This is a genomic window from Klebsiella sp. V115_8 (genome assembly GCF_029967715.1).
GTDB lineage: Bacteria > Pseudomonadota > Gammaproteobacteria > Enterobacterales > Enterobacteriaceae > Klebsiella > Klebsiella quasipneumoniae.
This window is the reverse complement of record NZ_JASCAR010000031.1, coordinates 1-115,343: the sequence shown is the minus strand read 5'-3', so window position 1 is coordinate 115,343 and position 115,343 is coordinate 1. Positions and strand designations below refer to the sequence as shown.

General features: G+C 58.0%; 94 protein-coding genes and 1 riboswitch (1 of these 95 running past the window's edge). Of the genes, 42 read left to right on the top strand and 52 right to left on the bottom strand.

The window, feature by feature from the left end:
- Positions 1–2,003, bottom strand: the 5' portion of a protein-coding gene (acnB, locus tag QLG03_RS13775) for a bifunctional aconitate hydratase 2/2-methylisocitrate dehydratase (protein ID WP_274578645.1). The gene continues 595 nt to the left of window position 1, outside the view; only the first 2,003 of its 2,598 coding nucleotides appear in the window; it begins with the start codon at positions 2,001–2,003; its stop codon lies beyond the left edge, outside the window.
- A gap of 431 nt (positions 2,004–2,434) precedes the next feature.
- Here acnB and QLG03_RS13770 point away from each other — a divergent pair, with 431 nt between their 5' ends.
- Together QLG03_RS13770 and QLG03_RS13765 are read left to right on the top strand one after the other, a co-directional pair.
- The gene (locus tag QLG03_RS13770) at positions 2,435–4,063 is read left to right on the top strand and encodes a DUF3300 domain-containing protein (protein ID WP_147733727.1); all 1,629 of its coding nucleotides are present in this window, start codon (positions 2,435–2,437) and stop codon (positions 4,061–4,063) included.
- An 11-nt stretch (positions 4,064–4,074) separates the two neighbouring features.
- A complete protein-coding gene (locus tag QLG03_RS13765) occupies positions 4,075–4,881 on the top strand; it encodes a DUF2950 family protein (protein ID WP_044521033.1) in 807 nt (268 codons plus the stop codon).
- Between the two features lie 44 nt (positions 4,882–4,925).
- Here the strand turns inward: QLG03_RS13765 and QLG03_RS13760 are convergent, their stop codons facing one another.
- From QLG03_RS13760 to pdhR, 5 genes are all read right to left on the bottom strand, one after another.
- Positions 4,926–5,210, bottom strand: coding sequence for a hypothetical protein (locus QLG03_RS13760; protein WP_023291998.1), 285 nt, complete (start codon positions 5,208–5,210; stop codon positions 4,926–4,928).
- A 164-nt stretch (positions 5,211–5,374) separates the two neighbouring features.
- Positions 5,375–6,799 (bottom strand): dihydrolipoyl dehydrogenase, encoded by a 1,425-nt coding sequence (lpdA, locus tag QLG03_RS13755; RefSeq protein ID WP_002888731.1) that lies wholly within the window; start codon positions 6,797–6,799, stop codon positions 5,375–5,377.
- Between the two features lie 206 nt (positions 6,800–7,005).
- Positions 7,006–8,904, bottom strand: a complete 1,899-nt coding sequence (gene aceF / locus QLG03_RS13750; protein ID WP_023291997.1) for a pyruvate dehydrogenase complex dihydrolipoyllysine-residue acetyltransferase — start codon at positions 8,902–8,904, stop codon at positions 7,006–7,008.
- Between the two features lie 14 nt (positions 8,905–8,918).
- The gene (aceE, locus tag QLG03_RS13745) at positions 8,919–11,582 is read right to left on the bottom strand and encodes a pyruvate dehydrogenase (acetyl-transferring), homodimeric type (RefSeq protein WP_023291996.1); all 2,664 of its coding nucleotides are present in this window, start codon (positions 11,580–11,582) and stop codon (positions 8,919–8,921) included.
- A 137-nt stretch (positions 11,583–11,719) separates the two neighbouring features.
- On the bottom strand, positions 11,720–12,499 hold the full coding sequence (pdhR, locus tag QLG03_RS13740) for a pyruvate dehydrogenase complex transcriptional repressor PdhR (RefSeq protein WP_002888699.1): 780 nt from the start codon (positions 12,497–12,499) through the stop codon (positions 11,720–11,722).
- A gap of 644 nt (positions 12,500–13,143) precedes the next feature.
- Between pdhR and aroP the strand changes: the two genes are divergently transcribed.
- The 3 genes from aroP (at position 13,144) to QLG03_RS13725 (ending at position 17,054) form a co-directional block, all read left to right on the top strand.
- Positions 13,144–14,514, top strand: coding sequence for an aromatic amino acid transporter AroP (gene aroP, locus QLG03_RS13735; protein WP_023291995.1), 1,371 nt, complete (start codon positions 13,144–13,146; stop codon positions 14,512–14,514).
- A 183-nt stretch (positions 14,515–14,697) separates the two neighbouring features.
- Positions 14,698–16,104 (top strand): MFS transporter, encoded by a 1,407-nt coding sequence (locus tag QLG03_RS13730; RefSeq protein ID WP_017901173.1) that lies wholly within the window; start codon positions 14,698–14,700, stop codon positions 16,102–16,104.
- Positions 16,104–17,054, top strand: a complete 951-nt coding sequence (locus QLG03_RS13725) for a family 43 glycosylhydrolase (RefSeq protein WP_110238078.1) — start codon at positions 16,104–16,106, stop codon at positions 17,052–17,054. Before QLG03_RS13730 ends, QLG03_RS13725 begins: the two co-directional genes overlap by 1 nt.
- 220 nt (positions 17,055–17,274) lie before the next feature.
- Here the strand turns inward: QLG03_RS13725 and ampE are convergent, their stop codons facing one another.
- Positions 17,275–18,129, bottom strand: a complete 855-nt coding sequence (ampE, locus tag QLG03_RS13720) for a beta-lactamase regulator AmpE (RefSeq protein ID WP_023291993.1) — start codon at positions 18,127–18,129, stop codon at positions 17,275–17,277.
- On the bottom strand, positions 18,126–18,689 hold the full coding sequence (gene ampD, locus QLG03_RS13715; protein WP_023291992.1) for a 1,6-anhydro-N-acetylmuramyl-L-alanine amidase AmpD: 564 nt from the start codon (positions 18,687–18,689) through the stop codon (positions 18,126–18,128). The genes ampE and ampD overlap by 4 nt, the downstream gene beginning before the upstream one ends.
- 133 nt (positions 18,690–18,822) lie before the next feature.
- Here ampD and nadC point away from each other — a divergent pair, with 133 nt between their 5' ends.
- The 4 genes from nadC (at position 18,823) to hofC (ending at position 22,920) form a co-directional block, all read left to right on the top strand.
- Complete coding sequence (nadC, locus tag QLG03_RS13710; protein ID WP_255989396.1) at positions 18,823–19,716, top strand: carboxylating nicotinate-nucleotide diphosphorylase; 894 nt, start codon at positions 18,823–18,825, stop codon at positions 19,714–19,716.
- 181 nt (positions 19,717–19,897) lie between these two features.
- Positions 19,898–20,329 (top strand): prepilin peptidase-dependent pilin, encoded by a 432-nt coding sequence (gene ppdD / locus QLG03_RS13705; RefSeq protein ID WP_004204358.1) that lies wholly within the window; start codon positions 19,898–19,900, stop codon positions 20,327–20,329.
- A gap of 10 nt (positions 20,330–20,339) precedes the next feature.
- The gene (gene gspE, locus QLG03_RS13700) at positions 20,340–21,725 is read left to right on the top strand and encodes a type II secretion system protein GspE (RefSeq protein ID WP_023291990.1); all 1,386 of its coding nucleotides are present in this window, start codon (positions 20,340–20,342) and stop codon (positions 21,723–21,725) included.
- Entirely contained in the window at positions 21,715–22,920 is a 1,206-nt protein-coding gene (hofC, locus tag QLG03_RS13695; protein ID WP_032453844.1) for a protein transport protein HofC, read from the top strand. Before gspE ends, hofC begins: the two co-directional genes overlap by 11 nt.
- Positions 22,921–22,956: 36 nt before the next feature.
- Here the strand turns inward: hofC and QLG03_RS13690 are convergent, their stop codons facing one another.
- Positions 22,957–24,000, bottom strand: coding sequence for a GMP reductase (locus tag QLG03_RS13690; RefSeq protein ID WP_023291988.1), 1,044 nt, complete (start codon positions 23,998–24,000; stop codon positions 22,957–22,959).
- Between the two features lie 344 nt (positions 24,001–24,344).
- Here QLG03_RS13690 and coaE point away from each other — a divergent pair, with 344 nt between their 5' ends.
- Genes coaE through yacG form a run of 3 tightly spaced genes read left to right on the top strand, consistent with a single transcriptional unit; the run spans position 24,345 to position 25,912 of the window.
- Positions 24,345–24,965: a dephospho-CoA kinase gene (coaE, locus tag QLG03_RS13685; RefSeq protein WP_032453842.1), complete on the top strand. Its 621-nt coding sequence runs from the start codon at positions 24,345–24,347 to the stop codon at positions 24,963–24,965.
- Entirely contained in the window at positions 24,965–25,708 is a 744-nt protein-coding gene (gene zapD / locus QLG03_RS13680; RefSeq protein WP_048296690.1) for a cell division protein ZapD, read from the top strand. Before coaE ends, zapD begins: the two co-directional genes overlap by 1 nt.
- A gap of 9 nt (positions 25,709–25,717) precedes the next feature.
- On the top strand, positions 25,718–25,912 hold the full coding sequence (gene yacG / locus QLG03_RS13675; RefSeq protein ID WP_004204348.1) for a DNA gyrase inhibitor YacG: 195 nt from the start codon (positions 25,718–25,720) through the stop codon (positions 25,910–25,912).
- Between the two features lie 51 nt (positions 25,913–25,963).
- On the opposite strand, the gene mutT is transcribed toward yacG, so the two are convergent.
- The 23 genes from mutT to leuO all read right to left on the bottom strand — a co-directional run bounded on the left by mutT (position 25,964) and on the right by leuO (position 53,281).
- Complete coding sequence (mutT, locus tag QLG03_RS13670; protein ID WP_004204347.1) at positions 25,964–26,356, bottom strand: 8-oxo-dGTP diphosphatase MutT; 393 nt, start codon at positions 26,354–26,356, stop codon at positions 25,964–25,966.
- A 57-nt stretch (positions 26,357–26,413) separates the two neighbouring features.
- On the bottom strand, positions 26,414–29,119 hold the full coding sequence (secA, locus tag QLG03_RS13665; protein ID WP_255989391.1) for a preprotein translocase subunit SecA: 2,706 nt from the start codon (positions 29,117–29,119) through the stop codon (positions 26,414–26,416).
- Between the two features lie 62 nt (positions 29,120–29,181).
- Positions 29,182–29,679: a secA translation cis-regulator SecM gene (gene secM, locus QLG03_RS13660; protein ID WP_196531386.1), complete on the bottom strand. Its 498-nt coding sequence runs from the start codon at positions 29,677–29,679 to the stop codon at positions 29,182–29,184.
- Positions 29,680–30,002: 323 nt separating this feature from the next.
- A complete protein-coding gene (lpxC, locus tag QLG03_RS13655) occupies positions 30,003–30,920 on the bottom strand; it encodes a UDP-3-O-acyl-N-acetylglucosamine deacetylase (protein ID WP_002888632.1) in 918 nt (305 codons plus the stop codon).
- A gap of 100 nt (positions 30,921–31,020) precedes the next feature.
- Positions 31,021–32,172, bottom strand: coding sequence for a cell division protein FtsZ (gene ftsZ, locus QLG03_RS13650; RefSeq protein ID WP_002888628.1), 1,152 nt, complete (start codon positions 32,170–32,172; stop codon positions 31,021–31,023).
- Positions 32,173–32,234: 62 nt separating this feature from the next.
- A complete protein-coding gene (ftsA, locus tag QLG03_RS13645; RefSeq protein ID WP_004204343.1) occupies positions 32,235–33,497 on the bottom strand; it encodes a cell division protein FtsA in 1,263 nt (420 codons plus the stop codon).
- Complete coding sequence (gene ftsQ / locus QLG03_RS13640) at positions 33,494–34,324, bottom strand: cell division protein FtsQ (protein WP_004204342.1); 831 nt, start codon at positions 34,322–34,324, stop codon at positions 33,494–33,496. The genes ftsA and ftsQ overlap by 4 nt, the downstream gene beginning before the upstream one ends.
- A gap of 1 nt (position 34,325) precedes the next feature.
- On the bottom strand, positions 34,326–35,246 hold the full coding sequence (locus QLG03_RS13635) for a D-alanine--D-alanine ligase (RefSeq protein ID WP_023291983.1): 921 nt from the start codon (positions 35,244–35,246) through the stop codon (positions 34,326–34,328).
- Positions 35,239–36,714 (bottom strand): UDP-N-acetylmuramate--L-alanine ligase, encoded by a 1,476-nt coding sequence (gene murC, locus QLG03_RS13630; protein ID WP_023291982.1) that lies wholly within the window; start codon positions 36,712–36,714, stop codon positions 35,239–35,241. Before murC ends, QLG03_RS13635 begins: the two co-directional genes overlap by 8 nt.
- A 47-nt stretch (positions 36,715–36,761) precedes the next feature.
- Positions 36,762–37,832, bottom strand: a complete 1,071-nt coding sequence (gene murG, locus QLG03_RS13625) for an undecaprenyldiphospho-muramoylpentapeptide beta-N-acetylglucosaminyltransferase (protein ID WP_032429099.1) — start codon at positions 37,830–37,832, stop codon at positions 36,762–36,764.
- Complete coding sequence (gene ftsW / locus QLG03_RS13620; RefSeq protein WP_004204337.1) at positions 37,829–39,103, bottom strand: cell division protein FtsW; 1,275 nt, start codon at positions 39,101–39,103, stop codon at positions 37,829–37,831. The genes murG and ftsW overlap by 4 nt, the downstream gene beginning before the upstream one ends.
- Positions 39,103–40,419 carry a UDP-N-acetylmuramoyl-L-alanine--D-glutamate ligase gene (murD, locus tag QLG03_RS13615; protein WP_023291980.1) on the bottom strand — a complete coding sequence of 439 codons (1,317 nt, stop codon included), beginning with the start codon at positions 40,417–40,419 and terminating at the stop codon, positions 39,103–39,105. Before murD ends, ftsW begins: the two co-directional genes overlap by 1 nt.
- 2 nt (positions 40,420–40,421) lie before the next feature.
- Positions 40,422–41,504: a phospho-N-acetylmuramoyl-pentapeptide-transferase gene (gene mraY / locus QLG03_RS13610; protein ID WP_004204335.1), complete on the bottom strand. Its 1,083-nt coding sequence runs from the start codon at positions 41,502–41,504 to the stop codon at positions 40,422–40,424.
- On the bottom strand, positions 41,498–42,856 hold the full coding sequence (murF, locus tag QLG03_RS13605; protein ID WP_044521021.1) for a UDP-N-acetylmuramoyl-tripeptide--D-alanyl-D-alanine ligase: 1,359 nt from the start codon (positions 42,854–42,856) through the stop codon (positions 41,498–41,500). Before murF ends, mraY begins: the two co-directional genes overlap by 7 nt.
- Complete coding sequence (murE, locus tag QLG03_RS13600) at positions 42,853–44,340, bottom strand: UDP-N-acetylmuramoyl-L-alanyl-D-glutamate--2,6-diaminopimelate ligase (protein ID WP_023291978.1); 1,488 nt, start codon at positions 44,338–44,340, stop codon at positions 42,853–42,855. The genes murF and murE overlap by 4 nt, the downstream gene beginning before the upstream one ends.
- Entirely contained in the window at positions 44,327–46,093 is a 1,767-nt protein-coding gene (locus tag QLG03_RS13595) for a peptidoglycan glycosyltransferase FtsI (protein ID WP_023291977.1), read from the bottom strand. The genes murE and QLG03_RS13595 overlap by 14 nt, the downstream gene beginning before the upstream one ends.
- Before the next feature lie 15 nt (positions 46,094–46,108).
- Complete coding sequence (gene ftsL / locus QLG03_RS13590; RefSeq protein WP_002888550.1) at positions 46,109–46,474, bottom strand: cell division protein FtsL; 366 nt, start codon at positions 46,472–46,474, stop codon at positions 46,109–46,111.
- Positions 46,471–47,412, bottom strand: coding sequence for a 16S rRNA (cytosine(1402)-N(4))-methyltransferase RsmH (gene rsmH / locus QLG03_RS13585; RefSeq protein ID WP_255989386.1), 942 nt, complete (start codon positions 47,410–47,412; stop codon positions 46,471–46,473). Before rsmH ends, ftsL begins: the two co-directional genes overlap by 4 nt.
- A 2-nt stretch (positions 47,413–47,414) precedes the next feature.
- Positions 47,415–47,873, bottom strand: coding sequence for a division/cell wall cluster transcriptional repressor MraZ (gene mraZ, locus QLG03_RS13580; protein ID WP_004204327.1), 459 nt, complete (start codon positions 47,871–47,873; stop codon positions 47,415–47,417).
- 640 nt (positions 47,874–48,513) lie between these two features.
- Positions 48,514–49,518, bottom strand: a complete 1,005-nt coding sequence (gene cra / locus QLG03_RS13575) for a catabolite repressor/activator (RefSeq protein ID WP_004145952.1) — start codon at positions 49,516–49,518, stop codon at positions 48,514–48,516.
- Positions 49,519–49,699: 181 nt separating this feature from the next.
- Positions 49,700–50,191, bottom strand: a complete 492-nt coding sequence (ilvN, locus tag QLG03_RS13570; RefSeq protein WP_002888536.1) for an acetolactate synthase small subunit — start codon at positions 50,189–50,191, stop codon at positions 49,700–49,702.
- Between the two features lie 2 nt (positions 50,192–50,193).
- Positions 50,194–51,918: an acetolactate synthase 3 large subunit gene (gene ilvI / locus QLG03_RS13565; RefSeq protein WP_147733721.1), complete on the bottom strand. Its 1,725-nt coding sequence runs from the start codon at positions 51,916–51,918 to the stop codon at positions 50,194–50,196.
- Between the two features lie 394 nt (positions 51,919–52,312).
- Complete coding sequence (leuO, locus tag QLG03_RS13560; protein WP_147733720.1) at positions 52,313–53,281, bottom strand: transcriptional regulator LeuO; 969 nt, start codon at positions 53,279–53,281, stop codon at positions 52,313–52,315.
- A gap of 614 nt (positions 53,282–53,895) precedes the next feature.
- On the opposite strand from leuO, the gene leuL reads away from it, so the two are divergent.
- The 9 genes from leuL to aroD all read left to right on the top strand — a co-directional run bounded on the left by leuL (position 53,896) and on the right by aroD (position 64,076).
- A complete protein-coding gene (gene leuL / locus QLG03_RS13555) occupies positions 53,896–53,982 on the top strand; it encodes a leu operon leader peptide (RefSeq protein ID WP_017901192.1) in 87 nt (28 codons plus the stop codon).
- 95 nt (positions 53,983–54,077) lie between these two features.
- Positions 54,078–55,649, top strand: a complete 1,572-nt coding sequence (leuA, locus tag QLG03_RS13550) for a 2-isopropylmalate synthase (RefSeq protein ID WP_023291975.1) — start codon at positions 54,078–54,080, stop codon at positions 55,647–55,649.
- Positions 55,649–56,740 (top strand): 3-isopropylmalate dehydrogenase, encoded by a 1,092-nt coding sequence (gene leuB / locus QLG03_RS13545; protein WP_023291974.1) that lies wholly within the window; start codon positions 55,649–55,651, stop codon positions 56,738–56,740. Before leuA ends, leuB begins: the two co-directional genes overlap by 1 nt.
- A 2-nt stretch (positions 56,741–56,742) precedes the next feature.
- A complete protein-coding gene (leuC, locus tag QLG03_RS13540) occupies positions 56,743–58,143 on the top strand; it encodes a 3-isopropylmalate dehydratase large subunit (protein ID WP_023291973.1) in 1,401 nt (466 codons plus the stop codon).
- A 10-nt stretch (positions 58,144–58,153) separates the two neighbouring features.
- Positions 58,154–58,759: a 3-isopropylmalate dehydratase small subunit gene (leuD, locus tag QLG03_RS13535; protein WP_023291972.1), complete on the top strand. Its 606-nt coding sequence runs from the start codon at positions 58,154–58,156 to the stop codon at positions 58,757–58,759.
- A 397-nt stretch (positions 58,760–59,156) separates the two neighbouring features.
- Complete coding sequence (locus QLG03_RS13530; protein ID WP_044521016.1) at positions 59,157–61,190, top strand: FAD-dependent oxidoreductase; 2,034 nt, start codon at positions 59,157–59,159, stop codon at positions 61,188–61,190.
- Between the two features lie 11 nt (positions 61,191–61,201).
- A complete protein-coding gene (locus QLG03_RS13525; protein WP_017901194.1) occupies positions 61,202–62,065 on the top strand; it encodes a shikimate dehydrogenase in 864 nt (287 codons plus the stop codon).
- A gap of 10 nt (positions 62,066–62,075) precedes the next feature.
- Positions 62,076–63,290 carry an MFS transporter gene (locus QLG03_RS13520; protein WP_032453837.1) on the top strand — a complete coding sequence of 405 codons (1,215 nt, stop codon included), beginning with the start codon at positions 62,076–62,078 and terminating at the stop codon, positions 63,288–63,290.
- 30 nt (positions 63,291–63,320) lie between these two features.
- Positions 63,321–64,076 (top strand): type I 3-dehydroquinate dehydratase, encoded by a 756-nt coding sequence (gene aroD, locus QLG03_RS13515; protein WP_023291968.1) that lies wholly within the window; start codon positions 63,321–63,323, stop codon positions 64,074–64,076.
- A 37-nt stretch (positions 64,077–64,113) separates the two neighbouring features.
- Here the strand turns inward: aroD and QLG03_RS13510 are convergent, their stop codons facing one another.
- Positions 64,114–65,010 carry a LysR family transcriptional regulator gene (locus QLG03_RS13510; protein WP_004204315.1) on the bottom strand — a complete coding sequence of 299 codons (897 nt, stop codon included), beginning with the start codon at positions 65,008–65,010 and terminating at the stop codon, positions 64,114–64,116.
- A 231-nt stretch (positions 65,011–65,241) separates the two neighbouring features.
- Here QLG03_RS13510 and QLG03_RS13505 point away from each other — a divergent pair, with 231 nt between their 5' ends.
- Complete coding sequence (locus QLG03_RS13505; RefSeq protein ID WP_023291967.1) at positions 65,242–66,552, top strand: MFS transporter; 1,311 nt, start codon at positions 65,242–65,244, stop codon at positions 66,550–66,552.
- 44 nt (positions 66,553–66,596) lie between these two features.
- Here QLG03_RS13505 and QLG03_RS13500 read toward each other — a convergent pair whose 3' ends face one another.
- Positions 66,597–67,781 carry a sugar efflux transporter gene (locus QLG03_RS13500; RefSeq protein WP_023291966.1) on the bottom strand — a complete coding sequence of 395 codons (1,185 nt, stop codon included), beginning with the start codon at positions 67,779–67,781 and terminating at the stop codon, positions 66,597–66,599.
- Between the two features lie 277 nt (positions 67,782–68,058).
- A complete protein-coding gene (sgrT, locus tag QLG03_RS13495) occupies positions 68,059–68,211 on the bottom strand; it encodes a glucose uptake inhibitor SgrT (protein ID WP_004204309.1) in 153 nt (50 codons plus the stop codon).
- Positions 68,212–68,298: 87 nt separating this feature from the next.
- On the opposite strand from sgrT, the gene sgrR reads away from it, so the two are divergent.
- The 4 genes from sgrR (at position 68,299) to thiQ (ending at position 73,498) form a co-directional block, all read left to right on the top strand.
- Positions 68,299–69,954: an HTH-type transcriptional regulator SgrR gene (gene sgrR / locus QLG03_RS13490; protein WP_282473646.1), complete on the top strand. Its 1,656-nt coding sequence runs from the start codon at positions 68,299–68,301 to the stop codon at positions 69,952–69,954.
- Between the two features lie 37 nt (positions 69,955–69,991).
- Positions 69,992–70,211, top strand: a riboswitch (TPP riboswitch).
- 32 nt (positions 70,212–70,243) lie between these two features.
- Positions 70,244–71,227 (top strand): thiamine ABC transporter substrate binding subunit, encoded by a 984-nt coding sequence (gene thiB, locus QLG03_RS13485; RefSeq protein WP_060591132.1) that lies wholly within the window; start codon positions 70,244–70,246, stop codon positions 71,225–71,227.
- Complete coding sequence (gene thiP / locus QLG03_RS13480; protein ID WP_044521011.1) at positions 71,203–72,813, top strand: thiamine/thiamine pyrophosphate ABC transporter permease ThiP; 1,611 nt, start codon at positions 71,203–71,205, stop codon at positions 72,811–72,813. Before thiB ends, thiP begins: the two co-directional genes overlap by 25 nt.
- Positions 72,797–73,498 carry a thiamine ABC transporter ATP-binding protein ThiQ gene (gene thiQ / locus QLG03_RS13475; protein WP_023291962.1) on the top strand — a complete coding sequence of 234 codons (702 nt, stop codon included), beginning with the start codon at positions 72,797–72,799 and terminating at the stop codon, positions 73,496–73,498. The genes thiP and thiQ overlap by 17 nt, the downstream gene beginning before the upstream one ends.
- Here thiQ and QLG03_RS13470 read toward each other — a convergent pair.
- Both QLG03_RS13470 and araC read right to left on the bottom strand, forming a co-directional pair.
- On the bottom strand, positions 73,485–74,252 hold the full coding sequence (locus QLG03_RS13470) for a DedA family protein (protein WP_048336390.1): 768 nt from the start codon (positions 74,250–74,252) through the stop codon (positions 73,485–73,487). The two genes, thiQ and QLG03_RS13470, sit on opposite strands and share 14 nt — an antisense overlap.
- 128 nt (positions 74,253–74,380) lie before the next feature.
- Positions 74,381–75,226: an arabinose operon transcriptional regulator AraC gene (gene araC, locus QLG03_RS13465; protein WP_004204301.1), complete on the bottom strand. Its 846-nt coding sequence runs from the start codon at positions 75,224–75,226 to the stop codon at positions 74,381–74,383.
- A 336-nt stretch (positions 75,227–75,562) separates the two neighbouring features.
- Between araC and araB the strand changes: the two genes are divergently transcribed.
- The 6 genes from araB (at position 75,563) to rluA (ending at position 85,917) form a co-directional block, all read left to right on the top strand.
- Positions 75,563–77,272, top strand: coding sequence for a ribulokinase (gene araB, locus QLG03_RS13460; protein ID WP_255989375.1), 1,710 nt, complete (start codon positions 75,563–75,565; stop codon positions 77,270–77,272).
- Between the two features lie 10 nt (positions 77,273–77,282).
- Positions 77,283–78,785 carry an L-arabinose isomerase gene (gene araA / locus QLG03_RS13455; protein WP_023291959.1) on the top strand — a complete coding sequence of 501 codons (1,503 nt, stop codon included), beginning with the start codon at positions 77,283–77,285 and terminating at the stop codon, positions 78,783–78,785.
- Between the two features lie 137 nt (positions 78,786–78,922).
- Positions 78,923–79,618 (top strand): L-ribulose-5-phosphate 4-epimerase, encoded by a 696-nt coding sequence (gene araD / locus QLG03_RS13450; protein ID WP_017901201.1) that lies wholly within the window; start codon positions 78,923–78,925, stop codon positions 79,616–79,618.
- A 176-nt stretch (positions 79,619–79,794) separates the two neighbouring features.
- Positions 79,795–82,152, top strand: coding sequence for a DNA polymerase II (polB, locus tag QLG03_RS13445; RefSeq protein WP_104467228.1), 2,358 nt, complete (start codon positions 79,795–79,797; stop codon positions 82,150–82,152).
- 187 nt (positions 82,153–82,339) lie between these two features.
- A complete protein-coding gene (gene rapA, locus QLG03_RS13440; protein ID WP_032453828.1) occupies positions 82,340–85,246 on the top strand; it encodes an RNA polymerase-associated protein RapA in 2,907 nt (968 codons plus the stop codon).
- Positions 85,247–85,257: 11 nt separating this feature from the next.
- A complete protein-coding gene (rluA, locus tag QLG03_RS13435) occupies positions 85,258–85,917 on the top strand; it encodes a bifunctional tRNA pseudouridine(32) synthase/23S rRNA pseudouridine(746) synthase RluA (RefSeq protein WP_023291957.1) in 660 nt (219 codons plus the stop codon).
- Positions 85,918–85,959: 42 nt separating this feature from the next.
- Here rluA and citX read toward each other — a convergent pair whose 3' ends face one another.
- A complete protein-coding gene (citX, locus tag QLG03_RS13430) occupies positions 85,960–86,499 on the bottom strand; it encodes a citrate lyase holo-[acyl-carrier protein] synthase (protein WP_004204286.1) in 540 nt (179 codons plus the stop codon).
- Between the two features lie 179 nt (positions 86,500–86,678).
- Complete coding sequence (locus tag QLG03_RS13425) at positions 86,679–88,043, bottom strand: 2-hydroxycarboxylate transporter family protein (RefSeq protein WP_048296670.1); 1,365 nt, start codon at positions 88,041–88,043, stop codon at positions 86,679–86,681.
- A gap of 323 nt (positions 88,044–88,366) precedes the next feature.
- Between QLG03_RS13425 and QLG03_RS13420 the strand changes: the two genes are divergently transcribed.
- Both QLG03_RS13420 and QLG03_RS13415 read left to right on the top strand, forming a co-directional pair.
- Entirely contained in the window at positions 88,367–89,992 is a 1,626-nt protein-coding gene (locus QLG03_RS13420; protein WP_117136447.1) for a sensor histidine kinase, read from the top strand.
- The gene (locus QLG03_RS13415; protein ID WP_023291954.1) at positions 89,982–90,680 is read left to right on the top strand and encodes a response regulator; all 699 of its coding nucleotides are present in this window, start codon (positions 89,982–89,984) and stop codon (positions 90,678–90,680) included. Before QLG03_RS13420 ends, QLG03_RS13415 begins: the two co-directional genes overlap by 11 nt.
- A gap of 31 nt (positions 90,681–90,711) precedes the next feature.
- Here the strand turns inward: QLG03_RS13415 and djlA are convergent, their stop codons facing one another.
- A complete protein-coding gene (djlA, locus tag QLG03_RS13410) occupies positions 90,712–91,539 on the bottom strand; it encodes a co-chaperone DjlA (RefSeq protein ID WP_008807470.1) in 828 nt (275 codons plus the stop codon).
- A 243-nt stretch (positions 91,540–91,782) separates the two neighbouring features.
- Here djlA and lptD point away from each other — a divergent pair, with 243 nt between their 5' ends.
- From lptD to apaH, 6 genes are read left to right on the top strand one after another with little or no spacing between them, the layout of a single operon-like run.
- Entirely contained in the window at positions 91,783–94,131 is a 2,349-nt protein-coding gene (gene lptD, locus QLG03_RS13405; protein WP_032429098.1) for an LPS assembly protein LptD, read from the top strand.
- Between the two features lie 54 nt (positions 94,132–94,185).
- Positions 94,186–95,472: a peptidylprolyl isomerase SurA gene (gene surA / locus QLG03_RS13400; protein ID WP_023291952.1), complete on the top strand. Its 1,287-nt coding sequence runs from the start codon at positions 94,186–94,188 to the stop codon at positions 95,470–95,472.
- A gap of 5 nt (positions 95,473–95,477) precedes the next feature.
- Complete coding sequence (gene pdxA / locus QLG03_RS13395) at positions 95,478–96,467, top strand: 4-hydroxythreonine-4-phosphate dehydrogenase PdxA (protein ID WP_023291951.1); 990 nt, start codon at positions 95,478–95,480, stop codon at positions 96,465–96,467.
- A complete protein-coding gene (rsmA, locus tag QLG03_RS13390; protein ID WP_023291950.1) occupies positions 96,464–97,285 on the top strand; it encodes a 16S rRNA (adenine(1518)-N(6)/adenine(1519)-N(6))-dimethyltransferase RsmA in 822 nt (273 codons plus the stop codon). The genes pdxA and rsmA overlap by 4 nt, the downstream gene beginning before the upstream one ends.
- A gap of 2 nt (positions 97,286–97,287) precedes the next feature.
- Positions 97,288–97,665, top strand: a complete 378-nt coding sequence (gene apaG, locus QLG03_RS13385) for a Co2+/Mg2+ efflux protein ApaG (RefSeq protein ID WP_004204274.1) — start codon at positions 97,288–97,290, stop codon at positions 97,663–97,665.
- Positions 97,666–97,669: 4 nt separating this feature from the next.
- Complete coding sequence (apaH, locus tag QLG03_RS13380) at positions 97,670–98,518, top strand: bis(5'-nucleosyl)-tetraphosphatase (symmetrical) ApaH (RefSeq protein WP_023291949.1); 849 nt, start codon at positions 97,670–97,672, stop codon at positions 98,516–98,518.
- A gap of 599 nt (positions 98,519–99,117) precedes the next feature.
- Here the strand turns inward: apaH and folA are convergent.
- The 12 genes from folA to citC form a co-directional block, all read right to left on the bottom strand.
- Entirely contained in the window at positions 99,118–99,597 is a 480-nt protein-coding gene (folA, locus tag QLG03_RS13375) for a type 3 dihydrofolate reductase (RefSeq protein ID WP_004204271.1), read from the bottom strand.
- A 173-nt stretch (positions 99,598–99,770) separates the two neighbouring features.
- Entirely contained in the window at positions 99,771–101,636 is a 1,866-nt protein-coding gene (gene kefC, locus QLG03_RS13370; protein WP_023291948.1) for a glutathione-regulated potassium-efflux system protein KefC, read from the bottom strand.
- Positions 101,629–102,162, bottom strand: a complete 534-nt coding sequence (gene kefF, locus QLG03_RS13365; protein ID WP_004204269.1) for a glutathione-regulated potassium-efflux system oxidoreductase KefF — start codon at positions 102,160–102,162, stop codon at positions 101,629–101,631. Before kefF ends, kefC begins: the two co-directional genes overlap by 8 nt.
- 131 nt (positions 102,163–102,293) lie before the next feature.
- Positions 102,294–102,527, bottom strand: a complete 234-nt coding sequence (locus QLG03_RS13360; protein ID WP_002888059.1) for a YgdI/YgdR family lipoprotein — start codon at positions 102,525–102,527, stop codon at positions 102,294–102,296.
- Positions 102,528–102,696: 169 nt separating this feature from the next.
- Positions 102,697–105,921: a carbamoyl-phosphate synthase large subunit gene (gene carB, locus QLG03_RS13355; RefSeq protein ID WP_004204267.1), complete on the bottom strand. Its 3,225-nt coding sequence runs from the start codon at positions 105,919–105,921 to the stop codon at positions 102,697–102,699.
- A gap of 17 nt (positions 105,922–105,938) precedes the next feature.
- Positions 105,939–107,087 (bottom strand): glutamine-hydrolyzing carbamoyl-phosphate synthase small subunit, encoded by a 1,149-nt coding sequence (gene carA, locus QLG03_RS13350; RefSeq protein WP_132134806.1) that lies wholly within the window; start codon positions 107,085–107,087, stop codon positions 105,939–105,941.
- 457 nt (positions 107,088–107,544) lie between these two features.
- Positions 107,545–108,366, bottom strand: a complete 822-nt coding sequence (dapB, locus tag QLG03_RS13345; RefSeq protein WP_023291944.1) for a 4-hydroxy-tetrahydrodipicolinate reductase — start codon at positions 108,364–108,366, stop codon at positions 107,545–107,547.
- 226 nt (positions 108,367–108,592) lie between these two features.
- Positions 108,593–109,501 (bottom strand): triphosphoribosyl-dephospho-CoA synthase CitG, encoded by a 909-nt coding sequence (gene citG, locus QLG03_RS13340; RefSeq protein WP_282473645.1) that lies wholly within the window; start codon positions 109,499–109,501, stop codon positions 108,593–108,595.
- Between the two features lie 18 nt (positions 109,502–109,519).
- Positions 109,520–111,046 (bottom strand): citrate lyase subunit alpha, encoded by a 1,527-nt coding sequence (gene citF / locus QLG03_RS13335; RefSeq protein ID WP_032429096.1) that lies wholly within the window; start codon positions 111,044–111,046, stop codon positions 109,520–109,522.
- A gap of 10 nt (positions 111,047–111,056) precedes the next feature.
- Positions 111,057–111,926 carry a citrate (pro-3S)-lyase subunit beta gene (gene citE / locus QLG03_RS13330; protein ID WP_023291941.1) on the bottom strand — a complete coding sequence of 290 codons (870 nt, stop codon included), beginning with the start codon at positions 111,924–111,926 and terminating at the stop codon, positions 111,057–111,059.
- Positions 111,923–112,216 carry a citrate lyase acyl carrier protein gene (gene citD, locus QLG03_RS13325; protein ID WP_023291940.1) on the bottom strand — a complete coding sequence of 98 codons (294 nt, stop codon included), beginning with the start codon at positions 112,214–112,216 and terminating at the stop codon, positions 111,923–111,925. Before citD ends, citE begins: the two co-directional genes overlap by 4 nt.
- 30 nt (positions 112,217–112,246) lie before the next feature.
- Positions 112,247–113,275, bottom strand: coding sequence for a [citrate (pro-3S)-lyase] ligase (gene citC / locus QLG03_RS13320; protein WP_255989368.1), 1,029 nt, complete (start codon positions 113,273–113,275; stop codon positions 112,247–112,249).
- A 256-nt stretch (positions 113,276–113,531) separates the two neighbouring features.
- Between citC and citS the strand changes: the two genes are divergently transcribed.
- Positions 113,532–114,872, top strand: a complete 1,341-nt coding sequence (gene citS, locus QLG03_RS13315) for a citrate/sodium symporter CitS (protein WP_023291938.1) — start codon at positions 113,532–113,534, stop codon at positions 114,870–114,872.
- 160 nt (positions 114,873–115,032) lie between these two features.
- Positions 115,033–115,284, top strand: coding sequence for an oxaloacetate decarboxylase subunit gamma (locus QLG03_RS13310; protein ID WP_101989208.1), 252 nt, complete (start codon positions 115,033–115,035; stop codon positions 115,282–115,284).
- The last annotated feature ends 59 nt before the right edge of the window (positions 115,285–115,343 follow it).

The following is a 115,343-nucleotide window of genomic DNA, read 5'->3' as shown; positions in this document are numbered from 1 at the left end:
GCCGCGTATTCCGCGTCAGCATCGGCTTCCAGCAGCTGCGGATCCGCCAGCCATTTCTCCATGCCCTGGATACGACGCTCCAGGGTACGGCGGTCGCCGTAGCCTTCGGCGATCATCCACTTCAGCAGGACGATGTTGGAGTTCAGATACTCAACGATCGGCTCTTTGTTCAGCTTGATGGTGCAACCAGCAGCAGAACGTTCAGCGGAGGCATCGGTCAGCTCGAACGCCTGCTCCACTTTCAGATCCGGCAGACCTTCAATCTCAAGGATGCGGCCAGAGAAGATGTTTTGCTTACCTTTCTTCTCAACGGTCAGCAGGCCCTGCTTGATGGCGTACAGCGGGATCGCGTGGACCAGGTCGCGCAGCGTAATGCCCGGCTGCATTTTACCTTTGAAACGCACCAGCACCGATTCCGGCATATCCAGCGGCATCACGCCGGTCGCGGCGGCGAAGGCCACCAGACCAGAGCCCGCCGGGAAGGAGATACCGATGGGGAAACGGGTGTGGGAGTCGCCGCCGGTGCCCACGGTATCCGGCAGCAGCATGCGGTTCAGCCAGGAGTGGATCACGCCATCGCCCGGACGCAGCGAGACGCCGCCGCGGTTCATAATGAAGTCCGGCAGAGTATGATGCGTGGTGACGTCAACCGGCTTCGGATAGGCCGCAGTGTGGCAGAAGGACTGCATCACCAGGTCAGCGGAGAAGCCCAGGCACGCCAGGTCTTTCAGTTCATCACGGGTCATTGGACCGGTGGTGTCCTGAGAACCGACGGAGGTCATTTTCGGCTCGCAGTAGGCGCCCGGGCGGATACCGGCAACGCCGCAGGCGCGGCCAACCATTTTCTGCGCCAGAGAGAAGCCGCGGGTGCTTTCCGCCACGTCTTTCGCCTGACGGAAGACATCGCTGTGCGGCAGACCCAGCGCTTCACGGGCTTTGGTGGTCAGGCCGCGACCGATGATCAGCGGGATACGGCCGCCGGCACGGACTTCGTCGATCAGCACATCGGTTTTCAGCTCGAAGCTGGCCAGCAGTTCGTTGGTCTCGTGATTACGCACTTCGCCTTTGAACGGGTAAACGTCGATGACGTCGCCCATGTTCAGGTTTGACACATCCACTTCGATAGGCAGCGCGCCCGCATCTTCCATGGTGTTGAAGAAGATTGGCGCGATTTTGCCGCCCAGGCACAGGCCGCCGCCGCGCTTGTTCGGCACGTTCGGGATATCGTCGCCCATAAACCACAGCACCGAGTTGGTGGCCGATTTACGTGAAGAGCCGGTCCCGACCACATCGCCGACGTAGGCCAGCGGGTAGCCTTTCTGCTGCAGGGCTTCGATCTGTTTGATCGGGCCAACCACGCCCGGCTGATCCGGTTCAATGCCTTCGCGGGCGTTTTTCAGCATCGCCAGGGCGTGCAGCGGGATATCCGGACGCGACCAGGCATCCGGCGCCGGAGACAGGTCATCGGTGTTCGTTTCGCCAGTGACCTTGAAAACGGTAACGGTGATTTTCTCTGCCAGCTGCGGGCGGTTCAGGAACCACTCAGCGTCGGCCCAGGATTGCATAACCTGTTTAGCGTGCTCGTTACCCGCTTTCGCTTTCTCTTCCACGTCGTAGAAGTTATCGAACATCAGCAGAGTATGGGACAGCGCTTTCGCGGCAATCGGCGCCAGTTTCGCGTCGTCCAGGGCATCGATCAGCGGGTGGATATTATAACCGCCCTGCATGGTGCCCAGCAGTTCAACGGCTTTTTCAGGGGTAACCAGGGGGGAGGTCGTTTCGCCTTTGGCGATCGCGGCAAGGAATCCAGCTTTAACATAGGCGGCTTCGTCGACGCCCGGCGGTACACGGTTAATCAGCAGGTCTAACAGGAATTCTTCTTCGCCCGCAGGCGGGTTTTTCAGCAGTTCTACCAGCGCGGCCATTTGGGTTGCATCTAAGGGTTTGGCAACAATCCCCATGGCGGCACGCTCAGCTACGTGCTTACGGTATTCTTCTAGCACGACGGTTCTCCTCGCTTCTCATTGTCATAATGCGGCCTACACCTCTTCAATCAATCTGCTTCGGTATGGGCAGTTTGCCGCCTTGACGCATCTTGAAGGATTTAGTGGCTGGGCGATTTTCTTCACGCTCCTGTGAGACAGCAGTTTGTAGGGTAAATGCCCGATACCGCGTCGGCAGCATAGCAGGATTTTTGAAAGGTGTTAATCTGTTTACAAAAAAGCAACATTAAAATTTAGCTGAATCGTTAAGGGCAGGATATTGCAGGCTTTCTGTTCAAATCCCGCGACAAAAATTCCTTTCCGCGTACAACGCCATGGGCCGATCCCAACAATCATCAATAAAAAGCCATACCGCTTACTTATACTCAGCAAACGCGCCGTTTTCGCCGATACTTTAGCGAGATGGGTTACTTTTTGGGTCAGGAGCTTCTATGTCACTGCCGTTCAAACCCCATATTATCACCCTGCTCTGTAGCGCTGGCTTACTCGCGGCGGCGGGAACACTCTATGTGCAAAGCCGTACTCCAGAGACGGTCACTCAGCCGACGGCGCAGCCTGCGCCAGCGCCAGCCGCACCCGCCGCCGCGCAGCCGGTGGCCGCCACCTACACCCAGGCGCAGATTGACCAGTGGGTTGCCCCCATCGCGCTCTACCCGGACAGTCTGCTGTCGCAGGTGCTGATGGCTTCCACCTACCCGGACAACGTCATGCAGGCGGTGCAGTGGTCCCAGGATAACCCCACCATGAAAGGGGATCCCGCCGTTCAGGCTGTTGCCAGCCAGCCGTGGGATCCCAGCGTCAAATCGCTTGTCGCTTTCCCTGCCCTGCTGGCGATGATGGGCGAGAATCCGCCCTGGGTGGAAAATCTGGGTAATGCGTTTTTGGCCCAGCCGCATGATGTGATGGACTCGGTGCAGCGCCTGCGTGCCATCGCCCAGGAGACAGGGACGCTGAAATCCACGCCGCAGCAAAAAGTGATTGTCGCCGCAGCGGCGCCTGTGCCGGCCACCACTTCGAAAAGCAGCACCGTATCAACGTCAAGCACTACCGCGGCGGCGCCTGCGCCAACCCAGGTCATAAAAATAGAACCGACCGACCCGCAGGTGGTCTATGTTCCCAACTACAACCCCTCCACCGTCTATGGTACCTGGCCGAACAGCGCCTATCCTCCGGTCTATCTGCCGCCCCCTCCCGGGGAGCAGTTTACCGATAGCTTCGTCAAAGGCTTCGGTTACAGCCTGGGCGTGGCGACCACCTGGGCGCTGTTCAGCAGCATCGACTGGGATGATGATGATGACTACCACCATCACGATGACGACTACCACCGCGGGGATTACTCGCATAATGGCGATAACATCAATATCAATGTGAATAATTTTAACCGCATTACCGGACAAAACCTGCCGGGCGATCACGTAAACTGGCAGCACAATCCCGCCTATCGCGGTCACGTGCCATACCCCGATAATACCGTCGCCCAGCGCTTTCATCAGACCAACGTATCCGGCGGACTGAGCGCGACCCAGCATGCGCCGGTCGATCGTGAGGCGCAGCGCCAGGCGGCAATGACCCAGCTTCAGCAGCGCAGCGCGTCGACCGCCACGGCAGGCAACCTGGCGGCAAACACCCCCTCGCGCGATGCCCAGCGTCAGGCGGCCTCGGCGCAGTTGAAACAAGCCACCCAGCGCAGCAACTACCGCGGTTACGACAGCGCGCCGACATCAACCCAGCAGCGTCGAGATGCGGCGAAAGCGCAGTTGAAAAACCCGACGCCGCAGCAACAGCAGCGTAGGGAAACCATTAAGAACCACGAGCAGAATGCTACACCGCAGCAGCAACAGCGCCGGCAGCAGCTCCATTCCGCCACGCCCGCCCAGCGCCAGCAGACGGTCAATCATCTGCGCGCCAGCGCCCTTAGCGGCAACGAAAGCCGCGCCCCCTCCTGGCAAGCGCAGCAGGAACGGGGACGACAGAGTCGTCAGTTTTCCAGCGTAAACCGCGAGCAGCGCGACGGCGCCAGAGAGCGTCTTTCTGAACACCATGAACTACGCCGCCGCTGAGGATGAGCAGAATGAGAAACCCATTACCTATTGCCCTGTTCACGTTAATGCTGTCACCGCTTGCCGCCTTCGCCCAGCAGCAATATGCCACCCCCGAGCAGGCCGCAAGCGCGCTGGCCGAGGCGATCGGCCAGCAAAATGACGCGGCGCTGAGCGAGGTGCTTGGCGATAACTGGCAGCATTTTTTACCCCCCGACGGGATCGACCCCACGGCCGTCGACCGCTTCCAGCGCGACTGGCAGGTGAAACATGTGATTGTGCAGCAAGGTGATAACGCCTGGCTCGACGTTGGTAGCGAAGCATGGCGCCTGCCCGTCCCCATCGTCAAATCATCCCAGGGCTGGCGCTTTGATATGGCCGCTGGCGAAGAGGAGATCCTTACCCGCGCTATTGGCCGTAATGAACTGTCGGCAATAGCCGCCATGCACGCCTACGTTGACGCCCAGCAGGATTACTATCAACTGAACCACCGCTGGGCGCAGAAAATCATCAGTAGCGAAGGCAAAAAAGATGGTCTGTACTGGCCCACCTCGCCGGGCGAAGCGCCAAGTCCGCTTGGGCCCGCCTTTAGCCCGACGGTACCCGGCAGCGGCTACCATGGCTACCGCTTCCGCATTATCACCGGTAGAGATGAGCAGAGCGTCGCCTTGCTGGCATGGCCGGTGGCGTGGGGGGAAACCGGCGTGATGAGCTTTATGATCGATCAGCACGATACGGTTTATCAGGCCAATCTCGGTGAAGAGAGTGCGGCAAAGGCCCAGGCGATAACGCGCTTTGCCCCCGACGCTGACGCCGGCTGGCAGGTGGTCAAGCCATAAAAAAACGCCCGGTTACGTATACGCAACCGGGCGTTTTCATTCACTTAGCCCTGGTGGGGCATCAGAGACGGATCGCCGGCAAAGGCTGGTTTCGTACTGGACAATGCCGCTTCGTCAGCGCTGATGCTGCCGGAATTCGCCGCCCATACCCCTTCACTGGTCTTCGTCACCTGCTGATGCTGGGCATTCAGATCCTGGCCCATCGCCGCGATATGGGTCGTTTCCGTGCCGCCGCTGTTATCCGCCCACGGAATCGTGGCGTCAGCCGCGCAGGCTACACCGGATAAGCACGTTGCTGCGACCAGCGCAGTGGTTAAAAAGCGTTTCATCACACACCTCATCGATATCGTTAACTACCTATAAGTTTACTGAGTGACTATTTACAAAGTATGTATGAGGTGTAGCGGTTTATGAATAGCGACATAGTTCTAAACATCAGGCATAAAAAAAGCGGCTCCGGGAGCCGCTTATGCTTTTTGCCTGAAAGAAAAAGTTACTTTTTCTTCGCTTTGGCGTTCGGCAGGTCGGTGATGCTGCCTTCGAAGACTTCTGCCGCCAGGCCAACAGACTCGTGCAGAGTCGGGTGAGCGTGGATAGTCAGCGCGATGTCTTCAGCGTCGCAGCCCATTTCGATAGCCAGGCCGATCTCACCCAGCAGCTCGCCGCCGTTGGTGCCGACAATCGCGCCGCCGATAACACGGTGGGTCTCTTTGTCGAAGATCAGTTTGGTCATACCGTCTGCGCAGTCGGAAGCGATAGCACGGCCGGAAGCCGCCCACGGGAAGGTGGCGGTTTCGTAGCTGATGCCTTTCTCTTTCGCTTCTTTCTCAGTCAGGCCGACCCATGCCACTTCTGGCTCGGTGTAGGCGATGGACGGGATCACTTTCGGATCGAAGTAGTGTTTCAGGCCGGAGATAACTTCAGCGGCAACGTGACCTTCGTGGACGCCTTTGTGCGCCAGCATCGGCTGACCGACGATATCGCCGATAGCAAAGATGTGCGGCACGTTGGTGCGCATTTGTTTGTCAACGCGGATGAAGCCACGATCGTCCACTTCCACGCCCGCTTTGCCTGCGTCGAGGTTTTTGCCGTTCGGTACGCGACCGATAGCCACCAGTACGGCGTCGTAACGCTGTGCTTCCGCTGGCGCTTTTTTGCCTTCCATGGAAACGTAAATACCGTCTTCTTTCGCTTCAACGGCAGTCACTTTGGTTTCCAGCATCAGGTTGAATTTCTTGCTGATGCGTTTAGTGAAGACTTTAACCACGTCTTTATCGGCCGCCGGGATAACCTGGTCGAACATTTCAACCACGTCAATCTCTGAACCCAGCGCATGGTATACGGTACCCATTTCCAGACCGATGATACCGCCGCCCATGACCAGCATGCGTTTCGGTACGGATTTCAGCTCCAGGGCGTCGGTGGAGTCCCATACGCGAGGATCTTCATGCGGGATAAATGGCAGTTGAATCGGACGGGAACCCGCCGCGATGATGGCGTTGTCGAAGTTGATCACGGTTTTGCCGTTTTCGCCTTCCACTTCCAGGGTGTTAGCGCCGGTGAATTTACCCAGACCGTTAACCACCTTCACTTTACGCCCTTTGGCCATGCCAGCCAGACCACCGGTCAGCTGAGTGATGACTTTTTCTTTCCAGGTGCGGATCTTGTCAATATCAGTTTTCGGTTCGCCGAAAACGATGCCGTGTTCGGCCAGCGCTTTCGCTTCTTCGATAACTTTTGCCACGTGCAGCAGCGCTTTAGAAGGGATACAACCCACGTTCAGGCACACCCCACCGAGGGTGCTGTAACGTTCTACGATGACGGTTTCCAGACCTAAATCAGCGCAACGGAAAGCTGCAGAGTAGCCTGCAGGACCTGCCCCAAGTACCACGACCTGAGTTTTGATTTCAGTACTCATCATGACCTCTGTAATTTATATCCGGCGGGTCTGACGCTATTATTCTTACGCCCAAGTCCACCGGGACGTTCTATCCGCGTGTATTTTACAAAATTGTTAACAATTTTTAAACAACAAACGGCAAACGATTTTGTCCTTTGTTGCTGATAATCCCAAACAGCCTGAGGTTATCAGAAAAAAGCCGGCCGTCAGGCCGGCTTTTTCGATTACATCACCAGGCGGCGAATGTCGCTCAGGGTGTTGTTGATGATGGTAATGAAGCGGGCACCATCAGCACCGTCGATCACGCGGTGGTCGAAGGACAGAGAGATCGGCAGCATCAGACGCGGCACGAACTCTTTACCATTCCATACCGGCTCCATCGCGGACTTAGACACGCCGAGGATGGCCACTTCCGGCGCGTTAACAATCGGCGCGAAGTGGGTCGTACCCAGGCCGCCGATGCTGGAGATGGTGAAGCAACCGCCCTGCATTTCGCCCGCCGTCAGTTTGCCATCGCGCGCTTTCTTCGAGATGGTGGTCAGTTCGCGAGACAGCTCGGTGATGCTCTTCTTGTTCACGTCTTTAAAGACCGGAACCACCAGACCGTTCGGGGTATCAACCGCCACACCGATGTTGATGTATTTCTTCAGCGTCAGGCGCTGACCATCTTCGGAGAGCGAGCTGTTGAAGCGCGGCATCTGCTCAAGCGCAGCGGCCACGGCTTTCATGATGAAGACAACCGGGGTGAATTTCACGTCCAGTTTACGCTTCTCAGCTTCGGCGTTCTGCTGCTTACGGAACGCTTCCAGATCGGTGATATCGGTTTTATCGAAGTGGGTAACGTGCGGGATCATGACCCAGTTACGGCTCAGGTTAGCACCAGAGATTTTCTGGATACGGCCCAGCTCCACTTCTTCGATTTCGCCGAACTTGCTGAAGTCAACCTTCGGCCATGGCAGCATGCCCGGGATACCGCCGCCAGCGGCAGCCGCCGGTGCGGATTCAGCGCGTTTAACGGCTTCTTTCACGTAGGCCTGAACGTCTTCGCGCAGGATACGACCTTTACGGCCGGTGCCTTTCACTTTCGCCAGGTTAACGCCGAACTCGCGCGCCAGGCGGCGAATCAGCGGAGTCGCGTGAACGTAAGCATCGTTTTCAGCGAATTCGGTTTTGCCTTCTGCTTTCGCAGCCGGTGCCGCGGCAGGCTTAGCGGCCTGAGCCGGTGCAGCAGCCGGTGCCGGTGCAGCAGCCTGAGCCGGAGCGGCGGCAGGCGCAGCGCCTTCCACTTCGAAGACCATGATCAGGGAGCCGGTTTTGACTTTATCGCCGGTGCTGATTTTGATCTCTTTGACGGTGCCCGCGAACGGCGCCGGCACTTCCATAGACGCTTTGTCGCCTTCGACGGTGATCAGGGACTGCTCAGCAGCCACTTTATCGCCGACTTTCACCATCACTTCGGTGACTTCAACTTCGTCGCCGCCGATGTCCGGGACGTTAACGTCTTTCGCGCCGGCAGCAGCAGCCGGTGCCGCGGCAGCCGGAGCGGCAGCCTGTGCCGGAGCGGCCGCAGGCGCAGCGCCCGCGACTTCGAAGATCATGATCAGGGAGCCGGTGGATACTTTATCGCCGGTGTTGATTTTGATCTCTTTCACGGTACCCGCGAACGGCGCTGGCACTTCCATAGAGGCCTTATCGCCTTCTACGGTGATCAGGGATTGCTCAGCGGCGATGGTGTCGCCCACTTTAACCATGATCTCGGTAACTTCAACTTCATCGCCGCCGATATCCGGGACGTGCACTTCTTTCGCTGCCGCGGCGGCGGCTGGCGCAGCAGCGGCCGGAGCGGCTTCTTTCTTCTCTTCCTGCGCAGGTGCAGCGGCTGCTGCACCCTCGGCGGAATCGAAAATCATAATCAGTTTGCCAGTCTCGGTTTTGTCGCCGACGGAGACTTTAATCTCTTTCACGACGCCAGCCTGCGGAGACGGGACTTCCATAGAGGCTTTATCGCCTTCTACGGTGATCAGCGACTGTTCAGCTTCTACTTTGTCGCCAACTTTGACCAGGATCTCGGTGATTTCAACTTCATCAGCCCCGATGTCCGGTACTTTGATTTCGATAGCCATTATTCTTTTACCTCTTACGCCAGACGCGGGTTAACTTTTTCTGCATCGATGTCGAATTTCGCGATCGCGTCAGCGACCACTTTCTTATCGATTTCACCACGTTTAGCCAGTTCGCCCAGCGCTGCAACGACCACATAGGAAGCATCAACTTCGAAGTGGTGACGCAGGTTTTCACGGCTGTCGGAACGACCGAAGCCATCGGTACCCAGTACGCGGTAATCGTCAGCCGGTACGTAAGTACGAACCTGCTCGGCGAACAGTTTCATATAGTCAGTGGATGCCACAGCCGGAGCGTCGTTCATCACCTGAGCGATGTACGGCACGCGCGGGGTTTCCAGCGGGTGCAGCATGTTCCAGCGTTCGCAATCCTGGCCATCACGCGCCAGTTCGGTGAAGGAGGTGACGCTGTACACGTCAGAGCCCACGCCGTAGTCTTTCGCCAGGATCTGCGCTGCTTCACGGACGTGACGCAGGATAGAACCGGAGCCCAGCAGCTGAACTTTACCTTTGCTACCTTCGATGGTTTCGAGTTTGTAGATACCTTTACGGATACCTTCCTCGGCGCCTTCCGGCATCGCCGGCATGTGGTAGTTTTCGTTCAGGGTCGTGATGTAGTAGTAAACGTTCTCTTGTTTCTCACCGTACATACGCTCCAGGCCGTCATGCATGATGACCGCCACTTCGTAGGCGTAGGACGGATCGTAAGAGATACAGTTCGGGATAGTCAGAGACTGAATATGGCTGTGGCCATCTTCGTGCTGCAGACCTTCGCCGTTCAGCGTCGTACGACCGGAAGTACCACCGATCAGGAAGCCGCGAGCCTGCTGGTCGCCTGCCTGCCAGCACAGGTCGCCGATACGCTGGAACCCGAACATCGAGTAGTAGATGTAGAACGGGATCATCGGCAGGTTGTTGGTGCTGTAAGAGGTCGCCGCAGCCAGCCAGGATGCGCCTGCGCCCAGCTCGTTGATCCCTTCCTGCAGGATCTGGCCTTTTTCGTCTTCTTTGTAGTAAGCAACCTGCTCACGGTCCTGCGGGGTGTACTGCTGACCGTTCGGGCTGTAGATACCGATCTGACGGAACAGACCTTCCATACCGAAAGTACGCGCTTCGTCGGCGATGATCGGCACGAGGCGGTCTTTGATGGATTTGTTCTTCAGCATCACGTTCAGGGCACGAACGAACGCGATAGTGGTAGAGATCTCTTTATTCTGCTCTTCCAGCAGCGGGCGGAAATCTTCCAGCGTCGGCAGCTCCAGCTTCTCAGTGAAGTTCGGCTGACGGCTCGGCAGATAGCCGTGCAGTTTCTGACGCTGAGCGTGCAGATAGGTGTGCTCTTCGGAACCTTCCGGGAAGGTTACGTACGGCAGTTTTTCCAGATCGGCATCGGCAACCGGCACGTTGAAACGATCGCGGACGTAGCGAACGCCGTCCATGTTCATTTTCTTAACCTGGTGAGCGATGTTCTTACCTTCAGCAGTATCACCCATGCCGTAACCTTTGATGGTATGGGCGAGGATGACGGTCGCTTTGCCTTTGGTTTCCTGCGCTTTCTTCAGTGCAGCATAAACTTTCTTCGGATCGTGGCCGCCGCGGTTCAGAGCCCAAATCTGCTCGTCAGTCCAGTCGGCAACCAGCGCGGCGGTCTCCGGATATTTACCGAAGAAGTGCTCGCGCACATAAGCGCCGTCTTTGGATTTGAAGGTCTGGTAGTCACCGTCAACGGTTTCTTCCATCAGCTGAATCAGCTTACCGCTGGTGTCTTTACGCAGCAGCTCATCCCAACGACCGCCCCAGATAACCTTGATAACGTTCCAGCCAGCGCCCGCGAAGATGCCTTCCAGTTCGTTAATGATTTTGCCGTTACCGGTGACCGGACCATCAAGACGCTGCAGGTTACAGTTGATAACGAAGACCAGGTTGTCCAGCTTCTCACGGGTCGCGATGGTGATCGCGCCTTTAGATTCCGGCTCGTCCATCTCACCGTCGCCCAGGAACGCGTAAACGGTTTGTTTGGAGGTGTCTTTCAGACCACGGTGTTCCAGATATTTCAGGAATTTAGCCTGATAAATCGCCCCGATTGGGCCCAGGCCCATAGAAACGGTCGGGAACTGCCAGAATTCCGGCATCAGTTTCGGGTGCGGATAAGAGGATAGACCTTTACCGTGAACTTCCTGACGGAAGTTGTTCATCTGCTCTTCAGTCAGACGACCTTCCAGGAAAGCACGCGCATAAACGCCCGGAGAGATGTGACCCTGGAAGTACACCAGGTCGCCGCCATCCTGCTCATTGCGTGCGCGGAAGAAGTGGTTGAAGCACACTTCGTAGAAGGTTGCGGAAGACTGGAAAGAAGCCATGTGGCCGCCCAGTTCGAGATCTTTTTTCGATGCGCGCAGAACGGTCATGATGGCGTTCCAGCGGATCGCAGAACGGATACGACGTTCCAGATCCAGATTACCCGGATATTCCGGTTCATCTTCAACGGCAATAGTGTTTACGTAACCGCCGGTCGATGCGCCAGCAGCCACTTTCACCCCGCCTTTGCGGGCTTCAGAAAGGAGTTGGTCAATAAGATACTGAGCGCGCTCAACACCTTCTTCACGGATGACCGATTCGATCGCCTGTAGCCAGTCGCGAGTTTCGATCGGATCCACGTCATTTGGTAAACGTTCTGACATGGGGGGTATTCCTTATCTATCTAATCGTTGATTAATCTGGAACCTGTCCCATTGAACTCTTCGTTCTTCACCTTTGAACAACCAAAAATTCAATAAGACAGGTTCTGCGTTTAGTTGCCGCGCTCTAAAAATGGCGCTTAAGAACCGGAGTTCTCGTCCTTTCGTTGCTGTAAACGACGCAGCGAGCGTTCTCTACGACTCTGCTCACGGCTACGGTCCAGCAAAATTTCCTCAATGAACGCCAGGTGACGGTGCGACGCCTCACGCGCCTGCTCCGGCTCCCCGGCCATTATCGCCTCGAAAATGCGAGTGCGATGGTTGCTGACCAACGGGAGCATTTCCCGGCGGGCATACAGCAATTCAAAGTTCTGACGCACGTTTTGCGCCAGCATCGGCTCCATACACCTTAGCAGATGGAGCAAAACCACATTGTGTGCCGCCTCGGTGACGGCGATTTGGTACTGGACGACGGCGCCGGACTCGGCGTCCAGATCGCCCGACTGCTGAGCCCGCTCAATAGCCTGATGCAGCTCGCGGATACGGTCGCGATCTTCATCATTGCTGCGCAGCGCCGCGTAATAAGCCGCAATGCCTTCCAGCGCGTGACGGGTCTCAAGCAGATCGAATTGGGATTCAGGGTGATCGGACAGCAGCTCGACCAGCGGATCGCTGAAGCTCTGCCACAGGCGGCTCTGTACAAACGTTCCACCTCCCTGACGACGAAGCAACAGGCCCTTGGCTTCGAGGCGTTGAATCGCCTCACGCAGCGAGGGGCGGGAAACGTCGAACTGTTTAGCCAGTTCGCGTTCAGGCGGGAGTTTTTCACCGGGGCGCAAGGTCCCCTCAAGGATCAGAAACTCCAGCTGCTGCTCTATCACATCGGATAATTTTGGTTGGCGGATTTTGCTGTAGGCCATATTCCCTGTCTCTGCCATTAGCCCGGAGTCAATTGGTCTTACCAATTTAAAGTTCGTAGCGCTAAAGTAACAAAGTATTCACCTTCTGTCCATACAGGTTTTGATTGAAATCAGTAAACCACGGACATTTTAACAACCTTACAGAAATAACATTTCAGAAATGTAACCTTGCACAAATGTTACGTTTACTCATAAAGAGGTAGCATTAACTTAATGGAAACGAAAAATTACGCTATCTGAACCGATTCAACGACCAGATAAGTGAATATAAAGGCAGTAAATGCGAATAAATAACCAAATGAGAACAATGCGTCGGAATAATACTGAATGTGTCTATTGATGTCTTTTTAAACACATGGTCATCATCCCTTCATAAAGCAGGTGCATTCAAACGCGCTTACCACTATTCTCCCTGAGACGAAAGGCCTTTTTCTGAATTACTGCATCGCCTTCCGTAAACAAAACAATACAGAAACGGAAGTCGAAAAATACACAAACACAACAATATGTGCGCGCCATCACTCAGGTAAAAAGTGGGCCACTTCGCCCAAATTTTCGCTGGCTATGCTTTCTGGCAGGGACAGCAGTGAAGCAGCAACCTGACGGATGACGTACACAAAAAATAACCACACACGAGGTTTCATATGGAAGGTCAACAGCACGGCGATCGGCTGAAGCGCGGCCTCAAAAACCGCCATATCCAGCTCATCGCGCTGGGCGGGGCTATCGGCACCGGCCTGTTTCTGGGGAGCGCGTCCGTCATTCAGTCCGCCGGCCCGGGTATCATTCTTGGTTATGCGATTGCCGGTTTTATCGCCTTTCTGATCATGCGTCAGCTGGGCGAAATGGTGGTGGAAGAGCCGGTAGCCGGTTCGTTTAGCCACTTTGCTTATAAATACTGGGGCGGCTTTGCCGGCTTCGCCTCCGGCTGGAACTACTGGGTGCTGTATGTCCTGGTAGCCATGGCGGAACTGACCGCCGTCGGCAAATATATCCAGTTCTGGTGGCCGGAAATCCCGACCTGGGCCTCAGCGGCGGTTTTCTTCATCGCCATCAACGCCATTAACCTGACCAACGTGAAAGTGTTCGGTGAAATGGAGTTCTGGTTTGCCATTATCAAAGTGGTCGCCGTCGTGGCGATGATTTTGTTCGGCGGCTGGCTGCTGTTCAGCGGAAACGGCGGCCCGCAGGCGACGGTACGTAACCTGTGGGATCAAGGCGGGTTCCTGCCGCACGGCTTTACCGGGCTGGTGATGATGATGGCGATCATCATGTTCTCCTTCGGCGGTCTCGAGCTGGTGGGTATCACCGCGGCGGAAGCGGATAACCCGGAGCAAAGCATTCCGAAAGCCACCAACCAGGTTATCTACCGTATCCTGATCTTCTATGTTGGCTCGCTGGCGGTCCTGCTCTCGCTGCTGCCGTGGACGCGCGTGACCGCGGACACCAGTCCGTTCGTCCTGATTTTCCATGAGCTTGGCGATACGCTGGTGGCAAACGCCCTCAACGTGGTGGTGCTGACGGCGGCCCTGTCGGTATATAACAGCTGCGTCTACTGCAACAGCCGTATGCTGTTCGGCCTTGCCCAGCAGGGGAACGCGCCGAAAGCGCTGCTCAGCGTCGACAAACGCGGCGTGCCGGTCAATACCATTCTCGTCTCCGCCGTGGTCACCGCCCTGTGTGTGCTGATCAACTACCTGGCGCCGGAATCCGCATTTGGCCTGCTGATGGCGCTGGTGGTCTCCGCCCTGGTGATCAACTGGGCGATGATCAGCCTCGCGCATATCAAATTCCGTCGCGCCAAACAGCAGCAGGGCGTCACCACCCGCTTCCCCGCCCTCTTCTACCCGCTGGGTAACTGGGTGTGCCTGCTGTTTATGGCCGCGGTGCTGATCATTATGCTGATGACCCCGGGGATGGCGATTTCCGTTTGGCTGATCCCGGTATGGATCGCAGTGCTGGGCGTGGGTTATCTGTTTAAACAGAAAGCCGCCGCCACCGTAAAAGCACAATAATACATCTCATCAATAATTCTCTTTGCTCTGCGCCCTCCCTTAATAACGGGCGCAGAGCATTGTTATCTGCTTCACACTTTCCCTTCCATAGCTTATTTATCCATATCGTCAACGCGTTCCTGCAACGTAATTCTCTCGATAGCAGCCAATAATTCTCTCCATACTGCAACGGAGAGACCGCACATGGCAGACAATAGACTTTCAATAAAAGAAAAGATTGGTTATGGGATGGGGGATGCCGGATGCAATATCATCTTTGGCGCCATCATGCTGTTTGTTAACTATTTTTATACCGATATCTTCGGCCTGGCGCCGGCGCTGGTGGGCGTACTGCTGCTGTCGGTGCGCGTCATCGATGCGGTGACCGACCCGATCATGGGCGCCCTCGCCGACCGCACCCGCAGTAAATATGGCCGCTTTCGTCCATGGCTGCTGTGGATTGCCTTCCCCTACGCCCTGTTCAGCGTGCTGATGTTCACCACTCCTGAGTGGACCTATAACAGCAAAGTCATCTATGCGTTTGTCACCTACTTTCTGCTGTCGATTACCTATACCGCGATTAATATACCCTACTGCTCGCTGGGAACGGTGATGACCGCCGACCCGAAAGAACGTGTTGCCTGCCAGTCCTATCGTTTCGTGATGGTGGGTATCGCCACGCTGCTGCTGTCATTGACGCTGTTGCCCATGGCCGACTGGTTCGGCGGTGCCGATAAAGCAAAAGGCTATCAGATGGCGATGACCGTGCTGGCCTTTATCGGCATGTGTATGTTCCTGTTCTGCTTCGCCACCGTGCGCGAACGCATCCACCCGGCGGTGCAGACCAATGATGAACTGAAAAAAGATCTCAAAGACGTGTGGAAAAATGACCAGTGGGTACGCATCCTGCTGCTCACGCTATGCAACGTCTGTCCGGGCTTTATCCGCATGGCCGCCACCATGTACTACGTCACCTGGGTGATGGGGCAAAGCACCCATTTTGCCACGCTGTTTATCAGCCTCGGCGTGGTCGGGATGATGATTGGCAGCATGCTGGCAAAAGTCCTCACCGACCGCTGGTGCAAACTGCAGGTCTTCTTCTGGACCAACATCGTGCTGGCGATCTTCTCCTGCGCCTTCTATTTCTTTAATCCGCACGCCACCACGCTGATTATGGTGCTCTACTTCCTGCTCAATATCCTGCATCAGATCCCCTCCCCGCTGCACTGGTCGCTGATGTCCGATGTTGACGACTACGGCGAGTGGAAAACCGGCAAGCGCATCACCGGTATTAGCTTCTCCGGCAATCTGTTTTTCCTTAAAGTCGGCCTGGCGGTCGCCGGGGCGATGGTCGGATTCCTGCTGTCATGGTACGGCTACGACGCCGGCGCCAAAGCGCAAAGCGCCTCGGCCCTCAACGGCATCGTGCTGCTGTTCTCGGTCATCCCCGGCGTCGGCTACCTGATCACCGCCGGCGTGGTGCGCCTGCTTAAAGTTGACCGCACCCTGATGCGCCAGATTCAGAGCGATTTAGAGAAGCGCCGCAGCAACTACAGCGAGCTGAATGAATACCAGGAACTGAAAACCAGTGAACACGTAAGGAAAGCCTGATGAACAACTGGCCAAACCCCTTTATTGAGCAACGCGCAGATCCCTTTATTCTGCGCCACCTGAATCATTACTACTTTATTGCCTCAGTGCCGGAATACGACCGGCTGGAGATCCGGCGCGCGGCAACCCTGGAGGGGTTGCGCGATGCTGAGCCGGTAGTGGTGTGGCGCGCACCGCAAAGCGGGCCGATGAGCCAGCTGATTTGGGCGCCGGAGCTACATGAGATAGACGGTAAGTGGTATATCTATTTTGCCGCCACCCATACCCACGATCTGGATGCGCTGGGCATGTTCCAGCATCGCATGTTCGTTATCGAGTGCGCCGACAGCGATCCGCTGACCGGCCGCTGGCAGGAAAAAGGCCAGGTGGAGACGCCTTTCGATACCTTCGCCCTCGATGCCACCACCTTTATCCATCAGGGCAAACGCTGGTACCTGTGGGCGCAAAAATCTCCGCATATCGAGGGCAACTCAAACCTGTATCTCGCTGAAATGGCCAACCCGTGGACGCTAAAAGGCGAGCCGGTCATGCTGAGCAAGCCGGAGTTCGACTGGGAGTGCCGGGGATTTAAGGTTAATGAAGGACCCGCAGTGCTGGTGCATGGCGATAAGCTTTTCATCAGCTATTCCGCCAGCGCCACCGATGAAAACTACTGCATGGGATTGCTCTGGATCGACCGGGAGGCCGATCCGCTGCAGCCGGAAAACTGGCATAAAGCCCCGCAGCCAGTGTTCCGGACCAGCTATGAAAACCGCCAGTATGGCCCGGGCCATAACAGTTTTACCCAAACGCCGGCGGGGGAAGATGTGCTGGTATATCACGCGCGGAATTACACCGAGATTGAAGGCGACCCGCTGTATGATCCCAATCGTCATACGCGGCTAAAACTCGTCGCCTGGAGAGAGGACGGCATGCCCGACTTCGGCATCCCGCCGGCGGATACGCTGTAGCGGTTCGGTATGCTGCCCGCAGGCGCGGGTTCTCCAGGCCGGGTCAGGCGAAGCCGCCCCCCGGCAACATGACAAGCGCGGCGTCAGATATAGCGCCCGGCGGCGCTATTGCTTGCCGGCCTGCGTGGTGTGAGCCCCAGGCCGGATAAGCGCAGCACCATCCGGCAATCAAAGCCCCGCAGGTGGGGTATCCTGACAGATAAAGTACGAGCGCAGGCCGTTACACCAGGGTGCCGTAGATCGTCAGCAGCGCCATGATCACCACCACCACCAGCGAGGTTTTCTTGGCCATCGACACCGCGGCCTTTGGGGTCGCCACTTTATCCACGTGCGGTTCACGGGCCAGGGAATACTGCGCCAGGCGGGTCAATACCTGATACTGCGACGAATGGCGGTCGCCTAACGATGCAAACCACGCCGGAAGCGCTTTCTCTCCATGCCCCACCAGGGCATAGACAACCCCCACCAGACGCACCGGCAGCCAGTCGACAATATGCAGGATACCATCGATTCCAGACTGCAAACGGTGATGCGGCGTCTGGTAACGCGCCAGCCACGTCTGCCAGGCACGCAGAACGCAATAAGCGATAAGCGTCAGCGGCCCCCACGCCCCACCCACCACAAACCAAAAGAGTGGCGCCAGGTAGTAACGATAGTTAATCCATAACAGCGCATTTTGCAGTTCGCTAAGGTACTCGCGCTCATCACAGCCCGGCGGGACGCCATGGATCAACGTCAGCTCGCTGGCCATCGCATCGCAGGCGCGGCTGTCATTGCGCGACGCCGCTTTCAGATAGGCATGATAGTGCAGCCGAACCTTGCCGGCGCCGATGCACAGCAGACCCAGCAAGATCCAGAACACCAGCAGCGGTACGTTGAACAGCTGCCCCTGCAGCAAGCGCTGAACGAGGTAGACCACCGCGACGGCGACCAGGGTCATCAGCAGCGTTCCCGGCAACGAGAAATGTTTTATCCGGCGAAACACCACCTCCAGCCGATGATCAAGCTGCCAGTGTTCGCCCAGTTTAAACAGGCGTTCAGCGATAAGCACCAGCAGCGTAGTAAACAGCGTCATGAGGTCTCCTTTTCTGACGGCGCGCTGAGCAGCGCACGAAATTTTTTCCAGTCAAAGGCCGGTCCCGGGTCTGTCTTGCGCACGGGCGCGATATCGCTATGGCCCGTGATGTTTGTGGCGATGGCAGGATAAATCGTGATAAGCAGATCCGTCACCGCCGCCAGCTGCTGGTACTGCGCATCGGTATACGCCAGGGTATCCGTGCCTTCCAGCTCTATGCCGATGGAAAAGTCATTGCAGCGTTCGCGCCCCTGATAGCAGGAGACCCCCGCATGCCACGCACGCTTATCGAAAGGCACATACTGCACGATTTCACCATCACGCCGAATCAGACAATGCGCCGAAACGCGCAGATGAGCGATCTCGGCAAAGAAAGGATGCGCGTGCGGATCCAGGGTGCCGGTGAACAGCGCGTCAATCCATGGACCACCAAATTCACCTGGTGGCAGGCTAATGTTATGCACCACCAGTAAGGAAGGGGCTTCTTCATCCGGACGGCAGTCATGGTGCGGCGAGGGAACCCGACGCGCGCCGACCAGCCATCCCTCGTTCAACTGCATGCGGGATCTCCTTTCGCGAACTCATGCTTCCGGGCCACACGCCGGCCCAAAGGATGAAGTGTGTATGGTACTGAAACGTCGTTCAGGTTAGCATGTTTCCCACTTCTGAATCTTATCTATCTGGAGCTTTATCATGTCGCCTCGTCGTTACAACCCCGACCGCCGCCGTGACGTGCTGCTGGAACGAATTAATCTCGATATTACCGATGCTGTCGCACACTCCCTGCGGGAAGATTTGGGCGGCGAAGTCGACGCCAGCAACGATATTAGCGCACAATTATTGCCGCAGGATGCTCGCTCCCATGCGGTGGTCATTACCCGCGAAGATGGGGTCTTCTGTGGTAAACGCTGGGTGGAAGAGGTCTTCATTCAGCTCGCCGGTGACGACGTGACTATCACCTGGCACGTCGCCGATGGCGACGCGGTCAAAGCCGATCAACCCCTGTTCGAGCTGGAAGGCCCATCGCGCATTCTGCTCACTGGCGAACGTACGGCGCTGAACTTTGTGCAAACCTTCTCCGGCGTCGCCAGCGTCGTCCGCCGCTATGTCGACCTGCTGGCCGGCACCAAAACCCAACTCCTGGATACGCGTAAAACGCTGCCAGGGCTGCGTACCGCGCTGAAATACGCGGTTCTCTGCGGCGGCGGCGCCAACCATCGTCTGGGGCTGTTCGACGCTTTCCTGATTAAAGAAAACCACATCATCGCCTCCGGCTCGATCCGTCAGGCGGTGGAGAAGGCGTTCTGGCTGCATCCTGATGTGCCGGTGGAAGTGGAAGTGGAAACGCTGGATGAGCTGGAGCAGGCGTTAAAAGCCGGGGCCGATATCATTATGCTCGATAACTTCACCACCGACCTGATGCGCGAGGCGGTGAAAATCACCGCTGGCCAGGCGGCGCTGGAGGTCTCCGGCAACGTCACCTCTGACACTATCCGCGAATTTGCCGAGACCGGGGTCGACTATATCTCCGTCGGGGCCCTGACCAAACATGTGCAGGCGCTCGACCTGTCGATGCGTTTCCGCTGAGGATTTGGCCTTCACGCTTCCGGGCGTGAAGGCCTGAATTTGCGACCCGACTCGCAGTCGCTCTTGCTCGCCATGCAATACCGGTAAAAACCCTGGAACCCGGTTTCCCGGATCGTTTTCGTCTCCTCGCCTGCCCCCCAGAATCCCGTCACAGTGCTCCTGTCACAACAAGGAGCGACTTATGGATAAACAACGAGGTTTTACCCTGATTGAACTGATGGTGGTCATCGGCATCATCGCCATTCTCAGCGCCATCGGCATCCCGGCCTACCAGAACTACCTGCGTAAAGCCGCCCTCACCGACCTGCTGCAGACCTTTGTCCCCTACCGGACGGCAATCGAACTTTGCGCGCTCGATCATGGCGGCCTGACGACATGCGACGGCGGCAGCAATGGCATCCCCTCGCCAACAACCACGCGCTACCTCTCCGCCATGAGCGTGGCCAAAGGCGTCGTTACCCTCACCGGCCAGGAAAGTCTCAACGGACTGGGCGTCACCCTGACCCCGACCTGGGATAACGCCGAAGGCGTCACCGGCTGGCAGCGGGTCTGCACTATCACCGACAACAGCGCACTTCAACAGGCCTGCGAAGACGTTTTCCGGGTGAAGTGAGGGCGACAATATGAAAACAGAACAGCTGATCCCTCTCTGTCGTCGCCATCACGCCCTGCTGCTGCACAGCGATGAGCAGACGATATCCATTGCGGTGGTCGATACCCCACCGACAGAGCTAATGGAGGCGCTGCGTTTCGCGACGCAAAAACGGATCGATATTGAATGCTGGAGCCAGGAGCAGATGGATAAGCGCCTGCAAGTCCAGGAAAAGCAGGCGCTGCTGGCGCAAAATGCAGGGCCGGAAAACATCGCCGAGCGGGTCAACCAGATCCTCGAGCAGGCCCTGCGTCAGCGGGCGTCCGATATTCATATCGAGCCCACGGAAGCGCACTTAAGGATCCGCCTGCGTGTCGATGGCGTGCTACACGCTCTGCCGCTGCTGGCGCCCGAGCTGGCCGCGCCGGTTATCGCACGTCTCAAGGTGATGGCCAATCTCGATATCGCCGAGCATCGTTTGCCGCAGGATGGCCAGTTCGCGCTGAACCTCGCCGGACGGCCGCTCTCCTTTCGCATCGCCACCCTGCCCTGCCGCTATGGCGAGAAAATTGTCCTGCGCCTTCTGCATCAGGTTGACCAGGCGCTGGATCTGGAGGCTCTCGGCCTCTCATCCTCTCAGCTGGCGGCCTTTCGCCAGGCCCTGAATCAGCCGCAGGGGCTGCTGCTGGTCACTGGCCCAACCGGAAGCGGGAAAACGGTGACCCTCTACAGCGCCCTGCAGGCCCGAAACCGGGAGCAAGTGAACATCTGTAGCGTCGAGGATCCTCTGGAGATCCCTATCGCCGGGATGAACCAGACGCAAATCAATCCGCGCGCCGGGCTGACCTTTCACAGCGTGCTGCGCGCCCTGTTACGCCAGGACCCGGATATTGTGATGGTGGGTGAAATCCGCGATGCCGAAACCGCTGAAATCGCGCTGAAAGCCGCTCAAACGGGCCATCTGGTGCTCTCTACCCTGCACACCAATTCCACCAGCGAAACCCTCACTCGCCTGCAGCAAATGGGCATCGCCCGCTGGATGATCTCTTCTGCGCTCTCGCTGGTTATCGCCCAGCGTCTGGTCCGCAAGCTGTGCCCCCACTGCCGGCGCAATGCCGGCAGCGCCGCCGACCTGCCGCACAGTCTGTGGCCCCGTCCGCTGCCGCGCTGGCAGGCAGCAGGCTGCGAAAACTGTTATCACGGGTATCATGGCCGTCTGGCGCTGTTCGAGGTCTTGCCTGTCACCCCGGGGCTACGTCAGGGGATAGTCCAGGGACTCAACGCTCTTGAGATCGAATCTCTGGCGCGAGCCGCGGGCATGATGACGCTCTTTGAAAGCGGATGTCAGGCTATCGAACAGGGGTTGACGAGCCTCGAAGAGGTGGTGCGGGTACTGGGGATCCCCCATGGCGACTAAGCGTCTCTGGCGCTGGCGAGGCGTCGATGCACAAGGCGCTCCTTGTCAGGGGATGCTATGGCAAGCCAGTCGTCCGGAGGTGCTGCATCACCTCCAGCAGCAGCGCATCATGCCGCTGGCTATACGCCGCTGTTCGGTGAAGCAAAGCCTGTGGCACCCGCGCTACAGCAGCGAAACCATCCGCCAGTTGGCAACCCTGCTGCAGGCCGGGCTACCGCTGGCGGAAGGGTTATCACTGTTGGCGCAGCAGCAACCGCATGCGCAGTGGCAGGCGCTGCTTGAGGCGCTGGGCCGCGAACTGGCCCAGGGCGTAGCCTTCTCTGCCGCACTGGCGCAGTGGCCGCAGGCTTTTCCGCCACTGTATCTGGCGATGATTAGCACCGGCGAACTGACGGGCAAGCTCGATATTTGCTGCCAGCAGCTGGCCAACCAGCAGCAGGAGCAGCAGCGGCTTGCCGGCAAGGTCAAAAAGGCGCTGCGCTACCCGCTAATCGTGCTCACTCTGGCGTTGCTGGTGGTGCTTGGAATGCTCTATTTTGTCCTTCCCGAATTCACCGCCATCTACCAGACGTTCAATACGCCGCTGCCGTTGTTGACGCGAATGGTTATTGCGGCAGGCGACATGCTGAGCCGCGGCTGGCCGTTGCTGTTGGCCTTTCTGCTGAGCCCGCTGCTGCTCAACCAGCTGGTCCGGCAGCGCGCCGACTGGCTGCTGCGTCGCCAGCAGTTGCTTAACGCGCTCCCTCTCGTCGGCCCCCTGATCGGCGGCCAACAGCTGAGCCTGATATTCACCGTTCTGGCGTTAACCCAAAGCGCCGGTATCAGCTTTCTGCAGGGGCTGCAAAGCGTTGAAGAGACCCTGTCGTGCCCGCTGTGGCGCCAGCGCCTGGCGCAGGCCCGCGCGCTGATCGTTCAGGGGGATCCGATCTGGCAGGCGTTAAGCCGCTGCGGCGGTTTTACACCGCTGTGTCTGCAGCTCATCCGCACGGGGGAAAGCGCGGGGGCGCTGGATCAGATGCTGGAAAACCTGGCGCATCATCATCGTGAGCAGACCCATCAGCGAGCCGACAGTCTGGCTGCGCATCTGGAACCCCTGATGCTGGTAATAACCGGCTCGCTGGTTGGGATCCTGGTGGTGGCGATGTATTTGCCCGTTTTTCACCTGGGCGATGCCATTGGCGGGGCGGGAGGATGAGAAACGCTGGCACCGCGCAGGCGCCAGCGCAGCCGGTTACAGGCTGTTGAATACCCGGTTCTCTTGTTCCTGAACGCGGATAAAGGTGGTGCGTTTGGTCAGCTCTTTCAGTCGCGAGGCGCCAACGTAGGTGCAGGCTGAACGCAGGCCGCCGAGAATGTCGCGCGCGGTATTGTCCACCGGGCCACGCAGCGGCAGCTTCACGGTTTTCCCTTCCGCCGCGCGGTATTTCGCGACACCGCCCACATGGCGGGTCATCGCCGACTCGGAGCTCATACCGTAAAACAGCATGAATTTTTCACCGTTCTCTTCAACCACAGTACCGCCGCTCTCTTCGTGGCCCGCCAGCATACCGCCGAGCATCACGAAATCAGCGCCGCCGCCGAAGGCTTTCGCCACATCGCCCGGCATGGTGCAACCGCCATCGCTGATGATCTGGCCGCCAAGGCCGTGTGCAGCATCAGCACACTCGATCACGGCGGAGAGCTGCGGGTAGCCGACCCCGGTTTTGACACGGGTGGTGCAAACGGACCCCGGGCCAATGCCAACTTTGACGATATCGGCGCCGGAGAGGATCAGCTCTTCGCACATTTCACCGGTGACCACGTTCCCGGCGATAATGGTTTTTTGCGGCCAGGCTTCGCGCGCCTTCGCCACAAACTGTACGAAGTGTTCAGAGTAGCCATTGGCGACGTCAATGCACACAAAATTCAACTGTGGGTTCTCAGAGAGGATCTGTTGCGTTTTATCGAAATCCGCGTCGGAAGTACCGGTGGAAACCATCACATGCTTGAGAACGTCTGCGGATACGCTCTGGACAAACGCCTGCCATTCTTCTGCGGTGTAGTGCTTGTGTACTGCGGTCAGAATGCCAAAAGTGGCCAGCGCTTTCGCCATGCTGAAGGTGCCGACGGTATCCATGTTTGCCGCAATAATCGGCACGCCGGACCAGGTCAGGCCTGAATGTTTAAAGGTGAATTCACGTTCCAGCTCAACATCAGAACGGCTTTTGAGGGTAGAGCGTTTCGGGCGGATAAGAACGTCTTTGAAACCAAGCTTCAGATCTTCTTCAATACGCATGTGCGAATTCCTGGGGTTAATGGCATTAATGTGAGAGCACAACTCCAGTGACGTTATCATACGCACGAAACAGGCCCGCGCAAGACTGCGATTTTCACTTTTTTTACGCTACAATCGTATAAATTTACCTGGTGAATGGAGAAAAAAACGCTTATGTCTCCACCCGCCAGCGTATTATTTTTAACCATTTGATTTGCTTGATTAAAATAAACAGAATAGCGGACGGCGCTCCCGGTTGGCACGGGGCCATCACGACAAGATCGCTGTCGCCTCTCCGGCATACTGCCCGTCCTCGCTGTCTGAATACCAAAAAATACGAGCAATCCGTTTCAGGGTCAGAAGATATGGGGTACACAGTCGCGTTAACAGGCGGGATTGGCAGCGGTAAAAGTACGGTTGCCGACGCCTTCGCGCAGCTCGGGATTAACGTTATCGATGCCGATGTTATCGCCCGCCAGGTAGTCGAACCCGGCACCCCGGCACTCCAGGCCATTGCCGGCCACTTCGGGCCACAGATGATCGCGCCCGACGGCACGCTAAACCGCCGTCTGCTGCGGGAAAAAATTTTTGCTCAGGTGGAGGAAAAAGCCTGGCTCAACGCGCTGTTGCATCCGCTAATTCAGCAGGAAACGCGCCGCCAGATGCAGGCCGCCACCTCCCCTTATCTCCTCTGGGTCGTACCTTTGCTGGTCGAAAACCGCCTGTCCAGCCAGGCCGATCGCGTCCTGGTCGTCGATGTGCCAAAAGAGACGCAAATCGAACGCACCATGCTGCGCGATAAGGTCAGCCGCGAACATGCTGAACATATTCTTGCCGCCCAGGCCACGCGCGAGCAGCGCCTGGCCGTCGCGGACGATGTTATTGAAAACACTGGCACGCCGGATGCAGTGGCATCGGATGTTGCCCGCCTGCACGAAAAGTACTTAACGCTGGCATCGCAGGCCGCCTCACAGGAAAACTCGTAATGCATACCCCCGTTCTGTTTGAACATCCTCTTAATGAGAAAATGCGCACCTGGCTGCGCATCGAATTTCTGATCCAGCAGATGGCTTTCCATCCGATGATTGCCAGCCATGCCGATGCGCTCCATTTTTTCCGTAACGCCGGCGATCTGCTGGATGTCCTGGAGCGCGGCGAGGTGCGTACCGATCTGGTCAAAGAACTGGAGCGCCAGCAGCGTAAGCTCCAGTCCTGGGCAGAAGTGCCGGGAGTCGATCAGGAGCGCATTAACGCGCTGCGCCAGCAGCTCAAGCAGTCTTCCAGCACCCTGATGGCCGCGCCGCGCATTGGTCAGTTTCTGCGTGAAGATCGCCTGATTGCGCTAGTGCGTCAGCGTCTGAGTATCCCAGGCGGCTGCTGCAGCTTCGATTTACCGACCCTGCATATCTGGCTCCATATGCCGCAGGCGCATCGTGACGAGCAGATGGCCAGCTGGCTTGCCAGCCTCGATCCTTTGGTCCAGTCCCTGAGCCTGATCCTCGATCTGATCCGTAACTCCGGGCAGTTTCGCAAACAGACCAGCCTCAATGGCTTTTATCAGGATAATGGCGAAGATGCCGATCTGCTGCGCCTGCGTCTCGATCTGGCCCACCAGCTTTATCCGCAGATCTCCGGCCATAAGAGCCGTTTCGCCATCCGCTTCCTGCCGCTGGACAGTGAGTATGGGATCGTGCCGGAGCGCTTTGATTTTGAACTGGCCTGCTGTTAAGGAGATAACATGTCAGAAGAGACTATCGTCAATTGTCCGACCTGCGGCAAAAATGTGGTATGGGGCGAACAAAGCCCCTATCGTCCGTTCTGCAGCAAGCGCTGCCAGCTGATCGATTTGGGAGAATGGGCAGCAGAGGAGAAGCGCATCCCCAGCGCGGGCGATCTCTCCGATAGCGATGACTGGAGCGAGCAGCAGCCCTGATTTGACGGCACGCTAACCCACGCCTGTTGGGTTAGCCTCCCGGCCCGGGGCTCAGCCCTGGGCGATAAGTTTGCGGATAACCGGTTCATTAGCCGGGGGAAACGCCGCCGGATCCAGCGCCTGCCGCGCCATCCACTGTCCCGGCTGTCCTTCTTTGCCCCAGGGCTCGCCTTCCCAGCTTTCCACGAGGAAAAACCACAGCGTAATGTGGCGATCGGGGAACTGATACTCCAGCTTATCAAATAGTGAAAACGTGGTGACCGTAATCCCCACCTCTTCCTGTAGCTCGCGGATCAATGCCTGCTCTGGCGTTTCAGCAGATTCAATCTTCCCGCCCGGGAACTCCAGTTTATTCGCCATGTGGGCATCGGCGGCGCGCTGGGTAATAAAGATGTCGCCTTCTGGATTGCGAATTATCCCTACGGCGATTTGCAGTTTTTTCATTGAATCAGCTCCATAAAAAAGGCGCAGAACTCTGCGCCTTTGTTTTTTTATCAGCCCTTAGCTCAGACGGCCATGGCACTGTTTGTATTTTTTACCGGAACCGCACGGGCAGGGATCGTTACGCCCCACTTTACGTTCGCCGGTTTGCGCCGCCAGATCCTGTGCAGCGGCTTCATCATCGCTCTGATGGCTGAGCTGCTGCATCTGCGCCAGGCGCTCGGCCTCTTCACGACGCTGCTGCTCCATCGCCTCGACTTCTTCCGGCATCCGCACCTGCACTTTGCTCAGGGTGCTGATCACTTCATACTTCAGTGACTCCAGCATCGCGGCAAACATAGAGAACGATTCGCGCTTGTACTCTTGCTTCGGATCTTTCTGCGCATAGCCGCGCAGGTGGATACCCTGGCGCAGGTAGTCCATCGCCGCCAGGTGTTCTTTCCACAGCGAATCCAGGGTCTGCAGCATCACGCCTTTCTCGAAGTGGCGCATCATTTCGGCGCCGACCACTTCTTCTTTACGCTGGTAGGTTTCTACCGCGCTCTGCAGAATACGTTCGCGCAGGGTCTCTTCATGCAGCTCCGGCTCTTTATCCAGCCACTCTTTGATTGGCAGGTCGAGGTCGAAGTCGTTTTTCAGACGCTCCTGCAGGCCTTCGATATCCCACATTTCCTCCAGCGACTGCGGCGGAATATGGGCATCGATAGTCGCCTTAAACACGTCTTCGCGGATGCTGTTGATGGTTTCGCTGACGTCAGACACGCCCAGCAGTTCGTTACGCTGGGTGTAAATTGCCCGGCGCTGGTCGTTGGCCACATCATCATATTCCAGCAGTTGCTTACGAATATCGAAGTTACGGCTCTCGACTTTACGCTGTGCGTTGGCGATAGCCTTGGTGACCCACGGGTGCTCAATGGCTTCGCCGGGTTTCATCCCCAGTTTACGCATCATGCCGGATACGCGATCGGAGGCGAAGATACGCATCAGGGCATCTTCCATCGACAGGTAGAAGCGGGAAGAACCGGCATCCCCCTGACGACCGGCACGGCCGCGCAGCTGGTTATCGATACGGCGTGATTCATGACGCTCGGTACCGATGATGTGCAGGCCGCCTGCGGCCAGTACCGCATCGTGGCGCACCTGCCAGTCGGCTTTGATTTGTTCAATCTGCTCAGGCGTTGGGTTTTCCAGCGCCGCGACTTCCGCCTGCCAGCTACCGCCGAGCATAATATCGGTACCACGGCCCGCCATGTTGGTAGCGATGGTCACCGCGGAAGGATAGCCTGCCTGGGCGACGATGTCCGCTTCGCTGGCGTGGAACTTGGCGTTCAGAACGTTGTGCTTAATGCCGGCTTTGGTTAGCTCACGGGAAACCACTTCCGATTTCTCGATCGAGATTGTCCCCACCAACACCGGCTGACCGGCTGCGGTACGGGTTTTAATATCTTCGATAATCGCCTGAATTTTTTCCGCTTCGGTCATATAGACCAGATCCGCCATGTCTTTACGGATCATCGGACGGTTGGTCGGGACGACCACGGTATCCAGCTTGTAGATGGAGCTGAATTCAAAGGCTTCAGTATCGGCGGTACCGGTCATCCCCGCCAGTTTCTCATACAGACGGAAATAGTTCTGGAAGGTGATAGAGGCCAGGGTCTGGTTCTCGTTCTGGATCTCCACGCCCTCTTTGGCCTCAACGGCCTGGTGCAGGCCATCGGACCAGCGGCGGCCCTGCATCGTACGGCCAGTGTGCTCATCAACGATGATAACTTCGCCATCTTTAACGATGTAGTCAACGTCGCGGGTGAACAGCACATGGGCGCGCAGCGCGGCGGTGACGTGGTGCATCAGCATAATGTTGGTCGGGGAGTACAGGGACTCACCTTCATCCATAATGCCTTCCTGTACCAGCAGCTCTTCAATCAGCACCAGACCGCGTTCGGTCAGGTTAACCTGACGCGCTTTTTCATCCACCGAGAAGTGGCCTTCGCCGGTGAAGGTGTCCGAATCCTCTTTTTCCTGACGGATCAGGTGTGGAATGATCTTGTTGACCTTGCGGTACATTTCAGAGCTGTCTTCTGCCGGGCCGGAAATGATCAGCGGGGTACGCGCCTCATCGATCAGGATGGAGTCCACCTCATCCACCAGCGCATAGTGCAGTTTACGCTGAACGCGCTCTTCCGGGCTGAAGGCCATGTTGTCGCGCAGGTAATCGAAGCCGTATTCGTTGTTGGTGCCATAGGTGATATCGGCAGCGTAGGCTTCACGCTTCGCCGGCGCCGGCAGGCCGGACATGTTGATGCCAACGGTCATGCCGAGGAATTCGAACAGCGGGCGGTTATTTTCGGCGTCACGCTGGGCCAGATAATCGTTGACGGTCACCACGTGAACGCCTTTGCCGGTCAGCGCGTTGAGGTAGGCCGGCAGGGTCGCGGTCAGGGTTTTACCTTCACCGGTACGCATCTCGGCGATGCAGCGATCGTTAAGCACCATACCGCCCAGCAGCTGAACGTCGAAGTGACGCATGCCAAACACGCGCTTACTCGCTTCGCGAACGACGGCGAAAGCTTCAGGGATCAGGTTTTCCAGTACTTCGCCTTTTTCCAGGCGCGCGCGGAATTCAGCGGTTTTCGCTTTCAGCTCGTCATCAGAGAGTTTTTCCATCGCCGGTTCCATACCGTTGATGATATTGACGACTTTGCGCATACGACGCAGCGTACGGTCGTTACGGCTGCCGAAAACCTTGGTTAACATTTTAATAAGCATAATAAAATCTCAAACGCCCCGCGGTGCGGAGTCACAAAAAATAGGATAGTCCGTGGTTATTTTCAGCTGAGACGTTGAGGCCCTGCGCGGATCCCCGCCACCTGGCTTATCCAGGCGCTGACGCGGAAGGCAGAATATGAGGAAGGGATATACGCCGCCTGGCGGAACACCACCGGCGGCGTGCTGTCCTGCGTCAGCAGCGCGCTGAGCGTGTCGAGCAGCGCCAGATGCTGCGCCTGCAGCGGGGACGCTTCTTCCGCCACCGGCAAGGCCTGCGGCGCCATGGCGAAAGAGAGATGACGAATAACGGTGCGAATGGCGTGCTGATGCCAGTAGTCGACGGTAAAGTTTGGCCGGCGATTCGTCTCCAGCAGCGCCAGCTGGGAGAAATTAACTTTGCTCGGATTATGGTTGCTGGCGGTCGCCTTCGCTGGCGTCGCGGTCTCATGGCCGTTGCTTAGCGCAGGCAGGCCGAGGCTGGCCGCGACCATCCCCAACAGGAGATGCGGCCAAAAATACCGTCTGCCAAACTGTCGCCAGCGCGTCAGCAATCCACTCACGTTCATTACCTTTCTTTGGTATACCCGTTGTCGTTCAGGCTGTCTCTTTATTAACGTTTTTCGCAGGACAACCTGATGTCCACGGGGTAAAGCAACCCGGAGAAATAATTTTGCGCTCAAATACTAACATTAATAGCGCGCTGAGGCAGCATGAATGAAGGCTGTTGCCCGGGGAAAACGCTTAATAAAGCAGCGAACGCGCGCTAATTATTACCCAGAAATCGCAGCGAAAAATAACGGGAAGAGGCTATAAAAGAAAAACGACTGGTTCCCTGGTCGGAGAGAGTACCAGGTTACCAGTCGAATTTACTGAATGGTCAGGCTTACGCCAAAACCATCGACGGTGCGCGGAATGCCATTGGCAGTTTTGCGTCGTCTTCGAAGGTCACATACTCCCAGGCTTCCTGTTTTGCCAGAACAGCCTGCAGCAGTTTGTTATTCAACGCGTGACCCGATTTGTACGCCGTGAATGCGCCGATAATGTTGTGACCACACATAAACAGGTCACCGATCGCATCCAGCATTTTGTGGCGAACAAATTCGTCTTCAAAGCGCAGACCGTCTTCGTTCAGTACGCGATAATCGTCAACAACGATGGCACAATCGAAGCTGCCGCCCAGGCACAGGCCGCGGGACTGCAGATATTCGATATCGCGCATGAAACCGAAGGTACGCGCACGACTAATCTGACGCATGAACGCATCGGCCGAGAAGTTCAGCGTATAGCGCTGGGTGCTGGCATCAATCGCCGGATGGTTAAAATCGATGGTGAAGTCCAGCGAAAAACCATTGTACGGTTTGAATTCAGCCCATTTGTCGCCATCTTCGACGCGAACCGTCTCTTTGATACGTACAAATTTCTTGGCGCAGTTCAGTTCATCGATGCCGGCGTCCAGCAACAAATAAACGAACGGAGCCGCACTGCCGTCCATAATCGGGATTTCCGGTGCATCGACTTCAACAATAATGTTGTCGATACCCAGGCCAGCCAATGCGGCGTTCAGGTGTTCAACCGTAGAAATCCGCACGTCATGCTCATTAACCAGGCAAGTACAGAGCATGGTATCACGCACAGATTTGGCATCAGCCGGAAAATCTACCGGTGGATTCAAGTCGGTGCGACGATAGATGACCCCGGTATTTGCCGGCGCAGGGCGTAACGTCAGTGTGACTTTCTTGCCGGTATGCAAACCGACACCAGTCGCCTGAACGATACGTTTAAGAGTCCTTTGTTTGATCATCGTATAATCTCGCCAATTTACCTATCCAACCGAAGTGTACACCACTATCGGGAGGCCAGTTTAGCACAAAGAGCGCAGATGCCCAACTTCCAGTCGATTCTTAATCGGCTTGCTTACGCAGGAAGGCTGGGATATCCAGATAATCCGGCTCTTTCGCGGTTTGCGGCGTGTTGTCGTTCACCACTTTTGCCGCCGGCTTCTGCTCTTGCGTCAGCGGGGACATACCGTGCTGCTGGTAGCGATCCATCACCGGCTGCTGAACCTGTTTGTTGGTCACCAGGGTAATTTCCGGACGCTTGTCCATGCCGATACCGGTCGCCACTACGGTGACGCGCAGTTCGTCGTTCATATCCGGGTCCAGAGAGGTACCGATAACCACGGTGGCGTTATCCGAAGCAAATGCGCGGATGGTGTTACCCACGGTTTCGAACTCATCCAGACGCAGGTCGAAGCCCGCGGTGATGTTAACCAGCACGCCGCGCGCGCCGGACAGGTCGATATCTTCCAGCAGCGGAGAAGAGATAGCCATTTCAGCCGCTTCTTCCGCACGGTCTTCACCGCTCGCCACGCCGGAGCCCATCATCGCGTAGCCCATTTCTGACATCACGGTACGGACGTCCGCGAAGTCGACGTTCATCAGGCCCGGACGGGTGATCAGTTCGGCGATACCCTGCACCGCGCCTTTGAGGACGTCGTTTGCCGCGCCGAACGCGTCAAGCAGAGAAATGCCGCGGCCAAGTACTTTCAGCAGCTTGTCGTTCGGGATGGTGATCAGTGAGTCAACGTGCTTGGACAGCTCGGTGATCCCCTGCTCAGCAAACGCCATGCGCTTCTTGCCTTCAAAATTAAACGGCTTAGTGACCACCGCCACGGTGAGGATCCCCAGATCCTTAGCCACTTCGGCAACAACAGGCGCCGCGCCGGTACCGGTACCGCCGCCCATGCCTGCCGCGATGAACACCATGTCTGCGCCATCAAGGGCCGCGCGCAGCGCTTCACGGTCTTCGTCCGCCGCATTACGGCCGACTTCCGGGTTCGCGCCAGCGCCCAGACCTTTGGTAATACCGCTACCGATCTGGATAGTCTGGCCAACAGCCGTTTTGCGCAGCGCCTGCGCATCGGTGTTCACCGCGAAGAATTCAACACCCTCAATGCGCTCGCGCACCATGTGTTCAACGGCATTACCGCCGCCGCCACCGACGCCGATGACTTTAATCACCGCGTCGTTGGTCAGTTCCATAGGTTCAAACATAGTTTCTCTCCGTTTTGTGCCTGTCGCCTGAGAACGCTAATTGTCTGCGTTCTCTTAAAAAATTAAAACTCTTTTCGCAGCCAGCTGTTGAGTCGCTTAATCCACGAGCCCACCGACGCCGTCACGCGTTTTTCGACTTCCGCTTCACCACTCAGATGTGACTCTTTTCCGTAGTGCAGCAGCCCCACCGCCGTCGAATAATACGGCTCCTGGGCATAGTCCGTTAAACCGGTGATGTTCAGCGGCGCGCCAATGCGCACCTGAGTATGGAACACGCGCTGCGCACAGGCCGCCAGACCTTCAATTTGCGCCGCGCCGCCGGTTAACACAATCCCCGCCGCCAGATGGTGTTTAACCCCCTGCTGGCGGAGCTGTTCCTGCAGCTGCAGGATCTCTTCATTGACCAGATTAAGCAGTTCGGTATAGCGCGGTTCAATCACCTCAGCCAGCGTCTGACGCTGCAGGCTACGCGGCGGCCGTCCGCCTACGCTCGGTACTTCGACGTTTTCGTCTTTACCGACGATGGAACCCAACGCGCAACCGTGACGAACCTTAATGGCTTCGGCGTCGCTCGGCGGCGTACCGAAGGCATAGGCGATATCGCTGGTCACCACGTTGCCCGCGTACGGGATCACTTTGGTGTGACGCAGCGCGCCGCCGGTATAGACGGCGATATCCATTGTACCACCGCCAATATCCACCACGCAGACGCCCAGCTCACGTTCGTCTTCTGTTAATACGGAATAACTGGCCGCTAAACCGGCGAAAATAAGTTGGTCAACTTTCAGACCACAACGTTCCACCGCTTTAACAATGTTTTTCGCCATATCGTTATGGCAGGTAATCAGATGTACCTTCGCCTGCATACGCACGCCGGACAGCCCTACCGGGTTTTTTATCCCTTCCTGGTAGTCAATGGCGTATTCCTGCGGAATCACGTGCAGGACGCGGTGCTCATCGCGTACGCGAACCGACTTCGCGGTATGGACCACGTTCTCGACGTCGTCCAGCGTCACTTCTTCTTCAGAAATCGGTACCATCCCGATTTCATTCTGACAGCTTATATGTTTACCCGAAAGAGCCAAATAAACTGATGAAATCTGGCAATCCGCCATCAGTTCGGCCTGGTCGATGGCGCGCTGTACGCATTTCACCACCGACTCGAGGTCGTTCACACCGCCTTTATCCATACCACGCGATGGGCAACTGCCCACGCCGATGATATTAATCATGCCGTCGGGCAGAACTTCCCCTACTAAAGCGGCCACCTTGGCGGTGCCAATCTCCAGTCCAACTACCAGTTTTCTGTCCGTCGCCTTGATCATTGTTGTTCTGCCTGTGCCTGATTCTGTTGTTGATTAGTTTCCTCTGCGGGAGCAGGTACCCAGCCCACTGCCGCACCCGAGTCATAACGCAAATCAACGTAGCTAATCCGTTTGCCGTCGGTCTGCGCCTGCTGCTGAAGAACCGGGTAGAGTTCCATAAAGCGCTGAAGCCGTTTCATGGTGTCGCCACGGCCAAGGTTGAGCTTAATGTCATTATTAAGCGTCAACTGCCAGGAACGACGGGCGGTCATTGCCGCCACTTTCAACGTGAATTTATCCTTTGCCAGCACCTGCCCCATGTCACGGTACCCTTGCAGCACTTCGTTCTCGCTGCCTTCCGGGCCATATAACATCGGTAAATTCTGTTTGCTGGTGCGATCCGCCGGCACGCTGAAGGCATTTCCTTCTGCATCCACCATATGTTGATCATTCCAGCGTGCAATCGGCACATATTCAACCAGATGAATCTTCAATTCATCGGGCCACTGCTTTCGGACGCTCGCCTGCTTAATCCATGGCAGACGTTCAATCTGACTCTGAATGATGTTCACATCCTGAGTCATAAAGGTGCCCGGCGAACCCAGCGCCAGGATCGCCTGGCGGATGTCATCATTGCGCGTATAGTGACGCTCGCCGGTCACCACCATCTTCGACAGCGGTAAACGCTGCGCGTCTTCCATCCAGCCAAGAACCATCCACCCGCTGACCAGCACGGTAAACAGCACCGCCAGCAGGAAAACGATCCCTGCCAGCCGCGTTCCATTACTCCGACGCGAAGAAGAAACGTCCTCTTCATGGTTCCGCGTATTCAGCGCAGCCTGCGACATATCACCCCGCCAGGTCCAGAATTCGTACAACAAGCTGGGAGAAGCTCATTCCTGCCTGACGCGCCGCCATCGGTACAAGGCTATGGCTGGTCATGCCCGGGGAAGTATTCGCTTCCAGCAGATAAAACTGGCCATCGCTGTCCAGCATCACGTCAATACGGCCCCAGCCTTTGCAACCCAGAACATTCCAGGCTTTAAGCACCAGGCTCTGAATGACTGACTCACGCGCTGGATCTTCCAATCCTGGGCAGAAATATTGCGTCTCATCAGAGAGATACTTCGCCTCATAATCATAGAAGGTTCCAGCCGCCTGGATACGTATTGACGGTAAAATTTCTTCACCGACGATGGCGACGGTAAATTCCGGCCCACTGAGCCATTTTTCGACCAAAACTTCATCATCATGCTGAAAAGCCAGCGCGAGTGCACTCGCTAAATCACAGCTTTCGCTGACTTTCGACATCCCAACGCTGGAGCCTTCGCGGCTGGGCTTGATGATGAGCGGCAGACCCAGCGCCGCAATCTGCTGTTCGACATCAGCAGATAATCCGGCGCTAAACTGGGCGCGGGTCAGCGCCACCCACGGCGCGACCGGTAATCCGGCCCCCTGCCACAGCCATTTGCTGCGCAGTTTATCCATTGAAATCGCCGAAGCCATCACGCCGCTGCCGGTATAAGGCAGCTGGATCAGATCCAACAGCCCCTGCAGCGTGCCATCTTCCCCGCCGCGGCCGTGGAGTGCAATAAACGCTTTCTTAAAGCCCAGCTTTTTCAACTGGGTAATATCGACATCGCGCGGGTCAACCGGATGGGCATCCACCCCGGCTTCACGCAGCCCGGCCAGCACCGCGGCGCCTGAATTCAGCGACACTTCACGTTCAGCGGAGGTTCCACCGAAAAGCACCGCGATTTTATCAGCCATGGCGCTCCTCCTCCGTTTTTTGCGGGATCAGTTTGATTTCAGCCAGGTGACGGGCGATTTTTCCAATGTTTCCGGCACCTTGCACCAGCACTAAATCGTTGCCGGTCAGCACCGACGCCAGCATCGCCGCGGCCTGCGCCGGGTCGGATACCAGAATCGGGTCGACTTTACCGCGACCGCGGATCGTACGGCACAGCGAGCGGCTGTCGGCGCCCGGGATCGGCGCTTCGCCTGCCGGGTAGACATCGAGCATCAGCAGCGCATCGACCTGAGTCAGCACGTTGGCGAAATCATCGTACAGATCGCGAGTACGGGTATAACGGTGCGGCTGGAATACCATCACCAGATTTTTATCCGGCCAGCCGGCACGCGCCGCTTTGATAGTGGCGTCGACTTCCGTCGGGTGGTGACCGTAGTCATCGATCAGCATCGCACTGCCCGCTTTGCCGTTGACTTCCGTCAGCGGATATTCGCCAAGAAAGTCGAAGCGACGACCGGTACCCTGGAAGCTTTCCAGCGCGCGCAGGATCGCCTGATCGTCAATCCCCTCTTCCGTCGCCACGGCGACAGCCGCCGCCGCGTTCAGCGCGTTATGGCGTCCCGGGGCATTGAGTGTCACCTGCAGCAGTTCTTTATCCTGACGCACCAGGCGGAAATGCCCCTGCGCCCCAACCTGACGGTAGTCTTCTACGCGAACGTCGGCGTCGTCGCTGAAACCGTAGGTGGTGATCTGCCGGCCAACGCGCGGCAGCAGTTCACGAATAACCGGATCGTCCACGCACATTACCGCGCGTCCGTAGAACGGCAGGTTGTGCAGGAAATTAATAAAGGTCTGCTTCAGATTTTCGAAGTCGCCATGGTAGGTATCCATATGGTCGGCTTCGATGTTGGTCACAATCGCGACCATCGGCTGCAGATGCAGGAACGATGCATCGCTCTCATCCGCTTCCGCAATCAGGTAACGGCTATGGCCGAGACGGGCATGCACGCCCGCCGCTTTCACCAACCCGCCGTTGACGAAGGTCGGGTCCAGCCCGGCTTCGGCGTAAATACTGGACACCATCGCGGTGGTGGTGGTTTTGCCGTGAGTTCCGGCAATCGCGATCCCGTGACGGAAGCGCATCAGCTCCGCCAGCATTTCCGCACGACGGATCACCGGGATACGCGCTTCGTGCGCGGCGACGATTTCCGGGTTATCGGCGGAAATCGCGCTGGAAACTACGACCACGCTGGCATCGCGCACGTTTTCCGGGCGATGGTTGAAATAAATGGTGGCGCCAAGCTGCGACAGCTGCTGGGTCACCGGATTCGGCGCCAGGTCGGAGCCGCTGATCTGGTAACCTTCATTAGCCAACACTTCGGCAATACCGCCCATACCGGCACCGCCGATGCCGACAAAGTGAATGTGCCGGACGCGACGCATCTCGGGCACTATGGAACGCAGTTTTGCCAAATCTTGTGTATTCATTCTTTACGCCATCAACTTCTGTATTCGGGCGGTGAAAATCACCGCAATTAGCGCGCCAAAGCTACGGCGCTGACCTCTTCTGCTACCCGCTCGGTAGCGTCCGGAATCGAAGCGCCACGCGCTCGTTCCGCCATATCCAGCAAGGTTTCCCGATCCCAGCTCGCCAGAGTAGAGGCTACCGCCTCTACCGTGAACGCCGGCTGTTCGAGAATTTTCGCCGCGCCGGCTTTCTCCAGCGGCAGCGCATTCCAGTACTGCTGACGATCTTTGTGCTGGAACGGTACAAACAGCGCCGGTAAGCCCGCGGCCGCGATTTCGCTAACCGTCAGCGCGCCGGAACGGCAAACCACGACATCTGCCCAGGCATACGCCGCGGCCATATCATCAATAAATTCCGTCACTTTATGCTGCGGCTGCCCCGCGGCGGCATAGGCCTGCTGCACGGTTTGCTGGCCGCCTTTACCGCTCTGATGCCAGATGGTCACCGTATCGCCGAGCTTCGCCGCCACCTGCGGCATGGTCTGGTTCAGGACGCGCGCGCCCTGAGAGCCACCGACCACCAGTACGCGAATCGGCCCCTGACGGCCCACCAGACGCTGCCCCGGCAGCGGCAGCGCCAGCACATCGGTGCGCACCGGATTCCCGACCACGTCCGCATGCGGAAAGGCGCCGGGAAACGCCTGCATCACTTTCTTCGCAATCTTCGCCAGCCACTTGTTGGTCAGGCCGGCAATGCCGTTTTGCTCGTGGAGGACCACCGGGATCCCCAGCGACCACGCCGCCAGACCGCCAGGCCCGGACACATAGCCGCCCATGCCCAGCACCACGTCCGGCTGGAAACGCTTCATGATCGCCCGCGCCTGACGCCAGGCGTTGAAGATCCGCACCGGCGCCAGCAGCTGTGCTTTAATCCCTTTGCCACGCAGGCCGGAGATACGGATAAAATCAATCTCGATGCCGTTTTTCGGCACTAAATCCGCTTCCATACGATCGGCGGTACCCAGCCAGCGAACCTGCCAGCCCTGGTCCATTAGATGGTGCGCGACCGCCAGTCCCGGGAACACATGCCCGCCGGTACCGCCCGCCATCACCATCAACCGCTTTTCCTGACCGCTCATCGAACACCCCGTGTAAACGCCTGGGCTTTTTCCAGACGCGTTTCATAATCAATTCGCAACAACAACATGATGGCCGTCGACATAATCAGCAGACTGGAACCACCATAACTGATCAGCGGCAGCGTCAGACCTTTCGTCGGCAGCATCCCCGCCGCCGCCCCGACGTTAACTAACGCCTGGAAGCTAAACCAGATACCAATCGCACAGGCGAGGAAGCCGGAGAAGCGATGATCGATCTCCAGCGCTTTTCGGCCAATCGACATGGCGCGGAAAGCGACGAAGAATACCATTAAAAGCGCCAGTACCACACCGATATAACCGAGTTCTTCGCCGATGATGGCGAAGATAAAGTCAGTGTGCGCTTCCGGCAAATACTCCAGTTTTTGCACCGAGTTTCCGAGTCCCTGCCCCCACATCTCGCCGCGGCCAAAGGCCATCAGCGACTGGGTCAGCTGGTAGCCGCTGCCGAACGGGTCTTCCCACGGGTTCCAGAAGGAGGTCACGCGGCGAATACGGTACGGTTCGGCGAGGATCAACAGGACCACCGCCGAGATGCCCATGCCGATAATGGCGATGAACTGCCACAGCTTGGCGCCGGCGAGGAACAGCATCGCCAGCGTGGTGACGAACAGCACCACCACCGTACCGAGGTCAGGCTGCGCCAGCAGCAGGATCGCCAGCACGAAAATCACGCCCATCGGTTTTAAGAAGCCGCGCAGGTTGTTGCGCACTTCGTCAGCTTTACGCACCAGATAGTTGGCGATGTAGCAGAACAGCGACAGCTTGGTGAACTCCGCCGGCTGAATGCGCAGCGGACCGAGGGCGATCCAGCGCGATGCACCGTTTACCGAGCTACCCACCACCAGCACGATCAGCAGCATAACGATCGAGGCGATCAGCATTGCGGTACTGTGGCGCTGCCAGAAATCCATCGGCAGTCGCAGCGTCACCAGCGCGAGGACAAAGGCCAGCACAATGTACAGGCCGTCACGCTTGGCAAAGAGGAAAGGATCGTTCGCCAGACGCTGCCCCACCGGCATTGACGCCGAGGTCACCATAATAAAGCCGATCGCCGCCAGGCCGAAGGTCAGCCACAGCAGCATCCGGTCATACATCACCAGACTGTCGTTATCTTTTGGGCGCGAGCCCATCACCCAGCCTTTCAGCGCGGCGAACAGCCAGGCGAAGATAAACATCCCCGGCAGTCGCGGCAGTCTCAACCGAGGCAAGCTCAGTTGCGGCATTCTCAGGCGTGGGAGAGAGAAACGCATCAACCTAACTCCTTCGCCAGGCGGGCAAACATCTCGCCCCGTTGTTCAAAGTTCTTAAACTGATCCAGGCTGGCGCAGGCCGGCGACAGGAGAACCATGTCACCCGCTTTCACCAGGGGCGCTATCTGACGCATCGCCTGTTCCATGGTTTCAGTTTGTACCGCCACCTCAGGACGCAGCTCGGCGAGCTCGGCGCCGTCGCGACCAAAGCAGTACAGGCGGATACGATCGCCGCCAAGGTAGCGCTTCAGCGGGGTGAAATCAGCGGACTTGCCGTCGCCGCCCAGCAGCAGATACAGCGTGCCATCAAGCTGCAGGCCGTTCAGCGCCGCCTCGGTACTGCCGACGTTGGTTGCCTTCGAGTCGTTAATCCAGCGCACGCCGTTGTGATCCAGCACCAGCTGGAAGCGATGCGCCAGGCCGGTAAAGGTGGTCAGCGCCTTCAGGCTGCTGGCACGCGGCAGGCCCGCGGCATCGGCCAGCGCCAGCGCCGCCAGGGCGTTGCTGTAGTTATGCTGACCCGTGATAGACATCTCTTTTACATTGAGGACTTTCTCACCTTTAACGCGCAGCCAGGTCTCGCCCTGCTGACGGTTAAGGTGGTAGTCACCGACATCGACGCCAAAGCTGATGCAGCGATCGTCCGCGCCGCGTACCGGCATGGTGAGCGCATCGTCCGCGTTGACCACGCAGGTCTTTGCATTCTCGTAAATCCGCAGCTTCGCCGCGCGATACTGCTGCAGCCCCAGCGGGTAGCGGTCCATATGGTCCTCAGTCACGTTGAGGATGGTTGCCGCCACCGCCTGCAGGCTGGAGGTGGTTTCCAGCTGGAAGCTGGAGAGCTCCAGGACATACAGCTCACGATCGGTATCCAGCAGCATCAGCGCCGGCAGGCCGATATTGCCGCCCACGCCGACGTTAACCCCGGCCGCTTTCGCCATCTCGCCCACCAGGGTGGTGACGGTGCTTTTGCCGTTCGAGCCGGTAATGGCGATGATCGGCGCCTGCGCTTCGCGGCAGAACAGTTCGATATCGCCAACGATCTCTACGCCAGCGTCCGCCGCCGCGCTCAACGAAGGATGAGCCAGCGCGATGCCGGGACTGGCGACAATCAGATCCGCCGCCAGCAGCCAGGTATCATTGAGGCCGCCGACATGGCATTCGACCGATTCAGGCAATTTATCCAGCCCGGGAGGCGCGACGCGGGTGTCCATCACGCGCGGGGTTACGCCGCGCGCCATGAAAAAGTCCACGCATGACAGGCCGGTCATGCCCAGCCCAATAATGACGACTTTTTTACCCTGATAATCTGCCATGATTAACGTACCTTCAGCGTCGCCAGGCCAATCAGCACCAGCATCAGCGAAATAATCCAGAAGCGCACGATAACGCGCGGCTCCGGCCAGCCTTTCAGTTCATAGTGGTGGTGGATCGGCGCCATGCGGAAGATACGCTGACCGCGCAGCTTAAAGGAGCCGACCTGCAGGATCACCGACAGGGTCTCCACCACGAAAACGCCGCCCATAATCACCAGCAGGAATTCCTGACGCAGCAGCACGGCGATAATGCCCAGCGCGCCGCCGAGCGCCAGCGAACCGACGTCGCCCATAAAGACCTGCGCCGGATAGGTGTTAAACCACAGAAAGCCCAGCCCCGCGCCGACGATCGCCGTACAGACGATCACCAGTTCGCCGGCGTGGCGCAGATAGGGGATGTGCAGGTAGTTGGCGAAATTCATGTTACCGGTCGCCCACGCCACCAGCGCAAAACCCGCCGCGACGAAGACGGTGGGCATGATCGCCAGGCCGTCGAGACCGTCGGTCAGGTTAACCGCATTGCCGGTGCCGACAATCACGAAGTAGGCCAGCAGGATATAGAACAGCCCCAGCTGCGGCATAACGTCTTTAAAGAACGGCACCACCAGCTCGGTCGCCGGGGTGTCTTTCCCGGCCAGATAGAGCGCGAACGCCACGCCCAGCGCGATCACCGACATCCAGAAATACTTCCAGCGGGCGATCAGGCCTTTGGTGTCTTTGCGCACCACTTTACGGTAGTCATCAACGAAGCCGATGATCCCGTAGCCGATTAATACCGTCAGCACGCACCAGACGTACGGGTTGGAGGGGTAAGCCCACAGCAGAACGGAGACGGTGATCGCAGTGAGGATCATGATCCCCCCCATGGTCGGCGTGCCGCGTTTGCTGAAGTGGGACTCCGGACCGTCGTTACGAACCACCTGGCCGAAGGAGAGTTTTTGCAGACGGGCGATCATGCGCGGGCCCATCCACAGAGAGATGAACAGCGCGGTCAGCAGGCTGACGATGGCGCGAAACGTCAAATACGAAAAGACGTTAAAGCCGGAATAATATTTGACCAAATGTTCGGCCAGCCATACTAACATGTCCCAGTCTCCTGTAATGCGCGTACTACCTCTTCCATGGCGGCACTACGTGAACCCTTCACTAAAATGGTCATTATCTTATGCTCCGCCAGCAGCTCGCGCAGGCGAGCCACCACGGCGGCTTTATCGTTAAAATGTTCGCCCACGCCGCTGGCGCGGCTGATATCCGCGCTCAAGGCGCCGACGCTGAGAACACAATCCAGCCCTGCCGCTTTCGCCGCTTCGCCGACTTCACGATGGCAAGCCGCGCTTTCCGCGCCAAGCTCCGCCATATCGCCGACCACCATCGTCCGGAAGCCGGGCATCTCTGACAGCACCTGCACCGCCGCGGTCATCGAACCGACGTTAGCGTTATAGGAGTCATCCAGCAGCAGCTGACTCTCGGTCAGGCGGATCGGGAACAGACGTCCCGGAACGGCCTGCAGCTGCGCCAGACCGGCTTTCACCGCCGCCAGATCGGCGCCTACCGCCATCGCCAGCGAGGTCGCCGCCAGCGCGTTAGCGATGTTGTGGCGTCCCGGCAGCGGCAGCAGTACGTCAACGTTGCCGGTTGGGGTCTGCAGCGTAAATTCGGTGCCGTGGCTGGTGATCTGCACGTTAGTCGCGGTGAAATCGCTGTTGGCCGCGTTCGGCGAGAAGCGCCACACTTTGCGATCGCCAATCACCGCCTGCCAGTTCAGCCAGTCGTTGTTGTCGGCATTGAGAATGGCGATGCCGTTTTCCGGCAGACCGGTATAGATTTCGCCCTTCGCCTTCGCCACGCCCGCCAGCGAGCCGAAACCTTCAAGGTGCGCGGCGGCAAGGTTGTTGACCAGCGCCGCTTCCGGACGCGTCAGGCTGACGGTCCAGGCGATTTCGCCCTGGTGGTTGGCGCCAAGCTCAATCACCGCGTACTGATGTTCTTTGGTCAGACGCAGCAGGGTCATCGGCACGCCGATATCGTTGTTCAGGTTGCCGGCGGTATACAGCGTGTTGCCGCACTGGCTGAGGATCGCCGCGGTCATCTCTTTGACCGAGGTTTTACCGGACGAGCCGGTCAGGGCGACGACGCGGGTCGGCACCTGCTGACGTACCCAGGCGGCCAACTCGCCGAAAGCCTGCCGGGTATCTTTCACGATCACCTGCGGGAGATCGCAGGGTAGCGGACGGCTCACCAGCAACGCGCCGGCGCCTGCCGCTTTCGCCTGTTCGGCAAAATCATGGGCGTCGAAACGCTCGCCTTTCAGCGCCACAAACAGGCAGCCCGCCGTGATTTTACGGGTGTCGGTGGTCACCTCGTCGATAGCGATATCGCTACCCTGCCGTTCGCCATGAGCGATCGCGGCGAGCTGGCTTAACGTAAAGCGAATCATGCTACCGCTCCCAGCAGACGCGCGACGGTGACGCGGTCGGAATAATCCAGACGACGGTTGCCGACGATCTGGTAATCTTCATGGCCTTTACCCGCCACCAGCACCACGTCGTTCTCCTGCGCCTGCATCACGGCGTTGGTCACCGCTTCCGCACGGCCTTCCATCACTTTTGCATGACCTGCATCGAGCATGCCGGCCAGAATATCGTTGATAATCGCCCGCGGCTCTTCGGTACGCGGGTTGTCGTCAGTGACGACCACGATATCGGCGAACTCTTCAGCAATCGCCCCCATCAGCGGACGCTTGCCTTTGTCGCGGTCTCCGCCGCAGCCGAAGACGCACCACAGCTTGCCGCTGCAGTGCAGGCGCGCGGCCTGCAGCGCTTTTTCCAGCGCGTCAGGCGTATGGGCATAATCCACCACCACGGCCGGTTTACCGGGCGCGCTGAACACTTCCATACGGCCGCATACCGGCTGTAAACGAGCCGCCGTTTTCAGCAGATCGGCCAGCGGATAGCCCAGCGCCAGCAGCGTGGCCAGCGCCAGCAGCAGGTTGCTGACGTTAAAGGCGCCCATCAGGCGACTTTCGATTTCACCGTTGCCCCAGCTGGAGTCAAATTGGATGGTGGCGCCGCTGTCGTGATAGTTGACCGCGGTGGCCTTCAGCCAGCGGCCGTGGCAGTTCGGATTGATATGATCTTCCATCGACACCGCCACCGCGTCCGGTAGCTTCGCCAGCCAGCGACGACCGACTTCATCGTCAGCGTTGACGATGGCCTGGCCGCAATGGTGGGTGGAGTACAGCAGCCATTTCGCCGCTTCGTAGTGCGCCATATCGCCATGGTAGTCGAGGTGGTCGCGGCTCAGGTTGGTAAATACCGAGGCGGCAAACTGCACGGCCGCCACGCGGTGCTGCACCAGCCCGTGGGAAGAGACTTCCATCGCGCCGAAGGTTGCCCCCTGCTCGACCAGGCCGGAAAGCACGTGCTGAACATCGACCGCAGAGCCGGTGGTGTTTTCGCTCGGCACCACTTTATCCAGCAGCCCGTTGCCGACGGTCCCCATCACCGCGCTGGTTTCGCCGAGCAGTTTCGCCCATTGCGCCAGAAGCTGGGTGGTGGTGGTTTTGCCGTTGGTACCGGTCACGCCCACCAGACGCAGCTGCTGCGACGGCTGATGATAAAAACGCCCGGCCAGCGCCGATAAACGTTCGTTAAGCTGGCTCAGGTAGATAACCGGCACGCCGTGCATTTCACGGATCTCACCGTCTTTCGCTTCGCCCTGCGCTTCAGCAATAATGGCAGCCACACCTTGCGCTATCGCCTGCGGGATATAACGACGCCCGTCCGCCTGATGACCCTGTACCGCGATAAAGAGATCGCCGGAAGCCGCCACCCGGCTGTCCAGCGTCATCTCTCGCAGAATGCGCTCCGGTGCGTTTGGCACCCATGGAGCGAGAAGGTCGCGCAAATTACGATCTGCCACCTGTTCCCTCGCCTTGATTAATTACAAATTCACTTTTTTCGCCCGTTGCCAGCGCATCCGGTTCGATGTTCATGGTGCGCAATACGCCGCCCATGATGGCACCGAACACCGGCGCGGAAACGGCGCCACCGTAGTATTTACCTGCCTGCGGGTCGTTGATCACCACCACCAGCGCAAAGCGCGGATGGCTGGCGGGCGCAACGCCTGCGGTGTAAGCAATATATTTGTTGATATAGCGGCCATCCGGCCCCACTTTTTTCGCCGTACCGGTTTTAATCGCGATGCGATAGCCTTTGATCGCCGCTTTCACGCCGCCGCCGCCGGGCAGCGCCACGCTTTCCATCATATGAACGACGGTACGAACGAGTGATTCCGGGAAGACACGCTCGCCCGGAACCGGTGGATCAACTTTGGTAATCGACAGCGGGCGATAGATGCCGTAGCTGCCAATCGTTGCGTAGACTCGCGCTAACTGTAACGGGGTTACCATTAGCCCGTAGCCGAAAGAAAAGGTGGCCCTCTCTATGTCAGACCACCGTTGTTTTTGAGGATATAAGCCACTGCGTTCTCCGACCAACCCCAAATTGGTCGCCTTTCCAAGCCCAAAACGTGAGTAAGTATCTACTAACGCTGAGGACGGCATCGCTAACGCCAGCTTAGAAACACCGACGTTACTCGACTTCTGTAGCACCCCGGTCAGGGTCAATTCGCTGTAGCGCGCCACGTCTTTAATTTCGTGGCCGTTAATTCGATAAGGCACGGTATTGAGCACGGTATTTTCGTTGACGATACCGCGCTGCAGCGCCGTCATCACCACCATCGGCTTCACCGTCGAACCCGGTTCGAAGACGTCAGTGATGGCGCGGTTACGCATGGTGTCTTTCGCCGTGCCGGCGAAGTTGTTTGGGTTGTAGGACGGGCTGTTGGCCATCGCCAGCACTTCGCCGGTGTTCACGTCCACTAACACCGCGCTGCCGGACTCGGCTTTGTTAAAGGCCACGGCGTTGTTCAGCTCACGATAGACCAGCGCCTGCAGACGCTCATCGATACTCAGCGCCAGGTTGTGCGCCGCCTGGCTGTCGGTGGAAGAGATGTCTTCAATTACCCGGCCATAGCGGTCTTTACGCACGATACGCTCGCCCGGCTGGCCGGTGAGCCATTTATCAAAGCTTTTTTCGACCCCTTCAATCCCCTGGCTGTCGACGTTGGTAAAACCGATGAGGTGAGCGGTCACTTCCCCGGAAGGGTAGTAACGACGGGATTCTTCACGCAGATGAATGCCCGGCAGCTTCAGTTTTTTGATGTAGTCGGCCATGTCAGGGTTAACCTGACGCGCCAGATAGATGAAACGCATCCGCGGATTGGTATTGATGCGCGTCGCCAGCTGATCCAGCGGCATATTGAGGGCATCCGCCAGCGCCTTCCAGCGCGTATCCAGGGTTACCCCGCCGGCATCATGGAGTTCTTTCGGATCGGCCCAGATAGCTTTCACCGGCACGCTGACCGCCAGTGGACGTCCGGAGCGGTCGGTAATCATCCCGCGCGCGGTGGACACTTCCTGTACGCGCAGGGAACGCATATCGCCCTGACGCACCAGCATATCCGGGCTGACCACCTGTAGCCAGGCAACGCGCCCCAGCAGGAAAGTCAGCGCCAGCAGAATGCAGCCGCACAGCAACGCAAAACGCCAACTGATAAAGTTGGCCTGTTCTTCCTGACGTTTTGCTTTTGGCGTTTTTGGCGCTGCTTTCATCCGTCGCAATAATCCTTATTTCTGTACAACGATATTTTCTTGTGATGGATCGACGTGTTGCATCTGCAACTTCTCGGTCGCGATCCGTTCAACCCGACTGTGATCGCCGAGCGCGTTCTCTTCGAGGATCAGGTTGCGCCACTCAATGTCCAGGGCGTCGCGTTCCAGAACCAGTTGTTCACGCTGCGCGGTCAACAGGCGCGTGTGGTGCGCGGTGGTGACCACGGTAATCGCCGTAATAATGATGCAAATGAACAGGCAGAGTGGCAGTTTCCCAAACCGCAGAAGGTCGTCCCCGATCACGCCAGGCAAAGCATGGCGCTCGTTGCTTCCAATCGACCCTTTAACTTTGCTTAAGGCCTCTGTCACTCTGCCGATCATGCGTTCGTCCTCTCTGCGATACGCAGCACTGAACTACGGGCACGTGGATTCTCTGCCACCTCTTCTTCGCCCGGCATCAACTTGCCTAGTGCTCGTAACTCACGGCCGCCCAGTTTTTTGAGCTGCGATTCGGTCATCGGTATTCCCGCCGGAACCTGCGGACCGCGGCTTTGCTCACGCATAAAGCGCTTTACAATGCGATCTTCCAGCGAATGAAAACTAACGATCGACAGCCGCCCGCCCGGGGCCAGCACGCTGAGCGAGCTTTTTAGCGCCTGCTCTATCTCCTCCAGTTCACTGTTTACCCAAATGCGCACCGCCTGGAAGGTACGGGTCGCGGGATGTTTGTGCTTATCTTTTACCGGCATCGCCGCGGCGATGACCTCCGCCAGCTCTTTGGTGCGGGTCATCGGTGCAATGCGATTACGTTCGACGATCGCGCGGGCGATCCGTTTACCGAAACGCTCTTCGCCGAAGGTTTTAATCACCCAGGCGATATCCGCTTCTTCAGCGGTCTGCAGCCATTCGGCCGCGGACTGACCGCGGGTCGGATCCATGCGCATATCCAGCGGCCCGTCGCGCATAAAGGAAAAGCCGCGTTCCGCATCGTCAAGCTGCGGGGAAGAGACGCCAAGATCGAGCAGAATGCCGTCGATCTTACCGGTAAGATTGCGCTCGCCGACGTACTCAGCAAGCTGTGAAAATGGACCATGTACGATGGAAAAGCGGGGATCATCGATGGTTTGCGCGACGGCAATCGCCTGAGGATCGCGATCGATTGCCAGCAAGCGTCCTTCCGCTCCCAGTTGGGAGAGGATCAGGCGCGAGTGACCGCCGCGACCAAAGGTACCATCAATATAGATACCGTCTGGACGAATATTGAGGCCGTTGACGGCTTCATCCAGAAGTACCGTAGTGTGTTTAAAATTTTCCATCATTTTTATAAAGACAAATCCTGCAGGCGCTCCGACAGTTCACCGGTCGCGGACTGCTCAGCGTCGATATCTTCCTTGACCCGTTGATACCAGGTCGTTTCGTCCCACAGTTCAAATTTATTAAACTGCCCGACCAGCATCACTTCTTTTGTCAGCCCGGCATGCTGCCGTAACACCGGCGCTATCAGCAAGCGACCGGCATTATCCATCTGACATTCGCTGGCATGACCCAGAAGCAAACGCTGTACGCGCCGCTCAACGGGATTCATGCTCGATAAACGCGACAATTTCTGCTCGATGACTTCCCATTCAGGCAATGGATAAAGCAGCAGGCACGGGTGATGAATGTCAATGGTGCATACCAATTGACCGGCAGCGTCCTCGATCAGCCCATCGCGATAGCGCGTTGGCACGGCCAGGCGGCCTTTGCTGTCGAGATTGACTAACGTTGCTCCACGGAACATGCCAGCCTCACCCCTTTTCGCCACTTTATCCCACAAATTCCCACCACAAGGAGTTTACGGAGCGGAGGAAAAGCTTGTCAAGCCAGCACGAATGCCAACGGAGCTCAAAAACCCATTATTTACAGCCGACATTAGCCCTGATGAAAAAATCATCAACAGGCGAGGCAAATTAACGTTATGAATACGTGTAAGAAAATAACCAACAAACTCGTAACAGTTATAAACATCAAAATATCTTCGGCGGGAAAATATAAAGTGTCAGTTTGCGACGCGAGCGGCATTTTAGGCCATTATGCCGGCCGTTAACAGTACCTGTTGCTGGCTGAAGGGCTGACCAGGCGCGGGATAAGGCAGGAGAGAAAGGTTGGGGCTAACAAAATGGGTGTTAATTCAGCAATTAACCTGGTGAATGTAACAAAATAATACAATTAAAGCCGGCACAATCATTTTTTGTGTCCCGTTTTGAGTCGCAAAACGATTGCCAGCGAATAAAACAAAATAACGCGTAAAGAAGTTTAGGGATTTGTCTGAAATATATTCAGTTTTGCATTCTGGACGTCAGTTGCCTGATTTATCGCCAGCGGCCTGCTCACTGGCAGGCCTGCCAGGATTAATCCTGGGTGCTGACGATATTGCGCCCTTAACGGCGATTCAGGCTGCCGCGGCGATAAAGATTACGACGAATACGGCTGAGGCCCGGCTTCGGCTTGCGCGGTTCATCGAGGCTGGCGAGGACGATCTCGAGCACCCGCTCAGCGACATCGCGATGGCGCTGGGCCACGGCCAGTACCGGACACTGCAGGAAATCGAGCAGCTCATTATCGCCGAAGGTGGCGATCGCCAGCTCGGAAGGCAGTTTACCCTCACGGCGCAGCGTCACATCCATGACGCCCTGCAGCAACGGGAAAGAGGTGGTGAACAGCGCCTGCGGCATCGGATGGGTTTCAAGCCATTTCTCAAACAGCTGGGCCGCCGCTTCTCGCTCGTAGCTGTTGGCATAGAGATAATGCACCTCACGCGGATCGTCCTGCCAGGCTTTACGGAAGCCTTGCTCGCGCAGGAAGCTCACCGACAGTTCCGGCAGCGCGCCCAGATAAAGCACCGTTTCGCCGGGAAAAGTCCGCAACTCGGCGGCGAGCATCTCGGCATCATCCTGGTCAGCGCCGACGACGCTGGTGAAGTGCTCGCGGTCAAGGGCGCGGTCGAGGGCGACAATCGGAAACGGATCGTTAGCCCAGCGCTGATAAAAAGGGTGCTCCGGCGGCAGCGAGGTGGAAACAATGATGGCGTCCACCTGGCGCTGTAGCAGATGCTCGATACAGCGCATTTCGTTATCGGGCTGATCCTCCGAGCAGGCAATCAGCAACTGATAGCCGCGCTGGCGCGCCTGCCGCTCCAGATAATTTGCAATGCGGGTATAGCTGGTGTTCTCCAGATCCGGGATCACCAGACCGATAGAGCGTGTGCGTCCTGCACGCAGGCCAGCAGCGACCGCATTCGGGTGATAGTTGTGCTCTCGCACGACAGCCATCACTTTTTCGACCGTTTTATCGCTTACGCGGTACTGCTTCGCTTTGCCATTAATCACATAGCTCGCGGTGGTTCTTGAAACACCGGCCAGCCGGGCGATTTCATCCAGTTTCACAATTGCCCCTTGGGTAAGAAGTGCCAAACATAACCATTATTCAGGTATGGAACCCTTTTTATAACATCTAAGCGCAGAATAGTTAGCGCAGCAACCGCTTTCGCTTACAGTTCCTACTGATTTCGCAAAAAAAAAAGCCCGACAGTCGCTGCCGGGCTATTTTTGCATCAGTTCCCGATCCTCAGCGCATGATTTTATCACCGCGAGACAGGCCGACCACGCCGGAGCGAGCCACTTCCACGATCCGAGCGACATCGCGCAGGGAGGCCAGGAAAGCGTCGAGCTTATCGCTGGTGCCGGCGAGTTGAACGGTATAGATAGAAGGCGTCACGTCGATAATCTGTCCACGAAAGATTTCGGTGTTGCGCTTCACTTCTTCACGGCCGTAACCGCTGGCCTGGACCTTCACCAGCATGATTTCGCGTTCGACATGAGCCCCCTGCCCCAGCTCGCTGACCCGCAGGACATCCACCAGCTTGTGCAGCTGCTTTTCAATCTGCTCGATCGCTTTTTCATCGCCCACGGTCTGGATGGTCATCCTGGAGAGGGTCGGATCGTCCGTCGGGGCGACAGTCAGGCTTTCTATATTATAGCCGCGCTGGGAAAAGAGGCCGATAACGCGGGACAATGCGCCCGATTCGTTTTCCAGTAATACCGATAATATTCGGCGCATAATCAGGTCCTCTCCGTTTTGCTCAACCACATTTCATCCATGCCGCCGCCGCGGATCTGCATGGGGTACACATGCTCACTGCCGTCGACGGTGACATCGACAAACACCAGCCGGCGCTGTCGCACCTGCTCCAGGGCTTCTGCAAGCTTCGTCTCCAGCTCCTGCGGCTCGCTGATGCGGATCCCAACGTGGCCGTAGGCTTCCGCCAGACGAACGAAGTCCGGCAGCGACTCCATATAGGACTGCGAGTGGCGCCCGGAATAGAGCATATCCTGCCACTGCTTCACCATCCCCAGATAGCGGTTGTTAAGGTTAAGCACCAGGACCGGCAGCTCATACTGCAGCGCAGTAGAGAGTTCCTGAATGTTCATCTGGATACTGCCGTCACCGGTCACGCAGACGACCATTTCGTCCGGCAGAGCCATTTTGACCCCCAGCGCAGCCGGTAGGCCAAAGCCCATGGTGCCGAGGCCACCGGAGTTAATCCAGCGCCGCGGCTTGTCGAAGGGGTAATAGAGGGCGGCGAACATCTGGTGCTGACCCACATCGGAAGTGACATAGGCATCGCCCTGAGTCAGGCGCCAGATCGTTTCTATCACCGCCTGCGGTTTGATCTTGTCGCTCTGGTCGTCGTAGCGCAGGCAATGGCGGGCGCGCCACTGCTCAATCTGCTGCCACCAGTCGCGAATGTCGTCCAGCGGCTGCTGCGCCTCTTCCTGCTCCAGCAGCTCCAGCATCTGCTCCAGCACCAGCCGGGCATCGCCGACGATCGGCACATCTGCTGGCACGGTTTTCGAGATTGAGGTCGGATCGATATCGATATGCAGCACAGTCGCGTTCGGACAGTATTTGGCCAGGTTATTGGTGGTCCGATCGTCAAAGCGAACGCCGACGGCAAAAATCACGTCTGAATGGTGCATGGTCATGTTGGCTTCATAAGTGCCGTGCATGCCCAGCATCCCCAGCGCCTGCGAGTGCGTCGCCGGGAAAGCGCCCAGCCCCATCAGGGAGGAGGCCACCGGCAGCTTCAGCTTTTCCGCCAGCTCGCGCAGCTGAGGTTCGCAATGCGCATTGATCGCCCCGCCGCCGACGTAGACGACCGGCTTGCTCGCCGCCACCAGGGTCTGCAGGGCGCGTTTGATCTGGCCTTTATGACCGCTGGTCGTCGGGTTATACGAGCGCATGCTGACCGCGTCTGGCCAGACGTACGGCAGTTTCTTCGCCGGATTGAGTATATCCTTCGGCAGATCGACCACCACCGGCCCGGGGCGACCGCTGGCCGCCAGCCAGAAGGCTTTCTTCAGCACGCCGGGAATATCTTCGGTCTGCTTCACCAGGAAACTGTGCTTCACCACCGGGCGGGAAATCCCCACCATGTCGCACTCCTGGAAGGCATCGTAGCCGATAAGCGATGTCGCCACTTGTCCGGAGAGGATCACCAGCGGGATAGAGTCCATATAGGCCGTCGCGATACCGGTGATGGCGTTCGTCGCCCCAGGCCCTGAGGTCACCAGCACCACACCGACCTCCCCGGTCGCTCGCGCCAGGCCATCCGCCATATGCACCGCCGCCTGCTCGTGGCGAACCAGCACATGATCGATACCGCCAAGGGTATGTAACGCATCATAGATATCGAGGACTGCGCCTCCGGGATAGCCGAATACTTGCTTGACGCCCTGATCGACAAGCGATTGGACGACCATCTCGGCTCCTGACAACATCTCCATGGTTTGCCTCCAGGCTTATTGTTTTACGACAGCGGAACTCAATTTCCGCGCGCTCGCACGATGCGAAGGAGTACCCCTCCGCACTGAGGTGAATGGACTGCATGCCACTACCATAACTGCTCGCCAGCAGGCAGGCAATTCGCCACCGGAGATGCTTTCTAAGTAGAATAAGAAGAAAAACAAGCGGAGAGAGGAAAATATGGTGGAATGCTTCAGATATAAGAAAAGAGAATAGTAAATACTCGGAGAAAAGGCGCGATAGCAGGAATTGATCCATTTTTTGTTAACGGGCGGAGAGCAACCGAAAGGGTAAACAGCATAAAATTCTGCATTATTGTAATTAAATCATATAAAAAAAGGAGCCGAAGCCCCTTTCATGCTTATTGCCATCGGCTCAGCGCTGACAAATATCCACCAGCAGCTCTTCCATCCACTGATGACCTTTATCGCGACCCGCCGCTTCGTGCCAGGAGAGATAGCAGGTCCGGCTATTCACCTTCAGCGGCAGAGGTAATATTTGCAGCGCTAACTTATCGGCAAACTCATTTGCCAGCCAGCGCGGCGCAATGGCCACCATCTGCGTTTGCGACACCACGTTTAATACGCTGACCATCGCATTACCTTGATATGCGATGCGCGCTTGTTTATCGGCGGTGTCATACCACGGCAGACTGAATGAGGCATACCGATCGAGAGCCACCGCGGCATGCTCCTCGCGATAAATATCAGCCTCCATCACCGGTCCGGAGATACGCGGATGGTTGCGGCTAGCCACCAGAACCATTTCATCTTTGAATAGCGGTACACAGGCAAACTCAGGACGACGAAATTCTTCATAACCGATCACAAATTCCGTTTCCTGATAACGTAACTGATGTTCCGTATTTTGATTAAGCGCTGATTTAAAGACTAAATGAATATTGGGCGCGATTTCGGCGACTTTATTAAAAATCAACGACGTCAGGATGTTATCCAGCGGGCTACAGACGCACAGATTGAAAACACGCTCACTGCTCAAGGGTTCAAAACCGGAGCCTGGCAATTCGTTTTGTACCAGCTGCAGCGCCTGACGCACTGAGCCAAACAGCTGATAGGCCCGCGCCGTCGGCTGAATACCGCGGCCATAGCGCACAAACAGCTCATCATTAAACATCACTTTCAGACGTGAAACCGCGTTGCTCACCGCCGGTTGAGACATGCCGAGCGTATGGGCGGCACGGGTAATATTCTGTTCCTGCATAACCGCATCAAAAACGGTAAGCAGATTGAGATCAACCATCCGTAGTTGAGGTTTTACGACTTCCTGTCCGGGGGCTGATTTATATTCTGGACTTTCAATTAACATATCTAGTTCCGCCGTCACGATGAATTCCCTTTACTAAACCGCTATAATTAGCGCCGAAAATATCATTTATCATGCCAATGACATTTGCAAAATAGCAAAGGTGTATTTTAGGAATATATCAAGGCTATGAGTGGCAGTGTCAAACCGGTACCACCGGAATAAATAAACTGCTCAAACAATATGAGTTACTTAATGAAGATGAGTCTAACCATAATCCAGGAAAATAAAAACAACACCAATGGTTAACTGTAACTTAAGCAATAATAAAGTATTTTATTTTCCACCCCATAAAATTAACAACTATTTATCATTGAAAAAAGATCCGCTAAGGGGTAGACATATTCACACGAAAAATAAATATAATTATTTCATTCAGATAGCGATTTTTGACCGCTTCGCTCGCGGCGCATCGTGAGCGAGGCCTTTAATGCAAAGTACATTTTCAAATGAAACATATCCCTGTGCGCCCCCGCAGGTCCAAAATAGGATCTTCGGCAAAAAAGGGCTAACATCAGCACAATTAGCTAATTCACGCCGCGGACCAAAAACGCTTTTTCCATGCCAGGGGTTGACTTTGAAACGGCTATCCAGTAACTCTAAAAGCATAACGATTTCATCTGGAGTTTGACGCAATGATTCGCACCACTCGCATCACCAGCCTACTACTACTAAACGCATGCCATTTGCGCGGTAGGCTGTTGGGCGACGTTCAGCGTTAAGTCATCTTCCAGCAAGACTATAAAACCCGCGCCTTGGCGCGGGTTTTTTTATGCTCGTCAACAAGGCGCCAGGACACAGACTAAGGATCCAAACCATGAGCCAGCAAGTCATTATTTTCGATACGACCTTACGTGATGGCGAACAAGCGTTACAGGCAAGCCTGAGTGTCAAAGAGAAGCTGCAGATTGCTCTGGCCCTCGAGCGCATGGGTGTTGACGTGATGGAAGTCGGTTTCCCGGTTTCTTCTCCGGGCGATTTTGAATCCGTGCAGACCATCGCGCGCACCATCAAAAACAGCCGCGTATGCGCCCTGGCGCGCTGCGTCGAGAAAGATATCGACGTAGCGGCGGAATCCTTAAAGGTGGCCGAAGCGTTCCGTATCCACACCTTCATCGCCACCTCGCCGATGCATATCGCCACCAAACTGCGCAGCACCCTGGATGAGGTCATTGAACGCGCGGTTTATATGGTGAAGCGGGCGCGCAACTACACTAACGATGTCGAGTTCTCCTGTGAAGACGCCGGCCGTACGCCGATTGCTGACCTGGCTCGCGTCGTGGAAGCCGCGATTAACGCTGGCGCCACCACCATTAATATTCCGGATACCGTCGGCTACACCATGCCGTTCGAGTACGCCAACATTATCAGCGGCCTGTATGAGCGCGTACCGAATATCGACAAAGCCATTATCTCCGTCCATACCCATGATGACCTGGGTATTGCCGTCGGCAACGCCCTCGCCGCGGTCCACGCCGGAGCCCGCCAGGTAGAAGGCGCGATGAACGGTATCGGCGAGCGCGCCGGCAACTGCGCGCTGGAAGAGGTCATCATGGCGATTAAAGTGCGCAAAGACATCATGAACGTGCACACCAATATCAACCACCATGAAATCTGGCGCACCAGCCAGACCGTCAGCCAGATCTGCAACATGCCGATCCCGGCGAACAAAGCCATCGTCGGCACCGGCGCCTTCGCCCACTCCTCCGGTATCCACCAGGACGGCGTGCTGAAGAACCGCGAAAACTACGAAATCATGACCCCGGAATCCATCGGCCTGAACCAGGTACAGCTGAACCTGACTTCCCGCTCCGGTCGCGCGGCGGTGAAACACCGGATGGAAGAGATGGGTTACCAGGAGAGCGATTACAACCTGGATCACCTGTACGACGCGTTCCTGAAGCTGGCGGACAAAAAAGGCCAGGTCTTCGATTACGATCTGGAAGCGCTGGCCTTCATCAACAAGCAGCAGGAAGAGCCGGAGCATTTCCGCCTGGATTACTTCAACGTTCAGTCCGGCTCCAGCGATATCGCGACCGCCTCGATCAAACTGGTCTGTGGGGATGAGATCAAAACGGAAGCCGCCAACGGCAACGGTCCGGTTGATGCTATCTACCAGGCGATTAACCGCGTCACCGATTACAACATTGAATTAGTGAAATATGGCTTAAGCGCGAAAGGCCACGGCAAAGACGCCCTGGGCCAGGTGGATATCGTCGTTGACTACAACGGCCGCCGTTTCCACGGCGTTGGTCTGGCAACGGATATCGTAGAGTCGTCAGCCAAAGCGATGGTTCACGTGCTGAACAACATCTGGCGCGCCGCCGAAGTCGAAAAAGAATTGCAACGCAAAGCTCAGAATAAAGAGAACAATAAGGAAACCGTGTAATGTCGAAGAATTACCATATTGCCGTTTTGCCGGGTGATGGCATTGGCCCGGAAGTGATGAACCAGGCGATGAAAGTACTGGAAGCCGTGCGCCAACGTTTTGCCATGCACATTACCACCAGCCAGTACGACGTCGGCGGCGCGGCCATCGACCGTCAGGGAACTCCCCTGCCGCAGGCGACCGTCGCCGGATGCGAGCAGGCGGACGCGATCCTGTTCGGCTCCGTCGGCGGCCCGAAGTGGGAACACCTGCCGCCCGCAGAACAGCCAGAGCGCGGCGCCCTGCTGCCGCTGCGTAAACACTTTAAACTGTTCAGCAATCTGCGCCCGGCCAAACTGTATCAGGGGCTGGAAGAGTTCTGCCCGCTGCGCGCCGACATCGCCGCCAACGGCTTCGACATTCTCTGCGTTCGCGAACTGACCGGCGGCATCTACTTCGGTCAGCCGAAAGGTCGCGAAGGCAGCGGTCAGCATGAGAAAGCTTTTGATACCGAGGTGTATCACCGCTTTGAAATCGAACGTATCGCGCGCATCGCGTTTGAATCCGCCCGTAAACGTCGTCACAAAGTGACCTCCATCGATAAAGCCAACGTCCTGCAGTCGTCCATTCTGTGGCGCGAAATCGTCACCGAGATCGGCAAGGAGTATCCGGACGTTGAGCTGGCGCATATGTATATCGATAACGCCACCATGCAACTGATTAAAGATCCGTCCCAGTTCGACGTGCTGCTGTGCTCCAACCTGTTCGGCGACATCCTCTCCGACGAGTGCGCGATGATCACCGGCTCGATGGGTATGCTGCCGTCCGCCAGCCTCAACGAACAAGGTTTCGGCCTGTACGAGCCAGCAGGCGGCTCGGCGCCGGATATCGCCGGCAAAAATATCGCTAACCCGATCGCGCAGATCCTCTCCCTGGCGCTGCTGCTGCGCTATAGCCTCGACGCTGACGAGGCGGCGAGCGCGATTGAAAGCGCGATTAACCGCGCTCTGGAGGAAGGCGTTCGTACCGGCGATTTAGCGCGCGGCACGGCAGCGGTCAGCACTGATGAAATGGGCGATATCATTGCCCGCTATGTCGCAGAAGGGGTGTAATCATGGCGAAGACGTTATACGAAAAATTGTTTGATGCGCACGTGGTGTATGAGGCGCAAAACGAAACTCCGCTGTTGTATATCGACCGCCATCTGGTGCATGAAGTCACCTCCCCGCAGGCCTTTGACGGCCTGCGCGCCCACGGCCGCCAGGTGCGCCAGCCGGGTAAAACCTTCGCCACCATGGATCATAACGTCTCGACGCAGACCAAAGATATTAACGCGTCCGGCGAGATGGCCCGCATTCAGATGCAGGAGCTGATTAAGAACTGTAAAGAGTTCGGCGTTGAGCTGTACGATCTGAACCACCCGTACCAGGGCATCGTTCACGTGATGGGCCCGGAACAAGGGGTTACCCTGCCGGGGATGACCATTGTGTGCGGCGACTCCCATACCGCCACCCACGGCGCCTTTGGCGCGCTGGCCTTCGGCATCGGCACCTCCGAAGTAGAGCATGTGCTGGCGACCCAGACCCTGAAACAGGGTCGTGCGAAAACCATGAAAATCGAAGTGCAAGGCAAAGCGGCGCCGGGCATCACCGCCAAAGATATCGTGTTGGCGATCATTGGTAAAACCGGCAGCGCCGGCGGCACCGGCCACGTGGTGGAGTTCTGCGGCGAAGCGATCCGCGATCTGAGCATGGAAGGCCGCATGACCCTGTGCAACATGGCGATCGAGATGGGCGCGAAAGCGGGCCTGGTCGCGCCGGATGAAACCACCTTCAATTACGTACGCGGCCGTCTGCACGCGCCGAAAGGCAAAGATTTTGACGATGCGGTGGCGTACTGGAAAACCCTGAAAACCGACGACGGCGCCACATTTGACACCGTAGTGACGCTGCAGGCGGCTGAGATTGCCCCGCAGGTGACCTGGGGCACCAACCCGGGCCAGGTGATTTCGGTCAGCGATAATATCCCCGATCCTGCGTCGTTCAGCGACCCGGTGGAACGCGCCAGCGCCGAGAAAGCGCTGGCCTATATGGGGCTGAAATCCGGCATTCCGCTGACGGAAGTGGCTATCGATAAAGTATTCATCGGCTCCTGTACCAACTCGCGTATCGAAGATTTGCGCGCGGCGGCGGAAATCGCCAAAGGGCGTAAAGTGGCGCCGGGCGTCCAGGCGCTGGTGGTGCCGGGTTCCGGTCCGGTGAAAGCGCAAGCGGAAGCGGAAGGCCTGGATAAGATCTTTATCGAAGCCGGCTTTGAGTGGCGCTTACCGGGCTGCTCTATGTGTCTGGCGATGAACAACGACCGCCTGAACCCGGGCGAGCGCTGCGCCTCCACCAGCAACCGTAATTTTGAAGGCCGCCAGGGCCGCGGCGGACGCACGCACCTGGTGAGCCCGGCAATGGCCGCGGCGGCAGCTGTGACCGGCCATTTCGCCGATATCCGTAATCTGAAGTAAGGAGACCATCATGGCAGAGAAATTTACCCAACATACCGGCCTGGTGGTTCCGCTGGATGCTGCAAACGTCGATACCGACGCGATCATTCCCAAGCAGTTTCTGCAGAAAGTGACCCGCACCGGCTTTGGCGCGCACCTGTTCAACGACTGGCGCTTCCTCGACGATAAAGGTCAACAGCCGAACCCGGAGTTCGTGCTGAACTTTCCTGAGTACAAAGGCGCATCTATCCTGCTGGCGCGGGAAAACTTCGGCTGTGGCTCCTCGCGCGAGCATGCGCCGTGGGCGCTGACCGATTACGGTTTTAAAGTCGTTATCGCCCCAAGCTTTGCCGATATTTTCTATGGCAACAGCTTCAACAACCAGCTGCTGCCGGTGACGTTGAGCGATGAGCAGGTCGACGAGCTGTTCAAACTGGTGCAGGCCAACCCGGGCATTACGTTTGAAGTAGACCTGGAAGCGCAGGTGGTTAAAGCGGGGGATAAAACCTACAGCTTTAAGATCGACGATTTCCGTCGCCACTGCATGCTCAATGGCCTGGATAGCATCGGCCTGACGCTGCAACATGAAGCGGCTATTTCCGACTATGAGCACAAGCTGCCGGCGTTTATGAATTAATCTTCGCGCCCGGTCATTTGACCGGGCTTTTTAGTTTATTGCGGCAGAAAATTGAGATCTTACGCACAAAAAACAATATTGCTTCACCGTTCGTCAGCCCATGACGTTGGCCTGCCCCACGCGATAAAGACGAATGATTCCGCTTTCCTCCCCCTGACCTGCGTGGTTTATGTATTATCCCTTCACTGCAAGTAAAAATAAGGTACGAGTGTTTAATATAAAAATATAACAATGTGAAAAAAGCGTTAATCTCATAGAGAACCCCTATAGCTCACAGCAAAAAAAAGCATTATTTTTCGATTTTTCGCCTCGCTATCTTTTCCCACAGAGAAATATTAACTAAGGACACGCCCGGGCCCCCGCATAGCGGCTTCCCGGCCTCCTGTGGAGAGAAGAGATGAGCCACTATCCGCACCTTTTCAGTCCGTTGACCATCAACGGCATGACGCTAAAAAACCGCATTATTATGCCCCCGATGGGCACCAATATGGCCACGCTCAATGGCGAGGTCTCGCAGGAACAGCTGGAATACTACGAACTGCGGGCCAAAGGCGGCACCGGGCTTATCACCATCGAAAACATCTGTATTGATTTCCCTTTCGCCTCCAACGGCACCACCCAGCTGCGGATCGATAACGATCAATATATCCCACGGCTGTTTAAATTAACCGAGACCCTGCATAAACATGGCGCCTGCGTATCCATTCAGTTAAATCACGCAGGCGCTTCGGCTTATGCCTACCGCCTCGAAGGTCAGACACCGCTCTCCTCCTCGACGACGCCCTCGAAAAAGCACGGTAATATTCCGCGGCCAATGACCCATGAGGAAATTTATCACGCGGTGGAAAAATTCGGTGACGCCGCAGAGCGCGTTCGTCGCGCGGGTTTTGACTGCGTCGAAATTCATGCCGGCCACTCCTATTTAATTAGCCAGTTTTTATCGCCGTTATTTAACAAGCGCACCGATGAATTTGGCGGCAGCGTCGAAAACCGCACCCGGATATTAAGTCTGATTGTCGATAAAGTTCGCGCCTGCGTCGGGCCGCGTTTTCCGGTCAGCCTGCGCATTAGCGCCGACGACTTCCTCAAGGGCGGCAATACCCTCGAAGATTCTCTGCGCATCCTTGAGCTCTGCCAGGAGAAGGTCGATATCATCAACGTCTCGGCGGCGCAGAACGACAACCTGAATCTGCAAATCGACCAGATGTCGCTGGAGGATGGCTGGAAGCGTTATCTCTCCCGCGCGGTGCGCGATAAATTCCATAAGCCCACGGTCATCGCCGGCAATATCCGTACCCCGCAGGTGGCCGAGGATATCCTCGCCAGCGGCGATGCCGATCTCATTGCCATTGGTCGCGGTCTGATTGCCGAGCCGGAGTGGGTGCAGAAGGTGCAAAGCGGTAAAGAACGCCTGATGCGCAAATGCATCTCCTGCAACATCGGCTGCGCCGACCATCGCATCGCCCGCTCGCGCCCGCTGCGCTGTTCAATTAACCCGGACATCATTCACGGCGATACCTACAAAACGCGGCGCGTTAATCGCGAAACGAACGTGGTCGTCATCGGCGCCGGCACTGCCGGGATGGAGGCCGCCTGCACCGCGGCGGAAGTCGGCTGCCACACCTGGCTGCTGGAGGCGAAAAATCACGTCGGCGGTCTCGCCAGCGATATCGCCCGTCTGCCGGAGAAAAAACGCATCGCGGATTTCCCGCAGTTTATGAAAAACCGCATCGCCGCGCTGGATAACCTGATGCTGCAGGTCGGCAAACGGGCAGACGTGGCCTCGGTTTCCGCCCTGCGTCCGCATCTGATCGTCAATGCCACCGGCTCAACCCCCCTGCTGCCGCCTATTGCAGGACTGCGGGAGAATATTGACGCCGAGGAAGGTAAGGTCTTTTCCATTACCGGCATGATCGGCAATCTGGCGAAATTTACCCATGTCGAGGGCAAACGCATCGCCGTTGTCGGCGCGGGCGCCGTTGGCCTTGACGTCATCGAATACTTTACCGCTCGCGGCGCGCAAGCGGTATTAATCGAAATGCAGGACGCCGCCGGTCGCGATCTCGACATCATTACCAGGAATGCCATGTTGACCATGCTCGACGAGCACCAGGTCGAACAGCACATGAATACGCAACTGATGGCGGTGGCTGCCGACCATTTCCAGGTGAAAAATACACAGCATACCTTCGATATCCCCTTCGACTACGGCTTTGTCTGCCTGGGGATGCGCGCCAACCGGACGGGTCTCGACGAGATCGAGCGCTGGGCCAATGCCAATAACGTCAAAATCATGAATATCGGCGACAGCGTGATGGCGCGACGCATTATCGACGGCATCCGCGAAGGCCGCAACGTGCTGGACACCCTCGAAGACATGGGTGCGCTGGGCAGCCGCGAAGCACAACGAATTCCCTTTCTAACTTATTGAGGATTTTTGTCATGGCAGAACGTATTACTGGACACACTGAGCTGATTGGTCTGATCGCCACCCCGATTCGCCACAGCATGTCGCCCACCATGCACAACGAGGCTTTCGCCCATCTCGGGCTGGACTACGTCTACCTGGCTTTTGAAGTCGGTAATCAGGAGCTGAAAGACGTTGTGCAGGGCTTCCGGGCTTTGAAGCTGCGCGGCTTTAACGTCTCTATGCCGAACAAAACCGAGATTTGCCAGTATCTTGATAAGCTCTCGCCGGCGGCGCAGCTGGTCGGGGCGGTGAATACCGTGGTCAATGACGACGGCGTACTGACCGGGCATATTACCGACGGCACCGGCTATATGCGCGCCCTTAGCGAAGCGGGTATCGATATTATTGGCAAGAAGATGACCGTGCTCGGCGCCGGCGGCGCGGCGACCGCGCTCTGCGTCCAGGCGGCACTGGATGGCGTGAAGGCGATCTCGATCTTCAACCGTCGCGATAAATTCTTCGCCAACGCTGAAGAAACGGTAGCCAAGATCCGCAACAACACGCGCTGCGAGATCCATCTGTTCGATCTCGACGATCATGACAAACTGCGTGCCGAAATCGACAGCAGCGTGATCCTGACCAATGCCACCGGGGTCGGCATGAAGCCGTTCGAAGGCCAGATGCTGCTCCCGGACGACAGCTTCCTGCGTCCGGACCTGATCGTCTCCGACGTCGTGTACAACCCGCGCAAAACCCACCTGCTGGAAGTGGCTGAGAAAAAAGGCTGCCGTACGCTAAACGGCCTCGGGATGATGCTGTGGCAAGGCGCGCGCGCGTTCGAAATCTGGACGGGTAAACAGATGCCGGTTGATTACATCAAAAGCATCCTGTTCTAAGGGGCAAGCGATGAAAAATAAATACGTCCCTACCGCGGCAGGGCTGTACCTCAACTACCTGATTCATGGCATGGGGGTGCTGCTGATCACCCTCAACATGGCCCATCTCCAGGAGCAGTGGGGAACAGACGCTGCCGGCGTATCAGTGGTGATCTCCTCGTTAGGGATCGGCAAACTGGCGACCATCGTGACCGGCTTTCTGTCGGATCGCTTTGGTCGTAAGCCCTTTATCTATCTGGGGATCCTCAGCTATCTGATCTTTTTTATCGGCATTCTGCTGACCAAAAATATCTATCTGGCCTATGTCTTCGGCATTATGGCGGGCCTGGCGAACAGCTTCCTCGACTCCGGCACCTATCCGGCGCTGATGGAATCTTTCCCGCACTCCGCCAGCCGGGCCAACGTGTTGATCAAAGCCTTCGTCTCCGCCGGACAGTTCCTGCTACCGTTCATTATCAGCTTCCTGATCTGGGCGAATCTGTGGTTCGGCTGGTCGTTCGTGATTGCGGCGGCGCTGTTTGTTGTGAGCGGCCTCTATTTGCTCAAAATGCCGTTCCCGGATAGCCAGGCGGCGAAAAAAGAGGCCACCCCAGGGCCACAGGCGGAAACCTCAGCCCGTCCGCAGGCCAACAAACTGGATATGGTGATCTTCACCCTGTACGGCTATATCGGCATGGCGACATTCTATCTGGTCAGCCAGTGGCTGGCGCAGTACGGTCAGTTCGTGGTCGGCCTGCCCTATGCCTCGGCGATTAAGCTGCTCAGCATCTATACCGTCGGGTCGCTGGTCTGCGTCTTCGTGACCGCCGCCTTCGTCAAAGAGGTGTTCAGCTCCGCCGTCGCCATGATCATCTATACTGGCCTGTCGATGGTCTCGCTGCTGCTGGTATGCCTGTTCCCGACGCCGATGATGGTTACCGGCTTCGCCTTTGTCATCGGCTTTGCCGCCGCGGGCGGAGTGCTACAGCTGGGAGCGACGATCATGGCGATGAGCTTCCCGAACGGGAAAGGCAAGGCAACCGGCATCTTCTACACCGCCGGCAGTATCGCCAGCTTCACGATCCCGCTGATCACCGCCAAACTTTCGCAGATCAGTATTGCCAGCATTATGTGGTTTGATTTTGCGATCGCCGTGATCGGCTTTGTGATCGCCCTGTACATCGGCTATCGTCAACTGCAGGCTCGGGCGGCGCAAAAAGTATCACCCACCGCAGTCACCGCCTGAGGTTCAACGCGAATAATAATGGATGCCTACATGACAAATGCAGTTACCGTAAAGAACATCACCTTCCAGGAAGGGGAAACCTTAATTTGTGTACCGCTGATCGGCAAAACGCTGGATGAAATACTGGGTAACGCCCACGGCCTGGTCGACGCCGGCGCCGATATCATCGAATGGCGCGTTGACCACTTTACTCAGGTGAGAGAGATGGCTCAGGTGATGGCCGCGCTGGCGGAAATTCGTGGCGCGCTGAAAGCGCTGCCGCTGCTGTTCACCTTCCGCAGCAAGAAAGAAGGCGGCGAGACCGAGCTCAGCGACGAGGCCTACTTCGCGCTCAACCGCGAAGCGGCGCGCAGTGGCCTGGTTGATGTCATCGATATCGAGCTGTTCAATGATGAAGCGCAGATCCGCGCGCTGGTTGACGATGCGCATGCCGCGGGCGTCAAAGTGATCATGAGTAACCATGATTTTCATAAGACCCCCGCCCAGGAAGATATCATCTATCGCCTGCGCCGCATGCAGGATCTGGGCGCCGATCTGCCGAAGATCGCGGTGATGCCGCAATCGCCGCAGGACGTTCTGACCCTGCTCGCCGCCACGCTGACCATGAAAGAGAAGTATGCCACCCGCCCGCTGATCACCATGTCGATGGGAAAATCGGGCGGCGTCAGCCGGGTGACCGGGCGTCTTTTTGGCTCAGCCATGACCTTCGGTACCGTGGGTCAGGCTTCCGCGCCGGGACAGATCGCCATCGACAAGCTGCGTGAAGTGATGGATATTCTCTCCTGATAACCCCTCAGCCCGGAGGACCTCTCCGGGCTATTCGCTAACAGATCTTCTGGCTGTCGTGGATGACCACATTTTTAAACGACTGCAGCGCAGGGGAAAGTCCGCGGTCTTTCATGGTCGCCAGATAGATATAGCGCGGAGGGAGGGTGTTTTTAATCTTCAGGATATGGACGTTGTAATGGGAGAGCGCCGAGATCCGCGGCATGATCGCGATCCCGTAGTCAATGCTGACCAGCCCGGCCATCGCGGTATCCTCTTCCACGTAGCAGGCAATCTCCGGCACCAGCTTTTGCTGCATAAATACATTATCGATAAACGGACGTAAGCCGCTATTTTCTGAAAAATAGATATAGGGATAATGAATCGTCTCCACGAGGTCGACTTCATGTTCATACAGCCGGGCCAGCGGATGATCCCTGGCAGTCACCACCACCAGCTCCTGCTGAATAACCGGAATAAAATCGATATCGGGTTCATCGGCAATATAAGAGCAGATCGCCAGATCGACTTTTCCCGCTTTCAGCTCCTGCAACAGCGTCAGCGAGGTCCCTTGAGTAAAAGAAAAAGTCACGTTGTGAAATTCAGGTGAAAGAGAATATTTATTAATTAACTGCGGAACAACATATTCGCCCATCGTGTAAATAAAGGCGATACGAATGTTTTCTTTATTTTCAGCGCCGTTTTTTTGCAAAACTGTGCGGCCATTTTCCAGTGAGGCCAGCGCATCTTCGACATACGGCAGAAAACGCTTGCCGTTTTGCGTAATTTTAACGTTCCGTCCCTGTCTGGCGAACAGCGCGACCCCTAACTCCTTCTCCAGCTCTGATATCGCATGGCTTAGCGAAGGCTGGGTGATGCACAGACTGGAGGCCGCTTCGGTATAATGTTCAGTTTCAGACAGACGTTTAAAATAATAAAGTTGCTTTAGGTTCATTATTTTTGCCCGTATAATATAAGAATAAATCCACTGATGCTAATATACCATGCAAGCCACCAATAATGCGCACGCGCGGGAAAATATTGGCGGTGCATCAAATATTATTTTCTGAAGCGGATGAATGTGCCACAAAGCGTTGCCATTCATAGATACTACCTATAGTTCCCGGAGATATTTTTGCATATACAAATATATGCAAAAATATTTTAAACTTTAAAGGAACTCGCTATGAGTATGTCAAACTCTCAGGAAGTCCTCACTTCCTCATCGGGGACGAAAAAAAGAAGCCGCGTTCGGATAGTTATTTTACTGCTGTTGTCCGTCGGAACGATGATCAATTATCTCGACCGCACCATCCTTGGTATCGTTGCCCCACAGTTAACCCAGGAAATTCATATCGATCCGGCGATGATGGGCATCATTTTCTCCGCCTTTGCCTGGACCTATGCCCTGGCGCAGATCCCCGGCGGCATGTTTTTAGACCGCTTCGGCAACAAACTGACCTATGCCCTGTCAATTTTCTTCTGGTCGCTGTTTACCCTGCTGCAAAGTTTCACCCTCGGGCTTAAATCTCTGCTGCTTCTGCGCCTGGGACTCGGCGTCAGTGAAGCGCCCTGCTTCCCGGCCAACAGCCGCATCGTCAGCACCTGGTTCCCGCAGCATGAGCGCGCGCGGGCGACGGCAACATATACGGTTGGTGAATATATAGGACTGGCGGCCTTCTCGCCGCTGTTATTTTTAATCCTCGAACATCATGGCTGGAGAACGCTTTTTTTCCTCACCGGCGGATTAGGTATTTTATTTACTTTGGTGTGGTGGCGTTTTTATCACGAACCCCATGAATCGCGCACGGCTAATCAAGCGGAGCTGGATTATATCGGCGCAAACGGCATTGACAATAAAATCCAGAACGTTCCATTTAACTGGCGTGACGCCAGGCGCCTGCTGGGCTGTCGCCAGATCCTCGGCGCCAGTCTGGGTCAGTTTGCCGGTAACACCACGCTGGTGTTTTTCCTGACGTGGTTTCCCAGCTATCTGGCCAACGAGCGCCATCTTCCCTGGCTGCACGTTGGCTTCTTCGCCACCTGGCCGTTCCTCGCCGCCGCCATCGGCATCCTCTTCGGCGGCTGGATCTCGGACCGACTGCTGAAGCGAACCGGCTCCGTCAACATCAGTCGGAAGTTACCAATAATTTCCGGATTATTACTCTCCAGCTGTATTATTGCGGCGAACTGGGTGAGCGCCAACAGCACCGTTATTATTATCATGTCGGTTGCGTTTTTTGGCCAGGGAATGGTTGGCCTGGGCTGGACGTTAATTTCTGATATTGCCCCGGAAAATATGGCAGGCCTGACCGGCGGTATATTTAATTTCTGCGCTAATATGGCGTCGATTATAGCCCCACTGATAATTGGCGTGATTATCTCCGCAACGGGTAACTTCTTTTACGCACTGATCTACGTCGGCCTGACGGCGCTGATCGGCGTGATTGCCTACATCTTTATCATCGGCGACATCAAGCGAATCGAACTGAAGTAAACCCGGCGGCCCCGGCGAATTGCACGCCGGGGCGAAGAGGACGGTCAGATATCCTTTACCTTGCTGGTTAAAAACAGCGTCACCAGCGAAATCGCGGCGATCGTCCAGTAGACGCTGGCGTGGCCATAGCTCTGCGACAGCGCCCCCTGCATCACGCCGGCCAGGATCACGCCAGTGGAAATACTGTTGGTAAACAGGGTGGTCGCCGCCCCCGCGCGCCCCGGCATTAAATCCTGGAACCACAGCATGCCGATCCCGGCGATAATGCCGATAAAGATGGCGTTGAACAGCTGCAGGGCCAGCAGCGCCGTACGGCCATGAAACAGGATCAGCCCCAGATAAAACAGCACACCGGCCGCCACCGCCGCCACCATCATTTTACGTTTACCAAAGCGCTTCACGTAGTAGCCGGCGAGGATCATCGCCGGAATCTCCAGCCCGGCGGCAGTGCCCATCAGGATCCCGGCCAGGCTGTCGGGAAGCCCGAGATCGCTGCTGATCCACAGCGGCATATCAATGATATACATGGTGTTGCAGGTCCACATCAGGGTGGAGGCGATAAACAACATGCGTACGTTCTTGTCCTGCCAGCCGCCGGCCTGCGCCAGCGCCTCCGCCTCTTCAGAGGGTTGCTCCACGCGCGGAACCGAGGGCAGTTTGACGGCAATCAGCGCCAGGCTGATCACAAAGATGCCCGCCGCAATGGAGAACATGGTGGTAAAGCCATAGTTGAGCGCCAGCATAAAGGCCAGCGGCGGGCCAATCACCCACGCCAGGGACAGCTGGGCACGCATGACCGAGCTGAACATCACCACTTCCCGCGCCGAGCTGTCGGCATACTCCCGCGCCAGGGCAAAGAGCTGCGGCATGGCGGCGTTAGCGATGGATGCCAGCATCACCCCGCAGGTGATCAGCGTCAGATAGTGGCGGTTGAAGGCAAACAGCAGCGCATTGCCTACCGCCATCAGGCAGCAGAACATAATTAACCGCCGCCGGTCGCCGCGGCTATCGGAGCGCTTGGCCAGCGCCAGACTCACCAGGATCCCGGCTATCGCATTCACGGTGTAGAACAGGCCCACCCAGAACGGCTGCGCCCCCACTTCGCGGCTGAGAAACAAACTCAACGTCGGCGCCTGCAATGCGCCCGCCACGCCCATCATAAAAGCAACCAGCATAAAGGCGGCATAGACGCCGTTTAGCCGTCGTCCCATCGTCATCAACCACAGCATGAAATGTCCTTAACACACGCGAAGTAAACGAAAAAAGCCAGCAGAGGCTTTCTGCTGGCGGGTGATTCTATACTCTGTGGAATTCACGTTGCAGGACAAACGGTTAACCGTTTTTGCGCTGGCTCCGAAAGGGTGAGTCCCGTAGGGGCGATTCACGCGGCCAGAACTTAGGGCTCTGGGAGCATCGACAGCGATAGACCCAGGCGAGCGCGCGCACCTGCAGCTTGAAAAACGACGAGTATAACACCAATACTCAGTCACACATGATGTCTGCAAGTCAATGATCAGAGGTCTTTGACGTCACTCCCCACTGCATCAGTTCTCCCAGAATTTCCTGCTGTCGTCCTGCCATCAGGCGGGCCAGCCAGGACGCTTCCTGCGTCGCAGAAAAGTAGCGCTGGTAGAACGATTTTGCGGTAGACCTCATCATATTCACCTCCTCGCTTCATCGGGATTCATTATTGGCTTAATATGGGGAGTAATAAATTGCTGAGTTTTGCGCAGGAGTTCCCCTTTTATGTCTTCCGGCCGTCTGCAACAACAGTTCATCCGTCTATGGCAGTGCTGCGACGGCAAGTCGCAGGAGACCACCCTCAACGAGCTGGCGGAAATGCTGAGCTGCTCGCGCCGCCACATGCGCACCTTGCTCAATATGATGGAGTCCCGCGGCTGGCTGACCTGGGAGGCGGAGGCTGGCCGCGGAAAACGCTCGCGGCTGACCTTTCTCTATACCGGCCTCGCCCTGCAGCAGCAGCGTGCCGAAGATCTGCTTGAACAGGATCGCATCGATCAGCTGGTGCAGCTGGTCGGCGATAAAGCCGCCGTCCGTCAGATGCTGGTCTCGCATCTCGGGCGCAGCTTCCGCCAGGGGCGGCACATCCTGCGCGTGCTCTACTACCGGCCGATGAAGAATTTACTGCCCGGCAGCGCGCTGCGGCGTTCGGAAACCCATATCGCCCGGCAAATATTCAGCGCTCTGACGCGGGTAAATGAGGAAAATGGGGAACTGGAAGCCGATATTGCCCACCACTGGCAGCAGTTGACGCCCACCCACTGGCGCTTTTTCCTCCGGCCAGGCATCCATTTTCACCATGGCCGTGAGCTGGAGATGACCGATGTGATCGCTTCTCTGCAGCGCAGCAATGCCCTGCCGCTCTATTCGCATATCGAACGCATTGAGTCGCCCACCGCCTGGACCCTGGATATTCATCTGCGCCAGCCCGACCGCTGGCTGCCCTGGCTGCTGGGCCAGGTACCGGCGATGGTGCTGCCGCAGGAGTGGCGGGCCATGAACCACTTTTCTTCGATGCCGGTCGGCACCGGCCCGTATGCGGTGGTGCGCAACAATCAGAACCAGCTTAAGATCCACGCCTTTGAGGACTATTTTGGCTACCGGGCGCTGATCGATGAGGTGAACGTCTGGGTGCTACCGGAAATTAGCGAAGAGCCCAACGGCGGCCTGACGCTGCAGGGCAATACCGAAAGCGAAAAGGCGGTGGAGAGTCGTCTGGAAGAGGGGTGCTACTACCTGCTGTTCGACTCGCGAAGCCCGCTGGGCGCCAACGAGGCGGTGCGCCGCTGGTTAAGCTATCTGTTTCAGCCCGCGAACCTGCTCTACCACGCGGGCGAGCTTTACCAGGGCAACTGGTTTCCCGCTTACGGCCTGCTGCCGCGCTGGCATCACGCCAGCAACCACGCCTGCGACAAGCCGGCGGGCCTGGAGACGGTTACCCTCACCTACTACCGCGATCATGTCGAACATCGGGTGATCGGCGGGATCATGCGCGACCTGCTGGCAGCGCACCAGGTGAAGCTGGAGATCCAGGAGCTGGAGTACGATGCCTGGCATCGCGGCGAGGTGGTCAGCGATATCTGGCTCAACAGCGTTAACTTCACCTTGCCGATCGAATTCTCGCTATTCGCCTATCTGTACGAAGTCCCGCTGATTCAGCGCTGCATCCCCATCGACTGGCAAGAAGACGCCAGCCGCTGGCGCGCGGGAGAGTTTAATCCGGCTACCTGGAGTCAGCGCCTGCTGGCCAGCCAGCATATCGTGCCGCTGATCCATCACTGGCTGATGATACAGGGGCAGCGCAGTATGCGCGGCGTGCGGATGAACACCCTCGGCTGGTTCGATTTTAAATCCGCATGGTTTGCGCCGCCGGAGCCGTAAGCGCTTTCCGTCATCTGACAAAATCATTACACTAAGGCCGTTCTCAACGGGGTGCTAATAAACATACGCAATATCATTCAAGTTGCATCAAGGCAGCAAGCGGGTGAATCCCCTGGAGCATAGATAACTATGTGACTGGGGTGAACGCGCGAAGCTAACGCAGATGCGGCTTGAAGGATGAAGCGTATGGGCTGAGAAAATACCCGTCGAACCTGATCCGGATAACGCCGGCGAAGGGATTTGAGGCTCACTCAAAATCCTTTGCCACCCCTTTTTTCTGAGGTGCAAAGTGTTGAAAAAATTACTCCCGCTGCTGGCGCTGGTCGCCATGCCCGCTCTGGCTAAGCCTGTCCTCACCGTCTATACCTATGACTCCTTCTCTGCCGACTGGGGCCCCGGCCCGGCGGTCAAAAAAGCGTTTGAAGCGGACTGCGGCTGCGAGCTGAAGTTCGTCGCGCTGGAAGATGGCGTTTCGCTGCTGAATCGTCTGCGCATGGAAGGCAAGAACAGCAAGGCTGACGTCGTGCTGGGCCTGGATAACAACCTGCTGGAAGCCGCGGCGCAGAGTCAGCTGTTCGCTAAAAGCCACGTTCCCGCCAGCGCGGTCAGCGTGCCGGGCGGCTGGGATAACGACACCTTTGTCCCCTACGATTACGGCTATTTCGCCTTCGTCTATGACAAAAACAAACTGGCCAATCCGCCGAAAAGCCTGAAAGAGTTGGTCGAGAGCCCGCAGAAGTGGCGCGTCATCTATGAAGATCCGCGCACCAGCACCCCGGGGCTGGGGCTGCTGCTATGGATGCAAAAAGTCTATGGCGATAAAGCGTCCGAGGCCTGGCAGAAGCTGGCGGCGAAGACCGTTACCGTCACCAAGGGCTGGAGCGAAGCCTACGGTCTGTTCCTGAAAGGCGAAAGCGACCTGGTGTTGAGCTACACCACCTCGCCGGCCTACCACATTATTGAAGAGAAAAAAGACCACTATGCGGCGGCGAACTTCGCCGAAGGCCACTATCTGCAGGTCGAAGTTGCCGCCCGCACCGCCGCCAGCAAGCAGCCGGAACTGGCGGAGAAATTCCTCAAATTCATGGTATCTCCTGGCTTCCAGAACGCCATCCCCACCGGCAACTGGATGTATCCGGTGACCCAGGTCGCGCTGCCGGCCGGTTTTGCAACCCTGGTGAAGCCGCAGACCACGCTGACGTTTACCCCGCAGCAGGTCGCCAGCGAGCGTCAGACCTGGATTAGCGCATGGCAACGCGCCGTCAGCCGCTAAACCTTAGCGGGCTGCTGCCGGGCCTGTTCGCCGCCACGCTGCTCTGCGCCGTCGCGCTGGCGGCGTTTCTGGCGCTGTGGTTCAGCGCGCCCGGCGCGGGCTGGCAGACGATCTTCAGCGATAGCTACCTCTGGCACGTGGTGCGCTTCTCCTTCTGGCAGGCGTCGCTCTCAGCGCTGCTTTCGGTGGGCCCGGCCGTCTTTCTCGCCCGCGCGCTTTATCGGCGTCGCTTCCCCGGCCGCACCCTGCTGCTACGCCTGTGCGCGATGACCCTGATCCTGCCGGTGCTGGTGGCGGTGTTCGGCATCCTCAGCGTCTATGGCCGCCAGGGCTGGCTGGCCTCGCTGTTTCACGCTTTCGGCTGGCAGTGGGATTTCTCGCCTTATGGCCTGCAGGGCATCCTGCTGGCGCACGTCTTTTTCAATATGCCGATGGCCACCCGCCTGCTGCTGCAGGCGCTGGAGAACATTCCCGGCGAGCAGCGGCAAATAGCCGCCCAGCTTGGCATGCGCGGCTATGCCTTCTTCCGCCTCGTCGAATGGCCATGGATGCGCCGGCACATTCCCGCCGTCGCCGCGCTGATTTTTATGCTCTGCTTCGCCAGCTTCGCCACCGTGCTGTCGCTGGGCGGCGGCCCGAAGGCCACCACCATTGAGCTGGCTATCTACCAGGCGCTGAGCTTTGACTACGATCCGGCGCGAGCGGCGATGCTGGCGTTGATCCAGATGCTCTGCTGCCTCGGGCTGGTGCTGCTCAGCCAGCGTCTCAGTAAAGCGGTGGCTATCGGCGTCAGCCATGTCCGCGGCTGGCGCGACCCTGACGATCGCCTGCATAGCCGGCTGAGCGATGGGTTGCTGATCGGCGCCGCCCTGCTGCTTCTGCTGCCGCCGTTGCTGGCGGTCATCGTCGACGGGATCAACCGCAACATGCTGGACGTGCTGGCGCAGCCCGCCCTCTGGCAGGCATTGACGACTTCCCTGCGCATCGCCATTGCCGCCGGGCTGTTGAGCGTGACCCTGACGATGATGCTGCTATGGAGCAGTCGCGAGCTGCGCGCCCGTCAGCGGCCGCTGGCCGGGCAGGCGATGGAGCTGAGCGGCATGCTGATCCTTGCCATGCCAGGCATCGTGCTGGCTACCGGCTTCTTCCTGCTGCTCAATAACAGCATCGGCCTGCCGGAGTCCGCCGACGGCATCGTCATCTTTACCAATGCCCTGATGGCGATCCCCTACGCGCTTAAAGTGCTGGAAAACCCGATGCGCGACATTGCCGTCCGTTACAGCATGCTCTGCCAGTCGCTGGGGATCGAAGGCCTGGCGCGGCTGCGTGTCATCGAACTTCGCGCGCTCCGGCGCCCGCTGGCCCAGGCGTTAGCCTTCGCCTGCGTGCTGTCGATTGGCGACTTCGGCGTGGTGGCGCTGTTCGGCAACGAGGCGTTCCGCACCCTGCCTTTCTATCTGTACCAGCAGATAGGCGCCTACCGCAGCCAGGACGGCGCCGTCACCGCCCTGCTTCTGCTGCTGCTCTGTTTCTTATTATTTACGCTGATTGAAAAACTTCCGGGGCGTGATGCTAAAACTCAATGATGTGACCTGGCTGTACCAGCATCTGCCGATGCGCTTTACTCTCGACGTCGCGCGCGGCGAGCGCATCGCGGTGCTCGGCCCCAGCGGCGCCGGAAAGAGCACCCTGCTGAATCTGATCGCCGGTTTTCTGCCGCCCGCCAGCGGCAGCCTGCAGATTAACGGCGAGACGCATCACGCGACGCCGCCGGCGCAGCGTCCGGTTTCGATGCTGTTCCAGGAGAATAACCTGTTTAACCATCTGACCATTCGGCAGAATATCAGTCTCGGGATCCACCCTGGCCTGAAGCTGAGCCGCGAACAGCAGCAGAAAGTCACGGCGATTGCCGCCCAGATGGGAATTGATGACCTGCTTGAACGCCTGCCGGGAGAGCTCTCCGGCGGTCAACGGCAGCGCGCGGCGCTGGCCCGCTGTCTGGTGCGCCAGCAGCCAGTGCTGCTGCTGGATGAACCCTTCTCAGCGCTCGACCCGGCGCTGCGCCAGGAGATGCTGGCGCTGGTGGCTGATGTCTGCGAGCAGCAGCAGCTCACCCTGCTGATGGTCTCGCACAGCGTGGAAGATGCCGCACGCATTGCGCCGCGCTCGATTGTGGTCGCCGAAGGGCGCATTGTCTGGGATGGCGCTACCGCCGAGCTGTTAAGCGGCCACAGCAGCGCCTCGCATCTGATGGGGATCAGCGCGCAATAACCTTGTGCAGGATCGCCAGATAGACCGGCATCAGCGGATGGCGGAAGACAAACGTTAACGCCGTTGCCGCCAGCGCGACCATAAGCGGCGCCAGCCACAGCAGACGCCCGCGCGGCAGCCAGCGGGTCAGCCGATCGCCAGACGTTTTCGCGCTCCGCCACAGCCGCCAGCACAGCCACCCCGCCAGCCAGGCGAGCAGCGCCGCCCCCAGCAGCAGCCATTTAAAGCTGGCGCTGTTTTCATCGGCCGGAATATCAATCGCCGCCCCGGCGAGAATGCCAGGCAGGAAATAGAGCGGCGGCCAGAGCAGGCAGCCGATAACATTTGGTAGCACGAATTTGGCCACCGGCAGGTCGAGCATCCCGGCGACCATCGGCACCAGCGGACGCGTCGGCCCAACAAAGCGGCCAATCAGGATGGTGATCATGCTGTGCTGGTGCAGCGCATGCTCGGTTTTCTCCAGCAGGGCGCGGTTTTTCTTCATGAACGACCAGCGGTGCAGCGGCTTTTTAAAGCGCCATCCGAGCCAGAATGAGATCCAGTCGCCCAGCAGACAGCCCACGATCCCCGCCAGCCACGCCTGCCAGAAGTTAACCTCACCGCCGCCAATCAGCGCCCCAAGGCCGGCCATCATCACCGTTCCGGGTAAGATAAGCCCCACCAGCGCCAGCGACTCGAGAAAGGCCACCAGCATCACGGCTAACAGCGAGTAGACCGTGGATTGGGTAATAAAGTGTTCGAGCAATGCTTGCATAATGTACCCGGTTAAAAAACGAAGCCCGGATTCTCCGAAGCCATCGCGCCGTCGTCAAGCCACCAATTGTCTTAATAGTTTACTGGCTGTGACATTTAAGCGGGTCATCATTTCACTTTCTTTACTTTTTATTCACATCCCGCGCGGAATTCGCTCGGGCTGGCGCCGGTGCATTTTTTGAACACGCGGGAAAAATAGAGCTGATCTTCAAAGCCGACGTTGCGCCCGACGGTGGCGATCGGCATCCGCGTGGTGCTCAGCAACAGTTTGGCCTGGCTGATACGCTGGTCCTCCCGCCAGCCGAGGACGCTGATCCCCAGCTGCTGGCGAAACAGGTGCGACAGGCGCGAGGGCGACAGGCAGACGTGCTGGGCGACGCTGGCGATATCAAAATGGCTGTCCGCCAGATGGTCGCTGATGTACTGGCAGGCGTCGCGCACCCGGTTATCCAGCGGCGGATGCAGCGATTCGTTGATCGCCTCCATCCGCCGCAACAGGAGCTGTTCCAGCAGATTAATCGCCAGCAGTTCGGAATAGCGCCCCGCCCCTTGCCCGGCATCGACGATCTGGCCGAACAGCTCGCCAAAGCGCGCCTGCCACTGCTCGTCCGGACGGAAAAAGCCGGTCTGGGCGAAGATCGTCGGCCAGTTGAGCCACTCGTGCCAGTAGGCGCGCGGGCGGAAGTAGACCCACTGGTGATACCACTCGCTGGCGTCGGGATGGCGGCCGTAGTGATGGATCTCCCCCGGCGGGAACAGCAGCATATCGCCCGGCCGGCAGACAAACTGCTCGCCGTGGTTGTTGATTACGCCCTCGCCGCGGATCGTCAGGTTGAGGATATAGCCTTTCATACCCAGCGGGCGGTCGATAAAGAAATCCAGGTATCCCTGCGCCTCAATCGGCGTCAGGCCGGTGACCAGATGAGCGTTAAAAGAGTAGCCCGGCAGCAGCGGATCGTTTTGCGTTTCGGCCATACGCGTGGTTCTCCCGAAGGTATTAGTGACACCAATTGTCCATATTCATCATTTTATCGCTCTCGGCCCTGTCACGACTGCGACGGCGGTGGAAATTTCGCTAAAAAGCCGCACAGCAAGCGAAAAAAGCGCCAGCGGCGTGCATTCCACCGGGATATGCCGGGTAACAAAAGTGTCTATAAATACGGCAGGAAAGTCCACATCGAATATTTGCACGGCGTCACACTTTGCGAGGTGACAGCAAAATAATCCATAAGATTAGCGAATCCGGCCTGACGGATTTTGCCGGGGATATCTACTGTTGCTGCATGAATGATTTCTGCATGGAGTAACAAGATGGCAATTGCGATTGGCCTCGACTTTGGTAGTGACTCAGTCCGCGCCCTGGCGGTGGAATGCGCGTCCGGCGCAGAACTGGCGGCAAGCGTGGAGTGGTATCCGCGCTGGCGGGAAGGACAGTATTGCGATGGCGCGAACAACCGCTTCCGCCACCACCCGCGAGATTACATCGAGTCCATGGAAGCGGCGCTGAAAAGCGTTCTTGCCTGCCTGAGCGCCGAACAGCGCGCCGACGTCGTGGGCATTGGCGTCGACAGCACCGGCTCAACCCCGGCTCCCGTTGATGCCGAGGGTAACGTGCTGGCGCTGCGCGAAGAATTCGCTGACAACCCTAACGCCATGTTTGTCCTGTGGAAGGATCATACCGCGGTCGAGGAAGCCGAGGCGATCACCCGCCTGTGCCACCAGCCGGGCAAAGAGGATTACTCGCGCTATATCGGCGGGATCTACTCCAGCGAATGGTTCTGGGCCAAAATCCTCCACGTCACCCGGGAAGATAGCGCCGTCGCCCAGGCAGCCGCCTCGTGGGTGGAGCTTTGCGACTGGGTGCCCGCCCTGCTCTCCGGCACTACGCGTCCGCAGGATCTGCGCCGCGGCCGCTGCAGCGCCGGGCATAAATCGCTGTGGCATGAGAGCTGGGGCGGGCTGCCGCCGGCCAGCTTCTTCGATGAGCTTGATCCCATCATTAACCAGCATCTGGCCTGGCCGCTGTTCACCGATACCTGGACGGCCGATGTGCCGGTCGGCACGCTAAGCGCAGAGTGGGCCCAGCGCCTGGGCCTGTCGCAGACCGTGGCCATCTCCGGCGGCGCCTTCGACTGCCATATGGGCGCCGTTGGCGCCGGCGCGCAGCCTAACGCGCTGGTGAAAGTCATCGGCACCTCCACCTGCGACATTCTAATTGCCGATAAAGAGAGCGTCGGCGACCGTACGGTCAAAGGCATCTGCGGCCAGGTCGACGGCAGCGTGGTCCCGCACTTTATCGGTATGGAGGCAGGCCAGTCCGCCTTCGGCGATATTTACGCCTGGTTTGGGCGCATCCTCGGCTGGCCGCTGGAACAGCTGGCCCAGCAGCATCCGGAATTGCGCGAACAAATCAAAGCCAGCCAAAAACAGTTACTGCCGGCGCTCACCGAAGCCTGGGCCAGTAACCCATCGCTCGATCATCTGCCGGTAGTGCTGGACTGGTTCAACGGCCGCCGCACGCCGAATGCCAACCAGCGCCTGAAAGGGGTGATCACCGACCTTAACCTGGCCACCGACGCGCCGGCGCTATTCGGCGGACTGATCGCCGCCACCGCCTTCGGCGCCCGCGCCATTATGGAGTGCTTCACCGAGCAGGGGATCCCGGTTAACAACGTCATGGCGCTCGGCGGTATCGCGCGGAAAAACCAGGTCATCATGCAGGCCTGCTGCGACGTGCTGAACCGTCCGCTGCAGATTGTCGCCTCCGATCAGTGCTGTGCGCTGGGGGCGGCTATCTTCGCCGCCGTCGCCGCCGGCGTCTATGAGGATATTCCAGCCGCCCAGCAGCGGATGGCAAGCCAGGTGGAAACCACCCTGCAGCCGCGCCCGGCGCAGGCACAGCGTTTCGAACAACTCTATCAGCGCTACCAGCAGTGGTCGGTCAGCGCCGAACAACACTATCTCCCTTCGGCTGCAAAGGCGGAAAAAGCCCCGCAATCTCAGGCAGCGCTCACCCATTAAGGATACGAAAATGACGATTTTTGATAACTATGAAGTATGGTTCGTTATTGGCAGCCAACATCTCTACGGCCCGGAAGCCCTGCGCCAGGTGACGAAGCATGCCGAACATGTGGTGAACAGCCTGAATGCGGAAGCCAAACTGCCGTGTAAACTGGTCCTCAAGCCGCTGGGCACTACCCCGGACGAGATCACCCATATCTGCCGCGACGCCAACTACGATGACAAATGCGCCGGGTTAGTGGTCTGGCTGCATACCTTCTCGCCGGCAAAAATGTGGATCAACGGCCTGACCATCCTCAACAAGCCGCTGCTGCAGTTCCATACGCAGTACAATGCCGCGCTGCCGTGGGACAGCATCGATATGGACTTTATGAACCTGAACCAGACCGCGCACGGCGGCCGCGAGTTCGGCTTCATCGGCGCCCGTATGCGCCAGCAGCACAGCGTGGTGACCGGCCACTGGCAGGATAAAGAGGCCCACCAGCGCATCGGCGGCTGGATGCGCCAGGCGGTCTCCAGACAGGATACCCGTCATCTGAAAGTGTGCCGTTTCGGCGATAACATGCGTGAAGTGGCGGTGACCGACGGCGATAAAGTCGCGGCGCAGATCAAGTTTGGCTTCTCAGTGAACACCTGGGCGGTCGGCGATCTGGTGCAGGTGGTCAACAGCGTCAGCGACGGCGATATCAGCGCGCTGGTCGATGAATACGAGAGCAGCTACCGTCTGACCCCGGCGGCGCAGGTTCACGGCGACAAGCGCCAGAACGTGCTGGACGCCGCGCGCATTGAGCTGGGGATGAAACGCTTCCTCGAACAGGGCGGTTTCCACGCCTTTACCACCACCTTTGAAGATCTCCACGGCCTGAAACAGCTCCCGGGTCTCGCCGTACAGCGCCTGATGCAGCAGGGCTACGGCTTTGCCGGCGAGGGCGACTGGAAAACCGCCGCTCTGCTTCGCATCATGAAGGTGATGTCAACTGGTCTGCAGGGCGGCACCTCCTTTATGGAGGATTACACCTACCACTTCGACAATGGCAACGATCTGGTGCTCGGCTCGCACATGCTGGAAGTGTGCCCGACGATCGCCACCGCTGAGAAACCGATCCTCGACGTCCAGCCGCTGGGCATCGGCGGCAAAGCGGATCCGGCGCGCCTGATCTTCAATACCCAGACCGGCCCGGCGATTGTCGCCAGCCTGATCGACCTGGGAGACCGCTTCCGTCTGCTGGTCAACACCATTGAAACCGTCCCGACGCCGCACGATCTGCCGAAGCTGCCGGTGGCCAACGCCCTGTGGAAAGCGCAGCCGGATCTGCGTACCGCTTCGGAAGCCTGGATCATCGCCGGCGGCGCGCACCATACCGTCTTCAGCCATGCGCTGAACCTCGACGATATGCGCCAGTTCGCCGAGCTGAATGATATCGAGCTGACCGTCATCGACAACGATACCCGTCTGCCGGCCTTCAAAGACGCGCTGCGCTGGAATGAAGTCTATTACGGTTCAAAACGCTAAAAGGTCGTCCCCTCACCCTACCCCTTTCCCCGCCGGGGAGAGGGTACCGGCCGGGCGCGATGCCGCCTTCCTCCCTCTCCCGCCGGGAGAGGGCCGGGGTGAGGGATACCCGACTCGCCTGCTATTCGGAGCACACTATGTTAGAAGATCTTAAACGCCAGGTTCTGGAAGCCAACTTAGCGCTGCCGCAGCATAATCTGGTGACCTTAACCTGGGGCAACGTCAGCGCCGTCGACCGCGACCAGGGCGTTCTGGTTATCAAACCCTCCGGCGTGGATTATCGCGTAATGACCGCCGACGATATGGTGGTGGTCAGTCTGGAGAGCGGCGAAGTGGTGGAGGGTAAGAAGAAGCCCTCGTCGGATACCCCGACCCATCGCCTGTTGTATCAGGCTTTCCCGACGCTGGGCGGCATTGTGCATACCCATTCGCGCCACGCCACCATCTGGGCGCAGGCCGGGCAAGCTATTCCGGCGACCGGCACCACCCACGCCGACTATTTCTATGGTCCAGTGCCCTGCACCCGGCTGATGACCGATGCGGAGATCAATGGCGAATACGAATGGGAAACCGGCAAGGTGATTGTTGAAACCTTCCGCCAGCGCGAGATCGACCCGGCGCAGATGCCCGGCGTGCTGGTTCATTCCCACGGCCCGTTCGCATGGGGTAAAAACGCCGAAGACGCGGTGCATAACGCCATCGTGCTGGAAGAGATCGCGTATATGGGCATCTTCTGCCGCCAGCTGGCGCCGCAGCTGCCGGATATGCAGCAGACCCTGCTGGATAAGCACTATCTGCGTAAGCACGGGGCTAAAGCCTACTACGGCCAATAATCACCCTGCTCGCGCTGCGCCTGGCAGGGCTACGGCTCCGCCGCGTCGGGTAGCCCGGATAAGCGCGCAAGCCGAAATCCGGCGCCACCTTAGCGCCGAGTACCTGTATAAAACCCCAGCACCCACTGAGAAACCAGGCTATAATCAGGCCTGGTTTTTTATCGTTGAGAGCACCCGTGACCCAGCCACGAGCAGGTTTTTTACTCACCCGTCACTGGCGGGACACTCCGCAAGGCACCGAGCTGTCCTTCTGGCTGGCCACCGACGACGGCCCGCTGCAGGTCACGCTGCCGCCGCAGGAGTCCGTCGCCTTTATCCCCGCCGCGCAGCGGGCGCAGGCTGAGCGACTGCTGCAGGGTGAGAAAGGCTTCCGCTTCGCCCCGCTGGCCCTGAAAGATTTCCACCGCCAGCCGGTGGTCGGCCTCTACTGCCGCGCCCATCGTCAATTGATGCGTCTGGAGAAGATGCTCCGCGATAGCGGCGTCACCCTCTATGAGGGCGATATCCGTCCGCCGGAGCGCTACCTGATGGAGCGCTTTATTACCGCCCCGGTGTGGGTGGAAGGCGAAACGCGTGGCCCGCATCTGGTCAACGCGCGCATGAAACCCCATCCTGACTATCGCCCGCCGCTGAAATGGGTGTCGCTGGATATCGAAACCAGCCGTCACGGCGAGCTGTACTGCATCGGCCTGGAAGGCTGCGGTCAGCGGGTGGTCTACATGCTGGGCCCCGAACCGGAAACGCCGCCAGACGTCGATTTCGATCTGGTCTACGTCGCCAGTCGCCCCCTGCTGCTGGAAAAGCTCAACGCCTGGTTTGCCGATCACGATCCCGACGTGCTGATCGGCTGGAACGTGGTGCAGTTTGATCTGCGCGTCCTGCAAAAGCATGCCGAACGCTATCGTATCCCGCTGCGGCTCGGCCGCGGCAACAGCGAGCTGGAGTGGCGCGAGCACGGCTTTAAGCACGGCGTCTTCTTCGCCCAGGCCCACGGCCGGCTGATTATCGACGGTATCGAGGCGCTGAAATCGGCGTTCTGGAATTTCTCCTCCTTTTCGCTGGAGGCGGTAGCGCGCGAGCTGTTGGGCGAAGGCAAAGCCATCGACAACCCGTGGGATCGGATGGACGAGATCGATCGCCGCTTCCATGACGATAAACCGGCGCTGGCCATCTATAACCTACAGGACTGCGAGCTGGTGACGCGGATCTTCCACAAAACGGAGATCATGCCGTTTCTGCTCGAACGAGCGACGGTCAACGGCCTGCCCGCCGATCGCCACGGCGGCTCGGTCGCCGCCTTCAGCCACCTCTATTTTCCGCGCATGCACCGCCTGGGCTACGTGGCGCCGAACCTCGGCGACGTGCCGCCGCAGGCGAGCCCCGGCGGCTATGTGATGGACTCCCGCCCCGGCCTGTATGACTCGGTGCTGGTCCTGGACTACAAGAGCCTGTATCCGTCGATCATTCGCACCTTTTTAATCGATCCGGTCGGCCTGGTGGAGGGCCTGGCGCAGCCCGATGACCAGCACAGCATTGAGGGCTTCCTCGGCGCCCGCTTCTCGCGAGACAAGCACTGCCTGCCGGGGATTGTCAGCCAGATCTGGCATGGCCGCGATGAAGCCAAGCGCCAGCACAATAAGCCGCTCTCCCAGGCGCTGAAGATCATCATGAACGCCTTTTACGGCGTGCTGGGCACCAGCGCCTGCCGCTTCTTCGACCCGCGTCTCGCCTCGTCGATCACCATGCGCGGCCACGCGATCATGCGTCAGACCAAAGCGTTAATTGAAGCCAAAGGCTATGACGTTATCTACGGCGATACCGACTCCACTTTCGTCTGGCTTAAGCGCACGCACAGCGAAGCGCAGGCGGCGGAGATTGGCCGGACGCTGGTGAACGATGTCAACGCCTGGTGGGCGCAAGAGCTTGGCAAAAGCCAGCTTACCAGCGCCCTGGAGCTGGAATACGAAACCCACTTCTGCCGCTTTCTGATGCCGACGATCCGCGGCGCCGATACCGGCAGCAAGAAGCGTTACGCCGGCATGATTCAGGAGGGCGACGGCCAGCGCATGGTTTTCAAAGGGCTGGAAACGGTGCGCACCGACTGGACGCCGCTGGCCCAGCAGTTTCAGCAGGAGCTGTACCTGCGCATCTTCCGCAACCAGCCGTATCAGGATTATGTGCGGGAGACTATCGCCAGGCTGATGAACGGCGAGCTCGATGAGCAGCTGGTTTATCGCAAACGCCTGCGCCGGCCGCTGGCGGAGTATCAGCGCAACGTGCCGCCTCATGTGCGCGCCGCGAGGCTTGCCGATGAGCACAACCTGAAGCGGGGTCGGGCGCAGCAGTATCAGCAGCGCGGCACCATCAAATACGTCTGGACCACCGGCGGCCCGGAACCGGTGGATTATCAACAATCGCCGCTCGATTACGACCACTATTTGTCAAAGCAGCTGCAGCCGGTGGCGGAAGGGATCCTGCCCTTCGTCAACGACGACTTTGCTACAATAGTGACAGGACAGCTGGGGCTATTTTGATTTTTTCACACCCATTCTGCGGGCGCAGAAGCCTGAAAATGAACCGTGAGGAGGACGTGACGAACGTTCTGCCATCCAGTAATATAGCGCCCTTTCCATTCCTGGCCCCAATTTTGACGCATCTCCGGTTGTACATGGGGATGATCAACTATTGCCTGCAATTAAAGAACTAAAGAGCCGAACATATATGCCTTTTACACTTGGTCAACGCTGGATTAGCGACACAGAGAGCGAACTAGGATTAGGGACGGTGGTAGCGCTGGATGCGCGCATGGTCACTCTCCTCTTCCCCGCCATCGGCGAAAACCGTCTGTACTCACGCAACGATTCCCCGATCACTCGCGTGATGTTTAACCCGGGCGACACCATTACCAGCCACGAAGGCTGGCAGCTCCACGTTGACAAAGTGCATGAAGAGAACGGGCTGCTGTCCTACACCGGCACCCGCCTCGATACCCAGGAAGCGAACGTCACCCTGCGTGAAGTGCTGCTCGACAGCAAACTGGTGTTCAGCAAGCCGCAGGACCGCCTGTTCGCCGGCCAAATCGACCGCATGGACCGCTTTGCCCTGCGCTACCGCGCGCGCAAGTTCCAGAGCGAGCAGTACCGCATGCCCTGGAGCGGCCTGCGCGGCCAGCGCACCAGCCTGATCCCGCATCAGCTGAACATCGCCCACGACGTGGGTCGTCGTCACGCTCCGCGCGTCCTGCTGGCCGATGAAGTGGGCTTAGGTAAAACCATCGAAGCCGGGATGATCCTGCACCAGCAGCTGCTCTCCGGCGCCGCCGAGCGCGTACTGATTGTGGTCCCGGAAACCCTTCAGCACCAGTGGCTGGTGGAGATGCTGCGCCGCTTCAACCTGCGCTTCTCGCTGTTTGACGACGAGCGCTACGCCGAAGCGCAGCATGACGCCTATAACCCGTTTGAAACCGAACAGCTGGTGATCTGCTCTTTAGACTTCGTGCGCCGCAGCAAGCAGCGTCTGGAGCATCTGTGCGACGCCGAGTGGGACCTGATGGTGGTCGATGAAGCGCACCACCTGGTGTGGAGCGAAGAGGCGCCGAGCCGCGAATATCAAGCCATTGAACAGCTGGCCGAGCGCGTGCCGGGCATTCTGCTGCTGACCGCGACGCCGGAACAGCTGGGGATGGAGAGCCACTTTGCGCGCCTGCGCCTGCTGGATCCGAACCGCTTCCACGATTTCGCGCAGTTTGTCGAAGAACAGCAGAACTACCGTCCGGTGGCCGACGCCGTCGCCCTGCTGCTGGCGGGCAACAAGCTGAGCGATAACGAACTCAATACCCTCGGCGATCTGATCGGCGAGCAGGATATCGAGCCGCTGCTGCAGGCCGCCAACAGCGATCGCGAAGACGCCCAGGCCGCGCGCCAGGAGCTGGTCTCGATGCTGATGGACCGCCACGGCACCAGCCGCGTGCTGTTCCGTAACACCCGTAACGGCGTCAAAGGTTTCCCGAAACGCGAGCTGCACACCATTCGCCTGCCGCTGCCGACCCAGTACCAGACGGCCATCAAAGTGTCCGGCATCATGGGCGCCCGCAAAACCGCGGAAGAGCGCGCGCGCGACATGCTCTATCCGGAGCAGATCTATCAGGAATTTGAAGGCGATACCGGCACCTGGTGGAACTTCGACCCGCGCGTCGAGTGGCTGATGGGCTACCTGACCAGCCACCGTTCGCAGAAGGTGCTGGTGATCTGCGCCAAGGCCGCCACCGCGCTGCAGCTGGAGCAGGTGCTGCGCGAGCGCGAAGGTATCCGCGCCGCCGTGTTCCATGAAGGAATGTCGATTATCGAACGCGACCGCGCCGCGGCGTGGTTTGCCGAAGAAGACACCGGCGCCCAGGTGCTGCTGTGCTCTGAGATCGGTTCCGAAGGACGCAACTTCCAGTTCGCCAGCAATCTGGTGATGTTCGATCTGCCGTTTAACCCGGATCTGCTGGAGCAGCGTATCGGCCGCCTCGACCGTATCGGCCAGGCGCACGATATCCAGATCCACGTCCCGTACCTGGAAAAGACCGCGCAGTCGGTGCTGGTGCGCTGGTACCACGAAGGTCTCGACGCCTTCGAACATACCTGCCCGACCGGACGGACCGTTTACGACAGCGTCCATGACGAGCTGATCAACTACCTTGCGGCGCCGGAATCCACCGACGGCTTTGACGATCTGATCAAGTCCTGCCGCCAGCAGCATGACGCCCTGAAAGCGCAGCTGGAGCAGGGCCGCGACCGTCTGCTGGAGATCCACTCCAACGGCGGCGAGAAAGCTCAGGCCCTGGCGGAGAGCATCGAAGAGCAGGATGACGACACCAGCCTGATCGCCTTCTCGATGAACCTGTTCGATATCGTCGGCATCAACCAGGACGACCGCGGCGAAAACCTGATCGTCCTCACCCCTTCCGACCATATGCTGGTCCCGGACTTCCCGGGTCTGCCGGAGGACGGCTGCACCATCACCTTCGAGCGTGACGTGGCGCTGTCCCGTGAAGACGCGCAGTTCATCACCTGGGAGCACCCGCTGATCCGCAACGGCCTCGACCTGATCCTCTCCGGCGATACCGGCAGCAGCACCATTTCCCTGCTGAAGAACAAGGCGCTGCCGGTCGGCACTCTGCTGCTGGAGCTGATCTACGTGGTCGAAGCGCAGGCGCCGAAGCAGCTGCAGCTCAACCGCTTCCTGCCGGCGACCCCGGTTCGCATGCTGCTGGATAAAAACGGCAACAACCTCGCCGGCCAGGTGGAGTTTGAAAGCTTCAACCGCCAGCTGAGCGCGGTCAATCGCCACACCGGCAGCAAGCTGGTCAACGCGGTTCAACAGGACGTTCACGCCATTCTGCAGCAGGGCGAAGCGCAGATCGCCAAGGCGGCGCAGGGGCTGATCGACGCGGCGCGTAGCGAAGCCGACGATAAGCTGACGGCGGAGCTCTCCCGTCTGGAAGCGCTGAAGGCGGTCAACCCGAACATCCGTGACGACGAACTGGCGGCGATTGAAAGTAACCGCCAGCAGGTGCTGGAGGCGCTGGGACAGGCCGGATGGCGTCTGGACGCGCTGCGTCTGATCGTCGTCACTCACCAGTAACGGAACGCAAAATGGCGATGGAAAACTACAATCCGCCGCAGGATCCCTGGCTGGTGATCCTGTATCAGGATGAGCACATCATGGTAGTCAACAAGCCGAGCGGCTTGTTGTCCGTGCCGGGTCGTCTTGATGAACATAAAGACAGCGTGATGACGCGCATTCAGCGCGACTTCCCGCAGGCCGAATCGGTGCATCGCCTTGATATGGCCACCAGCGGCGTGATTGTGGTGGCGCTGAATAAGGCGGCGGAACGCGAACTGAAGCGTCAGTTCCGCGAGCGCGAGCCGAAGAAGCAGTACATCGCCCGCGTCTGGGGCCATCCGCAGCCGGCGGAGGGCCTGGTGGATTTACCGCTGATTTGCGACTGGCCGAACCGGCCAAAGCAGAAGGTGTGTTATGAAACCGGCAAAGCGGCGCAGACCGAGTATGAGGTGCTGGAGTACGCGGAAGATAACACCGCCCGCGTGCGCCTGAAGCCGATTACCGGACGGTCGCACCAGCTGCGCGTGCATATGCTGGCGCTGGGGCATCCGATCCTTGGCGACCGCTTTTACGCCACGCCTGAGGCGCTGGCGATGGCCCCGCGCCTGCTGCTGCACGCTGAGACGCTCACCATTACCCACCCCGCCTACGGCAACGCGATGACCTTCCGCGCGCCGATCGACTTTTAGGACCTCCCCGGCAGCGCTTTGCCGCCGGGGAATACTGACCCGTTAATCGCGGGCAAACCACGCGTCAATCATCTGCTCAACGCGGGCAACGACGAGATCGGTGTCGTGACGACGACTGCGCGCGCAGGCGTGCGCCGGCTCATCGCACAGCAGGCAGCGGCGCTGCGACTCGCCCAGCGACTGGCGTCCCACCTGGCCGCTCTGCGGACAGATCACATCGATATCCCACAAGCGTCCCAGCGGATGGCTCTGCTCCAGCGTACTGCACATCGCTTTGATTTCGCTGGCCGGGTGCGCCACGCACCACAGCGCTTCAGGCCCGGTCGGCAGCCACAGCACCTGACGATCCAGCGTTTGCCAGCGGTGCTTCCACAGCAGTTGATCGCAGGCCTGGAGGGCTACGCCCATCATGTTGCGATAGCGAATGCTGTCCTTCACCGCCCCGGGGGTCACCAGGGTCAGGGAAATAACAGGCTGCTGATAATGGGCCAACCAGTCGGCCTGGCGGGCTGCACGCTGCTCTTTCGCCGCCAGCAATGCGTCGATGCTGACGCCCGCCTGGGCGGGAGTATCCACTGACATTAATTCCTCTCCTACATATGATAAATGCGACAGCGCCTGGACTGTCATGATGATGGTTGCGATAGCCGATCGCGCGCTGATTGTAACGCTAAATGCGGAGCATTTAGGATACAGAACGCAGATATTTTCTGCGTTCTGTAGCGGAAAATAGCAGGTTTATCGCTGAGCGTAGCGTTATATCACGCCAGATAGTGGCTGAGGAACAGCAACCCCAGCGAGACATTTATCGCCCCGCCAATCCGGGTAGCGATCTGCGCGAACGGCATCAGGCTCATGCGGTTGCCGGCGGTCAGGATCGCCACATCGCCGGTGCCGCCCTGCCCGCTCTGGCAACAGGAGACAATCGCCACATCGATCGGGTGCATCCCTATCTTTTTACCGACCAGGAAACCGGTCGCCACCAGCGCGGAGACGGTGCTGACGATCACCAGCAGGTTGGTGAAGGTGAAGGCGTTCACCAGCTCCTGCCACGGGGTGATCGCCACGCCGACGGCAAAGAGGATCGGGTAGGTGACTGCGGTGCGGAAGAATTTATACACCATCTGCGATCCCTCCTGCAGGCGCGGAGAAACCACATTAGCCAGCTTTAACAGCACCGCGAGAAACAGCATGCCCACCGGCGCCGGCAGACCAATCAGTTTGTGGCCGAGCATTCCCATCATATACAGCAGCACCGCAAGCAGCGCGCCGGAGGCCAGCGTCCCGACGTCGGTTTTGCCGCTCACGCCTTCGCTCTCGCCGAGGCTGCGGGTTTCATGGCTGCGGTTCGGCATCAGCTGCCCTTCGCCGGTCAGATGCGGGAAGCGCTTGCCGAGCTGGTTGAGGCAGCCGGAGATGACGATCGCCGTCAGGCTGCCGAGCATCACCATCGGCAACACCCGGCCCAGGGCCACTCCCTGCTCCATATGCATCAGCGCGGCGTAGCCCATCGACAGCGGGATCGCCCCTTCCCCTACGCCGCCGGCCATGATCGGCAGCACGATAAAGAAGAACACCTGGAACGGATCCATGCCCAAGAGCGTGCCGACGCCGATGCCCACCAGCATGCCAACCACCTCGCCGCACAGCATTGGGAAGAAGATCTTCAGGAAGCCCTGAATCAGGGTGGTGCGGTTCATACTCATGATGCTGCCGACGATAATGCAGCAGATATAGAGATAGAGGATGTTGGTGGATTTATAGAATTTGGTGGTGGATTCAACGACCACGTCCGGCAGCAGGCCGTAATGGACCAGCGCGGAAGGAATAAAAGTGGCGCAGATCGCCGCCGCGCCGAGTTTTCCCAGCACCGGCAGGCGTTTGCCAAACTCGCCGCAGGCGAAGCCAAAGAAGGCCAGCGTAGCCACCATCACCACGATATCGCTCGGCAGTTTACCGCCAAGGCAGTCGAGAGCGATCAGCCCCCCGGCCAGCAGAAACAGCGGCAGCGGGACGATCCCTACCTTCCAGTTATCCATGATGTGCCACCAGCGCTGCCTGAGCGTGGTTTTCGGCGTATTGATCGGTTCTAGGGTTGCAGAGAATGCGTTGTCTGTGGTGCTCATAAATTCAGCCCTGTCGTTATTATTCATTTTCAGCGTAAAGGGACAGCGGCGTCGTTAATGTGAAGCTCCCCGAATTAAAAAAGAAGTTTTAATGGTCACTATGGTTTTTATGGTTTCTATTCGCTGATCCGCGCAGGGGTGATATATCTCTGATTTATTATTGTGGTTTTTATGGTTTTTATTTCCCGCCACGCGTTATTTCCGCCGCGACCACTGGCGGTAGCCCGCGCCTGCGCCGCTGATCACAACTTTCCCTTAACATTTACGTCACGTGACAGAAAAATGATAGAGTGCCGGTATGGTGAATACGTCGTCCGGGACCTATGAAATTATCTTTTCAATATAAGCTGTTTATTTCGCTGGTCGCTTTTTTCTCAGTCCTGTTTATCGCGCTGGGTATTTATTATTACTTTGACGCCAGCCGCCAGCTTTATCAGGAAATGAGCGCCAGGGCCAAAATTCAGGCCGAAGAGATAGCCCTGATGCCAAATTTACGTCAGCAGGTCAGCCGGCATGACCCACAGGCGATTCAGTCGTTTATGCAGCAAATCGCCGCCCATAGCGACGCCAGCTTTATCGTCATCGGCGACCGCCAGGGGATGCATCTGTTTCATTCCGTCCATCCGGAGTGGGTCGGCACGCGGCTGGTCGGCGGCGACAACCAGGCGGTACTGGAGGGAAAGTCCATTACCACCATTCGCAAAGGCGGCCTGGGCGTCTCGCTGCGTAGTAAAACGCCCATCATCGATGACGCGGGGCGGGTGATCGGCATTGTCTCCGTCGGCTACCTCACCAGCTATCTCGACAGCATTACCCTGAGCAAAGTGATCAATATTTTTATCGCCGCCGTCCTGCTGCTCACCGCCCTGTTTATCTTCTCCTGGTACTTTACCCGCAGCATCAAGAAACAGATTTTTTCGCTCGAGCCGCGGGAGATAGGCCTGCTGGTGCGCCAGCAAAAGGCGATGATGGAGTCGATCTTTGAGGGGGTGATCGTCATCGATCGCCAGCGGCGCATTGAGGTGATTAACCATGCCGCCCGCAGCCTGCTGGGACTCAGCCAGCCCGCCCGTCAGCTGCGCGGCCAGTCCATCGACAGCGTGATTTCCCCGCAGCCCTTTTTCGCCAGCGGCGACATGCTTGAGCGCGACACCCATGATGAGCTGTGCCGCTTCAACCAGTTGACCGTGCTCGCCAGTCGGGTGCGCATTATGCTGGAGAACACCCTGCAGGGCTGGGTGATTACCTTCCGTGACCGCAATGAAATCAATGCCCTCACCGCCCAGCTGAGCCAGGTGAAGCGCTATGTCGACAATCTTCGCATCATGCGCCACGAGCAGCTCAACCGGATGACCACCCTCTCCGGCCTGCTGCATATGGGCCATTATGACGAAGCGATCCGCTATATTCAGGCCCAGTCGGAGCATGCTCAGGAGCTACTGGACTTTATCTCCTCGCACTTCCACTCGCCGACGCTGTGCGGTCTGCTGCTCGGCAAAGCCACTCGCGCCCGCGAAAAAGGCGTGGCGCTGAGCTTCGACCCGGCCTGCCGCATTGACCGTCCGCTGCCGTCGCTGATGGAATCCGAACTGATCTCCATCATCGGCAACCTGCTGGATAACGCCATCGAAGCCACGCAGCGCGCCGAGCTTCCGCATGAGCCGGTGGAAGTTCTGATCCAGCTCAACGCACGGGAGCTGATTATCGAAGTGGCCGACCGCGGCGTCGGCATCCGCCCCGATATCCGCGAGCGCATTTTTGAACGCGGCGTCACCACCAAAACCCGTGGCGATCACGGCATTGGTCTGTATCTTATTGAACATTATGTCACTCAGGCGGGCGGCACCATCGAAGTCGCCGATAACGCGCCGCGGGGAACGATCTTCACCCTGTTTATCCCGGCCGACGCGCCCGCCTGTCCGCAACCGGAGGCCCACGATGCATCATGACCTGGTCGATGTGCTAATCATTGAAGATGAGAGCGAGCTGGCGCGCCTGCACGCCGAGCTTGTGCAGAAACACCCGCGCCTGCGGCTGGCGGGCATGGCGGCCTCCCTCGCTCAGGCCCGTCAGTTGCTCCACGCCACGCCGCCGCAACTGGTGCTGCTGGATAACTATTTGCCGGACGGCAAAGGGGTGACGCTGATGACCGACCCGGCGCTGGCGACCAGCCAATGCTCGGTGATCTTTATCACCGCCGCCAGCGATATGGAAACCTGCAGCCAGGCCATCCGCAACGGCGCCTTCGACTATATTCTTAAGCCGGTATCATGGAAGCGGCTGAGCCAGTCGCTGGAGCGTTTTATCCAGTTCTACGATCAGCAGCGGGAGTGGAAAATCGTCGATCAGCAGAACGTCGATTCCCTCTATCAATTGCAGGCGAAGAACTATCGTATGGATAGTGGCAGCAAAGGGATTGAAGAGAAAACGCTGGCGCTGGTGCAGGGTCTGTTTAGCGGCCGGGAAGCGCACTGCTTTTCCGTTGATGAGGTGGTCAGCGCCGCCGGGCTCAGCAAAACCACCGCCCGCCGCTATCTTGAACACGGCGTTGAGACCGGTTTTCTGGAGGTGGAGATGCTGTACGGAAAAATCGGCCATCCGCGGCGGCTGTATCGCCGCGCACAGGCCAAACGCTAATCCCCTCGCCGGGTGGGAGGGGCTGGAAAACTCAGAAGCCGCGCTGCTCTTTAATCAGCTCCCAGGCCTTCTGGATCTCCTGGGCTTTCTGTTTGGCCATCTCCATCATCTCCGGCGGCAGCCCTTTCGCCACCAGCTTGTCCGGATGGTGCTCGTTCATCAGCTTACGATAGGCGCGCTTCACCGTCGCCGCGTCGTCAGTCGGTTTCACCCCCAGCACGTTGCAGGCGTCCTCCAGCGTTGGACCGCGCTGCGCCTGCTGCCAGCCGGCGTTGCCGCCGTGCTGACCATAAGATTGCTGCTGCGAACCGCCGCCGAACTGGGCGCCGCCCTGCATCATTCGCAGGAATTGATCGAACTGGGCGCGGGAGATGCCAAGCTCATCGGCGATGACGAACAGCACTTCACGTTCGTTAGGGTGCAGTTCGCCGTCAGCGAACGCCGCCTGCAGCTGAATTTCCAGAAACATCCGAATCAGATCGAAGCGACCAAAGCAGACGCTGCGCAGCTGGCGCATCTTCTCGCGCAGCGGATAATTGTCGGCCTTGCCGTCGCGAAACGCCTGCTGCGCCGCGGTGCGCGAAGCGCCGTGCAGATTCATGCGATCCATCAGCACATTGGCGACGTGAATATCCGCTTCGGTAACGCGGCCCTTGGACTTGGTCAGATGCCCCATCACTTCAAAGGTGGTGGAAAAGAAGAGCGACTGACGCTCCTGCTGATTGGCGAAGAGATTCAACCGGCGGCTGCGCGCCCGGTCAAACATATGGCCGACCAGGAAGCCGAGCACCACGCCCCAGAACCCACCGCCCATCAGCAAAGCCACTGCCACGCCAATCACTTTACCCAAATACTGCATAGACTCCCCAACTGTTTGTCGCCGTTAAGCACGAATATGACCGCACGTTACCCGGCACTCGCGCCTCGGTCAATTGTGGGACATAGCCTATAATTTGCTTTATCATACTCGTCATTCAACAGGGTGCCTAACGCTCGGGCTCGAAACGGGCAGGATTAACACTAGCGTGATAAAGTTGAGTAAGTTAGGCTCTGACCGTTTGCAAGCCGCTGCCACAAGATGATGGAACAATAAATACAACGTATGAAAAAACGTATTCCCAGCCTCCTGGCTACGATGATTGCCAGCGCCTTGTATAGCCAACAAGGCCTCGCTGCCGATCTCGCAACGCAATGTATGCTTGGCGTGCCAAGCTATGATCGTCCGCTCGTGGAAGGTCGGCCTGGCGATCTGCCGGTGACGATTAACGCCGATCATGCGAAGGGCAACTACCCGGACAACGCCGTCTTTACCGGTAACGTCGATATTAACCAGGGGAATAGCCGCCTCCGCGCCGACGAAGTTCAGCTGCATCAGCAGCAGGCCGCGGGCCAGGCGCAGCCGGTGCGCACGGTGGACGCGCTGGGCAACGTGCACTACGACGATAACCAGGTGATCCTCAAAGGGCCAAAAGCCTGGTCGAATCTGAATACCAAAGATACCAACGTCTGGCAGGGCGATTATCAAATGGTCGGACGCCAGGGACGCGGCACCGCTGACCTGATGAAACAGCGCGGCGAAAACCGCTATACCATTCTGGAAAACGGCAGCTTTACCTCCTGTCTGCCGGGCTCCGACACCTGGAGCGTCGTGGGCAGCGAAGTCATCCACGATCGCGAAGAGCAAGTTGCCGAGATCTGGAACGCCCGCTTCAAGCTTGGCTCCGTGCCGATTTTCTATAGCCCCTACCTGCAGCTGCCGGTGGGCGATAAGCGTCGTTCAGGCTTCCTGATCCCGAACGCGAAATACAGCACCAAAAACGGCGTGGAATTCTCCCTGCCGTACTACTGGAACATCGCGCCAAACTTCGATGCCACTATCACCCCGCACTATATGAACAAGCGCGGCGGCGTGATGTGGGAAAACGAATTCCGCTATCTGACCCAGCTCGGCAGCGGCTTAACGGAGTTTGACTACCTGCCGTCGGATAAAGTCTACGAAGACGACCACTCCAGCGACAGCAACAGCCGCCGCTGGCTGTTCTACTGGAACCACTCCGGGGTTATCGATCAGGTGTGGCGTCTGAACGCTGACTACACCAAGGTCAGCGATCCTGACTACTTCAACGATTTCAGCTCGAAGTATGGTTCCAGTACCGACGGCTATGCGACGCAGAAATTCAGCGCCGGGTATGTCAATCAGAACTTTGACGCCACGGTCTCAACCAAGCAGTTCCAGGTCTTCGATCGGGAGTCGAGCAACTCCTACTCGGCTGAGCCGCAGCTCGACATCAACTACTACCAGAACGATGTCGGTCCGTTCGATACCCATCTGTACGGCCAGGTCGCCCATTTTGTTAACTCGAACAACAATATGCCGGAAGCGACCCGCGTTCACTTCGAACCGACGATCAACCTGCCGCTGTCCAACGGCTGGGGGAGTCTGAATACCGAAGCCAAGCTGCTGGCGACCCACTACCAGCAGAGCAATCTTGATAAGTACAACGCCGCCAACGGTACGGACTACAAAGAGTCCGTTAGCCGCGTGATGCCGCAGTTTAAAATCGACGGCAAAATGGTCTTTGAGCGCGACCTGCAGGAGGGGTTCACCCAAACGCTGGAACCGCGCATGCAGTATCTGTACGTGCCGTACCGCGATCAGAGTGAAATCGGCAGCTACGACTCCACGCTGTTGCAGTCGGACTACACCGGCCTGTTCCGCGACCGTACCTATAGCGGTCTGGACCGCATCGCGTCGGCCAATCAGGTCACTACCGGTATCACCTCGCGCGTGTATGACGCCGCCGCGGTGGAACGTTTTAACATTTCCGTTGGTCAAATCTACTATTTCACCGAGTCACGCACCGGTGATGACAACATCAACTGGGAGAACAACGACACCACGGGTTCACTGGTATGGGCCGGCGACACCTACTGGCGCATTGCCGATAACTGGGGTCTGCGCGGCGGGATCCAGTATGATACGCGTCTGGATAACGTCGCAACCGGCAACGGCACCATTGAATACCGTCGCGATGAAAACCGCTTAGTCCAGCTTAACTATCGTTACGCCAGCCCGGAATATATTCAGGCCACGCTGCCGTCATATTCCACTGCGGCGCAATATAAAGAGGGTATTTCGCAGGTCGGGATGACCGCCAGCTGGCCGATCGTCGATCGCTGGTCCGTGGTCGGGGCCTACTACTACGATACCAATACCCGGAAAGCAGCAAACCAGATGTTGGGTGTCCAGTATAACTCCTGCTGCTACGCCATCCGTCTTGGCTACGAACGTAAAGTCAACGGTTGGGATAGCAACAACAATGGCGGCGAGAGCAAATACGACAACACCTTCGGAATCAATATCGAATTGCGCGGTCTGAGCTCTAATTACGGCCTCGGCACCCAGCAGATGCTGCGTTCGAACATTTTACCGTACCAGAGCTCCCTGTGATGCGGCTGGTTTACAACATCATCCGCATTTGCGGTTAATCGAAATGGAAAAAGTATGAAGAACTGGAAAACGCTGCTTCTCGGTATCGCCATGATCGCGAATACCAGTTTCGCTGCCCCCCAGGTGGTCGATAAAGTAGCGGCCGTCGTCAATAATGGCGTCGTACTGGAAAGCGACGTCGATGGTTTGATGCAATCGGTTAAGCTCAATGCTGGTCAGGCTGGCCAACAGCTACCGGATGACGCGACCCTGCGCCATCAGATCCTCGAAAGACTGATCATGGACCAGATCGTGTTACAGATGGGGCAGAAGATGGGCGTGAAGGTCTCTGACGACCAGCTCGATCAGGCCATCGCCAACATCGCCAAACAAAACAATATGACCATGGATCAGATGCGCAGCCGTCTGGCCTATGAAGGCATCAACTACAACACCTACCGTAACCAGATCCGTAAAGAGATGCTGATTTCGGAAGTGCGTAACAATGAAGTGCGTCGTCGTATCACCGTGCTGCCGCAGGAAGTGGAAGCGCTGGCCAAACAGATCGGCGACCAGAACGACGCCAGCACCGAGCTTAACCTGAGCCACATCCTGCTCCCGCTGCCGGAGAACCCGACCTCTGATGAAGTCGCCGCGGCTCAGGAGCAAGCGAATGCCATCGTTGAGCAAGCGCGCAACGGCGCCAACTTCGGTAAACTGGCGATCACCTACTCCGCCGACCAACAGGCGCTGAAGGGCGGCCAGATGGGTTGGGGTCGTATCCAGGAGCTGCCGGGCATTTTCGCCCAGGCGTTAAGCACCGCGAAGAAAGGGGATATCGTCGGTCCGATCCGTTCCGGCGTCGGCTTCCACATTCTGAAAGTGAATGACCTGCGCGGTGGGACCCAGAACATCTCCGTCACCGAAGTGCATGCCCGTCATATTCTGCTGAAGCCATCGCCAATCATGAACGATGCGCAGGCTCAGGCTAAGCTGGAGCAGATTGCCGCCGACATTAAGAGCGGGAAAACCACCTTCGCTAAAGCGGCGAAAGCGTATTCTGAAGATCCAGGCTCGGCGAACCAGGGCGGTGATTTAGGCTGGGCCACGCCGGATATCTTCGACCCGGCGTTCCGCGATGCGCTGATGCGTCTGAACAAAGGGCAGACCAGCGGACCGGTGCACTCCTCCTTCGGCTGGCATCTGATCGAACTGCTGGATAGCCGTCAGGTCGACAGAACCGACGCCGCGCAGAAAGATCGTGCTTACCGTATGCTGATGAACCGCAAATTCTCTGAAGAAGCGGCAACCTGGATGCAGGAACAGCGCGCCAGTGCGTATGTTAAAATTCTGAGCAACTAATATCGATGCCTGAAACCCGTAAAGTTGTTATCACTCCCGGCGAACCCGCCGGGATTGGCCCTGACCTGGTCGTGCAGCTTGCCCAGCGCGACTGGCCAGTTGAGCTGGTGATCTGCGCCGATGGCGCCCTGTTAACTGACCGAGCCCAGAGGCTCGGTCTTCCTTTATCTCTCCTGCCATATGATGCTGCGCAACCGCCCGTTCCGCAGCGTGCCGGTACGCTGACGCTGCTTAACGTACCGCTGAGCGTCCCGGCGGAGCCCGGCGTGCTGAACGTACAAAACGGCGCCTACGTAGTCGAGACGCTGGCGCGCGCCTGCGACGGCTGCCTGAGCGGCGAATTTGCGGCGTTAGTGACCGGCCCGGTGCACAAAGGCAACATCAACGACGCTGGCATCGCCTTCACCGGTCATACCGAGTTCTTCGAAGAGCGCGCGCAGGCCAGCAAAGTGGTGATGATGCTGGCGACCGAGGAGCTGCGGGTGGCGCTGGTGACGACCCATCTGCCGTTGAAAGCCATCAGCGAGGCGATAACGCCCGACCTGCTGCGCGAGATCATCACGATTCTCGATCACGACCTGCGCACGAAATTTGGCATTGCCCAGCCGCATGTGCTGGTTTGCGGGCTTAACCCGCACGCTGGCGAAGGCGGTCATATGGGAACGGAAGAGATAGACACCATCATTCCGGTGCTGGAAGAGATGCGCGCGAAGGGGATGCACCTCAGCGGTCCGCTGCCGGCTGACACCCTTTTTCAGCCCAAATACCTTGACCATGCCGATGCGGTACTCGCGATGTACCACGATCAGGGCCTGCCCGTGCTAAAATACCAGGGCTTTGGCCGCGGCGTGAACATTACGCTCGGTTTACCTTTTATTCGTACCTCCGTCGACCACGGCACCGCGCTGGAATTAGCGGGCCAGGGAACAGCGGACGTCGGCAGTTTTATCACGGCGCTTAATCTCGCCATCAAAATGATTGTTAATACCCAATGAATAATCGAGTCCATCAGGGCCATTTAGCCCGTAAACGCTTCGGGCAGAACTTCCTCAACGATCAGTTTGTGATCGACAGCATCGTCTCGGCGATTAATCCGCAGAAAGGCCAGGCGATGGTTGAAATCGGCCCCGGTCTCGCCGCGCTGACCGAGCCGGTAGGTGAACGCCTTGACCAGCTGACCGTTATCGAGCTGGACCGCGATCTGGCTGCCCGCCTGCAGACGCATCCGTTCCTCGGGCCGAAGCTGACCATCTATCAGCAGGATGCGATGACCATGAACTTCGGCGAACTGGCGGAGAAAATGGGTCAGCCGCTGCGCGTCTTCGGCAACCTGCCGTACAATATTTCGACCCCGCTGATGTTCCATCTGTTCAGCTATACTGATGCCATTGCCGATATGCACTTTATGCTGCAGAAGGAAGTGGTGAATCGTCTGGTTGCCGGACCGAACAGTAAGGCGTATGGTCGGTTAAGCGTGATGGCGCAATATTATTGCCAGGTGATCCCGGTACTCGAAGTGCCGCCGAGCGCGTTTACCCCGCCGCCTAAGGTCGATTCCGCGGTGGTCCGCCTGGTGCCGCACAGCACGATGCCATATCCGGTCAAAGAGATCCGGGTGCTGAGCCGCATCACCACCGAAGCGTTCAACCAGCGCCGCAAGACCATCCGCAACAGTCTCGGCAATCTGTTCAGCGTGGACGTGCTGACCGAGCTGGGCATCGACCCGGCCATGCGTGCAGAAAATATTTCCGTGGCGCAGTACTGCCAGATGGCCAACTGGCTGTCTGACAATCTGCCATCGAAGGAGAGCTAACCATGATCAATTCGCCTCGTGTTTGCGTTCAGGTGCAAAGCGTCTATATCGAATCGCAGTCTTCTCCGGAAGAAGAGCGCTACGTCTTCGCTTATACCGTCACCATTCGCAATCTGGGGCGGAGTCAGGTTCAGCTGCTTGGCCGCTACTGGCTCATCACTAACGGCCACGGTCGTGAGACTGAAGTTCAGGGTGAAGGGGTGGTCGGCGAGCAACCGCATATTCCCGCCGGCGGTGAATATCAATATACCAGCGGCGCGGTCATTGAAACGCCGCTGGGAACCATGCAGGGTCATTATGAGATGATCGATATCGACGGCGCGCCGTTCCGTATCGAGATCCCTGTTTTCCGTCTCGCAGTTCCAACGCTCATTCATTAAAACAATGTCAACATACCTTATTGGCGACGTTCACGGTTGCTACGATGAACTGATCGCATTATTAGCGCAGGTTGAATTCGACCCGGCGATCGATACGCTGTGGCTGACCGGCGATCTGGTGGCCCGTGGCCCGGGGTCGCTGGAGGTTCTGCGCTATGTCAAATCTCTGGGCGACAGCGTGCGACTGGTGCTGGGCAATCATGATTTACACCTGCTGGCGGTCTTCGCCGGCATCAGCCGCAACAAGCCGAAAGATCGTCTGAAATCACTGCTGGAAGCGCCGGATGCCGATGAGCTCCTCAACTGGCTGCGTCGTCAGCCGCTGCTCCAGGTGGACGAAGAGAAAAAGCTGGTGATGGCCCACGCCGGCATCACCCCGCAGTGGGATCTGGAGACTGCCCAGCAGTGCGCGCGCGATGTAGAAGCTGTGCTCTCCAGCGACTCCTACCCTTTCTTCCTCGATGCCATGTACGGCGACATGCCGAATCACTGGAGCAACGAGCTGAGCGGCCTGGCGCGCCTGCGCTTTATCTCTAACGCCTTCACCCGCATGCGCTACTGCTTCCCGAACGGCCAGCTGGATATGTACTCGAAAGAAGCGCCCGAGGACGCCCCGGCGCCGCTGAAGCCGTGGTTTGCCATTCCGGGACCGGTCAGCAGTGCCTACAGCATTGCCTTTGGCCACTGGGCGTCGCTGGAGGGACGCGGTACGCCGGAGGGCATTTACGCGCTGGATACCGGCTGCTGCTGGGGGGGGGAACTCACCTGCCTGCGCTGGGAGGATAAGCAGTACTTTACCCAGCCGTCGAACCGGCAGAAAAGCCTCGACGAAGGCGAAGCCGTCGCGTCCTGAAGAAACAGGCGCCGGCCCCCCAGGCCCACGCAAGCGCAGCGCCGCCGGGCAAGAACTGCGGGCGTGGAGTATCGTTTGTGTCGGGTGGCGGCTAACGCCTTACCCGACCTACGTTTACGTGCCATTTGTCACCCCGGGCAGCGCTCCGGAAAGACGCACCCCGCGACAGGAAACCTGGCGCAGGCCCGCGCAAGCGCAGCGCCGCCGGGCAAGAACTGCGGGCGCGGAGCCTCGTTTGTGTCGGGTGGCGGCTAACGCCTTACCCGACCTACGTACGTGCCATTTGTCACCCCGGGCAGCGCTCCGGAAAAACGCCCCCCGCGACGGGAAACCTGGCGCAGGCCCGCGCAAGCGCAGCGCCGCCGGGCAAGAACTGCGGGCGTGGAGCCACGTTTGTGTCGGGTGGCGGCTAACGCCTTACCCGACCTACGTTTACGTGCCATTTGTCACCCCGGGCAGCGCTCCGGAAAAGCGCACCCCGCGACGGGAAAACTGGCGTAGAAAAAATAGTGGCAGCGGCATCCGCGCTGAATTCACGCCAAAGAAAACCCCGGTCACGCCAGACGCGACCGGGGTTTTTTCATTGCTAACCTTCCCGCTTAACGGCGTTCGAGGATCTCAAAGCAGTAGCTGTGGGAGTTCTGCGCGTCGGCGTCATGAAACTCGCTGAACACCGATTCCCACTGGTCCGGATCGTAATCCGGGAAATGGGTATCGCCTTCCACTTCCGCATCGATATGGGTCAGATAGAGCTTCTGCGCCTTCGGCAGGAACTGCTCATAAACCCGACCACCGCCGATCACCATGATCTCTTCCACATCGCCGCAGGCGGCAATCGCTTCGTCAACGGAGGAGACCCACTGCACGCGATCGTCGCTGCCTGGCTTGCTGCTGATCACGATATTTTTACGCCCCGGCAACGGGCGCCCAATGGATTCCCAGGTCAGACGCCCCATCACTACCGGCTTATTTAATGTGTTGCGTTTGAACCAGGCGAGATCGGCAGGCAGGTTCCATGGCATGGCGTTTTCCATACCAATGACGCGATCTACCGCTAACGCCGCAATCAGACTGATCATTCATTCATTCCTGAGTACAAAAAATTGTCGCCACTATACGGAAAGCGTACAACTTCGTCGACTGGCCGGAGGGTAAAGAATAAGAAAATTTTCTGATTTGCTGGCAAGCCCACGTTCGTGCCGTGGGCCGCCAGAACAGGATCCAAACGAAAACAAAATGTTACTGATTAACGTCAGGCGGAGGGCTTATTTTCCGGCTCATCGGCGATATCGCCGGTGTGCCTACCCTCTTCCGTCCCCTGCCAGCCGTGACGCTGCACCAGCGACAGATGATGACGATCTTCGTTGATGATGCCGGTCAGCATATCGCTGGTCCGCTTGAAGACCGCCACCCGCGACGCCGCGTCGTTTTCCGCCATCGCCACCATCTCTTCGACCATCTGCAGGTTGAAGCGACGGAACAGATCGGCCCGCTCGCGCGCTTCATACGCGCCGAGCCCCAGCGCCTCCAGCGTCATCCGGCCGGATTTCAGCGCCGCCTCGAAGGTTTCACGCTCCGGGGCTTCGACGCCAGCCTGACGCAGTTGGATATAGTGATCGACATCGCGGGCGCGGGAGATAATCTGCAGATGCGGAAAATGCTCTTTTACCCTCGCCACCAGCTCCAGGCTGACGTGCGGATCGTCAATGGCATTGATCAACACCTCCGCCTTTTCGGCGCCAGCCGACTCCAGCAGATCGACCCGGGTGGCATCGCCGTAGAAGACCTTCATATCAAATTTGCGCAGGGTATCGACATGGTCCGGGTCGTGATCGAGGATCACCATCTTCACCCCGCTGGAGAGCAGCAGTCGCCCGGCGATCTGCCCGAAGCGGCCAAAGCCGGCGACAATCACCCGCGGCTGCTCTTCATCAATCTCGTCCGCATCCCGCGCCTGGCCGCTGGACGATTTCTCCAGACGGGTCAGCAGCACCAGCAGGATGGGGGTTGCCGCCATCGACAGCGCCACCGCAAGGGTCAGCGCCTTTGCCCATTCGCCGTCCAGCACCTCCGCCATCCGCGCGGCGCCAAAGACCACAAACGCGAACTCACTCCCCTGCCCCAGCAGCACCGCAAACCAGCGGCGCTGGGCGCGAGGCACGCCAAGCGGTCTGGCGATAAGCCACAGCATCAGCATTTTTATCGCCAGGAAACCCACCAGCAAAATCACAATACGCAGCGGATGGGTAACCAGGGTGCCGAAATCAATCGACATCCCGACGCCGATAAAGAACAGCCCCAGCAGCAGGCCCTTAAACGGCTCAATATCGCTCTCCAGCGCATGGCGATACTCGGAGCTGGCCAGCAGCACCCCGGCGAGAAACGCCCCCATCGCCATCGACAGCCCCACCTCTTCCAGCAACAGCCCAAAGCCGAAGACCAGGAACAGGGCCACGGCGCTGAACACTTCGCGCAGACCGGAACGGGCGACAAAGCGCAGCAGCGGACGGGTCAGATAGCGTCCCAGAACCACCACCAGCGCCAGCGCCGCGGCCACCTTCAGCGCGGAGAGGGCAAAAGCCATCAGCGAAGTGGCGCCGCCGCTGGCCGCCAGCAGCGGGATCATCGCCACCAGCGGGATCGCCGCGATATCCTGGAACAGCAGCACCGCGAAGGCGCTGCGCCCCATCTGCGACATCGTCAAATTGCGCTCATTCATCGCCTGCATGGCGATAGCGGTTGAGGAGAGCGCCAGGGTCATACCGATCAGCTCGGCCACCTGCCAGCGCAGGCCCAGCAGCATGCAAAAGAGGCCGATCAATACCCCACAGGCCACCATCTGCAGCGCGCCGCCGCCAAACACCGAAGCGCGCAGCTTCCACAGACGCTGCGGATCCAGCTCCAGACCAATGACGAACAGCATCAGCACCACGCCAATCTCGGCAAAGTGCAGAATCGCCTCGGCGTCGGTCACCAGCCGCAGCCCCCACGGCCCGATAATACAGCCGGCGATGAGATAGCCCAGCACCGACCCAAGCCCAAGGCGGACGGCGATGGGCACAATCAGCGCCGCGGCGCCCAGGTAAATCAGCGCCTGTATCAGCGTATGGCTATCCATTCTGATGTGCCTCCTGCCAGTCGATTAAGCGTTGACGATAGTGGCGGGCCTGCGCCTGCAGCGTTTCGTCATCGCAGATAAAGGTGCAGTGCATGGCGAACGGCGGCAGCCATTTCATCCCGCAGTAAAGCGCGGTGGCCTGCAGCGGCTGCGCCAGCACCGGAAAACCGGGAAACGAACCGATATCAAAGTGGCTTTCACCGCCGCCGGTGGTCACCGCCCACATCAGCGATTTACCGCGCAGCGCAATACCGTTATGGCCATAGGCCCAGCCGTGCGACAGCACTTTGTCCATCCACAGCTTCAGCAGCGGCGGCACGCTATACCACTGCATCGGGTGCTGCCAGATAACCAGATCGGCACGGGCGAGCGCCGCCTGCTCGGCGGCGACATCGATATTAAAGTCGGGATAGAGTTGATAAAGGGAGCGTATCTCTACGCCTTCAAGCGTCCCTGCTTGTTCAAGCATTCGCTTATTCGCATGAGAATGCTGCGGATAAGGATGCGCATAAATTATCAGAATCATTGATTGGCCTGCGTTAGCTCTTGTCGTAATCAGCAAGAGTGTAGACAGTTAAGCGAACCGCTTACAATGATAACTGTGATTTATGTCGCGGTGGTGTACGTAACGCGCGCCTGAATGGCAAACGTCAGGCCTTAATTATCCAGCTCATCCATGGATTTCACCTGATCGCGGTTAATCTGCTCCACGCGTCCGGTTTCGGCATTTTTGTAGGAGACCAGACCGGTATCATCATCCACCTGCGGTTTACCGCTGGTGACAATGGTCTTGCCGTCGGTGGTTTTGATCGACTGATTCGATGAGCAACCGGCCACGAACATGATTGCCGTCGCTGCCAGCGCGGATGCCACCAGAATATTGTTGCGCATTGTATCCTCCTGTCTTTTCATCAATAGGTATCGTTATGGTGCTAACTATAGTTAGCCTGACCCGACAGGGGGTTAAAAGCAGAACTCTCTGAAGATGGCCGCAGCCCAAAAAAATGGGCTGACGATGTCGTCAGCCCAGGTTTGTTGCTATCCGGCCAGGCCGGAGCGCTTATTTGGTGATTTGCGCGTGCATTTCCTGAACCGAAATCACCTTGTCGGTGGCGTCAGCGTTCAGCGCCATCGCGGTGGCAAAGCCGCCGTTCAGGGTGGTGTCATAGTGCACTTTGTACTGCAGGGCGCTGCGGCGAATCAGCTTGGAGTCTTCAATCGCCTGACGACCTGCGGTGGTGTTGATGATGTAGGTGTATTCGCCATTCTTGATACGGTCCTGAATGTGCGGACGACCTTCATGCACCTTGTTCACCAGACGCGGGTTGATGCCCGCTTCGCCCAGCACAATCGCGGTACCGTGGGTTGCATCCAGCTCGAAACCGAACTTCAGCAGCTTCGCCGCCAGGTCGACCACGCGCTCTTTGTCGCCTTCGCGGACGGAGAGCAGCGCGCGCCCCTGTTTCTTCATGGTCGAGTTGCTGCCCAGCTGCGCCTTGGCGAACGCTTCGGCAAAGGTGCGGCCGACGCCCATCACTTCCCCGGTGGAGCGCATTTCTGGCCCTAACAGCGGGTCAACGCCCGGGAATTTGTTGAACGGCAGAACCACCTCTTTCACCGAGTAGTACGGCGGGATGATCTCTTTGGTCACGCCCTGCTGCGCCAGCGTCTTACCGGCCATCACGCGCGCCGCCACTTTCGCCAGCGGTACGCCGGTGGCTTTGGAGACGAACGGCACGGTACGCGCCGCACGCGGGTTGACTTCAATCAGATAGACTTCGTTATCTTTCACCGCGAACTGGACGTTCATCAGACCGCGAACCTGCAGCTCGAAGGCCAGCTTCTGCACCTGCTCGCGCATCACATCCTGAATCTCTTTGCTCAGGGTGTAGGCTGGCAGGGAACAGGCGGAGTCGCCAGAGTGAACGCCTGCCTGCTCGATATGCTCCATGATGCCGCCAATCAGCACCATTTCGCCATCGCAGATAGCATCGACATCCACTTCAATCGCGTCGTCGAGGAAGCGGTCCAGCAGCACCGGCGCGTCGTTGGAGACGCTGACCGCAGTCTGGAAGTAGCGGCGCAGATCCTGCTCGTCATAGACGATCTCCATCGCCCGGCCGCCCAGCACGTAAGACGGACGCACCACCAGCGGGTAGCCAATCTCTTTCGCTTTCTCTACCGCCTGTTCAATGGCGGTGACGGTGGCGTTCGCCGGCTGCTTCAGCTTCAGACGGTCAACCGCGTGCTGGAAGCGCTCACGGTCTTCCGCACGGTCGATAGCGTCCGGGCTGGTACCGATAACCGGTACGCCTGCGGCTTCCAGGGCGCGCGCCAGCTTCAGCGGCGTCTGGCCGCCGTACTGCACGATAACGCCTTTTGGCTTCTCGATGCGCACAATTTCCAGCACGTCTTCCAGGGTGACCGGCTCGAAGTACAGACGGTCGGAAGTGTCGTAGTCAGTAGAGACGGTTTCCGGGTTACAGTTGACCATGATGGTCTCGTAACCGTCTTCGCGCAGCGCCAGCGAGGCGTGTACGCAGCAGTAGTCGAATTCGATACCCTGACCGATACGGTTCGGGCCGCCGCCGAGGACCATGATTTTATCGCGGTCAACGGACGGGTTGGACTCGCACTCTTCTTCATAAGTGGAGTACATATAGGCGGTATCGGTGGCGAATTCCGCGGCGCAGGTGTCCACGCGCTTGTAGACCGGGTGCAGATCATACTGGTCGCGCAGTTTGCGGATTTCCGCTTCCCGCACGCCCGCCAGCTTCGCCAGACGCGCATCGGCAAAGCCTTTACGCTTCAGAGTGCGCAGGAAGTCAGCGTCGAGGCCGTTGATGCCCACTTCCGCCACTTTCTCTTCCAGACGGACCAGCTCTTCAATCTGCACCAGGAACCAGCGGTCGATGTTGGTCAGGTTGAAGACGCCGTCAACCGAGAGGCCCGCGCGGAACGCGTCGGCGATGTACCAGATACGCTCAGCGCCGGCGTCTTTCAGTTCGCGGCGGATTTTAGTCAGCGCTTCCGGATCGTCGAGGCTCACTTTCGGGTCGAAGCCAGTGGCGCCCACTTCCAGACCGCGCAGCGCTTTCTGCAAGGACTCCTGCTGGGTACGGCCAATCGCCATCACTTCGCCGACGGACTTCATCTGGGTGGTCAGACGGTCGTTGGCGCCGGCGAATTTTTCGAAGTTAAAGCGTGGGATTTTCGTGACCACGTAGTCGATGGACGGCTCGAAGGAAGCCGGGGTACGGCCGCCGGTGATGTCGTTCATCAGCTCGTCGAGGGTGTAACCTACCGCCAGCTTGGCGGCCACTTTAGCAATCGGGAAGCCGGTGGCTTTGGAGGCCAGCGCCGAGGAGCGGGAAACGCGCGGGTTCATTTCGATAACGATCAGGCGACCGTTTTTCGGGTTGACCGCGAACTGAACGTTAGAGCCGCCGGTTTCGACGCCGATTTCACGCAGCACCGCCATCGAGGCGTTACGCATGATTTGGTACTCTTTGTCGGTCAGGGTCTGCGCCGGCGCAACGGTGATGGAGTCACCGGTGTGGATCCCCATGGCGTCGAAGTTTTCGATAGAGCAGACGATGATGCAGTTGTCGTTCTTATCGCGCACCACTTCCATCTCATACTCTTTCCAGCCGATCAGCGATTCATCAATCAGCAGCTCGTTGGTGGGAGAGAGATCCAGGCCGCGGGTACAAATCTCTTCGAACTCTTCGCGGTTATAGGCGATGCCGCCGCCGGTGCCACCCATGGTGAACGACGGACGGATGATGCACGGATAGCCGACATCAGCCGCTACCGCCAGCGCCTCTTCCATCGTGTGGGCGATACCGGAACGCGCGGTGTCGAGACCGATTTTTTTCATCGCGATATCGAAACGGCGACGGTCTTCGGCCTTGTCAATCGCATCGGCGGTGGCGCCAATCATGGTCACGCCGAATTCAGCCAGCACCCCCTGACGCTCCAGCTCCAGCGCGCAGTTCAGCGCCGTCTGGCCGCCCATGGTCGGCAGCACCGCGTCCGGGCGCTCTTTTTCGATGATTTTGCGCACCACTTCCCAGTGAATCGGCTCGATGTAGGTGGCATCGGCCATTTCCGGGTCGGTCATGATGGTCGCCGGGTTAGAGTTCACCAGGATAACGCGGTAGCCCTCTTCGCGCAGGGCTTTACAGGCCTGGGCGCCGGAGTAGTCAAACTCGCACGCCTGACCGATAACAATCGGGCCCGCGCCCAGAATCAGGATACTTTTTATGTCTGTACGTTTTGGCATGGCTCTTTTACTCCTGATTATTTCGCGGACTGACGGTATTGCTCAATTAACTCGATAAAGTGGTCGAACAGCGGCGCGGCATCGTGCGGCCCCGGGCTCGCTTCAGGGTGGCCCTGGAAGCTGAACGCCGGCTTGTCGGTGCGATGGATCCCCTGCAGGGTGCCGTCGAACAGCGACTTGTGGGTCACGCGCAGGTTGGCCGGCAGCGTCGCCTCATCCACGGCGAAACCGTGGTTCTGGGCGGTGATCATCACCACGTTATTATCAATATCTTTCACCGGGTGGTTGCCGCCGTGGTGGCCGAACTTCATTTTAATGGTCTTGGCGCCGCTCGCCAGCGCCAGCAGCTGATGGCCGAGGCAGATGCCGAACACCGGAATATCGGTCTCCAGGAATTTTTCAATCGCGTCGATAGCGTAATCACACGGCGCCGGGTCGCCAGGACCGTTAGAGAGGAAAATGCCGTCCGGATTGAGCGCCAGCACATCCGCCGCCGAAGTCTTCGCCGGCACCACCGTCAGGCGGCAGCCGCGGTCAACCAGCATGCGCAGGATGTTGCGTTTCGCGCCGAAGTCATACGCGACGACGTGGAACGGCAGCTCGCTTTCCGCTTTCGCTTCCGGCAGGTCGTCCGCCAGGGTCCAGCTGCCTTGCGTCCAGCTGTAGGTTTCTGCGGTGGTCACTTCTTTCGCCAGGTCCATGCCGTTCAGGCCAGGGAACGCTTTCGCTTTTTCCAGCGCCAGCTGGGCATCCGGACTGTCGCCCGCGATGATGCAGCCGTTCTGCGCCCCTTTCTCACGCAGCAGACGCGTCAGCTTGCGGGTATCGATATCGGCAATCGCCACGATGTTATGGCGCTTCAGATAGGAAGAGAGGTCTTCGGTACTGCGGAAGTTGCTGGCAATCAGCGGCAGGTCGCGAATAACCAGACCCTGAGCATGTACCTGAGAAGATTCTTCATCGGCGGCGTTGGTGCCGACATTACCAATATGAGGATAAGTAAGAGTGACGATTTGGCGGGAATAGGAAGGATCAGTGAGGATTTCTTGATAACCGGTCATTGAAGTATTGAAAACGACTTCCCCAACCGCCGTGCCGGTTGCCCCGATGGCCCGACCGTGAAACTGGGTTCCGTCTTCCAGAACCAATAGCGCTGACTTAATCAAAACATCCTCCAGAGAATATCCACTCACTTTATTTGCATATTAATTCATAAACACGATCTGAATCAATGCAAATCTGTTGCCCGCAGATTTTTGGCAAACGGCGGCATTCTGGAGAGATGTCGGATAAAAGTCAACTTAAAGCGGAGATTTTTAATGTCATTTTACGCCACTGGCGCATGACACGTGATTTTTACGCCAAAAAGATCAACAAACCTGGCTGAGAAAACGCTTGCGGACGGCGAAGAGTGTAAAACCTGGCGCTGAACGGCAAAAAAGTGGACCAAATGGTCAAAATTTACATTTCGTTCACTAAAAAACCGAACTACATCCAAACTTATAGCCTCCTCAGATGAAAAACAAACAAAAACAGCTAAAAATAAAAAAGGGCAACAAAATATTGCCCCTTGCATCAATAACTTATTGATAGCAATAACCACATCACGATGGGTAATAATCGTTATAAACTATTCAGTTCCAGCACGTCGCGCATATCAAAGAGGCCATTTTTCTTGCCTTTCAGCCACAATGCAGAGCGAACCGCGCCATTAGCAAATGTCATCCGACTGGAGGCTTTATGGGTGATCTCAATACGTTCGCCAATATCAGCAAACATCGCTGTATGTTCACCGACGATATCCCCCGCGCGGACGGTCGCGAAGCCAATGGTGCCCGGGACGCGTTCGCCAGTGTGGCCTTCACGACTGTAGACCGCGCAGTCCTTGAGATCTTTGTTCAATGCCCCGGCGATCGCTTCGCCCATCGCCAGCGCGGTGCCTGACGGCGCATCCACTTTATGCCGATGGTGCGCTTCGATAATTTCGATGTCGGTGTAGTCGCCCATCACCTTCGCCGCCTTCTCCAGCAGCTTTAACAGAACATTGACGCCGACGCTAAAGTTAGCGGCAAAGACAATGGCAATCTCCTGCGCGGCATCGCTAATCGCCTGCTTGCCAGCGTCGTCAAAACCGGTGGTGCCGATGACCATCCCTTTGCCGTGGTCGCGGCAAAACGCCAGATGGTTCAGCGTGCCTTCCGGGCGGGTAAAATCGATCAACACGTCGAAATCATCTTTTACCGCCGTCAGGCTGCTCTGCACCGTGACGCCCGCTTTGCCGGCGCCCGCCAGCTCGCCGGCGTCGCTGCCCACCAGGCTGGATCCTTCACGCTCCAGCGCCGCGCCCAGCGCCACTCCATCCATCTGCAGCGCAGCCTGAATTAACTGGCGTCCCATCCGGCCGCCCGCGCCGGCGATGGCCACGCGGATTTGTGCATCATGCATAGCTATTCTCTTTTGTTAACATTACGTAAATTGTTTTCAGAGTAACCAGCCCGTCAGCGGGCCGCTACTCAAAAACGCCGATAATTAGAAATTTATGACAAACGGCGGACGATATCAGTAAAAACTATATGATTGTGCCGCAATTCCTCGTTTACGCAGTGAGAACCAGGATGCGAATGATGATGCCCCGCCCGCACGGTGCGGACGAGGGCGATGTTGCAGAGGGTTACAGCGGGAAAAGCGCGCCGCCGGGAAACGCGGATAAAAACCAGGTCACCGCCAGCAGATCGGCGCTACCGCCGGGGCTAAGATGGCGGGCAATCAGATCGTCATCAAACTGGCGCAACGCCTCCAGCCCACCGTCAGCCAGCACGCCGCCCTGCCACAGCAGTCGCTGCGCCTCCTGCTGGACATAGTTCAATCCGGCCAGCCCGCCGCGTGACACCAGATTGGTGTCATCATTCCATGCCATCAGATGCAGCAGGGTTTGCAGTAGCGCCAGATTGCTGTCGCCGGTCTCCTCCATCATGCGGTTAAAGACCGGTAATGCCTGGGTGCGCACAGTCAGGAATCCGCTCTCCGCCTCGCCGCGGGCGCCGGAGAAGCCGTAACGCAGAAAATGCATCTCGCCTTTGCTCAGCCGTTCCCCACTGGCGGAGGACAATTCCTGCATAACCATGCCGCGACAGAAGCGCGCCACCTGGTCGCAAAGCCGGTGCTGCTCTATCGGCTCGCCTTTCGAGACCAGCCTGCCCGCTGCCGCGCTGAGCAGGCCAAAAGCGAAGATCGCCCCACGATGGGTATTCACCCCGCCGGTGACCTCCAGCATATCGTTCTCGCAGGCCATTCCCACCGGACGCAGCATCATCAACACCTGCTCCGGCGCGACCGCCGCGGTATCGTGGCCCATGATAAAAAACTTCTCCATCCACGGCGCCACCACCGCGGTACTGGCCTCAAACGAGGCCAGATCCATATCCCGGTGCGCGCCAGCGTTACGAATATCCACCAGCCCGGGCTTAGGGGTCAGGCGAACTTCGGTCAACAGCGCGCGCTCTACCGCGCTGACCACCTCTTCGGCGCTCAGTGGTTTTCCGCGTAGCACACGCGGAGGTTGAATTAACACGTCGCTCATAGCCTTTCCCCTCTGCGCTTAGTCGCTGTTTTTCACCTGATGGATCACATCGATGACCGAACCGTCGCGATAGCGGACTACCGCCACCACCCGATCGGTAAATTCGATCGCTTTCGGTTTGCCCGTCAGCAACTCCGCGCGCTGCTGCAGTTCCTCAATGGTCATCAGCGCAATACCGGCGTTGCGTAAATTGTCGATCAGGTCCTGGCGCGCCGGGTTTACCGCAATGCCATGGTCGGTGACCAGCACATCCACGCTGGCTCCCGGCGTCACGCGGGTCAGCACCTTTTCCACGACGCAGGGAATGCGGCCGCGAACTAACGGCGCGGTAATGATGGTCAAATCCGCGCCGGCGGCGGTATCGCTATGGCCCCCTGACGCGCCGCGCAGCACACCATTGGAGCCGGTCATCACGTTGACGTTAAAGTCGGTGTCAATTTCCAGCGCGCTGAGCATTACCACGTTTAAGCGCTCGCAGGAGGCCCCTTTGGAACCCGGGCTGGCATATTGATTGGTAGAGATTTCGACGTGGTTCGGGTTCTGCGCCAGCGAGCGCGCCGCATCGCCATCGAACGACTGGGTGTCGAGCAGCGTTTTAATCAGCCCTTTCTCATGCAGATCGACCATCGTCCCGGTGATGCCGCCAAGGCCGAAGCTGGCGGTGATACCGTTGCGGCGCATTTTGTCTTCCAGGAAGCGGCTCACCGCCAGCGAGGCGCCGCCGGTGCCGGTCTGCAGCGAGAACCCCTCTTTAAAGTAACCGGAGTGTTCAACCACCTTCGCCGCCTGGCGGGCGATCAGCAGCTCGCGCGGGTTGCTGGTCAGACGAATGGCGCCAGCGGTGATTTTTTCCGGATCGCCTACTTCGTCCACCTGAACGATCAGATCCACCTGATCCTGGGCGATACTGGCCGGGTAGTTAGGGTAGTCCACCCACTCTTCGGTCAACAGCACGACGCATTTGGCATGTTCCGCATCAACGCGCGCGTAGCCCAGCGAGCCGCAGCGCGACTTACCGCTAAAGCCGTTGGCATTGCCAAACTCATCGCAGCAGGGAACGCCGAGGAACGCCACGTCAATGGACAACTCACCGCTTTGGATCAGCTGTACGCGACCACCGTGAGAGTGGATCTGCACCGGATTTTCCATCAGCCCGGCGGAGATCTCCTCGCCGAGCTTCCCGCGCAGGCCGGAGGTGTAGATCTGGCGGATCACGCCATTTTTAATATGCTCGATCAGCGGCCAGTGAGCGTCGATAAGCGAACTGGACGCCAGGGTCAGATCGCGAAAGCCCATCTCCGCCAGTTTCGCCACCACCATATTGACCACTTTGTCACCGCCGCGAAACGCGTGGTGGAACGAGATGGTCATGCCGTTTCGCAGGCCGGAACGACGGATTGCCGTTTCCAGCGAGTCGCAGATTTTACGCCGCCGCTTTTCCGTCTCACTGGCCAGCCATGGGCTTTTCGCCGTCACGCCGCTGTAAGGGGTCAATCCTTCCGGCATCACATACTGCTGATTAAGCATTGCTACTGTCTCTTTCATCTTATTCCCCTTAATCACGAATACCGGAAGCTGAAAGCGCCACCACTTTGCGCGCGTGGTCGATAATCGGTCCATCGATCATCTTGCCGTTCAGCGACACCACGCCCAGACCGCGCGACTCTGCCTCTTCCGCCGCGGCAATCACCTCCAGCGCATGGTCGACCTCTTTTCGCGTCGGGGCATAGACCTGGTGCAACAGTTCGATCTGGCGCGGGTTGACCAGTGATTTCCCATTGAAGCCGAGGTTCTTCGCCAGATTCGCTTCCGCGAGGAAGCCCTCTTCATTATTAATATCCGACCACACGACGTCATAGGCGGCGATGCCGGCGACCCGCGCAGCATGCAGCACGGCGCAGCGGGCATAGAACAGCTCAGTGCCGTCGCCGCGGGAGGTGCCCATATCCATAACGTAGTCGAAGGCCGCCAGCGCGATGGCCGACAGACGCGGGCTGGCGCGGGCGATCTCGACCGCGTTTACCACCCCCAGCGCCGACTCGATGGCCGCCATAAGCCTGGTGCTACCCACTTCCCGGCCGCACTCGCGTTCAATCCGCTCAACGTGGGCTTCCAGTTCATGAATATCTTCTTTGCTGTCGGTTTTCGGCAGACGTACCATGTCCACACCCGCGCGTACCACCGCTTCCAGGTCGGCCAGACCAAACGGCGTATTTAGCGGGTTAATGCGCACCACGGTTTCGATATCCTGATACAGCGGATGCTGCAGCGCCTGATACACCAGCAGGCGAGCGGTATCTTTCTCGCGCAGCGAAACGGCATCTTCAAGGTCGAACATCACCGCATCGGCGCCGTAAACGAATGAAGTACTTAACATGGCGGCATTGGCGCCGGGGATAAACAGCATACTGCGACGTGGTTTCATAGCTGGCTCCATTGCAATTGAGACTGTTGCGCCGCGCGCAGGGCCGCAGCCTGAACCCGGGCGCGCAGAACGCACTCCAGCGCCCCTTTATCATCCACCACCACGTTGGCCTGGCTAACGCCGAGCTGCGTCAGGGTTTCTCTGACCACCTGCTCAATCGCATCGCCAAACTGCTGCTTCACAATGCTGTCGATCTCCAGTTGAATGCCCGGCTGCGTCGCCGGCCCAATCCTGACCATCACATCGCTGGACTCCAGCGTGCCGGCCAGGGCGTCAATCTTCATTTCCATAGAGGCAAATCCTTTGTTATGGCGTAAAAATCAGGCGGTTTGATGTTCGCTTTCCGCCAGTTGCATCAGAAAAGAGAGGGTTCCCGGCGGCACCAGCGCCGCCACCGCCTGCCAGTTGCGCTGCCGGTACAGTTCGCGCACCCTGGAAGCCGATATCGGCCCGCCGTTTTTTTCGATCCGCGCCAGCTCAACCACCTCAACAGGCGGCGCGTCGCCTGGCGCTGCCAGCAACGCTTTCATACGCAGGTTGTAATGGCGAGTCAGCGAACACAGCGGCTCAGTGCCGACAAAACGATGGGTTATCTTCAGCGCCGGGGCTAAATGTTCGCGGAACAGCTGGAGATCGATCTGGTTGTGGCAGTCGTCCACCACCCCCTGTTCTTTGAGGAAGTAGCCAGGGAAGGTGGCCCGCGAGATGAGGTATGCCGAACCGGGATGCAGCGTTACCTTGTCGATGCCGGCAATCCCTTTTTCGATTAGCGTGTAGCGATCCTGATACGTGAAACGGGAGGCATCCTCTTTCACCACAAACAGGTGTAGCCAGTCGCACTGACGGGCCGCCTGCTCCACCAGCCAGCGGTGGCCGAGCGTGAACGGGTTGGCGTTCATCACGATAGCGCCTATTTTGCGTCCCGGCTGACGGTACATCGCCAGCTGGCGGCAGTAGCGGGTCAGCCGTTCGCGGCTATTTTCCAGTAACACGGCGAGATCGCCGGCCTGCGCGATTGGCCAGAATCCGGCGCCGGCAAAGAGCGCGACGTTACAGGGCTTAGTGAATAAAAACAGTTCACTGCGCCCCAGCTCGTAGGCCAGGGTGAGTAATTCTGTCAGTAGCTTAAGGCTCAGCCCCTCCCCCTGCAGCGAGGGGTCGATAGCGATGCACTTCAGGACGTTGCCGGCGATGGCGCCGCAGCCGACCAGCCGCTGCTGATACTCGGCGACAATGGCCATTTCGCAATCAGCCTCTAATGAGAGCTGATGCTGACGGAGAAAGAGGTCAATCGCCTCTCGCCGCGATTTATCCTTCCGTAGCAGAACGCGTTTTAATATCAGAGTCATTTTTTAGCGCTTCGTTATTCCAAAACGACTTGTATTTCGCCAGCGTTCGGCTATCGATTCTTGTATTTAAATCACAATTTTTCCCGTCGCTTAATTGGCTTTATGGTTTTTATGTTGTTAATGCATTCAGCATAATAAAAATAATTAAATTAATTAAAAACACGAGTATTCAGTGAAGGTTATCACACCTTAACACTGAGTCTATTTATTACTATGCGCCGGTCTTATTACTTCATTGATAAACAGGATAACGTTTATGACTAACATGAGCCAGGCTCCGGCGACGGAGAAAAAGGGCGTAAGCGACCTGCTGGGATTTAAAATCTTCGGCATGCCGTTACCCCTTTATGCGTTTGCGTTAATTACGCTATTACTTTCCCACTTCTTTAATGCGTTACCCACCGACCTGGTTGGCGGCTTTGCCATTATGTTTATTATCGGCGCCATCTTTGGCGAGATTGGCAAACGGCTGCCGATATTTAATAAATATATTGGCGGCGCGCCGGTGATGATCTTCCTCGTCGCCGCTTATTTCGTTTACGCAGGCATTTTTACCCAAAAAGAAATTGATGCAATCACTAATGTGATGGATAAAAGCAACTTCCTGAACTTATTCATCGCAGTTTTGATAACTGGCGCCATTCTCTCGGTTAACCGTAAACTGCTGTTGAAATCGCTGCTGGGTTATATTCCGACGATCCTTATGGGGATCCTCGGCGCATCTATCTTCGGGATTATCATCGGCCTGTGCTTCGGTATTTCCGTAGACCGCATTATGATGCTGTACGTCCTGCCGATTATGGGCGGCGGCAACGGCGCAGGCGCGGTTCCGCTGTCTGAAATTTATCACTCCGTCACCGGCCGCTCCCGTGAAGAGTACTACTCCACCGCGATTGCCATTCTGACCATCGCCAATATCTTCGCCATCGTTTTTGCCGCGCTGCTCGATATTATCGGTAAAAAACACACCTGGCTGAGCGGGGAAGGCGAACTGGTACGTAAAGCCTCCTTTAAAGTCGATGATGATGAAAAAGCAGGCCAGATTACCCATCGCGAAACGGCGGTCGGCCTGGTGCTCGCCACCACCTGTTTCCTGCTGGCCTACGTCATTGCCAAGAAAATTTTGCCAAGCATTGGCGGTGTCTCAATCCACTATTTCGCCTGGATGGTGCTGATCGTCGCGGCGCTGAACGCTTCCGGCCTCTGCTCGCCGGAGATCAAAGCCGGGGCCAAACGTCTGTCTGACTTCTTCTCTAAGCAGCTGCTGTGGGTACTGATGGTCGGCGTCGGCGTGTGCTACACCGACCTGCAGGAAATTATCGACGCGATTACCTTCGCGAACGTCATCATCGCTGCGGTAATCGTCGTGGGTGCTGTCGTCGGGGCGGCCATCGGCGGCTGGATGATTGGCTTCTTCCCGATCGAATCCGCCATCACCGCAGGCCTGTGCATGGCTAACCGCGGCGGCTCAGGCGACCTGGAAGTGCTATCTGCCTGTAACCGTATGAATCTTATCTCTTATGCGCAAATCTCCTCCCGTCTGGGCGGCGGTATTGTGCTGGTCATCGCCAGCATTGTGTTTGGCATGATGATGTAACCAACACGCACGATGGCGATGTTTGAGCGTCAACCACAGCGATGCCAGTTAGGGGCCAGAGCCGGGGGCGGCTTCGGGAAATCCCCCCTACTCCTTAGCCGGAAGTATCGTTTGGTTAACCTTCAAACACGCCGTCGTGCCCTTACTTTAGGGTCTTTCAATGACTGAAGCTGTACTGCTGGGTGAAGGCTTCACCCTGATGTGCCTCGGCATGGGGTTCGTGCTGGCGTTTCTGTTTCTGCTGATTTTCGCCATCCGGGGGATGTCCGCCGCCGTCAACCGCTTCTTCCCCGAACCGGCTGCGGCGCCAAAAGCGACGCCACTGCCCGCCGTTGCGCCCGCCGACGACTTCGCCCGCTTAACGCCGGCGATTGTCGCCGCCATTCACCACCACCGCCGTCTTCACCCTTAATTCACGGAGGAATTCATGACCGTTGCCATTACCGATGTCGTCCTGCGCGACGCCCACCA

Excerpts from the sequence above, each read along its gene's own strand:
- QLG03_RS13770 (WP_147733727.1), top strand. The coding sequence starts at position 2,435 with ATGTCACTGCCGTTCAAACCCCATATTATCACCCTGCTCTGTAGCGCT.
- QLG03_RS13765 (WP_044521033.1), top strand. The coding sequence starts at position 4,075 with ATGAGAAACCCATTACCTATTGCCCTGTTCACGTTAATGCTGTCACCG.
- QLG03_RS13760 (WP_023291998.1), bottom strand. The coding sequence starts at position 5,210 with ATGAAACGCTTTTTAACCACTGCGCTGGTCGCAGCAACGTGCTTATCC.
- lpdA (WP_002888731.1), bottom strand. The coding sequence starts at position 6,799 with ATGAGTACTGAAATCAAAACTCAGGTCGTGGTACTTGGGGCAGGTCCT.
- aceF (WP_023291997.1), bottom strand. The coding sequence starts at position 8,904 with ATGGCTATCGAAATCAAAGTACCGGACATCGGGGCTGATGAAGTTGAA.
- aceE (WP_023291996.1), bottom strand. The coding sequence starts at position 11,582 with ATGTCAGAACGTTTACCAAATGACGTGGATCCGATCGAAACTCGCGAC.
- pdhR (WP_002888699.1), bottom strand. The coding sequence starts at position 12,499 with ATGGCCTACAGCAAAATCCGCCAACCAAAATTATCCGATGTGATAGAG.
- aroP (WP_023291995.1), top strand. The coding sequence starts at position 13,144 with ATGGAAGGTCAACAGCACGGCGATCGGCTGAAGCGCGGCCTCAAAAAC.
- QLG03_RS13730 (WP_017901173.1), top strand. The coding sequence starts at position 14,698 with ATGGCAGACAATAGACTTTCAATAAAAGAAAAGATTGGTTATGGGATG.
- QLG03_RS13725 (WP_110238078.1), top strand. The coding sequence starts at position 16,104 with ATGAACAACTGGCCAAACCCCTTTATTGAGCAACGCGCAGATCCCTTT.
- ampE (WP_023291993.1), bottom strand. The coding sequence starts at position 18,129 with ATGACGCTGTTTACTACGCTGCTGGTGCTTATCGCTGAACGCCTGTTT.
- ampD (WP_023291992.1), bottom strand. The coding sequence starts at position 18,689 with ATGCAGTTGAACGAGGGATGGCTGGTCGGCGCGCGTCGGGTTCCCTCG.
- nadC (WP_255989396.1), top strand. The coding sequence starts at position 18,823 with ATGTCGCCTCGTCGTTACAACCCCGACCGCCGCCGTGACGTGCTGCTG.
- ppdD (WP_004204358.1), top strand. The coding sequence starts at position 19,898 with ATGGATAAACAACGAGGTTTTACCCTGATTGAACTGATGGTGGTCATC.
- gspE (WP_023291990.1), top strand. The coding sequence starts at position 20,340 with ATGAAAACAGAACAGCTGATCCCTCTCTGTCGTCGCCATCACGCCCTG.
- hofC (WP_032453844.1), top strand. The coding sequence starts at position 21,715 with ATGGCGACTAAGCGTCTCTGGCGCTGGCGAGGCGTCGATGCACAAGGC.
- QLG03_RS13690 (WP_023291988.1), bottom strand. The coding sequence starts at position 24,000 with ATGCGTATTGAAGAAGATCTGAAGCTTGGTTTCAAAGACGTTCTTATC.
- coaE (WP_032453842.1), top strand. The coding sequence starts at position 24,345 with ATGGGGTACACAGTCGCGTTAACAGGCGGGATTGGCAGCGGTAAAAGT.
- zapD (WP_048296690.1), top strand. The coding sequence starts at position 24,965 with ATGCATACCCCCGTTCTGTTTGAACATCCTCTTAATGAGAAAATGCGC.
- yacG (WP_004204348.1), top strand. The coding sequence starts at position 25,718 with ATGTCAGAAGAGACTATCGTCAATTGTCCGACCTGCGGCAAAAATGTG.
- mutT (WP_004204347.1), bottom strand. The coding sequence starts at position 26,356 with ATGAAAAAACTGCAAATCGCCGTAGGGATAATTCGCAATCCAGAAGGC.
- secA (WP_255989391.1), bottom strand. The coding sequence starts at position 29,119 with ATGCTTATTAAAATGTTAACCAAGGTTTTCGGCAGCCGTAACGACCGT.
- lpxC (WP_002888632.1), bottom strand. The coding sequence starts at position 30,920 with ATGATCAAACAAAGGACTCTTAAACGTATCGTTCAGGCGACTGGTGTC.
- ftsZ (WP_002888628.1), bottom strand. The coding sequence starts at position 32,172 with ATGTTTGAACCTATGGAACTGACCAACGACGCGGTGATTAAAGTCATC.
- ftsA (WP_004204343.1), bottom strand. The coding sequence starts at position 33,497 with ATGATCAAGGCGACGGACAGAAAACTGGTAGTTGGACTGGAGATTGGC.
- ftsQ (WP_004204342.1), bottom strand. The coding sequence starts at position 34,324 with ATGTCGCAGGCTGCGCTGAATACGCGGAACCATGAAGAGGACGTTTCT.
- QLG03_RS13635 (WP_023291983.1), bottom strand. The coding sequence starts at position 35,246 with ATGGCTGATAAAATCGCGGTGCTTTTCGGTGGAACCTCCGCTGAACGT.
- murC (WP_023291982.1), bottom strand. The coding sequence starts at position 36,714 with ATGAATACACAAGATTTGGCAAAACTGCGTTCCATAGTGCCCGAGATG.
- murG (WP_032429099.1), bottom strand. The coding sequence starts at position 37,832 with ATGAGCGGTCAGGAAAAGCGGTTGATGGTGATGGCGGGCGGTACCGGC.
- ftsW (WP_004204337.1), bottom strand. The coding sequence starts at position 39,103 with ATGCGTTTCTCTCTCCCACGCCTGAGAATGCCGCAACTGAGCTTGCCT.
- murD (WP_023291980.1), bottom strand. The coding sequence starts at position 40,419 with ATGGCAGATTATCAGGGTAAAAAAGTCGTCATTATTGGGCTGGGCATG.
- mraY (WP_004204335.1), bottom strand. The coding sequence starts at position 41,504 with ATGTTAGTATGGCTGGCCGAACATTTGGTCAAATATTATTCCGGCTTT.
- murF (WP_044521021.1), bottom strand. The coding sequence starts at position 42,856 with ATGATTCGCTTTACGTTAAGCCAGCTCGCCGCGATCGCTCATGGCGAA.
- QLG03_RS13595 (WP_023291977.1), bottom strand. The coding sequence starts at position 46,093 with ATGAAAGCAGCGCCAAAAACGCCAAAAGCAAAACGTCAGGAAGAACAG.
- ftsL (WP_002888550.1), bottom strand. The coding sequence starts at position 46,474 with ATGATCGGCAGAGTGACAGAGGCCTTAAGCAAAGTTAAAGGGTCGATT.
- rsmH (WP_255989386.1), bottom strand. The coding sequence starts at position 47,412 with ATGATGGAAAATTTTAAACACACTACGGTACTTCTGGATGAAGCCGTC.
- mraZ (WP_004204327.1), bottom strand. The coding sequence starts at position 47,873 with ATGTTCCGTGGAGCAACGTTAGTCAATCTCGACAGCAAAGGCCGCCTG.
- ilvN (WP_002888536.1), bottom strand. The coding sequence starts at position 50,191 with ATGCGCCGAATATTATCGGTATTACTGGAAAACGAATCGGGCGCATTG.
- ilvI (WP_147733721.1), bottom strand. The coding sequence starts at position 51,918 with ATGGAGATGTTGTCAGGAGCCGAGATGGTCGTCCAATCGCTTGTCGAT.
- leuL (WP_017901192.1), top strand. The coding sequence starts at position 53,896 with ATGATTCGCACCACTCGCATCACCAGCCTACTACTACTAAACGCATGC.
- leuA (WP_023291975.1), top strand. The coding sequence starts at position 54,078 with ATGAGCCAGCAAGTCATTATTTTCGATACGACCTTACGTGATGGCGAA.
- leuB (WP_023291974.1), top strand. The coding sequence starts at position 55,649 with ATGTCGAAGAATTACCATATTGCCGTTTTGCCGGGTGATGGCATTGGC.
- leuC (WP_023291973.1), top strand. The coding sequence starts at position 56,743 with ATGGCGAAGACGTTATACGAAAAATTGTTTGATGCGCACGTGGTGTAT.
- leuD (WP_023291972.1), top strand. The coding sequence starts at position 58,154 with ATGGCAGAGAAATTTACCCAACATACCGGCCTGGTGGTTCCGCTGGAT.
- QLG03_RS13530 (WP_044521016.1), top strand. The coding sequence starts at position 59,157 with ATGAGCCACTATCCGCACCTTTTCAGTCCGTTGACCATCAACGGCATG.
- QLG03_RS13525 (WP_017901194.1), top strand. The coding sequence starts at position 61,202 with ATGGCAGAACGTATTACTGGACACACTGAGCTGATTGGTCTGATCGCC.
- QLG03_RS13520 (WP_032453837.1), top strand. The coding sequence starts at position 62,076 with ATGAAAAATAAATACGTCCCTACCGCGGCAGGGCTGTACCTCAACTAC.
- aroD (WP_023291968.1), top strand. The coding sequence starts at position 63,321 with ATGACAAATGCAGTTACCGTAAAGAACATCACCTTCCAGGAAGGGGAA.
- QLG03_RS13510 (WP_004204315.1), bottom strand. The coding sequence starts at position 65,010 with ATGAACCTAAAGCAACTTTATTATTTTAAACGTCTGTCTGAAACTGAA.
- QLG03_RS13505 (WP_023291967.1), top strand. The coding sequence starts at position 65,242 with ATGAGTATGTCAAACTCTCAGGAAGTCCTCACTTCCTCATCGGGGACG.
- QLG03_RS13500 (WP_023291966.1), bottom strand. The coding sequence starts at position 67,781 with ATGCTGTGGTTGATGACGATGGGACGACGGCTAAACGGCGTCTATGCC.
- sgrT (WP_004204309.1), bottom strand. The coding sequence starts at position 68,211 with ATGATGAGGTCTACCGCAAAATCGTTCTACCAGCGCTACTTTTCTGCG.
- sgrR (WP_282473646.1), top strand. The coding sequence starts at position 68,299 with ATGTCTTCCGGCCGTCTGCAACAACAGTTCATCCGTCTATGGCAGTGC.
- thiP (WP_044521011.1), top strand. The coding sequence starts at position 71,203 with ATGGCAACGCGCCGTCAGCCGCTAAACCTTAGCGGGCTGCTGCCGGGC.
- thiQ (WP_023291962.1), top strand. The coding sequence starts at position 72,797 with ATGCTAAAACTCAATGATGTGACCTGGCTGTACCAGCATCTGCCGATG.
- QLG03_RS13470 (WP_048336390.1), bottom strand. The coding sequence starts at position 74,252 with ATGCAAGCATTGCTCGAACACTTTATTACCCAATCCACGGTCTACTCG.
- araC (WP_004204301.1), bottom strand. The coding sequence starts at position 75,226 with ATGGCCGAAACGCAAAACGATCCGCTGCTGCCGGGCTACTCTTTTAAC.
- araB (WP_255989375.1), top strand. The coding sequence starts at position 75,563 with ATGGCAATTGCGATTGGCCTCGACTTTGGTAGTGACTCAGTCCGCGCC.
- araA (WP_023291959.1), top strand. The coding sequence starts at position 77,283 with ATGACGATTTTTGATAACTATGAAGTATGGTTCGTTATTGGCAGCCAA.
- araD (WP_017901201.1), top strand. The coding sequence starts at position 78,923 with ATGTTAGAAGATCTTAAACGCCAGGTTCTGGAAGCCAACTTAGCGCTG.
- rapA (WP_032453828.1), top strand. The coding sequence starts at position 82,340 with ATGCCTTTTACACTTGGTCAACGCTGGATTAGCGACACAGAGAGCGAA.
- rluA (WP_023291957.1), top strand. The coding sequence starts at position 85,258 with ATGGCGATGGAAAACTACAATCCGCCGCAGGATCCCTGGCTGGTGATC.
- citX (WP_004204286.1), bottom strand. The coding sequence starts at position 86,499 with ATGTCAGTGGATACTCCCGCCCAGGCGGGCGTCAGCATCGACGCATTG.
- QLG03_RS13425 (WP_048296670.1), bottom strand. The coding sequence starts at position 88,043 with ATGAGCACCACAGACAACGCATTCTCTGCAACCCTAGAACCGATCAAT.
- QLG03_RS13420 (WP_117136447.1), top strand. The coding sequence starts at position 88,367 with ATGAAATTATCTTTTCAATATAAGCTGTTTATTTCGCTGGTCGCTTTT.
- QLG03_RS13415 (WP_023291954.1), top strand. The coding sequence starts at position 89,982 with ATGCATCATGACCTGGTCGATGTGCTAATCATTGAAGATGAGAGCGAG.
- djlA (WP_008807470.1), bottom strand. The coding sequence starts at position 91,539 with ATGCAGTATTTGGGTAAAGTGATTGGCGTGGCAGTGGCTTTGCTGATG.
- lptD (WP_032429098.1), top strand. The coding sequence starts at position 91,783 with ATGAAAAAACGTATTCCCAGCCTCCTGGCTACGATGATTGCCAGCGCC.
- surA (WP_023291952.1), top strand. The coding sequence starts at position 94,186 with ATGAAGAACTGGAAAACGCTGCTTCTCGGTATCGCCATGATCGCGAAT.
- pdxA (WP_023291951.1), top strand. The coding sequence starts at position 95,478 with ATGCCTGAAACCCGTAAAGTTGTTATCACTCCCGGCGAACCCGCCGGG.
- rsmA (WP_023291950.1), top strand. The coding sequence starts at position 96,464 with ATGAATAATCGAGTCCATCAGGGCCATTTAGCCCGTAAACGCTTCGGG.
- apaG (WP_004204274.1), top strand. The coding sequence starts at position 97,288 with ATGATCAATTCGCCTCGTGTTTGCGTTCAGGTGCAAAGCGTCTATATC.
- apaH (WP_023291949.1), top strand. The coding sequence starts at position 97,670 with ATGTCAACATACCTTATTGGCGACGTTCACGGTTGCTACGATGAACTG.
- folA (WP_004204271.1), bottom strand. The coding sequence starts at position 99,597 with ATGATCAGTCTGATTGCGGCGTTAGCGGTAGATCGCGTCATTGGTATG.
- kefC (WP_023291948.1), bottom strand. The coding sequence starts at position 101,636 with ATGGATAGCCATACGCTGATACAGGCGCTGATTTACCTGGGCGCCGCG.
- kefF (WP_004204269.1), bottom strand. The coding sequence starts at position 102,162 with ATGATTCTGATAATTTATGCGCATCCTTATCCGCAGCATTCTCATGCG.
- QLG03_RS13360 (WP_002888059.1), bottom strand. The coding sequence starts at position 102,527 with ATGCGCAACAATATTCTGGTGGCATCCGCGCTGGCAGCGACGGCAATC.
- carB (WP_004204267.1), bottom strand. The coding sequence starts at position 105,921 with ATGCCAAAACGTACAGACATAAAAAGTATCCTGATTCTGGGCGCGGGC.
- dapB (WP_023291944.1), bottom strand. The coding sequence starts at position 108,366 with ATGCATGATGCACAAATCCGCGTGGCCATCGCCGGCGCGGGCGGCCGG.
- citG (WP_282473645.1), bottom strand. The coding sequence starts at position 109,501 with ATGAGCGACGTGTTAATTCAACCTCCGCGTGTGCTACGCGGAAAACCA.
- citF (WP_032429096.1), bottom strand. The coding sequence starts at position 111,046 with ATGAAAGAGACAGTAGCAATGCTTAATCAGCAGTATGTGATGCCGGAA.
- citE (WP_023291941.1), bottom strand. The coding sequence starts at position 111,926 with ATGAAACCACGTCGCAGTATGCTGTTTATCCCCGGCGCCAATGCCGCC.
- citD (WP_023291940.1), bottom strand. The coding sequence starts at position 112,216 with ATGGAAATGAAGATTGACGCCCTGGCCGGCACGCTGGAGTCCAGCGAT.
- citC (WP_255989368.1), bottom strand. The coding sequence starts at position 113,275 with ATGACTCTGATATTAAAACGCGTTCTGCTACGGAAGGATAAATCGCGG.
- citS (WP_023291938.1), top strand. The coding sequence starts at position 113,532 with ATGACTAACATGAGCCAGGCTCCGGCGACGGAGAAAAAGGGCGTAAGC.
- QLG03_RS13310 (WP_101989208.1), top strand. The coding sequence starts at position 115,033 with ATGACTGAAGCTGTACTGCTGGGTGAAGGCTTCACCCTGATGTGCCTC.